Source organism: Allobosea sp. LjRoot90 (assembly GCF_964254315.1).
In the GTDB taxonomy this organism is placed as follows: domain Bacteria; phylum Pseudomonadota; class Alphaproteobacteria; order Rhizobiales; family Beijerinckiaceae; genus Allobosea.
In genome coordinates this window covers 55,839-167,188 of sequence record NZ_CAXUTF020000007.1, presented here as the reverse complement: position 1 = coordinate 167,188, position 111,350 = coordinate 55,839, and the positions used below count along the sequence as shown (strand labels likewise).

Annotated in this window: 107 protein-coding genes and 1 pseudogene (2 of these 108 cut by a window edge); 36 read left to right on the top strand and 72 right to left on the bottom strand. The window is 66.5% G+C overall.

Going from position 1 to position 111,350, the window contains the following annotated elements; genetic code table 11:
- The 5 genes in view from ureG to ACSQ3M_RS23035 are tightly spaced (at most 24 nt apart) and all read right to left on the bottom strand, a layout consistent with a single transcriptional unit that may run on beyond the window.
- On the bottom strand, positions 1–234 hold the start of the coding sequence (ureG, locus tag ACSQ3M_RS23055; RefSeq protein WP_436152405.1) for an urease accessory protein UreG. 399 nt of this gene lie to the left of the window's left edge; the window shows 234 of its 633 coding nt (coding positions 1–234); the start codon lies at positions 232–234; the stop codon falls past the left edge of the window.
- Between the two features lie 3 nt (positions 235–237).
- Positions 238–675, bottom strand: a complete 438-nt coding sequence (locus tag ACSQ3M_RS23050) for a DUF3995 domain-containing protein (protein ID WP_436152404.1) — start codon at positions 673–675, stop codon at positions 238–240.
- A complete protein-coding gene (locus tag ACSQ3M_RS23045; RefSeq protein ID WP_436152403.1) occupies positions 672–1,349 on the bottom strand; it encodes an urease accessory protein UreF in 678 nt (225 codons plus the stop codon). Before ACSQ3M_RS23045 ends, ACSQ3M_RS23050 begins: the two co-directional genes overlap by 4 nt.
- Positions 1,350–1,352: 3 nt before the next feature.
- Positions 1,353–2,036, bottom strand: coding sequence for an urease accessory protein UreE (locus ACSQ3M_RS23040; RefSeq protein ID WP_436152402.1), 684 nt, complete (start codon positions 2,034–2,036; stop codon positions 1,353–1,355).
- A gap of 24 nt (positions 2,037–2,060) precedes the next feature.
- Entirely contained in the window at positions 2,061–2,369 is a 309-nt protein-coding gene (locus ACSQ3M_RS23035) for a putative quinol monooxygenase (protein WP_436152401.1), read from the bottom strand.
- A gap of 149 nt (positions 2,370–2,518) precedes the next feature.
- Between ACSQ3M_RS23035 and ACSQ3M_RS23030 the strand changes: the two genes are divergently transcribed.
- Positions 2,519–3,562: an amino acid ABC transporter substrate-binding protein gene (locus ACSQ3M_RS23030; RefSeq protein WP_436152400.1), complete on the top strand. Its 1,044-nt coding sequence runs from the start codon at positions 2,519–2,521 to the stop codon at positions 3,560–3,562.
- A gap of 1 nt (position 3,563) precedes the next feature.
- On the opposite strand, the gene ACSQ3M_RS23025 is transcribed toward ACSQ3M_RS23030, so the two are convergent.
- The 15 genes from ACSQ3M_RS23025 to ACSQ3M_RS22955 form a co-directional block, all read right to left on the bottom strand.
- Complete coding sequence (locus ACSQ3M_RS23025; RefSeq protein WP_436152399.1) at positions 3,564–4,541, bottom strand: GSU2403 family nucleotidyltransferase fold protein; 978 nt, start codon at positions 4,539–4,541, stop codon at positions 3,564–3,566.
- Positions 4,542–4,694: 153 nt separating this feature from the next.
- Positions 4,695–5,723: an ABC transporter substrate-binding protein gene (locus tag ACSQ3M_RS23020; protein ID WP_436152398.1), complete on the bottom strand. Its 1,029-nt coding sequence runs from the start codon at positions 5,721–5,723 to the stop codon at positions 4,695–4,697.
- Between the two features lie 88 nt (positions 5,724–5,811).
- Positions 5,812–6,069, bottom strand: coding sequence for a hypothetical protein (locus tag ACSQ3M_RS23015; protein ID WP_110490685.1), 258 nt, complete (start codon positions 6,067–6,069; stop codon positions 5,812–5,814).
- A gap of 70 nt (positions 6,070–6,139) precedes the next feature.
- Positions 6,140–7,876, bottom strand: coding sequence for an urease subunit alpha (ureC, locus tag ACSQ3M_RS23010; RefSeq protein ID WP_436152397.1), 1,737 nt, complete (start codon positions 7,874–7,876; stop codon positions 6,140–6,142).
- Positions 7,877–7,883: 7 nt separating this feature from the next.
- Entirely contained in the window at positions 7,884–8,282 is a 399-nt protein-coding gene (locus ACSQ3M_RS23005; RefSeq protein ID WP_436152396.1) for a PIN domain-containing protein, read from the bottom strand.
- On the bottom strand, positions 8,282–8,560 hold the full coding sequence (locus ACSQ3M_RS23000; RefSeq protein ID WP_436152395.1) for an AbrB/MazE/SpoVT family DNA-binding domain-containing protein: 279 nt from the start codon (positions 8,558–8,560) through the stop codon (positions 8,282–8,284). Before ACSQ3M_RS23000 ends, ACSQ3M_RS23005 begins: the two co-directional genes overlap by 1 nt.
- A gap of 71 nt (positions 8,561–8,631) precedes the next feature.
- On the bottom strand, positions 8,632–9,450 hold the full coding sequence (locus ACSQ3M_RS22995) for a DUF1003 domain-containing protein (protein ID WP_436152394.1): 819 nt from the start codon (positions 9,448–9,450) through the stop codon (positions 8,632–8,634).
- A 125-nt stretch (positions 9,451–9,575) separates the two neighbouring features.
- Positions 9,576–10,196, bottom strand: a complete 621-nt coding sequence (locus tag ACSQ3M_RS22990) for an urease subunit gamma (RefSeq protein WP_436152393.1) — start codon at positions 10,194–10,196, stop codon at positions 9,576–9,578.
- The gene (locus ACSQ3M_RS22985; RefSeq protein ID WP_436152392.1) at positions 10,193–10,540 is read right to left on the bottom strand and encodes a hypothetical protein; all 348 of its coding nucleotides are present in this window, start codon (positions 10,538–10,540) and stop codon (positions 10,193–10,195) included. The genes ACSQ3M_RS22990 and ACSQ3M_RS22985 overlap by 4 nt, the downstream gene beginning before the upstream one ends.
- Before the next feature lie 10 nt (positions 10,541–10,550).
- Positions 10,551–11,408 carry an urease accessory protein UreD gene (locus ACSQ3M_RS22980; RefSeq protein WP_436152391.1) on the bottom strand — a complete coding sequence of 286 codons (858 nt, stop codon included), beginning with the start codon at positions 11,406–11,408 and terminating at the stop codon, positions 10,551–10,553.
- Positions 11,409–11,513: 105 nt separating this feature from the next.
- Positions 11,514–12,407 carry a PfkB family carbohydrate kinase gene (locus ACSQ3M_RS22975; protein WP_436152390.1) on the bottom strand — a complete coding sequence of 298 codons (894 nt, stop codon included), beginning with the start codon at positions 12,405–12,407 and terminating at the stop codon, positions 11,514–11,516.
- Positions 12,408–12,412: 5 nt separating this feature from the next.
- A complete protein-coding gene (locus tag ACSQ3M_RS22970; protein WP_436152389.1) occupies positions 12,413–13,462 on the bottom strand; it encodes an aldose epimerase family protein in 1,050 nt (349 codons plus the stop codon).
- A gap of 22 nt (positions 13,463–13,484) precedes the next feature.
- On the bottom strand, positions 13,485–13,895 hold the full coding sequence (locus tag ACSQ3M_RS22965) for a type II toxin-antitoxin system VapC family toxin (RefSeq protein WP_436152388.1): 411 nt from the start codon (positions 13,893–13,895) through the stop codon (positions 13,485–13,487).
- The gene (locus ACSQ3M_RS22960) at positions 13,895–14,140 is read right to left on the bottom strand and encodes a type II toxin-antitoxin system VapB family antitoxin (RefSeq protein ID WP_284168993.1); all 246 of its coding nucleotides are present in this window, start codon (positions 14,138–14,140) and stop codon (positions 13,895–13,897) included. The genes ACSQ3M_RS22965 and ACSQ3M_RS22960 overlap by 1 nt, the downstream gene beginning before the upstream one ends.
- Before the next feature lie 64 nt (positions 14,141–14,204).
- A complete protein-coding gene (locus ACSQ3M_RS22955; protein ID WP_284168992.1) occupies positions 14,205–14,654 on the bottom strand; it encodes a VOC family protein in 450 nt (149 codons plus the stop codon).
- A 79-nt stretch (positions 14,655–14,733) separates the two neighbouring features.
- On the opposite strand from ACSQ3M_RS22955, the gene ACSQ3M_RS22950 reads away from it, so the two are divergent.
- The 4 genes from ACSQ3M_RS22950 (at position 14,734) to ACSQ3M_RS22935 (ending at position 23,319) form a co-directional block, all read left to right on the top strand.
- Positions 14,734–16,200: a cation diffusion facilitator family transporter gene (locus ACSQ3M_RS22950; RefSeq protein WP_436152387.1), complete on the top strand. Its 1,467-nt coding sequence runs from the start codon at positions 14,734–14,736 to the stop codon at positions 16,198–16,200.
- A 62-nt stretch (positions 16,201–16,262) separates the two neighbouring features.
- Positions 16,263–18,899 (top strand): aminopeptidase N, encoded by a 2,637-nt coding sequence (gene pepN, locus ACSQ3M_RS22945; RefSeq protein ID WP_436152386.1) that lies wholly within the window; start codon positions 16,263–16,265, stop codon positions 18,897–18,899.
- A 229-nt stretch (positions 18,900–19,128) separates the two neighbouring features.
- Positions 19,129–21,429 (top strand): PAS domain-containing sensor histidine kinase, encoded by a 2,301-nt coding sequence (locus ACSQ3M_RS22940; RefSeq protein ID WP_436152385.1) that lies wholly within the window; start codon positions 19,129–19,131, stop codon positions 21,427–21,429.
- Between the two features lie 165 nt (positions 21,430–21,594).
- On the top strand, positions 21,595–23,319 hold the full coding sequence (locus tag ACSQ3M_RS22935) for a sensor domain-containing diguanylate cyclase (protein ID WP_436152384.1): 1,725 nt from the start codon (positions 21,595–21,597) through the stop codon (positions 23,317–23,319).
- A 14-nt stretch (positions 23,320–23,333) separates the two neighbouring features.
- Here ACSQ3M_RS22935 and ACSQ3M_RS22930 read toward each other — a convergent pair whose 3' ends face one another.
- The 4 genes from ACSQ3M_RS22930 to ACSQ3M_RS22915 all read right to left on the bottom strand — a co-directional run bounded on the left by ACSQ3M_RS22930 (position 23,334) and on the right by ACSQ3M_RS22915 (position 29,947).
- Positions 23,334–26,288 carry a bifunctional [glutamine synthetase] adenylyltransferase/[glutamine synthetase]-adenylyl-L-tyrosine phosphorylase gene (locus ACSQ3M_RS22930; protein WP_436152383.1) on the bottom strand — a complete coding sequence of 985 codons (2,955 nt, stop codon included), beginning with the start codon at positions 26,286–26,288 and terminating at the stop codon, positions 23,334–23,336.
- Between the two features lie 46 nt (positions 26,289–26,334).
- Positions 26,335–27,852: an ATP-binding protein gene (locus ACSQ3M_RS22925; RefSeq protein WP_436152382.1), complete on the bottom strand. Its 1,518-nt coding sequence runs from the start codon at positions 27,850–27,852 to the stop codon at positions 26,335–26,337.
- Positions 27,836–28,519, bottom strand: coding sequence for a winged helix-turn-helix domain-containing protein (locus tag ACSQ3M_RS22920; protein ID WP_436152381.1), 684 nt, complete (start codon positions 28,517–28,519; stop codon positions 27,836–27,838). Before ACSQ3M_RS22920 ends, ACSQ3M_RS22925 begins: the two co-directional genes overlap by 17 nt.
- A gap of 189 nt (positions 28,520–28,708) precedes the next feature.
- A complete protein-coding gene (locus tag ACSQ3M_RS22915) occupies positions 28,709–29,947 on the bottom strand; it encodes a trypsin-like peptidase domain-containing protein (RefSeq protein WP_436152380.1) in 1,239 nt (412 codons plus the stop codon).
- A 193-nt stretch (positions 29,948–30,140) separates the two neighbouring features.
- Between ACSQ3M_RS22915 and ACSQ3M_RS22910 the strand changes: the two genes are divergently transcribed.
- The gene (locus ACSQ3M_RS22910) at positions 30,141–30,656 is read left to right on the top strand and encodes a hypothetical protein (RefSeq protein WP_436152379.1); all 516 of its coding nucleotides are present in this window, start codon (positions 30,141–30,143) and stop codon (positions 30,654–30,656) included.
- A gap of 6 nt (positions 30,657–30,662) precedes the next feature.
- On the opposite strand, the gene ACSQ3M_RS22905 is transcribed toward ACSQ3M_RS22910, so the two are convergent.
- The 18 genes and pseudogenes from ACSQ3M_RS22905 to ACSQ3M_RS22820 all read right to left on the bottom strand — a co-directional run bounded on the left by ACSQ3M_RS22905 (position 30,663) and on the right by ACSQ3M_RS22820 (position 46,187).
- Positions 30,663–31,124: a cytochrome c-type biogenesis protein gene (locus ACSQ3M_RS22905; RefSeq protein ID WP_436152378.1), complete on the bottom strand. Its 462-nt coding sequence runs from the start codon at positions 31,122–31,124 to the stop codon at positions 30,663–30,665.
- 5 nt (positions 31,125–31,129) lie between these two features.
- A complete protein-coding gene (locus ACSQ3M_RS22900; protein WP_436152377.1) occupies positions 31,130–33,112 on the bottom strand; it encodes a heme lyase CcmF/NrfE family subunit in 1,983 nt (660 codons plus the stop codon).
- Between the two features lie 10 nt (positions 33,113–33,122).
- Positions 33,123–33,596, bottom strand: a complete 474-nt coding sequence (gene ccmE, locus ACSQ3M_RS22895) for a cytochrome c maturation protein CcmE (protein WP_436152551.1) — start codon at positions 33,594–33,596, stop codon at positions 33,123–33,125.
- Positions 33,597–33,637: 41 nt separating this feature from the next.
- A complete protein-coding gene (gene ccmI / locus ACSQ3M_RS22890) occupies positions 33,638–34,741 on the bottom strand; it encodes a c-type cytochrome biogenesis protein CcmI (RefSeq protein ID WP_436152376.1) in 1,104 nt (367 codons plus the stop codon).
- Positions 34,742–34,817: 76 nt separating this feature from the next.
- On the bottom strand, positions 34,818–36,194 hold the full coding sequence (locus ACSQ3M_RS22885) for an ATP-binding protein (RefSeq protein WP_436152375.1): 1,377 nt from the start codon (positions 36,192–36,194) through the stop codon (positions 34,818–34,820).
- Positions 36,195–36,201: 7 nt separating this feature from the next.
- Positions 36,202–36,864: a response regulator transcription factor gene (locus ACSQ3M_RS22880; protein WP_110490706.1), complete on the bottom strand. Its 663-nt coding sequence runs from the start codon at positions 36,862–36,864 to the stop codon at positions 36,202–36,204.
- A gap of 46 nt (positions 36,865–36,910) precedes the next feature.
- Positions 36,911–37,231: a PepSY domain-containing protein gene (locus ACSQ3M_RS22875; protein WP_129158242.1), complete on the bottom strand. Its 321-nt coding sequence runs from the start codon at positions 37,229–37,231 to the stop codon at positions 36,911–36,913.
- A gap of 57 nt (positions 37,232–37,288) precedes the next feature.
- Positions 37,289–41,221 (bottom strand): baseplate multidomain protein megatron, encoded by a 3,933-nt coding sequence (locus ACSQ3M_RS22870; RefSeq protein ID WP_436152374.1) that lies wholly within the window; start codon positions 41,219–41,221, stop codon positions 37,289–37,291.
- The gene (locus ACSQ3M_RS22865) at positions 41,221–41,667 is read right to left on the bottom strand and encodes an NlpC/P60 family protein (RefSeq protein WP_436152373.1); all 447 of its coding nucleotides are present in this window, start codon (positions 41,665–41,667) and stop codon (positions 41,221–41,223) included. Before ACSQ3M_RS22865 ends, ACSQ3M_RS22870 begins: the two co-directional genes overlap by 1 nt.
- Positions 41,664–42,554 (bottom strand): DUF2163 domain-containing protein, encoded by an 891-nt coding sequence (locus ACSQ3M_RS22860; RefSeq protein WP_436152372.1) that lies wholly within the window; start codon positions 42,552–42,554, stop codon positions 41,664–41,666. The genes ACSQ3M_RS22865 and ACSQ3M_RS22860 overlap by 4 nt, the downstream gene beginning before the upstream one ends.
- 8 nt (positions 42,555–42,562) lie before the next feature.
- Positions 42,563–43,204 carry a phage distal tail protein, Rcc01695 family gene (locus ACSQ3M_RS22855; protein WP_436152371.1) on the bottom strand — a complete coding sequence of 214 codons (642 nt, stop codon included), beginning with the start codon at positions 43,202–43,204 and terminating at the stop codon, positions 42,563–42,565.
- Positions 43,205–43,244: 40 nt separating this feature from the next.
- Positions 43,245–43,832 carry a phage tail tape measure protein gene (locus tag ACSQ3M_RS22850; RefSeq protein ID WP_436152370.1) on the bottom strand — a complete coding sequence of 196 codons (588 nt, stop codon included), beginning with the start codon at positions 43,830–43,832 and terminating at the stop codon, positions 43,245–43,247.
- Positions 43,825–44,037 (bottom strand): annotated as a pseudogene (locus tag ACSQ3M_RS22845) (phage tail assembly chaperone); the annotation flags it as partial. The pseudogene ACSQ3M_RS22845 and the gene ACSQ3M_RS22850, both read right to left, overlap by 8 nt.
- Positions 44,038–44,069: 32 nt before the next feature.
- Complete coding sequence (locus ACSQ3M_RS22840) at positions 44,070–44,423, bottom strand: gene transfer agent family protein (protein WP_436152369.1); 354 nt, start codon at positions 44,421–44,423, stop codon at positions 44,070–44,072.
- Positions 44,424–44,433: 10 nt separating this feature from the next.
- Entirely contained in the window at positions 44,434–44,844 is a 411-nt protein-coding gene (locus tag ACSQ3M_RS22835) for a phage major tail protein, TP901-1 family (RefSeq protein ID WP_436152368.1), read from the bottom strand.
- 19 nt (positions 44,845–44,863) lie between these two features.
- Positions 44,864–45,274, bottom strand: coding sequence for a DUF3168 domain-containing protein (locus ACSQ3M_RS22830; protein ID WP_436152367.1), 411 nt, complete (start codon positions 45,272–45,274; stop codon positions 44,864–44,866).
- The gene (locus ACSQ3M_RS22825; protein WP_436152366.1) at positions 45,271–45,618 is read right to left on the bottom strand and encodes a phage head closure protein; all 348 of its coding nucleotides are present in this window, start codon (positions 45,616–45,618) and stop codon (positions 45,271–45,273) included. Before ACSQ3M_RS22825 ends, ACSQ3M_RS22830 begins: the two co-directional genes overlap by 4 nt.
- Positions 45,618–46,187, bottom strand: a complete 570-nt coding sequence (locus tag ACSQ3M_RS22820; RefSeq protein WP_436152365.1) for a head-tail connector protein — start codon at positions 46,185–46,187, stop codon at positions 45,618–45,620. Before ACSQ3M_RS22820 ends, ACSQ3M_RS22825 begins: the two co-directional genes overlap by 1 nt.
- A 74-nt stretch (positions 46,188–46,261) precedes the next feature.
- On the opposite strand from ACSQ3M_RS22820, the gene ACSQ3M_RS22815 reads away from it, so the two are divergent.
- Complete coding sequence (locus ACSQ3M_RS22815; protein ID WP_436152364.1) at positions 46,262–47,035, top strand: S1 family peptidase; 774 nt, start codon at positions 46,262–46,264, stop codon at positions 47,033–47,035.
- Positions 47,036–47,092: 57 nt separating this feature from the next.
- Positions 47,093–47,968: a S1 family peptidase gene (locus tag ACSQ3M_RS22810; RefSeq protein ID WP_436152363.1), complete on the top strand. Its 876-nt coding sequence runs from the start codon at positions 47,093–47,095 to the stop codon at positions 47,966–47,968.
- 7 nt (positions 47,969–47,975) lie between these two features.
- Here the strand turns inward: ACSQ3M_RS22810 and ACSQ3M_RS22805 are convergent, their stop codons facing one another.
- From ACSQ3M_RS22805 to ACSQ3M_RS22750, 12 genes are all read right to left on the bottom strand, one after another.
- A complete protein-coding gene (locus tag ACSQ3M_RS22805) occupies positions 47,976–49,217 on the bottom strand; it encodes a phage major capsid protein (RefSeq protein WP_436152362.1) in 1,242 nt (413 codons plus the stop codon).
- A 35-nt stretch (positions 49,218–49,252) separates the two neighbouring features.
- Positions 49,253–49,765, bottom strand: a complete 513-nt coding sequence (locus tag ACSQ3M_RS22800; protein WP_436152361.1) for an HK97 family phage prohead protease — start codon at positions 49,763–49,765, stop codon at positions 49,253–49,255.
- Between the two features lie 8 nt (positions 49,766–49,773).
- Positions 49,774–49,944: a hypothetical protein gene (locus ACSQ3M_RS22795; protein ID WP_436152360.1), complete on the bottom strand. Its 171-nt coding sequence runs from the start codon at positions 49,942–49,944 to the stop codon at positions 49,774–49,776.
- The gene (locus ACSQ3M_RS22790) at positions 49,941–50,141 is read right to left on the bottom strand and encodes a hypothetical protein (protein WP_436152359.1); all 201 of its coding nucleotides are present in this window, start codon (positions 50,139–50,141) and stop codon (positions 49,941–49,943) included. The genes ACSQ3M_RS22795 and ACSQ3M_RS22790 overlap by 4 nt, the downstream gene beginning before the upstream one ends.
- Positions 50,138–51,310 carry a phage portal protein gene (locus tag ACSQ3M_RS22785; RefSeq protein WP_436152358.1) on the bottom strand — a complete coding sequence of 391 codons (1,173 nt, stop codon included), beginning with the start codon at positions 51,308–51,310 and terminating at the stop codon, positions 50,138–50,140. Before ACSQ3M_RS22785 ends, ACSQ3M_RS22790 begins: the two co-directional genes overlap by 4 nt.
- A 769-nt stretch (positions 51,311–52,079) precedes the next feature.
- A complete protein-coding gene (locus ACSQ3M_RS22780) occupies positions 52,080–53,345 on the bottom strand; it encodes a DNA-packaging protein (RefSeq protein WP_436152357.1) in 1,266 nt (421 codons plus the stop codon).
- On the bottom strand, positions 53,326–53,724 hold the full coding sequence (locus tag ACSQ3M_RS22775; protein ID WP_436152356.1) for a hypothetical protein: 399 nt from the start codon (positions 53,722–53,724) through the stop codon (positions 53,326–53,328). Before ACSQ3M_RS22775 ends, ACSQ3M_RS22780 begins: the two co-directional genes overlap by 20 nt.
- A gap of 153 nt (positions 53,725–53,877) precedes the next feature.
- Positions 53,878–54,459 carry a TIGR00730 family Rossman fold protein gene (locus ACSQ3M_RS22770; protein ID WP_436152355.1) on the bottom strand — a complete coding sequence of 194 codons (582 nt, stop codon included), beginning with the start codon at positions 54,457–54,459 and terminating at the stop codon, positions 53,878–53,880.
- Entirely contained in the window at positions 54,456–55,838 is a 1,383-nt protein-coding gene (locus ACSQ3M_RS22765) for a M20/M25/M40 family metallo-hydrolase (protein ID WP_436152354.1), read from the bottom strand. Before ACSQ3M_RS22765 ends, ACSQ3M_RS22770 begins: the two co-directional genes overlap by 4 nt.
- A gap of 98 nt (positions 55,839–55,936) precedes the next feature.
- Entirely contained in the window at positions 55,937–56,233 is a 297-nt protein-coding gene (locus ACSQ3M_RS22760; RefSeq protein ID WP_436152353.1) for a type II toxin-antitoxin system RelE/ParE family toxin, read from the bottom strand.
- Complete coding sequence (locus tag ACSQ3M_RS22755) at positions 56,230–56,523, bottom strand: type II toxin-antitoxin system RelB/DinJ family antitoxin (RefSeq protein WP_436152352.1); 294 nt, start codon at positions 56,521–56,523, stop codon at positions 56,230–56,232. The genes ACSQ3M_RS22760 and ACSQ3M_RS22755 overlap by 4 nt, the downstream gene beginning before the upstream one ends.
- 70 nt (positions 56,524–56,593) lie before the next feature.
- Entirely contained in the window at positions 56,594–58,132 is a 1,539-nt protein-coding gene (locus ACSQ3M_RS22750) for a helicase HerA-like domain-containing protein (RefSeq protein WP_436152351.1), read from the bottom strand.
- A gap of 151 nt (positions 58,133–58,283) precedes the next feature.
- Here ACSQ3M_RS22750 and ACSQ3M_RS22745 point away from each other — a divergent pair, with 151 nt between their 5' ends.
- The 4 genes from ACSQ3M_RS22745 to scpA all read left to right on the top strand — a co-directional run bounded on the left by ACSQ3M_RS22745 (position 58,284) and on the right by scpA (position 63,827).
- Positions 58,284–58,670 (top strand): DUF2267 domain-containing protein, encoded by a 387-nt coding sequence (locus ACSQ3M_RS22745; protein ID WP_436152350.1) that lies wholly within the window; start codon positions 58,284–58,286, stop codon positions 58,668–58,670.
- A 245-nt stretch (positions 58,671–58,915) separates the two neighbouring features.
- Positions 58,916–60,841, top strand: coding sequence for a methylmalonyl-CoA mutase subunit beta (locus ACSQ3M_RS22740; RefSeq protein WP_436152349.1), 1,926 nt, complete (start codon positions 58,916–58,918; stop codon positions 60,839–60,841).
- Entirely contained in the window at positions 60,838–61,665 is an 828-nt protein-coding gene (gene thiD / locus ACSQ3M_RS22735; protein ID WP_436152348.1) for a bifunctional hydroxymethylpyrimidine kinase/phosphomethylpyrimidine kinase, read from the top strand. The genes ACSQ3M_RS22740 and thiD overlap by 4 nt, the downstream gene beginning before the upstream one ends.
- Entirely contained in the window at positions 61,662–63,827 is a 2,166-nt protein-coding gene (gene scpA, locus ACSQ3M_RS22730; protein WP_436152347.1) for a methylmalonyl-CoA mutase, read from the top strand. Before thiD ends, scpA begins: the two co-directional genes overlap by 4 nt.
- Before the next feature lie 28 nt (positions 63,828–63,855).
- Here scpA and ACSQ3M_RS22725 read toward each other — a convergent pair whose 3' ends face one another.
- From ACSQ3M_RS22725 to ACSQ3M_RS22705, 5 genes are all read right to left on the bottom strand, one after another.
- Complete coding sequence (locus tag ACSQ3M_RS22725; protein WP_436152346.1) at positions 63,856–64,113, bottom strand: hypothetical protein; 258 nt, start codon at positions 64,111–64,113, stop codon at positions 63,856–63,858.
- Positions 64,114–64,219: 106 nt separating this feature from the next.
- Positions 64,220–65,008: an ABC transporter permease gene (locus ACSQ3M_RS22720; RefSeq protein WP_436152345.1), complete on the bottom strand. Its 789-nt coding sequence runs from the start codon at positions 65,006–65,008 to the stop codon at positions 64,220–64,222.
- Positions 65,005–65,907: an ABC transporter permease gene (locus tag ACSQ3M_RS22715; RefSeq protein ID WP_436152344.1), complete on the bottom strand. Its 903-nt coding sequence runs from the start codon at positions 65,905–65,907 to the stop codon at positions 65,005–65,007. Before ACSQ3M_RS22715 ends, ACSQ3M_RS22720 begins: the two co-directional genes overlap by 4 nt.
- On the bottom strand, positions 65,904–67,091 hold the full coding sequence (locus ACSQ3M_RS22710) for an ABC transporter ATP-binding protein (RefSeq protein ID WP_436152343.1): 1,188 nt from the start codon (positions 67,089–67,091) through the stop codon (positions 65,904–65,906). Before ACSQ3M_RS22710 ends, ACSQ3M_RS22715 begins: the two co-directional genes overlap by 4 nt.
- Positions 67,088–68,182, bottom strand: coding sequence for a polyamine ABC transporter substrate-binding protein (locus ACSQ3M_RS22705; protein ID WP_436152550.1), 1,095 nt, complete (start codon positions 68,180–68,182; stop codon positions 67,088–67,090). Before ACSQ3M_RS22705 ends, ACSQ3M_RS22710 begins: the two co-directional genes overlap by 4 nt.
- 153 nt (positions 68,183–68,335) lie before the next feature.
- Here ACSQ3M_RS22705 and ACSQ3M_RS22700 point away from each other — a divergent pair, with 153 nt between their 5' ends.
- Positions 68,336–69,067 (top strand): DUF3750 domain-containing protein, encoded by a 732-nt coding sequence (locus tag ACSQ3M_RS22700; RefSeq protein WP_436152342.1) that lies wholly within the window; start codon positions 68,336–68,338, stop codon positions 69,065–69,067.
- A 115-nt stretch (positions 69,068–69,182) separates the two neighbouring features.
- On the opposite strand, the gene ACSQ3M_RS22695 is transcribed toward ACSQ3M_RS22700, so the two are convergent.
- Together ACSQ3M_RS22695 and ACSQ3M_RS22690 are read right to left on the bottom strand one after the other, a co-directional pair.
- Positions 69,183–69,980 (bottom strand): lytic transglycosylase domain-containing protein, encoded by a 798-nt coding sequence (locus tag ACSQ3M_RS22695; RefSeq protein WP_436152549.1) that lies wholly within the window; start codon positions 69,978–69,980, stop codon positions 69,183–69,185.
- A 41-nt stretch (positions 69,981–70,021) separates the two neighbouring features.
- Complete coding sequence (locus ACSQ3M_RS22690) at positions 70,022–71,305, bottom strand: cystathionine gamma-synthase family protein (RefSeq protein WP_436152341.1); 1,284 nt, start codon at positions 71,303–71,305, stop codon at positions 70,022–70,024.
- 137 nt (positions 71,306–71,442) lie between these two features.
- Here ACSQ3M_RS22690 and ACSQ3M_RS22685 point away from each other — a divergent pair, with 137 nt between their 5' ends.
- Complete coding sequence (locus ACSQ3M_RS22685; RefSeq protein WP_436152340.1) at positions 71,443–71,901, top strand: Lrp/AsnC family transcriptional regulator; 459 nt, start codon at positions 71,443–71,445, stop codon at positions 71,899–71,901.
- A gap of 147 nt (positions 71,902–72,048) precedes the next feature.
- Complete coding sequence (locus tag ACSQ3M_RS22680) at positions 72,049–74,481, top strand: penicillin acylase family protein (RefSeq protein ID WP_436152339.1); 2,433 nt, start codon at positions 72,049–72,051, stop codon at positions 74,479–74,481.
- A 36-nt stretch (positions 74,482–74,517) separates the two neighbouring features.
- Here the strand turns inward: ACSQ3M_RS22680 and ACSQ3M_RS22675 are convergent, their stop codons facing one another.
- Positions 74,518–75,516, bottom strand: coding sequence for an alpha/beta hydrolase (locus ACSQ3M_RS22675; protein ID WP_436152548.1), 999 nt, complete (start codon positions 75,514–75,516; stop codon positions 74,518–74,520).
- 85 nt (positions 75,517–75,601) lie between these two features.
- Entirely contained in the window at positions 75,602–76,708 is a 1,107-nt protein-coding gene (locus tag ACSQ3M_RS22670) for an alpha/beta hydrolase (RefSeq protein WP_436152338.1), read from the bottom strand.
- A 126-nt stretch (positions 76,709–76,834) separates the two neighbouring features.
- Between ACSQ3M_RS22670 and meaB the strand changes: the two genes are divergently transcribed.
- Positions 76,835–77,809 carry a methylmalonyl Co-A mutase-associated GTPase MeaB gene (meaB, locus tag ACSQ3M_RS22665; protein ID WP_436152337.1) on the top strand — a complete coding sequence of 325 codons (975 nt, stop codon included), beginning with the start codon at positions 76,835–76,837 and terminating at the stop codon, positions 77,807–77,809.
- A 60-nt stretch (positions 77,810–77,869) separates the two neighbouring features.
- On the top strand, positions 77,870–79,246 hold the full coding sequence (locus ACSQ3M_RS22660; RefSeq protein ID WP_436152336.1) for a TIGR03808 family TAT-translocated repetitive protein: 1,377 nt from the start codon (positions 77,870–77,872) through the stop codon (positions 79,244–79,246).
- A 3-nt stretch (positions 79,247–79,249) separates the two neighbouring features.
- On the opposite strand, the gene ACSQ3M_RS22655 is transcribed toward ACSQ3M_RS22660, so the two are convergent.
- Genes ACSQ3M_RS22655 through ACSQ3M_RS22645 form a run of 3 tightly spaced genes read right to left on the bottom strand, consistent with a single transcriptional unit; the run spans position 79,250 to position 82,606 of the window.
- Entirely contained in the window at positions 79,250–79,867 is a 618-nt protein-coding gene (locus tag ACSQ3M_RS22655) for a ParB-like protein (RefSeq protein ID WP_436152335.1), read from the bottom strand.
- Entirely contained in the window at positions 79,864–81,540 is a 1,677-nt protein-coding gene (locus ACSQ3M_RS22650) for a SulP family inorganic anion transporter (RefSeq protein ID WP_436152334.1), read from the bottom strand. The genes ACSQ3M_RS22655 and ACSQ3M_RS22650 overlap by 4 nt, the downstream gene beginning before the upstream one ends.
- A 52-nt stretch (positions 81,541–81,592) precedes the next feature.
- Positions 81,593–82,606, bottom strand: a complete 1,014-nt coding sequence (locus ACSQ3M_RS22645; RefSeq protein WP_436152333.1) for an asparaginase — start codon at positions 82,604–82,606, stop codon at positions 81,593–81,595.
- Between the two features lie 147 nt (positions 82,607–82,753).
- On the opposite strand from ACSQ3M_RS22645, the gene ACSQ3M_RS22640 reads away from it, so the two are divergent.
- The 10 genes from ACSQ3M_RS22640 to ACSQ3M_RS22595 all read left to right on the top strand — a co-directional run bounded on the left by ACSQ3M_RS22640 (position 82,754) and on the right by ACSQ3M_RS22595 (position 91,651).
- Positions 82,754–83,578 (top strand): alpha/beta hydrolase, encoded by an 825-nt coding sequence (locus ACSQ3M_RS22640; RefSeq protein ID WP_436152332.1) that lies wholly within the window; start codon positions 82,754–82,756, stop codon positions 83,576–83,578.
- Between the two features lie 50 nt (positions 83,579–83,628).
- Positions 83,629–83,865 (top strand): Lrp/AsnC ligand binding domain-containing protein, encoded by a 237-nt coding sequence (locus ACSQ3M_RS22635; RefSeq protein WP_038361355.1) that lies wholly within the window; start codon positions 83,629–83,631, stop codon positions 83,863–83,865.
- 157 nt (positions 83,866–84,022) lie between these two features.
- Positions 84,023–84,562, top strand: a complete 540-nt coding sequence (locus ACSQ3M_RS22630; RefSeq protein ID WP_436152331.1) for a DarT ssDNA thymidine ADP-ribosyltransferase family protein — start codon at positions 84,023–84,025, stop codon at positions 84,560–84,562.
- The gene (locus tag ACSQ3M_RS22625) at positions 84,543–85,199 is read left to right on the top strand and encodes a DarT1-associated NADAR antitoxin family protein (RefSeq protein WP_436152330.1); all 657 of its coding nucleotides are present in this window, start codon (positions 84,543–84,545) and stop codon (positions 85,197–85,199) included. Before ACSQ3M_RS22630 ends, ACSQ3M_RS22625 begins: the two co-directional genes overlap by 20 nt.
- 252 nt (positions 85,200–85,451) lie before the next feature.
- Positions 85,452–87,014, top strand: a complete 1,563-nt coding sequence (locus ACSQ3M_RS22620) for an ABC transporter substrate-binding protein (RefSeq protein WP_436152329.1) — start codon at positions 85,452–85,454, stop codon at positions 87,012–87,014.
- A gap of 198 nt (positions 87,015–87,212) precedes the next feature.
- Entirely contained in the window at positions 87,213–88,190 is a 978-nt protein-coding gene (locus ACSQ3M_RS22615) for an ABC transporter permease (protein ID WP_436152328.1), read from the top strand.
- A complete protein-coding gene (locus ACSQ3M_RS22610; RefSeq protein WP_436152327.1) occupies positions 88,187–89,107 on the top strand; it encodes an ABC transporter permease in 921 nt (306 codons plus the stop codon). The genes ACSQ3M_RS22615 and ACSQ3M_RS22610 overlap by 4 nt, the downstream gene beginning before the upstream one ends.
- 80 nt (positions 89,108–89,187) lie before the next feature.
- Entirely contained in the window at positions 89,188–89,658 is a 471-nt protein-coding gene (locus ACSQ3M_RS22605) for an endonuclease domain-containing protein (RefSeq protein WP_436152326.1), read from the top strand.
- Positions 89,655–90,638: an ABC transporter ATP-binding protein gene (locus ACSQ3M_RS22600; RefSeq protein ID WP_436152325.1), complete on the top strand. Its 984-nt coding sequence runs from the start codon at positions 89,655–89,657 to the stop codon at positions 90,636–90,638. The genes ACSQ3M_RS22605 and ACSQ3M_RS22600 overlap by 4 nt, the downstream gene beginning before the upstream one ends.
- On the top strand, positions 90,635–91,651 hold the full coding sequence (locus ACSQ3M_RS22595; RefSeq protein ID WP_436152324.1) for an ABC transporter ATP-binding protein: 1,017 nt from the start codon (positions 90,635–90,637) through the stop codon (positions 91,649–91,651). Before ACSQ3M_RS22600 ends, ACSQ3M_RS22595 begins: the two co-directional genes overlap by 4 nt.
- Before the next feature lie 21 nt (positions 91,652–91,672).
- On the opposite strand, the gene ACSQ3M_RS22590 is transcribed toward ACSQ3M_RS22595, so the two are convergent.
- From ACSQ3M_RS22590 to ACSQ3M_RS22580, 3 genes are read right to left on the bottom strand one after another with little or no spacing between them, the layout of a single operon-like run.
- Positions 91,673–92,059: an LCCL domain-containing protein gene (locus ACSQ3M_RS22590; RefSeq protein ID WP_436152323.1), complete on the bottom strand. Its 387-nt coding sequence runs from the start codon at positions 92,057–92,059 to the stop codon at positions 91,673–91,675.
- A complete protein-coding gene (locus ACSQ3M_RS22585) occupies positions 92,056–93,315 on the bottom strand; it encodes a vWA domain-containing protein (protein ID WP_436152322.1) in 1,260 nt (419 codons plus the stop codon). The genes ACSQ3M_RS22590 and ACSQ3M_RS22585 overlap by 4 nt, the downstream gene beginning before the upstream one ends.
- Positions 93,312–94,343, bottom strand: a complete 1,032-nt coding sequence (locus ACSQ3M_RS22580; RefSeq protein WP_436152321.1) for an AAA family ATPase — start codon at positions 94,341–94,343, stop codon at positions 93,312–93,314. The genes ACSQ3M_RS22585 and ACSQ3M_RS22580 overlap by 4 nt, the downstream gene beginning before the upstream one ends.
- Before the next feature lie 295 nt (positions 94,344–94,638).
- Between ACSQ3M_RS22580 and ACSQ3M_RS22575 the strand changes: the two genes are divergently transcribed.
- The 5 genes from ACSQ3M_RS22575 (at position 94,639) to ACSQ3M_RS22555 (ending at position 102,692) form a co-directional block, all read left to right on the top strand.
- Positions 94,639–96,933, top strand: coding sequence for an NADP-dependent malic enzyme (locus ACSQ3M_RS22575; RefSeq protein ID WP_436152320.1), 2,295 nt, complete (start codon positions 94,639–94,641; stop codon positions 96,931–96,933).
- 173 nt (positions 96,934–97,106) lie between these two features.
- On the top strand, positions 97,107–98,741 hold the full coding sequence (locus ACSQ3M_RS22570) for a peptide ABC transporter substrate-binding protein (protein ID WP_436152319.1): 1,635 nt from the start codon (positions 97,107–97,109) through the stop codon (positions 98,739–98,741).
- 113 nt (positions 98,742–98,854) lie between these two features.
- A complete protein-coding gene (locus ACSQ3M_RS22565; RefSeq protein WP_436152318.1) occupies positions 98,855–99,775 on the top strand; it encodes an ABC transporter permease subunit in 921 nt (306 codons plus the stop codon).
- A 4-nt stretch (positions 99,776–99,779) separates the two neighbouring features.
- On the top strand, positions 99,780–100,901 hold the full coding sequence (locus ACSQ3M_RS22560; protein WP_436152317.1) for an ABC transporter permease subunit: 1,122 nt from the start codon (positions 99,780–99,782) through the stop codon (positions 100,899–100,901).
- Between the two features lie 192 nt (positions 100,902–101,093).
- On the top strand, positions 101,094–102,692 hold the full coding sequence (locus ACSQ3M_RS22555) for an ABC transporter ATP-binding protein (RefSeq protein WP_436152316.1): 1,599 nt from the start codon (positions 101,094–101,096) through the stop codon (positions 102,690–102,692).
- 145 nt (positions 102,693–102,837) lie between these two features.
- Here the strand turns inward: ACSQ3M_RS22555 and ACSQ3M_RS22550 are convergent, their stop codons facing one another.
- Positions 102,838–103,953 carry a branched-chain amino acid ABC transporter substrate-binding protein gene (locus ACSQ3M_RS22550; protein ID WP_436152315.1) on the bottom strand — a complete coding sequence of 372 codons (1,116 nt, stop codon included), beginning with the start codon at positions 103,951–103,953 and terminating at the stop codon, positions 102,838–102,840.
- An 81-nt stretch (positions 103,954–104,034) separates the two neighbouring features.
- On the opposite strand from ACSQ3M_RS22550, the gene ACSQ3M_RS22545 reads away from it, so the two are divergent.
- Both ACSQ3M_RS22545 and ACSQ3M_RS22540 read left to right on the top strand, forming a co-directional pair.
- Positions 104,035–104,682, top strand: coding sequence for a CGNR zinc finger domain-containing protein (locus ACSQ3M_RS22545; protein WP_436152314.1), 648 nt, complete (start codon positions 104,035–104,037; stop codon positions 104,680–104,682).
- A gap of 163 nt (positions 104,683–104,845) precedes the next feature.
- Positions 104,846–105,703 (top strand): D-amino-acid transaminase, encoded by an 858-nt coding sequence (locus ACSQ3M_RS22540; protein WP_436152313.1) that lies wholly within the window; start codon positions 104,846–104,848, stop codon positions 105,701–105,703.
- A 28-nt stretch (positions 105,704–105,731) separates the two neighbouring features.
- Here the strand turns inward: ACSQ3M_RS22540 and ACSQ3M_RS22535 are convergent, their stop codons facing one another.
- Both ACSQ3M_RS22535 and guaD read right to left on the bottom strand, forming a co-directional pair.
- Entirely contained in the window at positions 105,732–106,331 is a 600-nt protein-coding gene (locus ACSQ3M_RS22535; RefSeq protein WP_436152312.1) for a LysE family translocator, read from the bottom strand.
- A gap of 83 nt (positions 106,332–106,414) precedes the next feature.
- Complete coding sequence (guaD, locus tag ACSQ3M_RS22530) at positions 106,415–107,722, bottom strand: guanine deaminase (protein WP_436152311.1); 1,308 nt, start codon at positions 107,720–107,722, stop codon at positions 106,415–106,417.
- A gap of 117 nt (positions 107,723–107,839) precedes the next feature.
- On the opposite strand from guaD, the gene xdhA reads away from it, so the two are divergent.
- Together xdhA and xdhB are read left to right on the top strand one after the other, a co-directional pair.
- Entirely contained in the window at positions 107,840–109,333 is a 1,494-nt protein-coding gene (xdhA, locus tag ACSQ3M_RS22525) for a xanthine dehydrogenase small subunit (protein WP_436152310.1), read from the top strand.
- Positions 109,326–111,350, top strand: partial view of a xanthine dehydrogenase molybdopterin binding subunit gene (gene xdhB / locus ACSQ3M_RS22520; protein ID WP_436152309.1) — the 5' portion only. The gene runs 324 nt beyond the window's last position; only the first 2,025 of its 2,349 coding nucleotides appear in the window; its start codon is at positions 109,326–109,328; its stop codon lies beyond the right edge, outside the window. Before xdhA ends, xdhB begins: the two co-directional genes overlap by 8 nt.

Sequence of the window (111,350 nt, the reverse complement as noted above, 5' to 3'; positions counted from 1 at the left end):
GATCGCGGTATGCGGGCAGCCGCCAGTCTCGACGCCCATGATCCGCTCCTCCGGCAGCGCACCGGAGACGGTCAGGATGCGGGCATCCTCCTTGGTGTAGATGTCGTTGGTGATGGCGCAGATCTCGTAACGATCGCGCATGCGCTTGCAGAGCGCCTCCATCAGCGCGGTCTTGCCGGAGCCGACCGGGCCGCCGATGCCGACGCGCAAGGGGCCGTGTGGAGAGCGGGTCATCGATCAGGGTCCTTGCAGGAGCAGCACCGCATAGCCCGCGGCGATCAGCAGGCAGAGCGGCGAGTAATAGCGGCGATCATAGCTGGCGAAAGGCTCGCGCGGATGCAGTCGCCGCCAGGCCGGCAGGAAGCCGGCCACGCCGCGAAGCAAGAACACCGCCATGATCGCGAAGCCGCCAAGCTGGAGCAGAGGTCGCAAGGCGGCGGTGCCGGACGTCCCGATCAGAAGCAGCGGCCAGATCGCCGTCACGGCAATCGCCAGCGCGACCAGCAGGCACAAGCCGGGCGACGGCATGCGCCTGGCCTGCGCATTGCCGATGACGGTGTCGATCAGCTCTTCCTCTGACGCTGCCGGCCAGAGACCACCTCGCCCCCAATAAGCGTGCAGGCCGGCGATGGCGGCCAGGAGGAGCGCCAAAACGATGGCGATGACGGGGATCATGAGCGGAACAGCCGCGAATATTGCGTCTCGTGCCGCAAGCTCGCGAGGTCGGAGCGGAAGACGCAGCCACCGAGATCGTCGAGCGCCATGGTCTCCGCCCGGACCGCCGCCTCGCGCAAGACCGGCGTCAGCCGGGCGATGACTCTCTGGCCATCGGTCTGGCCGACCATGCCGAGCCGGACGGCGGCCGAGACGAGGTTCGCGACGAAGGCGAGCGCGAAGGCCTCGAGCGATGGCTGCAGCGGCAGGCCGTGGCCGCTGGCAGCAACCGCGACGGCGACCGGATAGGCGACATCGCCCGGCCAGGCGGCGCGCAGCGCGTCGATGGATGCGCAAGGCCAGGAGGCGGCGATCGCGGAGACGAAGGCATTGCCCTGGGTCACCGTCTCGAGCCGACGCTCGGCCGAGTTCGCCAGAGCGAGCGCCAGTTCAGCGATCTCCCGCAACGCCTTGGCGTCACCCTCGCCGCTGGCGCGCCAGGAAGCCGCGAAGAGGATGAGGTCGTTGCGCAGTGCGCCGTGCTCGACCAGCGCATCGAGCCAGTCCGCGAGCCCTTCGGCGTCAGTGAGGTCGCCGACCTCGAAGGCCCATTCCAGCCCGTGCGAATAGGCGAAGCCGCCGACCGGGAAAGCTGGCGAGAGCCAAATCATCAGGGGCAGGAGCGCGCCCTGCATGGCTCAGTGGTCGTGCTTATGGCCCTTGTGGCCATGCTCATGGCCGTGATGGCCATGGTCATGCTTGTGGCCGTGGTCGTCGTGGTGATCGTGGCCGCAGCCGCAGGACGCACCATGGGCGTGCTCGGGCGTGTGATGATGCTCTTGGCCATGATCATGGCTGTGGCCGGCATGGGAATGACCATGGTCGTGGCCATGCTCATGGCCGTGATCATGATGGGCGTGACCGTGATCATGGCCGCAATCGGCGTGATCATGGTCGTAGGCGCCGCGTTCCGGCTGGAACGGCCGCTCGATCTCGCTCATCGTGCAGCCCTGGCCGCGGACCATCTCGGCCAGCACATGGTCGTGCTCGATATAGATCGCGTCGCTGGTGATCTCGGCCGGGGTGTGGCGGTTGCCGATATGCCAGGCGACGCGCATCAGCCGCAGCGGGTTCTCGGCGGTGATCTCGATCAGCTTCTGCGCCGCCGCCTTGATCAGGACGAGCGAGCCGTCCTCGAGCTTGACCGCGTCGCCATCGCCTAGCGCGGTCGGCTTGTCGAGGTCGAGCAGGATGTCGCTCCCGCCATCGCCTTTCAGCGCGACGCGGCGGCGGTTGCGGTCCTCATGGTCGAGGGTCAGGGTCTCGACAACCCGGTCCTGCTTGACCGCGGCCTTGCGGACGACGGAGATGGCGCGCTGCATGACGAAAACCCGTAGCGTGATGGATCAGAGGCGATCGACCGATCGCGGTTCCACCACTTCGATCACCGGAGCGGCGCTGACGCAAGTCCCGACGATGGCGAGGAACGACTGGAGGTGCGGCTCCCGCATATGCCGGTCGATATCGACACGCGCCTCCCAGCTCTCGAAGCTGACGAACTGGCCGGGCTCGGTCGCGCTTTCATAGATGTCGTAGCCGAGGCAGCCCTGCTCGCGACGCGTTGCCGCAATGCAGTCGCGCGCCGCCGCGAGGAAACGGTCGCGTTCCCCCGGATTGACCTTGGCGCGGGCGATGACGAGGACGGGATCGGACATGCCAGGCGGGTCTCCACAGTTGCAGGCCCATCCAATACGCAGGGGATGCGCCTTCGGATGTACCGCTCAATCGATTAGCCGCATAAATATCTCTGGCCCGCCGTTCGGTGAGCCTGTTAGATCGGCCGGTCAATAAACGAGGGGATCTCATGCTCAGAATTTCAGCACGCCGCGCACGCAATTTCGGCAGCGCCCTGGCCGGGCTTTGCTTAGCGGCGGCGCTACCACTGGCCGCCCAGGCTCAGACGACGCTGGAGCGGATCAAGCAGCGCGGCCAGTTGATCTGCGGGACGAGCCAGGGCGTCGCCGGCTTCTCGCTGCCCGATGCGCAGGGGCAATGGCGCGGTTTCGACACCGATCTCTGCCGGGCACTGGCCGCGGCGATCTTCAACGACCAGGAGAAGGCGAAGTACATCTCGCTGGCCTCGAAGGACCGGCTGACGGTGCTGCAGAGCAGCGAGATCGACGTGCTCTCGCGCACCACGACCTGGACGCTCGGCCGCGACGCGGGCTTCGGCCTCAACTTCACCGCGATCAACTATTTCGACGGCCAGGGCTTCCTCGTCCGCAAGAGCACCGGCGTGAAGGATGTCAAGGCGCTCAACGGCGCCTCGATCTGCGTGGCGCAAGGCACCACGACGGAGCTCAACCTCGCCGACTATTTCCGCAATCACGGCATGAAATACGAAGTGATCGCCTATGCCGGCCTCGACGAGACCATCCAGGCCTATGAGGCCGGGCGCTGCGACGCCTACACCACCGACCTGTCGCAGCTCGCGGCCAACCGGATGAAGCTCAAGGCCCCGGCCGAGCACGACCTGCTGCCCGAGATGATCTCGAAGGAGCCGCTCGGCCCCTGGGTTCGCCAGGGCGACGATGCCTGGTTCGATATCGTGCGCTGGACGGTCTACGCCATGCTGAACGCCGAAGAGTTCGGCATCACCCAGGCCAATGTCGAGGAGATGGTGAAGTCGAGCAATCCCGAGATCAAACGCCTGCTCGGAGCTGAGGGCAAGTTCGGCGAGAGCCTCGGCCTGAGCAATGACTGGGTGGTCCGCATCGTCAAGGCGGTCGGCAATTACGGCGAGAGCTTCGACCGGCATCTCGGCGCCAAGTCGCCGCTCAATCTGCCGCGCGGCATGAACCGGCTGTGGACGCAGGGCGGCCTGCAATACGCGCCGCCGGTGCGGTGATTCAAGGTTCGAGGCCGAGCATCGCCAAAGAGCGCTCGATCGGCCTCGACCAGCCATCCCGGCCACGTCGCATGGCGTCGGCCAGCGCATCCTGCCAGGCGTAAGGCGCGTCGGCGCGCAGCAGTTCGATCATCGCCCCTGCCTGTGCAAGGTCCTTGCGGCTTTTGACGATCTCATGCGCGCCGCGCCTTTGCGCGACGATGAGCTTGTGGACCGCAAACCGGCCGGGCTGAGGCAACATTACTGGCACGCCCGCGCCGTGGAGCGCGACGGCCGGAACCGGATCGACGATCAGCCAGTCGAGATGCTGGAGGGGCGTCGCGCCGGCGGCGAGCCCCTTGAGCGGCATCGGGTCGCGATCGCTGCGGCGGCGCTGCGGTGTCAACAGATCGACGACGAAGCCCTGCGCGTCGCGAAAGCGCGAAGGCGGCGCTTTCGGATCGAGCCCTGGCACGGCGGAAAAGCTCGGCTCGGCCCGCCGCAGGATCGCCAGCATGCTGTCGCCCTGGATATCCGCGTCGAGAGCCAGGTCGGCGGTGGCGAGGTCGAGATCCTGCGTCATCACGGTCGCAGCCGGCAGGATGGCGCCGAGCAGCGGCGGATAGCACTGATAGGCCGCCGTGCCGACCAGCACGGCTCCACGCCGGAAGAGGCCGGCATGGGCGACGGAATCAGCCACCTTGCCAAGCGCGGTCGTAGGCCCAGGGATGAGGCGGCGCAGCGCCGCCACCAGACGGCGGCGCTCTTCCCGGCGCGCCATTTCGGCGCGAGCAGCTTCGGCACGCACGAGCACTTCGGGATCATCGGCACGACCAAGGTGCTCAACCGTACGGCTCGTGCCAACCCAACGCTGGAGCCTCAAATAGCGGATGCCGGCAACCGTCGTCGCCACCACCGTCGCTTCATCCGGCGAGGCTGTCGCAACCTGCTGCTGCAGGTCGGCATAGAGCGTCTGGATATTGAGCGGAATGCGCTGCATCCCGATTTAGTAGCACAAACCGGTATCTGTGCTACTAAATCGGGATGCAGTATTTCCGCGCTTCTTCAAATCGCGGGAATGCGCCAGCTCTTTGTTTTATCGCATTTTCTTCACGCGAACCGGTGTCCACTTCGCTTGAAAATGCTCCAGCTTTCAGCGCGGCAGCGCCTTCACCTCTTCGTCGAATTTCTTCAGGAGGCGCGAGCGCTCGGCCGGGCTGCCCCAGCGCGGGGTGTCGTAGTCGATCAGCTTGATCTCCTCGAATTTCGGCGCGTCGGGTGAGAGCTTGGAGTTCCTGTTCGAGGGGATCGAGTTGATCTTGAGCTTGGCGTTGATGTCCTGCGCCTCCGGCGAGAGCGTGAAATCGACGAATTTGCGCGCCGCTTCAGGATTCTTGCCGCCCTTGATCACCGAGACCGAGCCGGTCTCGTAGCCGGTGCCCTCGCAGGGGGCGACGATGCCGATCGGCGCGCCCTGCAGCTTCTGCGTCAGCATGTCGTGCATGAAGGCGATGCCGACCGCCGTCTCGCCGAGCGCCGTCGCCTTGACCGGGGCGATGCCGGACTTGGTGTACTGGCTGATGTTCTTGTGCAGGCTCTTGAGGAAGTCGAAGCCCTTCTCCTCGCCGAGGCGCTGGACGGTCGTCGCCAGGAAGACATAGGCCGTGCCGGACGAGCTTGGATCGGCGATCTGGACCTCGTCCCTGAACTTGGGATCAAGCAGATCGGCCCAGCATTTCGGCTCGGCGAGCTTCTTGCCCTTCAGGGTCTCGAGATTGTAGCCGATGCCAAGCACACCGAGATAAATGCCGGAGGTGCGGAACTTCGACTGCTCGGCATGGCGCCTGGCCCAGTCGTGCAATTCGGCCAGCTTCGGCGATTTGTACTCGTCGAGCAGGCCCTCGTCGGCCGCCTGCAGATGCGGCTCGCCCGGCCCGCCCCACCAGACGTCACCGCGGGGATTGGTCGCCTCCGCCTTGACCTGGGCATAGACCTCGCCGGTGCTTTTGCGCACCATCTGGACCTTGATACCGGTTCCCTTCTCGAAGATCGAGGCGCCCTCGCGGCACTGCTCCTCGAGGATCGAACAGTAGACGGTGACCTGCCCCTGCGCCGCCCCAGGCGTCGCAAAGGCAGCGAGAGCCGAGCCGGCAAGCACAGCAGCATGGGAAAGACGGAACAAGGCAACCTCCCTGGACGGCTGATTTTCTTTAGCCGCCTACAAGAAAGAGAGGCCTCGCAGGTGTCAACCATAGAGGGCGCCCCGCCCCTCAGTGCCGCCGCGTCCGGTCCGGCAGCTTGTCGATCGCCTCGTCGGCGCCCTGATCCTTGCCGAGAACGCCTTCGCGCAAGACCTTCGTCGCCGCGTCCTGCTTCTTTTCAGGGGAGGTCTTCAGCGGTTTCGTTGCCCTGGTGGCTTCAAGACCGATCTCCTTCGGCTTCTTGCCGTCATTGCGGGCACTGGCGGCAAAGGTCGCGAGCGCTTCTGGCTGCTGGCCCTTGGGGCCTGCGGTCTTGGGCTTGGCCATGGTTCCCTCCCTGATCTGCGATGGGAGGGAACGTGGAGGTGGCCGGCGATGTTCCCGCCGGCTCCGCCGCTCAGAACAGGAAATACCGCTGCGCCAGCGGCAGCTCCCTGGCGGGCTCGCAGACCAGCAATTCGCCATCCGCCACCACCGCATAGGTCTCCGGATCGATCTGAATGTCCGGTGTGGCGTCGTTGTGGATCATGCTCTTCTTCGAGATACCGCCGCGGGTGTTCTCGACCGCAACCATCTCCTTGTCGGTACCGAGCTTGTCCTTCAACCCGTTTTCCATCGCCGCCTGCGAGACGAAGACCAGTGAGGTCGACGTCACCGCCTTGCCGAAGGCGCCGAACATCGGTCGGTAATGCACCGGCTGCGGCGTCGGGATCGAGGCGTTGGGATCGCCCATTGGGGCCGCCGCGATCGAGCCGCCCTTGACGACGAGATCGGGCTTGGCGCCGAAGAAGGCCGGCGACCAGACGACGAGATCGGCGAGCTTGCCCACTTCGATCGAGCCGATATGCCTGGATATGCCGTGCGAGATCGCCGGGTTGATCGTGTACTTGGCGACATAGCGCTTGGCGCGGAAATTGTCGGCGCCGGTGCCGGCATCCTCCGACAGAGGCCCGCGCTGGACCTTCATCTTGTGCGCGGTCTGCCAGGTGCGGGTGATGACCTCGCCGATGCGGCCCATGGCCTGGCTGTCCGAGGACATCATCGAGAGCGCGCCGAGATCGTGGAGGATGTCCTCGGCCGCGATCGTCTCCTTGCGGATGCGGCTCTCGGCGAAGGCGAGATCCTCGGGGATCGACGGGGACAAATGATGGCAGACCATCAGCATGTCGAGATGCTCGTCGAGCGTGTTGACGGTGAAGGGCCGGGTCGGATTGGTCGAGGAGGGCAGCACGTTCGGCAGCCCTGCGACCTTCATGATGTCCGGCGCGTGGCCCCCGCCCGCCCCTTCGGTATGGAAGGCGTGGATGGTGCGGCCCTTGATCGCCTTGATCGTGTCCTCGACGAAGCCGGACTCGTTCAGCGTGTCGGAGTGGATCATTACCTGGACGTCGTATTCGTCGGCGACCGAAAGGCAGTTGTCGATCGCGCCCGGCGTCGTGCCCCAATCCTCGTGCAGCTTCAGCGCACAAGCACCGGCCTCGATCATCTCGATCAGCGCGCCGGGCAGCGCCGCATTGCCCTTGCCGGCGAAGGCGAGGTTCATCGGGAAGGCTTCGGCCGCCCTGATCATCTGGCCGAGATGCCAGGGACCCGGCGTGCAGGTCGTCGCCAGCGTGCCATGGGCCGGGCCGGTGCCGCCGCCGAGCATGGTGGTCAACCCGCTCATCAGCGCATCCTCGATCTGCTGCGGGCAGATAAAGTGGATATGGCTGTCGAAGCCGCCGGCGGTGACGATCTTGCCCTCGCCGGCGATGACCTCGGTGCCAGGGCCGACGATGATCGTCTCGTCGGGTGCAAAATTGCCGAAGCCGGCCTGGATGTCGGGATTGCCGGCCTTGCCGATGGCGCAGATGCGGCCGGCCCTGATGCCGATATCGGCCTTCACGATACCCCAATGGTCGAGGATCAGCGCGTTGGTGATGACGGTGTCGACCGCGCCGTCGGCGTTCCTGACCTGTGACTGGCCCATGCCGTCGCGGATGACCTTGCCGCCGCCGAACTTCACCTCCTCGCCATAGGTGGTGAAATCCTTCTCGACTCTGATGATGAGCTCGGTGTCGCCGAGGCGGACGGTGTCGCCGGTGGTCGGGCCGAACATCGCGGCATAGGCATTGCGCGGAAAGGCGAAGGGCATGGCGGCCTCAGGTCGGAAGCGGCGAGAACAGATCGGGCATGGTGAGGGCGTCACCATCGAAGGTGAGCGTCGTCGCGCAGCCATATGCAAGATTCGACGCACCGATCAGGCAATCGGCAAAATCGGCCTTGCCCACTTCGAAAGCCTTTACCGCGCGCTCGACGAGATCGGCTTCCTCCACGGAGAATTCGGGCGCCTCCAGCAGATGCCGCAGCCAGAGCGCGATCTCGGCGCGCGGCCGGCGATAGACTCGCTTTAAGGTCCAGGCGAACTCGATCAGAACTAAGCGGCTGATGTGGAACGGACCAGCATCCCTGTCCTTCACGAGACGTTCGACGATAGCGGTTTGGCGCGCGTCGGTTCGATCGATGAAGCGCAAGATGACATTCGTATCCAGCGCCAGCATTACCGCGCAGAGCGCACGCGCGCTTCCTGCTCCTCCATGGCCTCGGCGACCGCGTCATCGATATCCGCCTGGGTCAGGGGCCTGCCCAGGGTCAGAGCCGGCATCGTCTCGCGCAGCTCGAAAATGCTCCGCCGCCGCCGCGGTGCGACCATGAGCTCATTGTCGTCGGTGAGCTCGAAACGCAGCTGATCGCCCGGCCGCAGATCGAGCGCCTGGCGGATTTCCGCCGGCAAGGTGAACTGGCCTTTTGATGTCAACGTGCTGGATGCCTTGATCAAGGTATCCTCCTTTTGTCTGCGTCATCCTTACATAGACATAAAGTAAGGAATTTGCGATCCGCGTGTGACCGTCAAAGGGCCCCGCCGTCCTCGGCTGGCCTCTCCACTGGCGTCGCAACCACCTTCTTCTTCGCCACCGGCTTCTTGCGCCGCTTCGGCTTTCGCCTGGGCAATTGCGCCTCCTGCAGCATTTCGAGCTGGACCTGCTGGATCTCGGCGAGGCGCTGCCATTGCCGGGTGATCAGATGGTCGACCTTTTCGTGCAGGTGCCGGACCTCGAGCTCGGCCTTGAGGTTGACCTGGTAGTCGTTGAACGAGCGCAGGCGATCCTTCGCCTCCTGCCGCTTCTGGCTCATCATGATGATCGGCGCCTGGATGGCCGCGATGCAGGACAGCACGAGGTTGAGCAGGATGAACGGATAAGGGTCGAAAGCGCCCGTCCCGGCGACGACGTTGACCAGCATCCAGACCGCCAGCACCACGCCGAAGCTGATCAGGAAGGCCCATGAGCCACCGAAGCTGGCGAGCCCGTCGGAGAGGCGCTCGCCGAGGGTGCGATGCTCCTCGAAATCGTCCTCGATGTTCTCGGCGATGGTCTCCTGCCGGGCGATGCTTTCGGCGACCTCGCGATCGAGATCGGTGTATTCGCCGTGCTCCTCGCGCAGGATCTCCTCGACATAGCGCGTGCGGTAACGCGCCAGCTCCTTGAGGCTGATCAGGCTGTGATCGTCGAGATCGGGGAAGTCGCGCCGGATATGCTCGACCAGCGAGGGCCGCAGGGTCCCCAGCACGATCAGGTTCTTGCGGCTGAGCTCAGCGCCGCTGATGGCGCAGACGCCACGCTTGGCCTTGCCGCTTTCGAGCATGGGGAGTTCAGCGTCTTCTTGCATCGCGGCTTGCCTGAGGATCGTTCGAGCATGGCAGCTGCCTCCGGCTGACGGAAGCCGGCAACGTTACGCTCACAACGCTGAAGTGAAATCTCGTCGCAAATGCGTCCCGTCGAGCGAAACCCTGCTCAGAGCTTGCCCATGACCTCCTGGCGGAAGCCGTAGACCTCGCGCTTGCCAGCGAGCGCGACGAGCCTGACCTCGCGGGTCTGTCCCGGCTCGAAGCGCACGGCGGTGCCGGCCGGAATGTCGAGCCGGAAGCCGCGGGCCCTGTCGCGCTCGAAGGCGAGCGCCGGATTGGCCTCGAAGAAATGATAGTGCGAACCGACCTGGATCGGCCGGTCGCCGGTGTTGGCGACGGTCAGCGTCAGGCTCTCACGGCCTTCGTTGAGGATGAGATCGCCCGGCAGCGTCGTAACCTCGCCGGGCCTCAGCCGGCCGGCCGAGCCGCGGATCGGCTCGTGGACGGTGACGAGCTTGGTGCCGTCCGGGAACGTCGCCTCGACCTGGACGTCGTGTAGCATCTCGGCGATGCCATCCATGACCTGGTCGGCCGAAAGGACATGGGCGCCGGCTTCCATCAATTCGGCGACGGACCTTCCGTCGCGCGCACCCTCGACCACGAAGTCGGTGATGAGCGCGACGGCTTCGGGATGGTTCAGCTTGACGCCGCGCTCGAGCCTTCGCCTCGCCACCATGGCAGCCATGGCGATGATGAGCTTGTCCTTCTCGCGCGGCGTCAGATTCATGCCTTGACCTTTTCTTTCTCGTCTTCGTCAGCTTCGTCCTCGGAGACTTCGGCGTCGTCCTCTTCCTCGCCGTCCTCGTCCTCTTCGCCTTCCTCTTCCTCGTCCTCTTCGTCTTCATCGTCGAGGGAGGCGTATTCATAGGCGAAGACGATCTCGCCGGTGGCGGGATCAAAGCTGCTCGCAGTCGACTCGTCGAAGGCCTCGATCAGCATCTCGGCATCCTCGGGGCCGTCGACATCGAAGCGACGCACAGCTTCCTCGCCCTCGCCCTTCAGCGCGAGCTCGATCGCCCAGCCGCGGGAGCCGGTATCATAGACGCATTTCAATCCCTGGATCGCCAGCATGACACTCTCCTCACGTTGACCAGGTGCGCGGCAGCGCACGGCCGATCAGATGCCCGAGCAGCATGACGAGGGCGCGACGCAGCGCCTGCGCGTCGGCTGAGAGGAGGCGGATCAGAAGGAAGCCGTCGAGGATGCCGGCGCCGGCCTCGACCTCGGCGAAGGCCGGATCGCCAGCGAGCAAGGCGCGAATGTCGGAGAGCTTTTCGGGCTGCCCCGGGCCTGTGGCAAAGACGGTCGCGGCGGCCCCCGCGCCCTGCCCGACCGTCTTGCGACCCAAGGTCACGTCGATGGCGCCGTCGAGCCTGAGGTCCTCGGCGAAGATCAGCCGGCCGTCGCGGCGGATGCGCCAGCGATCGCGCAGCTGGCCACGCGACAGGCTCTCGCCCATGGCGGCGCGGCCGAAATAGAGCGTCTCGGCGGCGATGAAACTCGCATCAGCCGCCAGCTCGACATCGAGGCTGCGCGACAGGCGGGAACCCGAGAACAGGATCGTCTCCTGCGGCAGCCAGGCGAGTTCGGCGCCCGCTGCCACGTCGATGCGGGTCTCGACCCGCGTCTCGCTGCCCTGGCTACGGTAGATTTTTTCGGCAGCCTGCGTCGTCACAACCGCCTGTGCGCCGGCATCGAGAGTGATCTGCGTGACGGCGCGGTCACCGCCCGCCATGCCGCCGGCGGTGTTGATCAGTACGGCCTCGCAACGCTCGTCATAGGCAGTCGGGAAGCGAGCGCGATAGCCGCCGCTCTCGGCGACCTCCAGCCGCATGGTGCGCGCGCCGACCTTGCCGAAGCGCAGGCGCACGCCGCCGTTGGCACGGACATAGTCCGGCAACAGCGGTTCGGGTGATTGCGGCAGCGCGGGCGCGAACATGAAAGGCGTCGGTGGGCGGAGGGTCGATGCAGTGTTCCGCGCCACCCTTTGCCGGGCAAGAGGCTCGCCAGCCGCGATTGCCCAAATAATGGGCAGACCGCAGCGTCAGGGATGCGCCGCGAGGAAGCGCTCGACCTCGTCGCGCGTCGGCGTGCCGGCCCGGCCGCCGAAGCGGGTGCACTTAATCGCCGCCACCGCCGAGGCGAAGCGCACCGCCTGGCGCTCGCCCTGCCCTTCGGCCAGCGCCAGAGCAAAGGCGCCATGCCAGACGTCGCCGGCGCCGAGCGTGTCGACCGCCTCGATCGGGAAAGCCGGTAGATGGGCGATGCCGCCATTCTCCATGAAGAGGACGCCGCGCGGCCCGAGCGTCACCGCCAGCCAATTCTCCGCATCGCGCGCGAGCGCTTCCAGTGCCGCCCGCGGCTCCTGTCCGCCCGAGATCTCGCTCAGCGCCTTCTCGCTGAAGGCGACATGGCTGGCGGTGGTGACCATCTCCGGGTGCGTCGGCTGGCGATCGCCGTCGATCACGCCGGGCACACCGGCCTTGCGGGCGAGCTTCAGTGCCGCGAGCGAGCCCTCGCCCCAGCGCGTGTCGACCAGCACGCCATCGACGCCAGCTGGCAGTACATCGGGCAGCCAGTCGGTCGTGAGCGGCGTCTTCGGATCGGTATAGGAGACGACCATGCGCTCGCCCTGGGCGTCGATCAGGATCGAGGAGACCGGCGAGCGCAGGCCGGGAAAGCGCGGCGAGAGCGAGGTGTCGACGCCGTCCTGCTGCAACTGCCCGACGATGGTGTCGCCGACGGCGTCGTCGCCCAGCCGCGTCGCCAGCCAGGCCTTGCCGCCGAGCCGGCCGATCGCGGCCGAGCCGCTGCCGGCACAGCCGCCGCCGGTGACGACGAGATCGCGGGCCCGGTCCTTCTCGCCGGGATTGGGCACGCGCTCGACGCTGTAGACATAGTCGAGCGTCGCGATACCGAGACAGAAGACACCGGCCATGCCGCCTAGGCTCCGAACCTGAATTCGCTGATCTGGCGGTAGACTTCGCCGGGGCGCAGCACCGTCGATGGGAAGTGCGGAAGGTTGGGCGAGTCCGGCACGTGCTGCGGCTCGAGCGCGATCCCGGCGCAGGCGCCATAGGGCGAACCGTCAAGCCCGGAGACGGGCGTATCCAGCTTGGCGCCGTCATAGACCTGCAGCGCCGGTTCGGTGGTCCAGACCTCCATGGCAAGACCCGAGCGGCGCGAGCGCAAGGTCGCGGCATGGGCGAGTTCGAGACCGGTCGCAGCGGCGGGCTCACGGCGATCGCGCCGGAGCAGGTAATTGTGATCGTACCAGAAGCGCGAGCCGTCCGGGTTCGTGAAGCGGATCGGCCGGCTTTTGCGGAAATCGAAGGGCGTCCCGGCCACCGAGGCGACCGAGCCGTCCGGGATCAGATCGGCATCGACCGGCGTGACCAGGTTGGCGCGGACTTCGAACTCATGATCGAGAATGTCCGGGGCATCGTCGAGACGAAAATAGGAATGGTGCGCCAGGTTGACGATCGTTGGCGCGTCCGTGGTGGCAGTGAGCTCGATCCGCAGGGTCGCTGCACTGGCGAGGCTGTAGCGGCAGAAGACATTGAGCATGCCGGGATAGCCGGCATCGCCAGCGGAGGAGACCAGCGCCAGCGTCGCGCTAGCCTCGTCGTGCTGCACCAGCGTCCAGGGTCGCTTGCTGAAGCCCTGCCCGCCACCATGCAACGAGTTCCGGCCGTGCTCGTTCAGTGGCGTGCGGTATTCGACGCCGTCGAGCACGAAACGGCCGCCGCCGATGCGGTTGGCGAAGCGGCCGGCGATCGCGCCCATATGCGGCGAATGTTTGGGATAATCGGCGAAATCGGGGAAGCCGAGCACGACGCGCTGGCGCCCGCCACCCGGCAGCGGCACGACGAGATCGCGCAGCACCGCCCCCCATTCCATCACGCGCGCCTCGGCCCCGGAGGCCGAACGCAGCACGGCCTCGTGGATCGGGGTGCCGTCGTCGAGCGTGCCGAAGAGGGTTTTGGTCAACATTCAAAAAGCTCCGCGGGGAATGTCAGGCTCCGAAGCGGACGCCATCGATGTCGGTGTGAACGAAGTCGTCGCCTTTGTAGGCAAGCTTGAGGCCGGCGCTCTTGGCTGCCGCATAGGCAAAGCAGTCGCCCATGTTAAGGCGCGCGGCATGCCCGGTGAGGTGATGATAGCGGGACGCGCAGAGATGGGCGTCGCGACCGACCGCAGCATCAATGGGAATGATCGAGACCTGAGAACCGTCGATGAAGGTCGAGACGACGGCATATGCCTGCGCAACCGAGATCGCCCTAACAATGGCAATCCTGGTGGATGCTTCGAATATGGCGAGCGGTGTCGTCACCAGACCGGCCTCCTCAGCCAGCGCCGCCCTGATCCGACCCGCCTCAGGCTCTTCGAGCAAATTAGCGACGATGACCGACGCATCGAGCATCATCACGCGTCGCCATATTCGCGATCGAAGAACTCCTTGTGGGTCATCCCATCATCGATCACGGGATGATCGGCAAGCATCGCCTGCGCCTTGCGGGTCGCCTCCTCGATCCGCTTCATGCGATCGGCACGGCGCGCCAGCTCACGCTCCACAGCCATGCCGATCGCGGCCTGGAGCGAGGTTCCCGTCTGCCGCGCCAGCTCTCGCACCTGCCGGTCGATCTTTTCGTCACGCACCAGAATGCCCATGCGAGCCTCCCTGATATCATCTGATGATATCAGGGAGTATATCAGCCAGCAATCAGGCGTGCTTTTACCAAGCCCCGGTGTTCGGCATGCTCAGCCACGGCTCGGCCGGCGCCTTGGGCTCGCCCTTCTGCAGGATCTCGATCGAGATGTTGTCGGGCGAGCGCACGAACGCCATGTTGCCGTCGCGCGGCGGCCGGTTGATGGTAACGCCGGCCTTCATCAGCTTGTCGCAGGTGGCATAGATGTCATCGACCTCATAGGCGAGATGGCCGAAATTGCGCCCGCCGGTGTAGACCTCCGGATCCCAGTTATAGGTCAGTTCCAACGTCGGGCGGCCGCGGCTGCCCTGCTCCTTCACGGCTGCGGCGTCATCGGACGCGGCGAGGAAGACCAAGGTGAAGCGGCCCTTCTCATTCTCGATCCGGCGGGTTTCGACCAGACCGAACTTGGTCACGTAGAAATCGAGCGCGGCATCGAGGTCGGTGACGCGGACCATGGTGTGAAGATAGCGCACTGTTTTTCTCCCGGGGTTGATCTGGCCGATGGATCGGGCCAAACCGACCGCAATCCAAGAGGGTTCGCGCGGAGCTGTCATGAGCGGAACGCAAGATCGCACGCCGAACCCGACGGGCACGGTGTCGCCCGCCGAGGTGGCGCGGGTCAAGCAGAAGGCGGCGACGCTCTCGGTCGTCGCTAGCATCGTGCTGACGCTGGCCAAGTTCGCCGCGGCGATTGTCTCCGGCTCGCTCGCCCTGATGACCGATGCGCTGCAGGGGCTGATCGACATCGGCTCGACCATGTTCACCTGGTTCGCCGTGCGCGCCGCCGACAAGCCGGCCGATGACGAGCACCATTACGGCCATGGCAAGTTCGAGGCGCTGGCGGCGCTGCTCGAGACCGCGATCCTGTTCGGTCTCTCGGGCGCGATCCTGTGGGAGGCCGCCAACCGCCTGTGGAGCGGAGCTGAGCCCCATGTCGCGGTGACGCCGCTGGTGATCGGCGTGCTGCTGTTCTCGTTGATGGTCGACGCGACGCGCTGGCGCACGCTGACCATGGTCGCGAAAGAGACGCGCAGCGAGGCGCTCTCGGCCGAGGCGCTGCATTTCGCCACCGATTTCGTCGGCACGGCGCTGGTCCTGCTTGGCCTGATCCTGACCCGCATGGGCGTGCCGATGGCCGACAGCGCGACGGCGCTGGCACTCGCCGTGTTTATGATCGCCACCGCTATCAAGCTCGGTCGGCGCACGGTCGATACGCTGATCGATGCTGCCCCCAAGGGCGTCGCCGAGCGCCTGCGCGAGGCGGCGCAGGGCGTTGCCGGCGTCGTCAATGTCGAATGGCTGCGGCTGCGGCCGGCCGGCGGCGTGGTGCAGGGCGAGATCGGCATCCAGGTCTCGCGCACTCTGCCGCTCGATCGCGTCAGCGCGATCAAGGACGACCTCCTGCGGGCGGTGGCCGTCGTCGAGCCGGATTCGGCGCTGACCGTCACCGCCAACCCGGTCCAGGTCGACGACGAGACGGCGCTGGAACGCGTGCTCTTGATCGCGCTGAAGATGAAGGTGCCGGTGCACCATGTCAGCGTCCACACCATCGGCGGGCGGCTCGCCGTCTCGCTCGACATGGAAGTGGACGCAGTGCTGCCGCTCGGCGAGGCGCACGAGATCGCCACGCGGCTGGAGAACGCGATCCGCGCCGAATTCGGCGGCGAGACCGAGGTCGATACCCATATCGAGCCGATGGAGACCGGCCAGCCCTCTGGCCACAACGCACCCTGGGAAACCGTCGAGGCCATCGGCAAGGCGATCGCGCAGGAAGCGGCGCGCGTGGCGGAAGCCGGTGGCCCGATCCGCGACATCCACAGCGTCCGGGTGCGCGAGACCCGCAACGGCCTCGTGGTCAACTATCACTGCCGCGCCGATGCGGCGCTCGACGTTGCCGCCGTGCATCACGCCGTTGACAGGATCGAGCGAAACGTCCGCGAGGCCAGGCCCGATGTCTGCCGCCTGGTCAGCCATGCCGAGCCGGCAGTTGTGTCCGTCAAGCCCTACGCCCTGCCCTGACGGCTTCCGCTGCCGCGCCAAGCCCCATAGACAAGAGCGACTGAAGGAAGCGAGCTGAGCCCATGCGCGCCGAAGACGCCCCGCTGATCCGCCTTGAGGATTATCGCCCCTCCGATTGGCTGATCGACACCGTCGACCTCGACATCGTCCTCGACCCGACACGGACCAGGGTGCGCTCCCAGCTGCAGCTGCGGCCGAACCCGGCCGGCCATGCAGGAGCGCCGCTGATGCTCGACGGCGATGAGCTGACGCCGGACTCCATCCTGCTCGACGAGGTCCCGCTCGATCCCACCCTGTACTCCCTCTCACCGCAGGGGCTGACGATCCATGCCCCGCCGGTGCGGGCGTTCTCGCTCAGGATCGAGACGACGCTCGACCCCGGCGCCAACACCAAGTTGATGGGTCTCTACCGCTCCAGCGGCGTCTACTGCACGCAATGCGAGGCCGACGGCTTCCGCCGCATCACCTATTTCCTCGACCGGCCGGACGTGATGAGCGTCTATACGGTCCGCCTCGAAGCGGAAAAGACGCAGGCGCCGGTGCTGCTCTCCAACGGCAACCTCGTCGCGGCGGCCGAGCTGCCCGGCGGCGAACGGCATTTTGCCGTCTGGCACGACCCGCACCCGAAGCCGGCCTATCTCTTCGCTCTGGTCGGCGGCAAACTCGACCATGTCCGGCAGGATTACGTCACTGCGGATGGCCATAAGGTCGAGCTCGCGGTCTATGTCGAGCCGGGCAAGGCCGGGCGCGCCGGCTGGGCGCTGGATTCGCTGGTGCGCTGCATGCGCTGGGACGAGCGCGTCTTCGGCCGCAACTATGATCTCGACGTGTTCAACGTCGTCGCCGTCTCCGACTTCAACATGGGCGCGATGGAGAACAAGGGCCTCAACATCTTCAACGACAAATATGTGCTGGCCGACCCGCTGACGGCGAGCGATGGCGACTACGCCTCGATCGAAGCGATCATCGCGCATGAGTACTTCCACAACTGGACCGGCAACCGCATCACCTGCCGCGACTGGTTCCAGCTCTGCCTGAAGGAAGGCCTCACCGTCTTCCGCGACCAGGAATTCTCCTCCGACGAGCGCTCGCGCCCGGTGAAGCGCATCGCCGATGTCCGCACGCTGCGTTCGACGCAGTTCTCCGAGGATGCCGGCCCCCTGGCCCACCCGGTCAGGCCGCGCGCCTACAAGGAGATCAACAACTTCTACACGCCGACGGTCTATGAGAAAGGCGCGGAGGTGATCCGCATGCTCAAGGTCCTGATCGGCGAGGACGCCTTCTCGCGCGGCATGGACCTCTATTTCGAGCGCTGCGATGGCACCGCCGCGACGATCGAGGAGTTCCTCGACTGCTTCGTCGAGGCCTCGAGCCAGGACCTCGCCCATTTCGCGCGGTGGTACGAGCAGGCCGGCACGCCGACCGTGGTCGCCTCCGGCAAATATGATGCCCAGGCGAAGAGCTACACGCTGCAGCTCGCCCAATCGACGCCGGCGACACCCGGCCAATCGGACAAGCAGCCGGTGGTCATCCCCGTCGCGCTCGGCCTCGTCGGCAAGGACGGAGACCTGCCGCTCGCCAGCATCTCGCCGGCGCTGAAAGCCGGCGGAGTGGTCGTGCTCGACCAGCCTTCGCTGTCCCTGACGTTCACCGATGTGCAGGAAGCGCCGACGCCGTCACTGCTGCGCGGCTTCTCGGCACCGGTGCGGCTCGAACTTGACCTCGGCGACAACGAACTGCTGACGCTGTTCACCGCCGACAGCGATTCCTTCAACCGCTGGCAGGCGCTGCAGACCGTGGCGACGCGGACGCTGGTGCGCGCCGGCAAGGGCGACATGTCCACGCTGGATGCAACCGCCGCGGCGCTCGCCAAGGCGCTTTCCGGCTTCCTTTCCGACCCCGCGCTGGATCCAGCCTTCGCCGCGCAAGTGTTGCGCCTGCCGGCTCCGGCCGACATCGCCCGCGAGATCGGAATCGCTGTCGACCCTGCTGTCGTGCATGGCGCCCATCGCCGGCTCTCGGCCACGATCGGCAGCGCGCTCGCCGGCCAGCTCGCCACCTTGCGCGACAGCCTCACCGAACGCGGCCCATATTCGCCGGCCGCGGCGCCGGCCGGGCGGCGCGCGCTCCGCAATGAGGCGCTGGGGTTGATTGCTCTGGGGGCCCCGGCCGAGGGCGCGCGGCTGGCGCTGGTGCAGTTCTCCGAGGCCGATAACCTGACCGACCGCCTCGCGGCGCTGGCCGCGATGACGCTGGTTCCGGGAGCCGAGCGCGAGGAGCTGATCGCGCGCTTCGGCGAGCTCTATGCCCGCGAGCCGCTGGTGCTCGACAAATGGCTGATGGCGCAGGCGCTGATCGCGGAAGACGGCACGCTCGCGCGGGTCAAGGGGTTGATGAACCACCCGGCCTTCTCACTCGGCAATCCCAACCGGGTGCGCGGCCTGATCGGCGGCTTTGCCGCCAACCTGACGCAGTTCAACCGCGCCGACGGCGAAGGCTACGGCTTCATCGCCGACATCGTCATCGCACTCGACCGGACCAACCCGCAGGTCGCCTCGCGCCTGCTCGGCTCGTTCAAGAGCTGGCGCATGCTGGAGCCGGTGCGCCGGGCCAAGGCGGAAGCGGCCTTGCGCATGGTCCGGACGACCCCGAACCTGTCGCGCGACGTCGCCGATATCGCCGCCCGTTCACTGGCTTGAAAGGGTCGGTGACGGGCGCCTCAAGGCCGCTTTGCCTCAAAGGTTAACGAAGTCCTGCGCGTGCAAGATTCAACCGATTCGACACTACAACTCTTGCTTGCAAAGTCGCGCAAAGAACGAAGTTTCCGCTAGACAAAGCGACTCCTGCGGATTCAACTGACGGTGATTCGGGGATGCGGCACGTCTCCCGATCTTACTGACGGTACATCGCTTCCGAAGGGGGACGGGCATGACGCGTGCTGACGCGGCTTGCGCACACGTGCGCGCAAATTCGGTGCTCGGCGTAGCACGATCCCTGACCCATCCGCTCTATCAGCGCTTCGAGCAGATGGAGCCGATCTTCCGGAAAGTCATCCCGGCGCTGGTCGCTGGCTTCGTCCTGCTGCTGGCGCTCGGAGCCTATGTCCAGACCAGCGCATTGCGCGATGATGCACTCGACGACGCAGCAATGGACCTCGACGCGCTCGCCACATTGCTTGTGCGCGAGATCGATCTAGCCTCGAAGGAAGACAAGCGCCCCGAGAGCGCACTCACGACGCTGACCACCAAGCATATCGCCGGCCGCGGCCGCATCGTCTATGTCAGCGACCCGAGCGGCCGTGTTGTCGCCGGAGAGCCGGCGATCGGCGTAAGCGAGCGTAACCTCGTCGACCTTCTCGGTCCGGGACAAGCGCTGACGGTCTTCGCCGACCGGGCCGGGGTCATGCCGATCACGCTGCCCGGCGGGATCGAGGTCCTCGCCACCGTCCGCAACCTTGCTGCACCGCTTGGCCAGGTCGCGGTGCTCCATCCGGTCAAGCGCGCGCTGTCGACCTGGGACGAGCGCCGACGCTCGCTCCTGGTCCTGTTCGGCTCGGCGGCGATCGTGCTCGCCGGCATCACCGCCGCGTTCGTCCTCCAGTCCCGGCGCGCCCGCGCCGCCGACGAGGATTGCGACTGCGTGCGGGATCGCATCGACACCGCGCTCAGCCGTGGCCATTGCGGCCTGTGGGACTGGGACCTGGCCAGGGGCCGGATGTACTGGTCGGATTCGATGTATGCGATGCTCGGCTACGACCGCTCCGGCGAGTACATGTCCTTCGGCGAGGTCAACGCCTTCATCCATCCCGACGACGCCGATCTCTACGGCCTGGCCGATGCGGTCAGCCGCGGCGAGACCAACCATCTCGACCAGGAGTTCCGTGTCCGCAACGCCTCCGGCGAATGGGTCTGGCTCAAGGCCCGGGCCGAGCTGGTCACCGACCGCCGGACCCATGCGCAGCACCTCGTCGGCATCGTCGTCGACATCTCCGAGCAGCGCCGCATGGCGGCCCGCACCGCGACGTCCGACGCCCGGCTGCGCGACGCGGTCGAGGCGATCTCGGAGGCCTTCGTCCTCTGGGATGCCGAGCAGAAGCTCGTGCTCTGCAATGCCAAGTACCAGCAGCTGCACATGCTGTCGCCGGAGCTGATGCGCACCGGCACGAGCTATGAGCAGATCATGAGCCATAGCGCCCAGCCGAGCATCGACCGCGAGCCGGTCCGCAGCTCGCGCCCGGGCTCGGGTAGCCACTCCTACGAGGCGAAGCTCTCGGACGGGCGCTGGCTGCAGATCAACGGACGCCGGACCAAGGATGGCGGCTCGGTCTCGGTCGGCACCGATATCACCATGCTGAAGCAGCAGGAGGAGCGCCTGACCCGCTCCGAGCACGAGCTGCTCAAGACCGTCACCGATCTCAAGTCGTCGCGGCAGAAACTGGAGGCGCAAGCCCAGCAGCTCGCCGAACTCGCCGAACTCTATCTCGAGCAGAAGGCCTCGGCCGAAACCGCCAACCGCGCCAAATCGGAATTCCTCGCCAATATGAGCCATGAGCTGCGCACGCCGCTCAACGCCATCCTCGGCTTCTCCGAGATCATGGATGACGGATTGTTCGGCCCGCTCGGCTCCGAGCGTTATGTCGAATATGTCCGCGACATCCGCTCCAGCGGCGGCTACCTGCTCGCGGTGATCAACGACATCCTCAACATGGCCCGGATCGAGGCCGGCAAGATCGAGCTCGAGAAGACGGATGTCGCGCTCGACCTCGTGGTCGGCGAAGCGATCAACTGTCATCGCGAGGCGATCGCGCACAAGCGGCTCTCCCTCACCAGCGATATCGGCAGCGATCTGCGCCTTGAGGCGGACTCGCACGCCCTCTTCCAGATCGTCGGCAATCTCGTCGACAACGCCATCAAGTTCACGCCCGAGGGCGGCCAGATCGCGGTCCGCGTCAAGCCGGCGCCCGACGCACTCAACCTCTATGTCGAGGATTCCGGCATCGGCATTCCACGCGAGAAGCTCGGCCGCATCGGCCGCCCATTCGAGCAGGTCGAGGGCGAGCTGGCGCGCAGTCATGGCGGCTCCGGCCTCGGCCTCGCCATAGCCCGCTCTCTCGCCGAGCTGCATGGCGGCTCGCTCCGGATCCGCTCGATCATGGGCTCGGGTACGATCGTGATGGTTCACCTGCCGCTGCGGCACAGGGCCGACGAGGCGATCGCGGCGGCGGCCTGAGCCCATTCCGCAGGATCGCAGTGACCGCCCGATGCCGCGAAACCTCACGGCATTCTTCAGCGCCTCTTAACCCAGCAACTTGACGAAGCCTCAACCCAGCGGGGGCAAGCCTGCCTCGAGCAGTCGCGCCGACCCACCAGCCGGTGCGTTTCCGGGGTTAGAGCAATGCAAACCCATCTCGCATCCGACGGCCCGCAGGCCGGCCGAAAGGCGGGCGGCGCGCTGAGGCGCTCGTCGATGGTGACGATCGCCTTCCTCGCCGCGATGATCGCGCTGGTCTTTTCCGGCTTCGTTTACATCAGCCACCAGCAGGCACTGGTGGACGAGGTGCGCAAGAGCGCCAGGACCTTACGCGTCGCACGCCAGGCGGTGATGGAAACCGGTGCCACCGTCGCCGATCTGATGATCAGGCACGACAGCGAGCCCAAGCTGTTCAGCTACGCCAAGGCGCTCAACTGGCTGAACACCTTCCCTCAAGACAGTTTCCCCAGGACCGCCTTGCGCAGGACGGAAGAGGTTCCGACGAGCGCCATCCTCACAGCACTCAAGGCCGGCTGGGCCGATACGGTCTCGGCGGTTATCGCAAAGCAGCCCGAGATCGCGCAATCGGTCTATGTAGCCCGCGAGATCCGGCCGAACACGACGATCCTCACCGACGCGATCCTGGCCGATCTGACCAGGAAGGAAGCGATCGAGGCCTCGCTCAATCGCAGGATCGCCGGTGCGACGAGCATCGTGCTGGGTCTGCAGATCATGACGGGCGCCTTCTGCATCCTCGCCTTCCTCGGCGCTTCGCGCAGCAGTGCGCGTGACGCCAGGGCGCGCGACCTCGCGGTCGGCAGTGCGAACGCATCGCGCGAGCAGGTCTCGCGCCTGTTCGAGATGACCGAGATGCTGCAGAGCGCTCTGGACCTTGGCGACGCCAATGCCGTGCTGCGCGCGGCTGCAGCCGATCTCGTCCCCGACCTCGGCGGCGCACTCTATGTCTTCAACAACTCGCGCGACCGCCTCACGCTGTCGACCAGCTGGGGACGCCCGAACCGGGAAGCGTTGCCGGATGCGATCGGACTGCAGCAGTGCTGGGCGCTGAAGCGCGGCAAACCGCACATCAATCATCCGAGCTCGCACAAGCTTCGCTGCGAGCACTACAACGTCAGCGATTACGCGCTGGAGATCCCGATGATCGCCCGCGGCGAGATCCTCGGCCTTCTGCAGATCTATTGCGACGGCGATCAGGCCGAGAAGCGCCTCAAGGACGTAGCAAGCATCGGCGCCGCGCTCGCCGACGCCATGTCGCTCGCGCTCTCGAACATCGCCCTGCGCGACAAGCTGCGCAGCCAGGCGCTACGTGATCCGCTGACCGGCCTCTATAACCGCCGCTACATGGAGGATGCGCTCGAGCGCGTCGTCCGCCTGGCCGAGCGCGAGAAGACCGAGGTCTCGGTGATCATGATTGATCTCGATCACTTCAAGCGCCTCAACGACCAGCACGGCCATGCCAAGGGCGATGCCGTGCTGCGCGACACGGCCGCCGCAATCACCAACCAGCTGCGCGAGACCGATATCGCCTGCCGCTATGGCGGCGAGGAACTCATCGTGGTGCTGCCCAATTGCGGGTTGGAGATGGCCGCGGCCAAAGCCGAAGGCATCAGGGTCAGCATCGAAGCCCTGTCGGAGCTGAACGGAGCCCAGGTCTCCGCCTCCCTCGGTGTCGCCTGCGCACCACTCACCTCGAACTCGACGCGCGAGCTGCTCGCCAATTCCGACGCCGCGCTCTATCGCGCGAAACAGGAGGGCCGGAACCGGGTCGTGCGGGCGCCGGCCCAGAAAACCAAGGGCTCGCGGCCGGAGCCGGTCGAGCCGCCGGTCAAGCTGACCGCAGCGGAGTAAGGCCGGAGCGGCAATCAGGCAGCGCGCGCGCCGCCCAGCAGGCGCTTGAAGATCGCGCGTACGGCGCTGCGCGTCTCGTCGAGCTCGGCCTTCAGCATCTTGGCGTCGGGCAAGCCGACCGCGGTTGCGATCCGCCTCAGGACGCGCTCCGGCACGGCCTTGGGATCGAAGCTCTCCTCCACCGCGAAACGCTGCCAGAGCTGGACGTCGCCGATGAAGCGCGCCGCGCCCGCGAGCCTCTCGGCATCCTCGGCTGCGATGACACCGGTATCGCGCGCCGCAAGGAAGACCCCCGCGGTGGTGCGGGCGAGAAGCTGCGGATGGTCGTGGCCATGGGCCAGCACCAGGAACTGCGCGAGGAAATCGAGATCGGTCAGCCCTCCGGCAGCGAGCTTCAAATCCCAGGGATCGCTCTCGCCCTTCTCCTTGGCGATCAGCGCCCGCATCTCGGCGACGGCCGCCGCGACCTTGGCCGGCTCGCGCTTGCGCAGGAGAATGTCCCGGATCGCGGCCTCCACCTTCGCCCGCAGGCCGGCGTCGCCGGCAACGACGCGGGCGCGGGTCAGCGCCATCTCCTCCCAGATCTCGGCCTCGCCCTGATGATAGGCTTTGAAGCCTTCGAACTGCGTCGCTGCCGGGCTCTTGTTGCCGGAGGGCCGCAAGCGCATGTCGACCTGGTAGAGCGTGCCGCGCCGGGTCGGCACCGTCAGCGCCGCGACCAGCCGCTGGGTAAAACGGACATGCCAGGTGACGGGGTCGAGCGGACGCCCGCCATCGCTGGCCTCGGCGTCGTCCGGCCGCTCATAGAGCAGCATGACGTCGAGATCGGATGAGGGCGTGAGTTCACCGGCGCCGAGACGGCCCATGCCGAGCACCACGGCCTCGGCACCCGCAACGAGGCCATGGTCGGTGGCAAAGGCGGCGCGGGTGTCGTCGAAGGCGGTGCGGATGCAGGCCTCCGCGACCGCCGCATAACCCTGCGCCGCCTGTTCGGCATTGACCACGCCGGAGAGCAGCCGGGCACCGACGAGGAAGTTCTCCTGCCGGGCAGCATCACGCATGCGGTCGAGCCCGTCCTCGACGCTGGGTGGCGGCATGCCGACCATGGCGCGCACGCGCTGTGCCACCCGCTCGGCATCGTGGCGCGGGGCGCTGAAGGCGGGGTCGATCACCGCATCGAGCACATGCGGATAGAGCGCCGCGACCTTGGCGAGGCGCGGCGCGCTGCCGAGGATTTCGGCGAAGAGCTGCAGCAGGGCCTCGTGCGAGCGCAGCAGGGTCAGCAATTCGACCGCCGCCGGCATGCGCACGAAGGCATTGTCGAGATGGGCGAGCGCGCCGTCCGGATCGGTGGTGCGGCCGAGCGCGACCAGCAGCGCCGGCGTCAGCTCGGTCAGTACCTCGCGGGCGCGGGCGCTGGTAACGGCGGCGCGGCGACCGAAATGCCAGCCACGCACGGTCTCGGCCGCGGCTGGCGGCTGGCGGAAGCCGAGTTTAGTCAGCGTCGCCAGGGTCTCAGGATCGTTCTCGGTGCCGGTGAAGGAGAGCGAGCCGGCCTCGCTGGCAAGGCTTGGGGCATCCTCGAACAACAAGGCGTAGTGGCTCTCGACGCGCCTTGCGTGCGCCTCCAGATCCTTGCCGAAGGCCTTGGCCGAGGGGTAGCCGCAGAAGCGGGCGAAGGCATCGAGATCGGCGCCGTCCGTCGGCAGCGTCTGCGTCTGCTCGTCATGGCGCATCTGCAGCCGGTGCTCGATGGTGCGCAGCCAGCAATAGGATTCCGTCAGCTCGTCGCGGGCCTGCGGGCTGATCCAGTTCTCCTTGGTCAGTTCGCCCAGCATGTCGAGCGTGCGCGGTCCGCGCAGCGCCGGGCGCCTTCCGCCGAAGACGAGCTGCTGGGTCTGGACGAAGAATTCGATCTCGCGAATGCCGCCACGGCCGAGCTTGACGTTGTGGCCGGGCAAGCTGAGCGTCTCGAAGCCCTTCACCGACTGGATCTGGCGCTTCATCGCATGGATGTCGGCGATGGCGGCGAAGTCGAAATATTTGCGCCAGATGAAAGGCGCGAGATCGGCAATGAAACGGCGGCCGAGATCGAGATCGCCGGCGACGGGCCGCGCCTTAATCATCGCAGCGCGTTCCCAGTTCTGGCCGACGGTCTCGTAATAGGCATAGGCAGTCGGCAAGGCGACCGCGACATGAGTCGAGCCCGGATCGGGCCGCAGGCGCAGGTCGACGCGAAAGACATAGCCGTCCGGCGTGCGCTCCTGGATGATGCGGGCGATCTGCTGGGTGAGCTTGACGAAGAAGCTCGACGGCTCGCCGACGCCGGCGGCCTCGGCCATCTCCGGATCGAAGAAGACGACGATGTCGATGTCGGAGGAGTAGTTCAGCTCGCCGGCGCCATGCTTGCCGAGCGCCAGCACGACGAGACCCGAGCCCTTGCCGGGTTCGGCCGGGTCGGGAAGCTCGATCCGGCCGAGGCCGGCGGCCTGATGCAGCGCATGTTCGCTCGCGAGTTTCACCGCCATGTCGGCGGTGGCGCTGAGTGCCGCGGTGACCGTCTCCACCTGCCAGACGCCACCGATATCGGCGAGCGCGAGCAGGAGCGCCATCGCCTGCCGAAAGCGGCGCAGCTCGCGCATCAGGTCGGCGGTCGCCGTCTCCGGTGTGGCGAAGCTGGCGATGCCGGCCAGCAGCGCGTCGCGGCGCTCATCGGGGTCGGTCGTCAGCGAGGCGAGCAACCCCTCCGGATCGCGCCGCATGATCTGGGTCAGGAAGGGCGAATGGGCGAGGATGCCTGCGACCAGCGCGGCCGAGGCGTCATTCCCAGCAAGGTGCGCGACCAGCCGCTCGCCAGAACCGGCGTCGAACAGGCGCTCGATTAGCTCCTCGCGCCAGAGCGCCTCGACCTTGCGGCGCGCCGGCAGGACAGGCGCTGCCTTGAGGCGCTCGCATAACGGCTCGCCCACACTGACCTCCGCGACGACCGGCTCAAGGGAGCCTTTCAGCTCTTGATCAAGCCGACTGGAACCCTGCCCCGTTCGGCTGCGATGTCGAGCCCGCAGGCGCCTCCGGGAGAGGCCTGTCCACAGAAGGCGGCGCAACCGGCAGCAACATCACGACATCGAGCCCCGGCGCATTGTCCGACAGGCGGATCGCACCGCCGTGCAAATGCGCGACCGCCGAAGCGAGCGCGAGCCCGAGCCCGAAACCCGGCTTCGTACGACTCTGGTCGAGCCGGACGAAACGCTCGAGCACACGGCCGCGATCTGCTTCGGGAATGCCGGCGCCGTGATCGGCGACGCCGAGCTCGATCGTTTCGCCGATACGCTTTGCCGTGACCGCCACGGTCGCGGGCGCATCTCCTTCCGGCTTGCCGTATTTCAGCGCGTTGTCGATCAGATTGGCCAGCGCCTGGCCGATCAGCTCGCGATTGCCGGTAAACGACAGGTCGGGCTCGACCGAGGCGGACAAAGTGAGCCCCGCCTCCTCGGCCAGTGGCTCGTAAAGCTCGGAGAGCCCATCGACGATCTCGGCGAGGTCGAGCGGCGCCATGCTGTCGGTGATCTGGCGGGTCTCGAGCCGCGCGATCATCAGGAGCGCGTTGAACACGCGGATCAGCCCGTCCGCTTCCTCGATCGCGCCGTCGAGCGCGGTGCGCAACTGCTCGGGCGACTGCGCCGTGCGCAAGGCCTCCTCGGCGCGGTTGCGCAGGCGGGTCAGCGGCGTCTTGAGGTCGTGGGCGATATTGTCCGAGACCTGCTGCATGCCGCTCATCAGCTCGCCGATCCGGTCGAGCATGGCGTTGAGGTTCTCGGCCAGCCGATCGAGCTCGTCGCCGGTGCCGGCGATGGCGAGCCGGCCCTTCAGGTCGCCGGCCATGATCGAGCGGGCGGTGTCGTTCATGCCGTCGATGCGCTTCAGCACGCGTCGCGCCACGAACCAGCCGGCGAAGCAGCCGAGCACGACGACGAGCAGGAACGACCAGGCTGCGGCGCGCTTGATGACGACGCGCAGGCGCTCACGTTCCTCGACATCGCGGCCGACCAGCAGGCGAAAGCCCGCCGGCAGCATGAAGACGCGGACGATGGCGTGGTTGGTCTGGTCAAGCGCCTCGGATGAGCGGGCGTACTCGATCTCGCTCTCGCCCTGGCGGTCGAGCGTGCCCGGCGGCAGCGCCTCGATATTGCCGGCGATGCGCTCGCCCAGCGGCGTGGTGACGAGATAGAGCGAGGCGCCCGGCCCGCGCGAGCGCCGCTCGATGACCTGGACGAGCCGCCTGATGCCGCCGAGACGCTGCTGCTCGGCCAGGCCCTGGATCTCGGCGTCGATGGTCGAGCGGATCTGATCGTCGAGCAGGTTCTTGGCGTTCCAGGCGACATAGCCCAGCACGAAGACGGCAAAGAGCGCGAAGACGATAAGATACAGCGCCGTCAGCTTGAAAGCCGTTGTACGCACGAGATGCGGCAGGAAGCGCAGGCGGCCGGACGACGCTCCGGCTTCCGGGACCCGGCGATCAGCGAGCTGAGTCACGGACCATGTATCCCGCGCCGCGGATGGTGTGGATCATCGGGTGCTCGAAACCCTTGTCGACCTTGGAACGCAGCCGCGAGACATGCACGTCGATGACATTGGTCTGCGGATCGAAGTGATAATCCCAGACGTTCTCGAGCAGCATGGTGCGGGTCACGACCTGTCCGGCATGCTTCATCAGATATTCGAGCAGGCGGAACTCGCGCGGCTGCAGCACGATCTCCTCGCCGGCGCGGGTGACGCGGTGCGCCAGCCTGTCGAGCAGGAGATCGCCGACGCGATAGCTCGTCGGCTCGGAGGCCGGTGCGCCGCGACGGCGCGAGAGCACCTCGACCCGGGCGAGCAATTCGGAGAAGGCATAGGGCTTGGGCAGGTAATCGTCGCCACCGGCCCGGAGACCCTTCACCCGGTCGTCGACCTGGGCGAGCGCCGAGAGGATCAGCGCCGGCACCGTCTCGCCCTGCTCGCGCAATGAGCGGATCACCGAGAGCCCGTCCATCCGTGGCAGCATGCGATCGACGACGAGCACGTCGTAGCCGCCGCCCTGCGCCATGGCGTAGCCCTCGAGCCCGTCAGGGGCATGGTCGGCGACGTGGCCGGCCTCGCGAAAGGCCTTAACCAGATAGGCTGCCGCCTCGGCGTCGTCTTCAACGATCAGGAGTCGCATGGCGGCAACCTAACTCAAGCAAACGAAAAGCGGCAGGTCGGAGGTGACGATCCGACCTGCCGCCGTGACGGCTGGCATTCCCGGCAGGGGGCGACGTGACAACCGGGGGAAACCATCCGCCCGGACAATGCTCTTGCAGATGAACTGAACGCTACGCGCAAGAGCATGCCCGATCTGGATAGGCCCGGGTCAGGCCGCCGGCTGGCGTCCGACCTCGAACGAGACCTCGCGCTCCTTGCCATCGCGCCAGATGGTCAGGCTCGTCTTGGCGCCGGGCGCGAAGGTCGCGATCTTGCGCGAGAGCTCGCGGGCGTCGGCGATCTTCTCGCCGTTGACGGCAAGGATAGTGTCGCCGCGCTTCAGGCCGGCCTTGGCGGCCGGGCCATTGGCCTGCGCCTCGGCGATCAGCGCGCCCTTGGCATCCTTCAGGCCGATGGCGTCGGCAACCTCGGCGGTGACCGGCTGAATCTGCACGCCGATAAAGCCGCGGGCGACCGAGCCGTGCTCCTTGAGCTGCTCGACGACGCTCTGGACGGTGGCGGCGGGAATCGCGAAGGCGATGCCGACATTGCCGCCGGAGGGCGAGTAGATCGCAGTGTTGACGCCGACGACCTCGCCCTTCTGGTTGAAGGTCGGACCGCCGGAATTGCCGCGATTCACCGCCGCGTCGATCTGCAGGAAGTCGTCATACGGGCCGGAGCCGATATCGCGCCCTTGCGCCGAGACGATGCCCGCGGTCACGGTGCCGCCGAGGCCGAACGGATTGCCGACCGCAAGCACCCATTCACCGGTGCGGGGCTTGCCCGCAGCGAGCTGGACAAAGGGATAGTTGCCGGACTCGTTGACCTTGAGCAGTGCGAGATCAGTGCGGGGATCGGTGCCGATCACCTTGGCCGAAAGGGTCTTGCCGCTGTCGGTGACGAGCTGAACCTCGGCCGCGTTGGCGACGACATGGTTGTTGGTGACGACATAGCCGTCCTGGCTGACGAAGAAGCCCGAGCCCTGCGAGAGCTGGACGCGCGGCTGCTGCTGCGGCCCGCGCGGGCTCGCGCCCTCCTCGCCAAAGCGGCGGAAGAAGCGCTCGAGCGGGTGGCCGGGCGGCAGGCCTTCGACACCGGCCGGGCCGCTCTCCTCGTCGGCGCTGGCGACGACCTTGGCCTTGACGCGGACCGAGACGACGGCGGGCTTAACCCGGTCGACCACATCGGCGAAGGACGGCAGCTGCGTCTGCTGCAGGCCGGAGAGCTGGATCGGCTGCGCGTTGGCGGCACCGTGAGTGTTCAGGAAATTGTCGGCGAGACCGGCCATCAGGCCGATGCTGAGCGTCGCCGCGCCGGCGACGATCGCGCCGCGCTTCAGGATCGAGCGGGCGGTGGCCGGCGAACGAACGGTGGTGTCGGCGGTGTTGTTGGACTCTGGGGTGATCATGGTTCTGACCTCGATGCGGAAGGCAGGCCTTCCCTGCTTCGTGAGGTGGACCATGACGGGCGGCGCCTTACCTGGATTTCGCCCGATGATGACAGTTTCGTAAGGTTGGCGGGGCATCGGGCAGGAGTTGGCTTGACGCCGGATCGGTCACGATGCTCCCTACAGTCGATGCGCGCGATAAGAGCAGGCCGACATGAAACACGCGATTGGTTGTATCGCCCTCGCCGCATTGATGCTCACCGGGGAAGGCGCCCTGGCGCAAGACATGCCCGCTTACGAAACCGGAATACGCCTTGCGCAGCGACGCGGCTACGACAACCCTGAATGCTATGGGCGGGTCTTCGCCAAGCATGCGGTGGTCAGAGAAAAACCCGACGGGCGAAGAAGCTGGGTTGCTGCCTCGACACCGACCTACAACGCCGAACTGCAACGCCGCTGCGGCGTCGACCGACTGGGTGATCTGAGGCAGAGGCGACAGCAGCCGGGCCCGGTCACGTCGCAATATCGCGGCGGAGCTTACCAGGCCGGTCTCAGGATCGCTGCCTCGCGAGGCTATTCCGGCGCGGTCGCTGCTTGCTTTGCGCGGGTTTTCGCCAATCAGGCCAGCGTTGGCCCGTCTTCGCTCCGCGCCGGCCGGATGACGTGGGGCGCCTATCTCACACCGTCAATCACAGGCGAAATGCACCGACAATGCGGCATCTCGGTCTGAGCTTGCTCATGAATCGCTGCGCTTCACCAACTCGTCCAGCCTTGCCTGCTCTTCGGCAGTCAGTGTGGCGCTGGCCGGAGCGGCGCTGCGATTGCGCTGGCGCCAGATAAAGACTGCCCCGAACAGCACGATGAGGAAGGGCGCGGCCCAGAGCGCGATTGTGCGCATATTCATCGGCGGGCGCAGCAGGACGAAGTCGCCATAACGGGCGACGACGAAATCGATCACCGCCCCGTCGCTATCACCGGCAGTGAGCCGTTCGCGTACCAGGATGCGCAGATCCTTGGCGAGCGGCGCATCGGAATCGTCGATCGACTGGTTCTGGCAGACCAGGCAGCGCAGGCCGGAGGAGATCCCCCGCGCGCGCTGTTCCAGCGCCGGGTTCTTCAGCACCTCGTCAGGCTGCACGGCAGCAGCCGGAGCCGAGAACGCCGATAGCCCGACCAGGAGGAGCAGGACAGCGCGCATCGGGTTCACTCGGCCGGCTGCGGAAGCGCGGCCGGCGCCGCAACGCGCCGCGGCGCGGCCAGCCGGAAGCGCCGATCGGTGATTGAGAGCCCGCCGCCCGCCGCCATCACCAGTGCGCCGATCCAGATCAGGAGGATCAGCGGCTTGTCGTGCAGCTTGACCGCGATAGCGCCGCTGTCGTCGAGTTCGCCCAGGCTGATATAGGCCTGCCCAAGCCCCTTGGTGCGGATGCCGGCCTCGGTGGTCGGCATGGCGCGCGCAGTATAGACGCGCTTCATCGCCTCGACCGGCTCAAGCTCGCGACCATTGGCGACGATGCGGAAGCGGGCCGCGTCCTCGCGATAGTTCGGCCCGGTGCGCGGCGTCACCGCCTCCAGCGTCACGGTGTAACGGCCACTGGTCATGCTCTCGCCAACCTTGAGCATGCCGATCGCCTCGGTGCCCCAGGCAGTAGCGGCAATGCCGATCACGCTGATACCGACGCCGGCATGGCCGAGCGCGCTACCCCAGGCCGAGCGCGGCAGGCCCTTCGCCCGCGACCAGATCGCCGAGGCGCCGCTGGCACGCGCGACAACGCGCTCGCCGATCTCCCAGAAGGCTCCCACCACCAGGAAGACACCAAGGCCGATACCGAGCGGCGCCAGAACCGGCCCGCCACGGACGAACGCGAAGATCGCCAGCGTCGTGATCACGCCGACGCCGAATGCGATCTGGGCGCGCTGGGCGGCGCCGAGCAGGTCGCCGCGCTTCCAGGCCAGTGTCTGGCCGATCGGCAGCAGCAGCAGGAGCGGCACCAAGAGCGGCACGAAGGTGGCGTTGAAGAAGGGTGGGCCGACCGAGATTTTGTCGCCGGTCACCATCTCCAGCACCAGCGGATAGAGCGTTCCGATGAAGACGGTGGCGCAAGCGGTCGCCAGGAAGAGGTTGTTGACGACGAGCGCGCTCTCCCGCGAGACCGGCGCGAACAGGCCGCCTTGCTTCAAAAGCGGTGCGCGCCAGGCGAACAGCGCCAGCGAGCCACCGATGAAGACGATCAGGATGCCGAGGATGAACAGGCCGCGCTGCGGATCGCTGGCGAAGGAATGCACCGAGGTCAGCACGCCGGAGCGGACGATGAAGGTGCCGAGCAGCGAGAGCGAGAAGGTCAGGATGGCGAGCAGGATCGTCCAGACCTTGAGGGCGTCGCGCTTCTCCATCACCACGGTCGAGTGGATCAGCGCCGTCCCGGCGAGCCAGGGCATCAGCGAGGCGTTCTCGACAGGGTCCCAGAACCACCAGCCACCCCAACCGAGCTCGTAATAGGCCCAGTAAGAGCCCATCGCGATGCCGAGCGTCAGGAAAGTCCAGGCCAGCAAGGTCCAGGGCCGGACGGCGCGCGCCCACACCGCGTCGATCTTGCCCTCGATCAGTGCCGCGACGGCGAAGGCATAGGTGATCGAGAACCCGACATAGCCGACATAGAGCAGCGGCGGGTGGATCGCGAGGCCGAGGTCCTGCAGAATCGGGTTGAGATCCTGCCCCTCGCCCGGCGCCGGAACGAGCCGCCGGAACGGGTTCGAGGTCAGCAGCGTGAAGGCGAGGAAGGCAACGCTGACGCTGCCTTGAGCCGCGAGCGTGCCGGCCCGCAGCTTCGCCGGCAACGAGCGGCGCGACAGCGCAACCAGCGCCCCGAACAGGACCAGGATAAGGACCCAGAGCAGCATCGAGCCCTCATGGTTCCCCCAGACCGCGGTCAGCTTGTAGATCAGCGGCTGCGTCGAATGCGAATTGGCGACGACGTTCTCGACCGAGAAATCGGATGTCGCGTAGGACATCATCAGGCAGCCGAAGGAGAGCGCGACCAGAAGGAAGCAGGCGATTGCCGCCGCCGGGCCGACCGAGGCCAGGGCCGCGTCGTTCCTGGCCACGCCCCAGAGCGGCACGATCGTCTGGACGACCGCGACACCGAGCGCCAACGCCAAAGCGAAATGGCCGATTTCGACGAACATCGGAGCGGCCCTACTTCATCGCCGGCGCTGCGGGCGCGCCGGCCTTGGTTTCGCCGGGCTGCCAATGGCCCTGCTTCTTCAATGCATCAGCGACTTCGCGCGGCATATAGGTCTCGTCATGCTTGGCGAGGACGGAATCGGCGCGGAAACGCCCCGGCGCTTCGAGCACGCCTTCGGTCACCACACCCTGCCCTTCGCGGAAAAGATCCGGCAGCAGGCCGGTGTAGCTGACCATGGTCCTGGTTTTCCCGTCGGTGACGGCAAAGCTGACCCGCTGATTGGGGCCGCGCTCGACCGATCCAGTCTCGATGAGGCCGCCCAGGCGCAAGCGTGTGCCGGGCGTGAGACCCTTCTCGACGATCTCGGTCGGTCCGTAGAAGAAAACGATCGAATCCCGGAGTGCGTAGGCGACCAGCCCGGCTGCGAGGCCGAGCACGACACCGACCGAGGCGATCACGACGAGACGGCGCTGCTTGCGTGTCAAGCGCTTGCGCGGCGGCGTGGCGGAGATACCGGCCTGGACGGTCATCGCGCCGCCTCCTGCAGGCCGAGCTCGGTGCGCAAGCCATCGAGAGCGGAAGCTGCGGCTCGATCGGAGGCCAGACGCTCGCGGGCGGTGGACAGCGACTTCTGCGCCGCCTCGCGTTCGCCAAGGACGGCTTGCGAGCGGATTAGGCGCGACCAGTCGGCAAGACTGCCGCCGCCCTCGGCGAGGCGCGCGGCGAGGCCGTCGACCATGCCGCGGATCGCCGTCATACGCTCGGCCTCGGGCAGGCTGGCGATCGCATCGGCCGGAGCAGAGGAACGCTCCAATTCTTCGAGGCGTGCACGCACCGTAGACGTCCAGGGCGCGTCGGTCGGCGCATCGGCGAGCAGGGCCTTGAGCGCCGCGATCGCGGCCGGCACCTGCCCGTCCTGTTCCTGGGCGATCGCCATGAAAAAGCGGGCACGCGGATTGGCCGGATCGAGCTTCAGCGCCTCGGCCAGGCTTGAGCGCGCCGCGGCCGTGACGACGCCTCCCGCGGCAAGCATTTGCGCCTCGGCCTGGCCGCCCTGACGCTCGGTCGTCGCGCCATCATAGCGGATCGCGTTGGCGAAGGCCTTTGCAGCGTCGTCAAAACGCCCCTGACGCAGATAGACCGGAGCGAGCACGCTCCAGCCCTTGCCGTCGGTGGGGTTGGCGGCGAGATGGGACTCGATCCGTGCCAGCGCCAGCTCGAAATCCTGCGCCGGATTGGCCTTCATCCGCGCCGCGAGCGGCTGGTCTGGCGTCGTCGGCGAGCCGTAGGCGCCGTAGATCAGCAGCGCGAGCAAGGGCACACAGGACAGCGCGATCGCGGATGCCGCGCGGCGTCGCCGCAGGGCCGGCTCGCTCTCGCCGGCCGGCATCGATTCAGTCGCCGTTTCGCGCAGAAGCCGGCGGGCCGCCTCGGCCTTGGCCGCCTCGGCCTCTACGCCGCCGATCAGCTTGCGGCCGAGGTCGCGATCGATTTCAGCGAGTTGCGCGCGGTAGAGCGCGGTGGCTCCGGCCGTGTCGGCGAAAAGCGTTGGTGCCTGGCGGCCAAGCGGCCAGAGCACCGCCATGACCGCCGCGCCTGTCATGGCCGCGAAGATGATCCAGATCAGCATTCGCCGTTCATAACCGTTCGAAGGTGCCGGTTCATGTCCGAAGATGGCGACAAAGGGTCACGCGGGCAATGCGGCGTCAGACCGCTGGCAGGACGAGGCGGGCCCTGAGGCCGCCGAGCGGCGAACGCTCCAAAGAGAGACCGCCGCCATGAAGCTTGGCGAGATCGACGACGATCGACAGGCCCAAACCAGAGCCCGGCGTCGTCTCGTCAAGCCTGCGGCCGCGCTTGAGAACGTCGGCCATCGCCTCGTCGGGGAGTCCTGGCCCGTCATCATCGATCAGCAGGACGAGACGTCCTTCCGGGGTCTGCGCATCTGGCGCCAGGCTGACCTGCACGTCGGTGCGCGCCCATTTGAAGGCGTTGTCGAGCAGATTGCCGAGCATTTCCTCGAGATCCTGCTTTTCGCCGCGAAAACGGACGCCGACAGGAACAGTGTGACTGCCCTCGATCGCCCTGCCCTGCGCGATCTTCTCGAAGGTCCGGATCAACGCGTCGAGCGAGGGAGCTATCTCTGAAACACCACCGAGGGCGCCGGACAAGGCAGCAGCCCGAGCCCGGTCGAGATAGTACTGGACCTGGTCGCGCATGACCGCGGTCTGATGGCGAATGGTCTGGGACAAAGCACCCTGCCCGGCCTCGGCCTCGTTCTGCATCACGCTGAGAGGCGTCTTGAGCGCGTGGGCGAGATTGCCGACCTGGGTCCGGGCGCGCTCCAGGATTTCGCGGTTGGCGTCGATCAGCTGGTTGAGTTCGCCTGCCAGCGGCGCAAGATCGGGCGGATAGCGCCCGGCGATGCGCGTGCTCTCGCCGGTACGCACCGTCCCAACCGCGGCGCGCAAGCGCGCCAGCGGGCGCAGACCGAAGCGGACCTGGACGATGGTCGAGGCGACCAAAGCGAGACCGAGGAACAGGAAGGTCAGCGTCAGGGCGAAGCGGAAATCGCGGATATCGCCCTCGATCTCATCAGCCGGGGCCGCAACGCCGACGGTGAAGCGACCATCCTCCCCGACATCGATCTCGCGTTCGAGCACGCGCAGGCGCCGTTCGTCGGGGCCGGAGACGTAGCTCTCGCGCAAGCCACGAGCATTCGGCTGCAAATTCTGGTCGAGCAGCTTCGGCAGTTGCCCGCCGACGAGAGAGCGCGAGGTGCGTATCGTCGGGCGCTCGCCGTCGAGCCGGATGATCTGCCAGTACCAACCCGAGAGCGGCAGATCGAAGCGCGGCTCGCCGAGGTCACCGATCGCCTGGCGTTCGGCCTCGGGCGGGGCCGCAAGATCGGCGACCAGCTCCTTGATATAGACACTGAGACGCTCGTCGAAGCCGCGCTCGGCCGCGCGCCGATAGAAGGTGGTGAGGCCGAAGCCAGCGAGGATCAGCACCAGCGCGCAGCAGATCGCGGCCGAAATGAAGAGCCGGGCGCCGAGCGAGAAGCGCTGCCGCGTGACCGGCATGACGGCCTCAGGCTTTCGCGGCAGCGATATAGCCGAGGCCGCGCACGGTCTCGATGACGTCCACACCGAGCTTCTTGCGCAGGCGGCCGACGAAGACCTCGATCGTGTTGGAATCGCGATCGAAGTCCTGATCGTAGAGATGCTCGACCAGCTCGGTGCGCGAGACCACGCGGCCCTGATGATGCATCAGATAGGCGAGCAGCCGGTATTCGTGCGAGGTGAGCTTGACCGGGTTGCCGTCGACGACGACGCGGCTGGCGCGTGTATCGAGACGGACGGGACCGCAGATCAGCTCGGCAGTGGCGTGGCCCGCCGCGCGGCGCAGCAGGGCGCGGACACGGGCGAGCAGTTCCTCGATGTGGAAAGGCTTGACGACATAGTCGTCGGCGCCGGCGTCGAAGCCCGAGACCTTGTCGCTCCAGCGATCGCGGGCCGTCAGGATAAGCACCGGCATGGTCTTGCCAGCCCGGCGCCAGCCCTGCAGCACGGCGACGCCGTCGACCTTGGGCAGGCCGAGATCGAGGATCACCGCGTCATAGGGCTCGGTCTCGCCGAGATAGAGCCCCTCCTCTCCGTCGAAAGCCTTGTCGACGGCATAGCCGGCGTTCTCCAACGCATTGACGATCTGGCGGTTGAGGTCCTTGTCGTCCTCGACGACGAGCAATCGCACGGCGGCTTTTCTCCGATTGGCGGATCAGGAACGCGACATAGCGGAACTAGCGGATATCCGCCACCTTGCCCGAGGCGCCGTCTAGCGTCACCCGGGCGACGCGGCCGTCGCGCTTCATCGTCGTCACCACATAGACGAACTCGTCGCCCTGGCGGCAGAGCCTGATCCGCAGGACCTCGCCGGGCGCGGCGTCGCGGGCATGGCGAGATGCCGTGGCGGGTTGCATGACCTTGCCGTCCGACACAGCCTCGCGCGTTTCCTGCGCCGACAGGCAGGAGATCGGCGGCGGCGAATCGACCGTCTCCACCGGCGAAGCGGTGGCGATGACGAACGCGAAAATCGCGACGTTAGGGTCGAGCAGCATCATCGCTATGGGCTAGCCCGGTATGCGTGAATGCGCCATGAACATCAGCGTGAGGCTAGCTCAGTGGACCGTGACGAGTCCACGCCAGGGAAGACCCGGCCCCGCGACGACACTGAGCTGCGCCAGCTCGACGTCGAGCGCGGCCTGAGGGCTGCCGAAGTCGGCGAGTTCCTGCGCCGCTTCATAGACCATGGCCGGCGCATCGACCTCGACGGTCCGGACAGGGGCCCCGCTCGCGCGGATCGTCATCCGATAGCGCTCGATATCCTCCCCGAGCGGCACCTCGGCTGTTTCCCAGGAATCGCCACCGAGGCGGCTCCGCCGGATCCAATTCAAGGCGATGCCGGATGGCAGGCGCCGGGCCCGAACGCCTACCGGCGCGAGCGGCCGCAACGGCGCGATTCCGATCGTCGTGGAGATCTCGCGCATCGAGGCGGAGGCGACATCGGCATTGGGCGGGCCGATCCGGTAGCGGACATGCCGGCCGATATCGTCGAGGCTCGTGGTCAACGGGACCGCCGCGCCATCGAGCACGACCACGCGTGCACCTGGGGCCAGTGTTCGCGCCGCGGCTCCCTCCGAACCGCCAAGCCCGCGCACCATCTGCGACAGCCGGAATGTCCGCGCGCCGATCAGTTCGACCCGCGCCGCTGTCGCGATCTCGACTTCCCCTGCCGAGTCGATGAAGGCGAGCGCATTGCCCCCAGCGAGCGCTGCCTCCGGAGCGATCGAGGCAAGGCTGCCGCCGCGCAGCCGCACTTCGACTGAAGCATGCCGGTCAGTGCGCCAGAGCGGCCCAGGCACGAGCTCGGTCAAGGTCTCGCCCATGATCGACGGCGCCGCGACGACGCCGACCAATGCGAACGGCATGCCCTCGGCGGCGCGCCAGATCGCCAACGCACCAGGCCAAGGATCGGCGAAGGCAGCGAGCGACTGCAAGGGGGGCGCCACCTCGCGCGCGATCGGAAGGTCGAGGATCAGGGTGTCCGGCCGCCCTGCGATCCGCGGAGGGACTTTCGGAGGCCGCTCGCCCGCCGTCGCGCCTGCTGCCGCACCGCGATAGATGGCGGGCTCGACCGCGCGTGCACTGGCGCGCCGGGTCGGGCCATCGCTGATCCGCGTCAGCCTGAACAGACGGGGCCGGCCGGCAACATCGAGCGAGACCACATCGCCCGCTTCGAGATCGACGCAGCGCGGCGACAGCTCCAATTCGAGCGTTTCGCGGCCCGCCCAGATCTCCTGCAACCGCTGATCGGCGAGACGCTGCCCTTCGGCACGGCGCGTGACCGCGGGAAGCTCGACGGCGTTCTCCCGGCGCGCAGCACCGGCCAAGCGACGCGAGCGGGCCGTCACCTGACGATAATCGTTGTCCCCATCGATATGGACCAGGCGCAATTCGCGCGGCAGTTCGCTCTCCTGCGCGCGCCGCAGCTCGAAGGGCTGGCCATCGCGATCGAGCACCAGGTCATCTCCCGACAAGGCGCGGGCGATGGTCGCGACGCGGCCGCGAAAGGCGAGCTTGCCGGAGGACATGATGGCATCGAAGCCGAAGGCCTGCGCGAGCGGCTCGAGCGCCTGCCGCGCGGAGATCGGCCGGTCGAGGACATAGCCATCGACGAAGCCGTCGATGGCGAGTTCATCCGGCACCGGGAGACCGTAATCGGCCAGGATCGCGCGCACCAACCGGTCGAGCGTCACGCCTTCGAGGCGGCCGTTGACCCAGTGACCGGTCTCGTAGTTCGCCCCGTCCGCCCAGACCGAGGTCAAGTCGGGAAAGGCCGGAAACGGCCGCGCATCCCAGGTCCAGACGAAGACGTTGGCCGGATCGACCATGCGCAGGCCGAGCGAAGGCGCGATCGGGTTGCGCTGCGGCTCGAACCCCGGGAGCGCGGGATCGAAGCCCGAGAGAATCGCCTCCAGCCCTCGCGCCTGGACGAGGTCGTCGCGCGCTCTCGTCGAGAAATGCGGATAGCCGCCATCGATCGATTTCGGATCGGGAAAGACATTCGGCGAGTTGCCGCCCTTGTCCACGGCGGGCAGACCGATCTCGGTGAGCCAGATCGGCTTTGCGCCCGGCGACCAGCCGGTAGCGCCAACCTGCGCGCCGGCGACACGCTCGACATGGGAATTCAGCCACCAGTTCGGCAGATCCTTCTGCCGGAAGACCCAGGGCTTGCCGAAGGCGCCGTCCGTGATCGGCAGGCGCGTCTGGGCCTGCCGACCGGCGAGGCTGGCGTAATACCAGTCGTACCCCTCGCCGGAGGTCAGGCGCTTGCGCAGGTAATCGACATCTGCAGGCCCGCGCGCGATGGCGAGGTCGCCATGATCAGGTGTATCGCGCCAGTCGGACAGCGGTGCGTAGTAGTCGATGCCGATCGCGTCGATATGGGCGCTCGACCAGAGCGGGTCGAGCGGAAAACGGACCTCCTGCCCGCCATCGCGAACATGGGCACCGTATTCGGTCCAGTCGGCTGCGTAGGTCAGCTTGGTGGGCGGCGGCAGGATGGCGCGAACCTCGGCCGCAAGGGCGACCAACCCGTCGACCATCGGATAATGGCCCGGAGCCCCGCGCACCCGCGTCAGGCCGACCAGCTCGGACCCGATGATGAAGCCTTCGACCCCGCCGGCCGCCTTGGCGAGCATCGCCGCATGCAACACGGCGCGGCGGAAGCTCCACTCGCCGGGCCGTGCGCATATGACCTTGTCGCCGTCGAACGAGAAATCCGCGGCCGTGGCCAAGCCGAGGAAGCTCGCGATCTGGCTCGTTGCAGCCGGTGTCCCGTCGGGCGACCCGGGCTGGGCTGGAGCCGGCGAGCAGGTGATACGTCCGCGCCAGGGATACGGCGGTTGCGAGGGGTTGCCGGTATGCGGATCCGGCAGCGCGTTGTTCTGCTCCACATCCATCATCACGAAGGGGTAGAGCACCACCTCGAGCCCATAGACGTGGCGCAGGCGGCGGATGAGCGCGACGACGCTCTCGTCCGAAGGCGTGCCACCATAGGCAGGCCTGCCGTTCGACTGGCTGACGACGCGGGTCGTCAGCCGATCAAGGCCCGCTGCCGACCACGGCGCGTCAGGCGTGTTCTTGTCGGCGATCTCGACGCGCGGTGCGATGGTGCAATGGCCGGCCCGCAGATCGTCGCCGAACCAGCTGACAACGAGGGAGATGCGCCGCAGATACGGACAGAGCGCCAACAGATGTGTGATCGCCCCGTCGATATCGGTGGCGCTGTGCAGCTGATGCCGGTTCTCGGCGATGGTGACGCCGGCCTCTGGCTCCTGGTTGATCAAGGTCGGCGCGTAGGTGAACTCGCTCGCGCCGGGGATCAACGTCACGGCGCGGATCATCTCACCGAGGCCAGGCACGGCGCGCACCACCTCGAAGGAAAATTGCGGCACGCGGTTGCCGTAGCCGGCGAGCGGAAAGCGCTCGAACACGACATAGGCGGTGCCGCGATAAGCCGGCGCCGCGCCCGCCTCCTTGGCCGCGACCAGCGGATCGGGCTCCTGGTTCTCGAAGCCGCGATGGATCCGCAGCGACACGGTGTTGAAGTCGATCTCGCGCCCGTCGGCCCAGATCCGGCGCACGAAGGCGATCGGTCCCTCGCAGATCGCGACTGCCAGGTTGGCGTAGTAGCTGTAGGTGGCCTCGTAGGTCTTCTGGGCTTTCTGACCGCCCTTGCCGCCGCTCTTGGTCCGGGTGACGGTGGTCGTCACCTCCTCCTCGAAGCGCGTCGCCCAGATCAATTGGCCGCCGAGCCTGGCCCGTCCGTAGACTCGTGGGATCGGTGCGCCCTCGGTCGAGGCGAGGCCGTCTATCTCCTTCAGACGCGGCCCCTCGACGATGCGTGTGCCGCCGCCACCGCCGAACAGGCTCTGGTCGAGGGTCGCACCGGCGATGGCGCCGAGCGAGCGGCCAATCATGGCACCGAACGGGCCGCCGACGGCCGCTCCGAGCACCGAACCGGCGACCTGCAGGACGAGTGTGGCCATCAGGGATCGAGCTCCGGAAAGGCGAAGGCGTGACTGAGATGGCGGCGCCACCAGCCGGTGAAGGCGACCTCGCTGACCGCCGCGCCGTCATGGGCGTGCAGGATGCGGTCCCGCTCGGTCAGGATGGCGCAATGCGCTGCCGGCAGATGCTGGCGCCAGCGGAAGAGCAGGACGTCGCCGGGCTGTGCGGCCTCGAGGTCGACAGGTCGCAGATGGCGCTCCCCCGCCAGCGCCAGTGCCTCGCCCGCACCCTGCTGGGCCCAGTAGGGCGAATAGGGTGGCGTCGGCTCGGGTTCGTCGCGATAAAGGTCACGCCAAATCCCACGTACCAGGCCGAGGCAGTCGCAACCGACGCCGCGCAGCGACGCCTGATGGTGATAGGGCGTGCCAAGCCAGCCGCGTGCCGCCGCAACGATGCGTTCGCGCGTCGTATCGGCGCCCGTCATCGGAACAGGCTCCCGCCATCGAACGGGCCGGCACCAGGATTGTCCGCGCCGGCGCCGCCAATGATGAAGTCGTTGCCCGGCAAATGCGGAAAGCCGCGGAAATTGACGTCGTTACCGAACTTGTTGCGGCAGGTGGTGAATAGCTTGTCGCAGCCGGCCTGGGCCGTGAAGAGGTCGCCGGCTACGATCGGCTGCGGCGCAGCCTGCCAGAGTTGCAAGACGACCGCGCCGCCGTCTTCGCGGTGGCTGCGGATCTCGGTGGCGAAGCCGGTGTTGGCGCCCGCGGTGAAGACCAGCTGGCCGCCGCTGAAGTAGCCGTCGCCATAACCGGAGAGTGCTGGCGCAGTGAGCGAGAGCCGCCCATCCGTTGCAGCAACTGTTGCCGCTGACGAGCCCGGCATGACCCCGCAACGGACATCGCCGAGATCGGCCGAGCAACTCGCGGTGTAGAGCCGGCCGCGCTCCTCGTCGAAGGCCTTGCCGAGACCCCGGACCTCGGCCGTGAAATTGGTGTCGCTGCGCTTCACCTCGCCGATGAAATCGGTCTCCAACAAGGTGCGCTGGCTCGGATCGGCCCAGTTGGCCAGCCAGAGCGCGACACGGGCATCGTCGTAGAGGCCGCGCGACAAATCCTGCTCGTTGAGCCCGTTCGCCGCCAAGGCACCGAGCACGTCGCCGCCGCCGGTTGCGAAGCCGAGCTCGGCGCTGGTCTCGGCGGCTTCGAGGCCCGCATTCGCGCGAAACAGGGTGCCGTCGAAGGACAGATCGCGGTCATGATCGGTGAAGCCGAGCACTGCGCCGTCGCGGCGTGTCAGGCTCCAGCAACGGCAAAGCGTGGTCGCCTCGCCGGCGACATGCGCGGCAAGTTCTGGGGATAATATCCGCATGGCAAGCCTCAGTCGGCGATCTCGACGATCGGGATCTTGGGGATGTCACCGGCCTCGAAGGCCGAGAGGTCGACCTCGATCGCATCGGTGTCGAAGCGAACGGGAACGTCGAAGGCGAACCCTGCGCTGATGATGGCACCGGCTGGCGGGGCCTGGCCGACGGCGAAGGTGACCGCACCGGTGGCATGATCGCAGGACACGATGCCAGGCTGCGCCTGCAGGACACCGTCGATCGCGATCAGCACCGTTCCGGCGACCGGCTTGGTAATGCGGCGGACATAAGGAGCGTGAAGGCCGCCATAGAGCTTGCAGAGTTGGAAGACCCGCATCGCACCATCGCCGATGCCGATCTGCTGGTCGCTCAGTGCGGGGGCCGCAGATGGGGCACAGCTCTTCCAGTCGAGCTGATCGCGCCAGCGGAACCCGTAGAGCCGGCCGCGGCGCTCCTCGAAGAAGGTGACGACCTCAGCAAGCGCATCGAGGGTGCGGATGCCGAAGCCGGCATCGTAACGCCGCCGTGAATGCGCCCAGCGGCTGTTGCGGACCTCCCAGCCCGAGGCCAGCGTCACCACCTGGGTCAGCCGTTCCGGCCCACCCCGGGCACCGCGCGCGATCCCGGTCGGGAAGCGCACCTCATGGAAGCCGCTCATGCCGGCACTCCCTTCGATCTCATGGTGCTGCGGCCTCTCGTCAGAGCGCCCGGCTACCGCGGGCCACGGCGCGGGCAACCGCGGCCGAGACCTGAGCCTCGGAGCGGCGGAAACTGTCGGCGTCGGGCGTCGAGACCTGGACGGTGACGTTGAACGGGCGCCGTTCGCCACCACCGGCCCGCACGCCGAGCTTGCCGTCAGGGCCGCGCGACAGGGGCATGATCGCCTCCGCACCGCGTTCGCCCATCAGCCCAAGCCCGCGCCCCATGGCGAAATAGGAGGGCGCAGCAACGACGCCGCCATCGGCGAAGGGTGAGACCGGCAAACCACCGCCGCCGCCCTTGCCACCTGTGAAGAGGCCGGCCAGGCCGCTGATGCCGGAGCCGAGCCAGCTCGATATGGCGCTCTGCAGCGGCTTCAGCGCCGATTTCAGCAAGCTCTGGCTCAGCGAGGCGCCGATGCCGCGCAGCACGTCCTCGAAACGCTTGCCCTCGACGATACCGCTGGCGAAGGCCGTGGTGATCGACTTGCCGAAGGCCTGCGACGCCTTTGTCAGGCTCTGGGTCAGCGTGTTCAGCGTGCGAAGACCGCCGAAATCGAAGGAAGGGGAAGAGTCTTCGTCAGCCATCGATGCGGCCTTTCCAATCGTCATGGTCCTGAGAAACGAGATCCGGATGGGCTTGCATCAGCGCACCCAACGTCGAACGCGAGGGCGCTTCGACCGCTTGAGGCGGCCGATGAGCCTCGATCGCGGCGAAGATCTCGCGCGGGCTCGCAGCCCAGAAGGCGTCCGGCGGCCAGCGCAGGCGCCCGAGCCCGAAAGCCATTGCCTCATGCCAGGGAAAGGGGACCGCCGCCGGCGCGCCTAGGCTGCCGGCGGCATTGGAGGGCGGGCCCCCGCCACCTCCGCGAGCGGGGCGAAAGTCGCGTCGAGCAGCGCGATCGCGGCGGCGATGGCGCCGTTGAGCCCGCCGTCGAAAGGCAGCGCGGCAACCTCGTCCGTGGCCAGCGCGCTGCCAGCACCGCGCAGCCCGGCCGTCAGGATGCGCGCGATGTCACGCGCCGAAAGCCGGCCGGCCGCAAAGCGTTCGCCCAGCGCCGGCAGGTTTTCGACGCAGAAAGCGTCTTCGAGATCGGCGAGTGCACCGAGGGTGAGCCGCATCGGCAGTGCCCGCCCCTCGACCATCAGGGCGACTTCGCCCCTGTAGCGATTGACCATGTGGCCTCCCTCAAGCGAGCGTGAAGGTGAGCTGACCCGCCGATTCCAGCGAGAGCTCGAAGGTGACCTCGGCGGCATGGTCGCCGCGATATTCGAGCGTCGAGAGCTGGAACGGCCCGGTAATCGTGCCGAAATCGGGCACGATCACCTGCCAGTCGCGGATCGCGCCGTCGAAGAAGATCTGGCGGACCAGCGCGTCGGACGCCTCGTCCTTGAAGATGCCGGCACCGCTGATGCTGGCGCGGCGCATGCCGGCGCCTGACAACAGCTCGCGCCAGCGCCCTGCCGATTCGGCATGGGTGATGTCGACCGCCTCAGCATTGAAGGCGATCTGGCGGGCGCGCAGGCCGGCCACTGTGACGAAGCTGCCGCCGGCATCGGCGGCCTTGAGCAACAGGTCCTTGCCTTTCTGGGCAGGCATGGGCGGTCCTTTCGTGCGGTCAGAGTGCCTCGGTGACAACCCTGAAGGTCAGTGTCACGGTTGGCAGATGGGTCTTTGGATCGCGGGCGAGTTTCGAGGACAGCCAGGCGAGATTGATCAGCCGATGTCCCTCCGGCGCGAGCACGGCGCCCTCCAGACTGGCGACGATCCGCGCCGCCGCCTCGAGTGCCTTGCGTGACGAAGTGGTCTCACCCGCCCAGACGCCGAGCGAGAGCTTCTGCTCGCAGCCACGGTCGCTGCCGGTCGACCAGTCCTCGGCCGTAACCTCGCCATGGACGACGTAGAGCCCGCTCAAGGCGCGCGGCGGCTCGTCATGGATGCGGCCCGTTCCGATCAAAGCTGTCAGGCCGGCATCAGCGGACAGGTGCGCGTGGATGGCACGCCGGAGCGGCAGGATGGCATCGCTCATCGGCTGACCTCCTCGACCAGGCAGATAAGGCGTCGGCGGCCGCCATCGGGATCGCCAACCGCGCGAATGTCGAAGATCTGATCGCCGTCGCGCAGGCGTTGGCCTGCATCGACGCCGCCACGCCAACGCAAGGTGATGCGATGGCTCGCCACCTGCTCCGGCCGCTCGCCGCGCCAGCGCTCGTCGCCCGAGAGCCATTCGACCTGGGCCCAGACCGCAGCGATCGTCTCGAAGCTGCGAAGCTGGCCGCCGGCGCTATCCGGCGTTTCAACGAGAGCCTCCAGCAGCAGGCGTCGCCGCAGCGCGCCGACAGGACGGCGGCCTTTCGATGTCTCGCGAAGCATCAGAGCCTCACACGGCGAAACGGAGCGACGAGCGCGGCGATCTCGGCCGGCAACCGCATCGCATCGCGGCTGACCACATCGCCGCGATGCTCGAACCAGCGGCAGGCGAGCCGAAGCACGGCCTGCCGTAGCGGCGCCGGCACCGTATCGCGCGTCGCGCCGAAGCCGGCGACCAGGTCGATCTCGATCGCGGAGCGGGCACGGCCAGGCGCCGGGACCAGCCCCGAAACGCCGATCAGTGGCGGATCGGAGCCCTCGACCAGCGCCAGCGACGACGGCGTGACCGGTTCGGCGGCACCGGCAGCGGGATGGACACGTGCAGCCGTGAGGCTTCGCACCGGTGAAAGCGGCAGGCGGATCTCGCCGCCTTGCGGCCAGGCGTCGAGCACGATTCGCCAACCCTGCTCGATCAGCAGACGCCCGGACGCAGCCTCGATCATCAACCGGGCCGCGGTGAGCAAGGTCCCGAGCAGTTCGTCCTCGTCATCGACGAGAATCCGTAGAAAATCCTTGGCTTCCGACAGCGAGACCGGCTCGATGGCCGGCGGCGTCAGGGCGAGCGGCGTCATGGTCTCTCCTCTCCCGGGTTTTAACCACGCCGGCGATGCGCTATCGAACCCGGCCCGATAGCGGAGACGGCTCGATGCACGGCAGAACGGCGATTGGACTGGCAGCCCTGGCAGCGGCTCTCGCTGCGCCCTGGTCCGCCTCGGCTGTGGTCGGCGGGCGCGAGGGCGGCCCTATCGCCAGCTCGACCCTGATGGTCCTCAATGCGCGCGGCGGCGTCTGCACCGGCATCGTGCTGTCGCGCCGCGCGATCCTCACCGCCGCCCATTGCGCCGATACCCGCGTCGATTTACGCATCCACTGGCAGGACGGTGGCCAGCCGGTGCTGACCGAGCCAGCGGCGATCGCGCTGCATCCCGAGTTCAATGCCAAGTCCGTCACGAACCGGCAGCGTTCGATCGATCTCGCGCTGGTGAGGCTCGCCGCGCCGCTGCCGGCGCGTTTCGCGACCGCGACCCTGGTCGACGGCGCTCTGCCGAGAGCCGGGTCAGCGGTCACGCTCGCAGGCTACGGCGTCGCCCGCGAAGGCGAAGCGAAGACGACCGGTACTTACCGTTCAGCCGCACTGACCGCCGTCGAGCCTTACGGTCCCGGCCGTATCCTGATCTGGGCTGCCGATCCGGCGACCGGCGGCAAGCGGCCGGGCGCCGGCGCCTGCCAGGGCGATTCCGGCGGACCTATCGTCGCGGGCTCGGGCAGCGTCGTCGCTGTTTCCAGCTGGTCGACCGGCCCGTCCGGCAAGCAATGTGGCCTGCTCAGCCAGGGCGTGCTGGTCGCGCCCCAACGCGGCTGGATCGACCGCACATTATCGGGCTGGGGCGAGAGTGCCGACTGGACCAGCACACCCTGATGGCCGCCCGGCGCGAACAGCACTGGACTGCGCCGCAGCAAACCATACATTGAAGCCATGGCAGCGATGATCTCGACCGTGACCTATTCGAAGCGCGCCGCGATCGTCGCGATAGCTTTTTGCAGCGGCCTGCAGATGACTGCGCCGGCACAGGCTGTGATCGGCGGCGTGACCTCGCGCACGGTCGATGGCGCACGCGCCTCAACCTTGCGGGTCGAGACCAGCCGCGGCGAACTCTGCTCCGGCGCCGCAATCTCCTCCGAACTGGTACTGACGGCGGCCCATTGCCTGATGACCGGCGGCTCGGTGCGCGTGATCAGTCTCGACAAACGCTTCCGCAACCGGACGCATATCGTCGCAGCGGTCCTGCCGCACCCGACTTTCGTGCCCGGCACGACGCCGCGCACGCAACCTGGCGCCGATCTGGCGTTGCTGCGCCTCGCCACGCCACTGCCCGCCGATATCCAGCCTCTGACGCTCGGCAGCGGCCTGTGGCAGGGTGAGACCGTGACCATGGCGGGCTTCGGCCTCGCCTCAGAAAACAACAAGAAGACCGCGCGCACCCTGCGCGAGGTGACGCTGGTCAATGCCGGCAACTACACCACCGCCAACACGGTCAAGGTCGCGGTCGACACCGAGAACCGCGGTGAGGTCCTCGGCGCCGGCGCCTGCCGCGGCGATTCCGGCGGGCCGGTGTTGCGTGGCCCGTCCGGCTCGCGCGATCTTGTCGGCATCGTCTCCTGGTCGAGCGGGCCCTTGAGCTCGCGCGTCAAGCTGATCTGCGGCGGCTTCACCGCGATCACCCCGGTCAGCGACCACCGCGCCTGGATCGCCGAAGCGAGCGAGCGCCTGCTCAACTATGGCGACGAGCCGCGCCAGGCGCGCGAGGATGCGCGCCCGAACGCGAGCTACAGCTGGTGGTTCGGCCGCTGACTGCGAGTTAGGCCGAGAACTTCAGCCCCTTGATCGCGGCGAAGTCCTGCACGCCGCCGCCGACGCGCTTGGTCGTGTAGAACAGCACATGCGGCTTGGCGGAGTAGGGATCGCGCAGGATGCGCACGCCAGCCCGGTCGACGACCAGATAGCCGCGGCGGAAGTCACCGAAGGCGAGCGAGACCGAGTCCGTCGCGACGTTCGGCATGTCCTCGGCCTCGACGACCGGGAAGCCGAGCAGCGTCGCCTGCGCACCCGCCGCGGCCGGCGGCTGCCAGAGATACTGGCCGGTCGAGTCCTTGAACTTGCGCACCGCAGCTTGCGTCTTGCGGTTCATCACGAAGCTGGCGTTCTGGCGGTAGCCGGCCTTCAGCGCATAGACGAGATCGACCAGGATGTCGGATGGGTTCGAGGCGGCGAAGGCGCCGGCAACGCCGGTCTTCAGCGTCCCGATATTGCCCCAGCTCCAGCTCGCATCGGCGACGGTCGGATAGGCGAGGAAGCCCTTGGGCTTGTCGATGCCGTCGCCATTGACGAAGGCCGCGCCCTCCTGCTCGGCGAAGGCGCTCTCGACCTCCTCGGCGATCCACTGGTCGATATCGACGATGGCGTCGTCGAGCAGGGTCTGCGTCGCCGCCGGCATGGCATAGAGCTCCATCGCCGGGAAGGAGAGCTCGGCCAGGGTCGGCGTGCCGCTCTGCGGACGGGCCGCTGTCTCCGCCACCCAGCCGGAAGCCGGGCCGGTGGTCGAGAACGCCTTCTTGTAGGTGCCGGACGAGATGGTGCGGACCGTCGCGATCGAGCGGATCGGCGACACGGTCGTGAGGCGGCGCAGGATCTCGCCCTCGACCGTCGAGGGGGCGAGATAGCCGCCATCCGGACCGGAGCCGGCCGAAAGCGCCTTGGCTTCGAGCCGTTTCAGGCCAGTGGCCTCGCCATGGCGGACATAGGACGCGAAGGCGGCCTTGTGCTCGGCGACGGCCGGGTCACGCTCATCGCTCGCGCCCAGCGCCGGGCGACGACTGTCGAGGCTCAGCCGGTCGAGCCGACGGCGGGTCTCATCGAGCGCATCATCGAGGCGGGTGAGCTTCTCGCCGGTCAGGACGTCACCGCCCATGCGGGTTTCGAGCTCGGCCAAACGATCGTCATTGGTGGCTCGATAGGCCTCAAGCGTGTAGCGCAGATCGTCATAGGCGGCGGCGATCTCGCCGGTTGCCTTGGTCTCGGGAGCCTGGTTCAGCGCAGTCATGGAATCTCCTGTGGTTTTGCGGCTTTACGTACGGTTCAGATGAAAGCGGCATGGCTGGGCGGTCGTAGCGCCTTGACGGCGCTGACGCGGGCCTGCGGCAACATCGGGAAGGTGACGAGCGAGATCTCCCAGAGGTCGACCTTCTCCAACCGGCGCAGGCCGGTGCGCGGCTCGCTGCGGGCGCGTTGCGAGCGAAACCCGATCGAGAGCCCGTCGACGGCGCCGTCACGCATCAGCGCATGCAGCTCGCGGGCACGGGCCACGGCCAGCGAGAGCCGGCCGCGGGCATAAAGGCCGCGCGAATCCTCGCGCAGCTCGATCCAGCGGCCGATCGGCTCGGTCGGATCGTGCTGCCACAGCATCCTGATCCCAGCGGCGCCGCGGCGGGTGAGGCTTTCGCGGAAAGCCCCGGGCTCGACCACGTCCTTGCCGAGATCGGCGATGCGGAACAAGCTGGCATAGCCCTCGAAGGCACCATCAGGTTCGATCCTGGCCAGTGGCTGCGCCAGGAACTTGGCCTCTCGCGCCAGAGCGGGATAACGGGGCATGGCGGCTCTCATCGCGCCCCTCCCCGCCCGGTCCGGCCGTTGGCGTCGAGTTGTCCGAGCGTCTCGAAGAAGCGGCCGAACACCTCCCGCGGCTGGCGGCCCGGGCGCGGCATGGCCACACCTGCTCTGATGCCGGCCGGAGCCGGCCTTGCCGGCGGCTTGCCCCCGGTCTTGCTCATGAATCCCCTCCCTCGTAGCGGGCGTTGAAGCTGGCGAGTTCGCGTACGAATTCATCGAAGCGTCGGTTGGCGGCGATGAGCTCGCGCAGGGCAAAGAGGGCGAGCCCCGAGGCACTGAAGGCCCAGAGCAACAGCGCGAGATGGCCGAGATCGCCGCGTGCAACGATGCCCGCAGCGGCTCCATCGAAGGGACTCATGACGACACCTCCCGGCGGCCATAGCCGACCGCCTCGCGCTTCTCGTCCTCGTTGAGAAATGCGGCGGCGGAGACCCGTCGCCAGAGCGATTCCCGCTCGTCCGCCAGCGCCTCGATCGCATCGAGATCGGGCTCGAGGGTGAGCGCGTCGCCGAAGGCCGGGCCGAGCCATTGCGCCAGCGACTGGGCCGTGCGCCGGACCAGCGGGATCAGCGTCTGGCGCCAGAAGGCGCGGTTGGCCTCGGCGAAATTGGCATGGGTGTTGTCGCCGGGCAGGCCGAGCAGTAGCGGCGGCACGCCGAAGGCGAGCGCGATCTCGCGCGCAGCGACGCCCTTGGCGGCGACGAAGTCGAGCTCGGCCGGCGACAATGACAGCGGCTTCCAGTCGAGCCCGCCTTCGAGCAGCAGCGGCCGGCCGGCATTGCGCGCGCCCTGGAAGCCGTCCTCCAGCTCCTGCTTCAGCCGCTCGAACTGCGCCTCGGTCAGCGTACCGCCTTCCGGGCCGTTATAGACCAGCGCTCCGGACGGGCGAGCCGCATTGTCGAGCAGCGCCTTGTGCCAGGCGCCGGCGGCGTTGTGCACATCGAGCGAGCAGGCGGCAGCCTCTATCGGCGAGAGGCCGTAATGGTCGTCGACCGGGTGGAATAGCGTCAGATGCAGGATCGGCGGCAGCGCGCCCTCGTCCTGGCGGAAGCGGATCGTTTGCGCCCCGACCGTGTAGTCATAGCCTTCAGGCCAGCCGTCGCGACCCGGCACCACCCGCATCCGATCGGGCCGAAGTGCATAAAGCTCGCGCGGTTCGCGGCCAATGCTCGCCGCCTCGACATAAGCGTTCCCGGCGACGAGCAGGTGGCCATAGAGCATCTCGCGGAAGGCGATGCCGCCCTGGCGCGGATTGGGCCGCTCGATCAGCGCCAGAGCCGGATGTTCCGGCATCTCGCGCTCGCCGACCTTGGCGATGAGCGGCGTCTGCGCCGCCGCCTCGGCAATTAGCCGGACGCAGCGATGCACCACCGGATTGCGCTGATAGCCCTCACGCGACAACGCGCCATAGTCGCGCGGCGTCCAGACCGGGCGACCGGCCTCGTGCAGGGCGATCAGCGGCCCGACGCGCGAGCGCTTCTGTTCCGGCGCGGCGTGGCCGCGCAGGCTGCGAAGGAAATTGAGCATGGCGGTTTCCCAACGAAAAAGCCGCCCGGAGGCGGCTTATTGTACGATGCGTTAAGCGCTTCTTGTGAGACGGCGCGCGTGGGAGGCACCTTGCTGCCCGGCTTTTTGGTAATTGCCGGGCAGTAAAAAATAAAACATAGATATATATCTACCTATTACCATTCAATTTTAAGGCTATTTGACCCATGCCTGCAACCCTATATTCCAACCATATGACGTATTTGCCGGCCAATTGCCACCAGTCGATTTTTTCCAGCAGAATTCGAATTGACGATTTACCACTGGCACCCAGGTCGCAAAATTTGTTCTCTCCCCCGTGAATAACGAAATTACTGCTTGTCCGACATAGTGGTTACACGAAACATTAGAATCCCCAGGCCGCCTAAATGCCAACGTCAGATCTGCGGTCTCATCGGTACTACCTCGCGTTAAAGTCAACAAACCTTGGATAAATGCTGATTTGGCATCGTTGTCGATATCATTTGCGGATAGATTTATGATACACCATTGATTTGGCACGCTACAATTTGACGGATTTATGATTCCTGTATAGGTGTTACCAAACAACTCTCCTGTCAAATATGTTTCACCAGATCTAGTATAGATCTCGGTTGATTTACTCCAACGCGATGAATCATAGGCCATAACTGAGCTTGATAGCAGAAATGTCCACAAAATAGGTAGTAATGCACGTTTCATTTTATCTCCTTTGCTTACATGTCAATTTTCGTACTCTTCCTTTGCGGATTCTGTTGCCAGAAGAGTCCTGTCAAAGCCCCCTCACCCGAGGCCTTCCCTTCGGCCCGAGCATCAGATGGGTCAGCGCCCAGACCAGCGCGTCGAGCCGGTCGGGCGAGCGGCCCGAGCTCAGACCCGTCGGGCCGAAGTCGCACATCTCGTCTTCCAGCGCCGGGAACGCGCCGGCATGGCGCACCCGGCCCTGCGCATAAAGCGCCGCCACCGGCTCAGCCCTCAGGAATTTTCCGCGCGAGGCCCGGACCGGTGTCACCGGGACGCCCGGATCGACCTCGCGGATGACGCTTGTCGCCATCTCGCCGCCCTGGTTGACCTCGACGACCAGCGCATCGGCCTCCAACCGGCGATAGAGCGCGACGGCGGCGGCGGCCCATTCATGCGGCTTGGCGCCGGCCAGCGTCGCATCCGCTAGCACATGGCCGACGCCGTCACGATCGATACCGGCTGCGACGAGCCCGCAGGAATCCGCCCGTTTCGACGAGGAGGCCGGCGGATCGATCGCAACCACGATCCGCGCCAGCGGCGGCGCCTCGCGCTCGCGGCTCTGCTCGATCAGCGCCCGGCTCCAGAGCGCATCGGCGCTCTCCTCGACGATCTCGCCTTCAAGCTCCTGCCGGCCGAGCCGCGTGCCGCCATAGGCCTGTTGCACGCTGTCGAGAAAGCTCGGCGCCAGGTTGAAGCGGTTGGCGCTGGTCGCCGCCCGGCTGACGGCGACATGCGGATCGTCGAGCAGCCGCTTGATCAGTGGCAGCGGGCGCGGCGTCGTCGTCACCACCTGGCGTGGTTGCTCACCGAGCCTGAGGCCAAGCTGCAGCATATCCCAGGTCTCCTGAAGGTTCGGCCATTTCGCCAGTTCATCGGACCAGGCGGCGCCGAATTGCGGCCCGCGCAGCCCTTCCGGATCCTCGGCCGTGAACACCTGCGCGATCGCGCCATTGCCCCATTCGAGCCGGCGCCGCGACGGCGACCAGACCGGCTTCTCCCAGCGATGATGGATCGCGAGCAAACCGGAGACGCCCTCGATCATCACGTCGCGGACCTGCGCTTGGGTTTCGCCGACCAAGGCGATGCGGCCGACAGGTTTCAGCGCACACGGCCATCGGCCGAGCGCCGCACCTCGTACCCATTCAGCGCCGGTTCGCGTCTTGCCAGCGCCTCGTCCACCCAAGACGAGCCAGCTGAACCAGTTGTCCTGCAAGGCAGGGAACTGATCCGGTCGCGCCCACGCAGCCCAAGTCGTGAGGATGACCTGCTGCTCTTCAGGCGAGGCCGTCTCCATGAGACGACGCAGAAACCGCACCCGCTTCCTCGGCGGCAAGCGCCGCAAGACGGCGTCCAAGCTCGCTTCGAAGCTCATCGACCCGGCGCAATCCTTCGGCAGGGCTGGGATCATCCTCGGACTTTCCTCCCTCCCCCACTGCAGCAGAATCCAGCGCGACCAGCTCGCGCACGGTGCGGGCCAAGGTCGCCAGCGTCTTGGCGTCGACCTCGCTCGCGGCCGTGCCGGCCGGCAATTCGGCGAGATGCGCCTCATGCGCTTCGAGCTGCGTCTGCGCCGCCTTCCAGAGCTTGCCGATCACAGCCTTGCGGCCGCGCGGCGCTGGCTTGCGCTTCGCCGCCGGCGGAGCCGGGGCGGCGGCGTCACTGTTATCGGTCATCGAGAACCTCGGCTCGGGCCGGACACACGAAAGCCGCCGGCTGGACAGCGCGGCGGCTTCGTTCGTCTCAGGCACAGTTCGTGAGCGTTCCTGATCTCTACCCGATCAGCGTCACGATGTCAAGGATAAAATTCCTATCCGATAGCGATGCCGTCAGGTCTCCGCCTTCTCCACCCATTTGATCTGGGTCTGCGGCCTGTAGGCCTCCATCTTGTCGAGCAGCGCGCCCGGATCGGTCTCCATCATCGCCATGTCGCGATGGGCCTGCCACATGAAGCCGGCCTTGGTGGTGTTGTCGAGGAAGGCGAAGAGCGCGTCGTAGAAGCCAGCGATGTTGAGGAAGCCGAGCGGCTTGCCGTGGATGCCGAGCTGGCCCCAGGTCCAGATCTCGAAGATCTCCTCAAAGGTGCCGATGCCGCCGGACATGGCGATGAAGCCGTCGGAGAGCTCGGCCATGCGCGCCTTGCGGATGTGCATGGTCTCGACCACTTCGAGCCGGGTCAGGGCGTTGTGGCCGACCTCCTTCTCGCGCAGCGCCCGCGGGATCACGCCATGGACCTCGCCGCCGGCTTCAAGCGCGGCATTGGCGACGATGCCCATCAGGCCGACGGCGCCGCCACCATAGACCAGTGTCAGGCCGCGCTGGGCGATGGCGGCGCCCATGGCGCGGGCGCCCTGCGCGTGGACGGGATCATGGCCCGGACTCGAGCCGCAGAAGACACAGACGGATTTCATGAGGCGAGTGCTTGCAAGATGCGGGCCCAGGAGCGCTGGCCCTTGTGGAAGGAGGACAGGTCGTATTTCTCGTTCGGCGAATGGACGCGGTCGTCATCGAGGCCGAAGCCGACGAAGAGCGTGTCGAGCCCGAGCGTGCGCTTGAAGTCGCCACCGACAGGGATCGAGCCGCCGCTGCCAATGCTGACGACGCGGCCGCCCCATTCCTCGGCCAAGGCCTTGCGCGCCTTCTGCAGGACCGGTGAATCGACCGGCACGGCCAGCGCCGGCGAACCGGAATGGCCGATGAACTCGGCCGTCACGTCCTCCGGCAGGCGCTCGCGCACGAACTGGTGGAAGGCGGCGGCGATCTTCGCCGGATCCTGATCGCCGACGAGGCGGAAGGAGACCTTCGCCGAGGCCTTGGCGGCGATCACCGTCTTCGAGCCCTCCCCGGTATAGCCGCCCCAGATGCCGTTGACGTCGCAGGTCGGGCGCGACTGGATCTGCTCGATCAGCATGCGGCCGCGTTCGCCGACGGAGTGCTTCAACCCAACCTGGCCGAGGAATTCCTTCTCGGTCAGGTTGAGATCGGCCCATTCCGCCTTCTGCGCATTGGTCGGCTCGTGCACGCCGTCATAGAAGCCGGGGATGGTGATCCGGCCGGTCTCGTCATGGATCTCGGCGATGATCTTGGTCAGCACATGGATCGGGTTCGCGGCGGCACCGCCGAACAGGCCGGAATGGAGATCGCGATCGGCCGCGGTCAGCCTGACCTCCTGATAGACCATGCCGCGCAGGGTCGAGGTGATCAGCGGCGTGACGCGGTCCCACATGCCGGTATCGCAGACCAGCGCGAAATCGGCCTTCAGCTCCGCCGCATTGGCCTTGATGAAGCCCGGCAGGTTGACCGAACCGGATTCCTCCTCGCCCTCGACCAGGATGGTGAGGCCGATCGGCAGGTCGCCGGTCTCGGCGAGCGTGGCGCGGATCGCCTCGATGAAGGTCATGACCTGCCCCTTGTCGTCGCAGGCGCCGCGGGCGAGGATCGCCTTCCGCCCCGGCTCGATCTCCTTGACGACCGGCTTGAACGGATCGTTCGCCCACAGATCGAGCGGATCGACCGGCTGGACGTCGTAGTGGCCGTAGAACAGTGCATGCGGCGCGCCGGGCTTCGGGCGATGCGCGAGTACGACCGGGTGGCCGCCGGTCTCGCGTAACTCGGCCTTGAAGCCGAGCCCTTCCAGATCGGAACGCAGCCATTCGGCCGCCCGGCGTGTGTCGTTATCGAAGGCCGGATCGGTCCCGATCGACGGAATCTCGAGCCAGGACGAGAGGCGAGCCAGCGATGTGTCGAGATCGGCGTCGAGGCGGGACAGGATGGCGGGAAGCTGGGACATGGGCGCTCACTGGAGGCTGATTCCGGTGGCGCCATCATGCCTAGTCGCGCGGACGATACCAGCCGTCCGTGCGCATACCGGTCTGTATCAGAGGCCGCCTACACCTTGTCCATGTCATCCGGCCACATCCGAGCGCCATGAAGGACGCGAAGAATGCGGATCTTGTCGGCCGTTACGACATAGACGGCGATATAGGGCGTACGTGGAACGACCAGTTCGCGGGTGCCTGCCACTCTGCCGGGCCGACCGCTCTCGGGAAAACGGAGCAGCCGACGCGCCGCAGACGCAATCCGCTCGTCGATCTCAGCGGCAGCCTTCGGGTTATCGGCTTCGATGTAGCTGAAGATCTCGTCACGATCGGCAAGGGCGAACGGCGCCCAGACCAGCCGCTTCACACCTTGCGATAGGCCGCAGCGCGCCGCTCGGCAAAACGTGCCTCGGCCTCGGCGTCATCGATATCGGGACGCTCATCCGCCAGGGCCTGCAGCACCTTGGCGCGGAACCAGGCATCATGCGCGTCGCTGTTGCTGACGAGTTCGAGCGGCAGCGCCCCCTCGTTCGCCGTGCGGGTCAGCAGAATGCGCACGGCGTCGGAGACGGTGAGCCCCATGCCCTCCAGGACCGCCGTCGCGCGGTCCTTCACGTCAGCGTCGATACGTGCCTGCACCAAGGCATTCGTAGCCATGACGAAGCTCCTTTCCGGAGCTGAATGTAATGCAATTGAACGACAATTGCCAGGCGCAGGCCCAACCCCGCTACCGCCGCCCGCCCGTGAGCGAGCCGAGCACGCCGCGCAGGATCGCGGTGCCGACCTGCCGGCCGATCGAGGTGGCGGCCGAGCGCGCCGCCGAGGTGATGATCTTCTCGGTCATGCTCTGCGGCAGCGGCCCGCCACGGCTGCCCGGCCCGGTCTTGGGGCGCTGGCCGCTGCCACCGCCGAGCCAGCCGCCGATCGTATCGAGGATGCCGCCGCCACCTTCGGTCGAAGCCTCGACCGGCGAGCCGTCGGAATTCAGCCCCTTGCGCTTCATCAGTGCCTCGTAAGCCGAGTCCCTGTCGACCATCGTGTCGTATTTGCCGGTGAAGCCGGAGTCGCGGATGCACTGCGTCCGCTCCTGCGGCGTGATCGGCCCGACCTGCGCCATCGGCGGGGCGATCAGGCAGCGCTCGACCATGGTCGGCGAGCCCCTGCCTTCCAACGTCGAGACCAATGCCTCGCCGACGGCGAGCTGGGTGATCGCCTGTTCGGTGTTGATCTTCGGGTTTTGGCGGAAGGTCTCGGCCGCAGCCCTGACCGCCTTCTGATCGCGCGGGGTGAAGGCGCGCAAGGCATGCTGGACGCGGTTGCCGAGCTGGGCCAGCACGGTGTCGGGAATGTCGAGCGGGTTCTGCGTGACGAAATAGACGCCGACGCCCTTGGAGCGGATCAGCCGCACCACCTGCTCCACCGCGGTCAGCAGCGCCTTGGGCGCGCCGTTGAAGAGCAGATGCGCCTCGTCGAAGAAGAAGACGAGCTTGGGCTTGTCGAGGTCGCCGACCTCCGGCAGCTGCTCGAACAGCTCCGAGAGCAGCCAGAGCAGGAAGGTGGCGTAGAGCCGCGGATTGGCCATCAGCTTGTCGGCGGCCATGATGTTGATGATGCCGCGGCCGTCGCGGTCGGTCTTCATCAGGTCGTTGATGTCGAGCGCCGGCTCGCCGAAGAACAGGTCGCCCTTCTGGTTCTCCAGCACGAGCAAAGCGCGCTGGATCGTGCCGACCGAGGCGGAGGTGACGTTGCCGTATTTGGTCGTCAGCTCCTGCGCATTCTCGGCGATGAAGGCGAGGATCGCGCGCAGGTCCTTGAGGTCGAGCAGCAGGAGCTTCTGCTCGTCGGCGATGCGGAAGGCGATGTTGAGCACGCCCTCCTGGGTGTCGTTGAGGTCGAGCAGGCGCGCCAGCAGCAGAGGCCCCATCTCCGAGATCGTGGCGCGGACCGGATGGCCCTGCTCGCCGAACACGTCCCAGAACACGGTGGTGAACTGATCGGGCTCGTATTTCAGCCCGAGCTCCTCGGCGCGCTTGACGAAGGGCGGCTTGGAATTGCCCGGCGCGGCGATGCCGGAGAGATCGCCCTTGATGTCGGCAGCGAAGACCGGCACGCCGTGCTTGGCAAAGCCTTCCGCCAGAACCTGCAGCGTCACCGTCTTGCCGGTGCCTGTCGCACCCGTGACCAGGCCGTGGCGGTTGGCGAGCTTGAGCAGCAGCACCTCCGGCTTCTCGCTCTTGCCGATCAGGATCGTGCCGTCATCCGCCATGGTCGCGCCTGTTCCGTTGCCAAAAGGTCGTGGAATGGGTGTAGCGAAACGAGAACTTGGGCGGAAGCATGAAGATCGCTTCCACCCGGGATAGTTTATGTATAAACTATCCTCCGGAACGCCGGATGACTCGGCAAGAGAGGACCGCACGATGGATGAACTGATCTCCCGCATCATGGCCGCTTCCGGCCTCGATGAGTCGCTGGCGAAAAAGGCGATCGGCATCATCCTCGCTTTCCTGCAGAAGGAAGGTCCTGCGACCGAAATCGGTCAGCTAATGGGAGCGCTGCCGGGCGCCCAGGACCTCGCCGAAGCCGAAGGCGGCGCCAAGGGCGGCCTGCTCGGCACGATCGGCGGCCTGATGGGCGGTGGCGGCGGCGTGATGGCGCTCGGCGGCCAATTGATGGGCGCCGGCCTGTCGATGGGCCAGATCCAGACCGTCTCCAAGGAGATGTTCGCGGTCGGCCGCGAGAAGGCGGGCGAAGACACGATGGGCGCGATCGTCGGCGCGATCCCGGGCCTCGGCCAGTTCGTCTGAGCCGCATAATACTCCGCAGAATTTCATGACGCCGCCCTTACGGGGCGGCGTTTTCGTTTGCAGGCTTAGGAGTTTCGGGTGCGGACATAGGCATTTCGGCACGGCTTTCCGACCAACGGGGCATTTGCGTTCGTCGCGAGCCATGGCAATCAGGACTTCGCGGCTGCACAATGGGCCGCCAGCTGGCGCGTATTCCATCGCCTGACGACAATGGCCGAGGAATAAGCGCAAGGAGTTCGTTGCTGATGACCTCGACCATCCTCGCCGACCTGCCCTTCATGGACGCCTTCCCCACGCCGGGCGAAGCGCAGTGGCGCGCCGCGGTCGACAAGGTGCTCAAGGGCGCCGATTTCGAGAAGAAGCTGGTCGGGCGGACGTCGGATGGCATCCGCATCGAACCGCTCTACGAGGCGGCAGCCGAGCCGAGCTCCCGCCCGTTGCGTGCGCAGGCCGGGCGCTGGCACGTCGCGGCGCGCGTCGATCACCCTGATGAGACCGAAGCTGCGAAGCTTGCACTTGCCGATCTCGAAGGGGGCGCCGACTCGCTGACCCTCAGCTTCGCCGGCGCTCCTGCGGCACGCGGTTTCGGGCTTGAAGTGACTTCGGTCGAGGCGCTCGACGCTGTGCTCGACGGTGTGATGCTCGATCTCGTCAGGCTGCGGCTCGATCCGGCACCCGGCGGCCGCAAACAGGCGCTGCTGCTGGCCGATCTGGTCGAGCGGCGTGGCCATGCGCCCTCCTCGCTCCAGATCGATTTCGGCATGGAGCCGATCGGCGTGCTCGCGAGTTCGGGAGCGCTCGCGGTTCAGTTGCCCGAACTCGGCAGGCGGATCGCCGAGACGATCGGCACATTGAAATCCCGCGGCTTCACCGGCCCCTTCCTCGCCGCCGATGGCCGGATCTGGCATGAGGCCGGCGCAACCGAAGGGCAGGAACTCGGCGCGGTGCTCGCGACAGCGGTGACCTATCTGCGCCTGCTGGAGGCGCAGGGCCTCCCGCTCGCCGAGGCGCGCGACGCCATCTCCTTCACGTTGGTCGCCGATGCCGACGAATTCGTCACCGTCGCAAAGCTGCGCGCGGCGCGCCTGCTCTGGGACCGGGTGCAGCGCGCCTGCGGGCTCGATCCCAAGCCCGTCTTCATCCATGCCGAGACCGCCTGGCGCTCGCTGACGCGGCGCGATCCTCACGTCAACCTGCTGCGCGGCACCATCGCCGCCTTCTCGGCCGGGGTCGGCGGCGCGGATTCGATCGGCGTGCAGCCCTTCACCGCAGCGCTCGGCCTGCCCGACGGCTTCGCCCGCCGCATTGCCCGCAATACCCAGCTGATCCTTCTCGAAGAAGCCAATCTCTGGCGTGTCGCCGATCCCGCGGCCGGAGCCGGCGGCTTCGAAGCCCTGACACAGGCGCTGTGCGAACAAGGCTGGCGCAAATTCCAGGACCTTGAAGCGGAAAGCGCCGATGGCCTGACCGGCATCGTCGCCGCTCTCGCCAACGGCCACGTCCAGACAGGTCTCGGACGCGAGCGGGCGACCCGGGCGAAAGCCATCGCGACCCGGCGCGAGCCGATCACCGGGACGAGCGAGTTTCCGAACCTTTCGGAAGCCTCAGTGTCGGTGCTCGCACCTCCTCCGGCCGCCCTGCCGACCAGTGAGACGGCCAGCGACGCAATCACCGTCGAGGCCCTGCCGAGCATCCGCCTGGCCGAGCCGTTCGAAGCGCTGCGCGCCAGCGCCGATATCGCCGAGGCCGCTGGCGAGCGGCCGAAAGCCTTCCTCGCCACGCTGGGGCCGATCGCCGGTTTCGCCGCACGCGCCGGCTTCGCCCGCAACCTGTTCGAGGCAGGGGGCATGGCTGCGCCTTCTGGCGACGGTTTCGCCAAGACAGGAGCTACCGATCTCGACGCGCTCGTCGCAGCCTTCCGCGCCTCGGGCGCGAAGCTCGCCTGCCTCTGCGGCTCCGATGAGGCTTATGCAGCCGAGGCCATCCCTGCCGCGACGGCACTAACAGCCGCTGGCGCCACGGTCTGGGTCGCTGGCCGCCCGGGCGAGCAGGAGACTGCCCTGCGCGAGGCCGGCGTGACGAATTTCGTCTTCGCCGGCTGCGACGCCATCGCCGTGCTGCAGAGTGCCCTGGCCGTTGCCATATCCCCGGTCAGCACGAGCAAGGGATGATCATGCCGATCGCACTCACCATTGCCGGCTCCGATTCCAGCGGCGGCGCCGGCATCCAGGCCGACCTCAAGACCTTCGCCGCGCATCAGGTCTATGGCGCCAGCGTCATCGTCGCGCTGACCGCGCAGAACACCACCGCCGTAACCGCGATCCATCCGGTTCCGGCCGCTTTCGTCGCCGCGCAAATCGACGCCGTGTTCGACGATCTCAAGGTCGACGCGGTCAAGATCGGCATGCTGGCCACGGCTGAACTGATCGAGACTGTCGCCGATGGGCTCGAACGTCATGGCGCGAAGAACATCGTGCTCGATCCGGTGATGATCGCGGCCTCCGGCGGGCGCCTGTTGCAGGAGGACGCCATCGAAGCCTTGAAGCGGCGCCTGCTGCCGCTCTGCACGATCGTAACGCCCAATCTACCCGAGGCCGCCGCCTTGCTCGGAACCGCTATCGCGGAGACTGAGGATGCGGCAGCGGAACAGGCAGAGGCGTTGCTCGCGCTCGGGCCCGCCAATGTCCTGGTCAAGGGCGGCCACGGCACCGGCGAAGACAGCGTTGACATCCTGATCGGCAAGGACGGACGGCGCGAACGCCTGGTCGCGCCCCGCATCGCGACGCAGAATACGCACGGCACCGGCTGCACGCTGTCCTCGGCGATCGCCTCCGGCCTCGCTCACGGCATCGCGCTGAACGAGGCGGTGGTGCTGGCCAAGCGCTACATCTCCGCCGCGATTGCGGCTTCGGACGCGGTCAAGGTTGGCCGCGGCCACGGACCGGTGCATCATTTCCACCATTGGTGGGACCGACCAGACGGGAGCAAGCCATGACCGCAATCCCGGATTTCACGAAGCTCGCCTTCGCCGATACCGTGAGCAAGCAGGCGCCTGCCCTCGCGTCAGGCGAGCTCTGGCAGACGCCGGAGGACATCCCGGTCAAGTCGCTCTACACGGCTGCGGATCGTGACGGCCTGCCCTTCGTCAATACGCTTCCAGGCATCGCGCCCTATCTGCGCGGCCCCTATCCGACCATGTATGTCAACCAGCCCTGGACAATCCGGCAATATGCCGGCTTCTCCACGGCAGAGGATTCGAACGCCTTCTACCGGCGCAATCTCGCCGCCGGGCAGAAGGGCCTTTCGGTCGCCTTCGATCTCGCGACCCATCGCGGCTATGACAGCGACCATCCGCGTGTCGGCGGCGATGTCGGCATGGCCGGCGTCGCGATCGATTCGATCTACGACATGCGCACGCTGTTCTCCGGCATCCCGCTCGACCAGATGAGCGTGTCGATGACGATGAACGGCGCCGTGCTGCCGGTGCTGGCGCTCTACATCGTCGCGGCGGAAGAACAGGGCGTGCCGGCGGCCAAGCTCTCGGGGACCATCCAGAACGACATCCTCAAGGAGTTCATGGTCCGCAACACCTATATCTACCCGCCTTCGCCCTCCATGCGGATCATCGGCGACATCTTCGCCTACACCTCGGCCAACATGCCGAAGTTCAATTCGATCTCGATCTCCGGCTATCACATGCAGGAAGCGGGAGCGACGCAGGACCTCGAGCTCGGCTACACGCTGGCCGACGGCGTCGAGTACATGCGCGCCGGCCAGCGCGCCGGCCTCGGCGTCGACGTCTTCGCACCACGGCTCTCCTTCTTCTGGGCCATCGGCATGAACTTCTTCATGGAGGTCGCGAAGCTCAGGGCCGCGCGATTGATCTGGGCCAAGCTGGTCAAGGATTTCGGGGCGCAGAACGAGAAATCACTGCCGCTGCGCACCCATTGCCAGACCTCGGGCTGGTCGCTGACGGCGCAGGACGTGTTCAACAACGTGCCGCGCACGATGATCGAGGCGATGGCGGCGACTCAAGGCCATACGCAGTCGCTGCACACCAACGCGCTCGACGAGGCACTGGCGCTGCCGACCGATTTCTCCGCCCGCATCGCCCGCAACACCCAGATCGTGCTGCAGCAGGAGAGCGGCACTACAAGGATCATCGATCCCTGGGGCGGCTCCTATTATGTCGAGCGCCTCACCGCCGAGCTCGCCGCCAAGGCCTGGGGCCATATCCAGGAGGTCGAGGCCCTGGGCGGCATGGCCAAGGCGATCGAGGCCGGCATCCCGAAGCTGCGCATCGAGGAGGCCGCCGCCAAGACGCAGGCGCGTATCGACGGCCGCCAGCAGGCGATCATCGGCGTCAACATCTTCAAGCCCGAGAACGAAGCGGCGATCGACGTGCTCAAGGTCGACAACGCCTCGGTCCGCGCGCAGCAACTCGACAAGCTCAAGCGGCTCAAGGCCGAGCGCAACGAGACCGAGACGCAAGCGGCTTTGACCGCCCTCACCAATGGCGCGCAAAGCGACGGCAATCTGCTCGACCTCGCGGTCAAGGCGGCGCGAGCCAAGGCGACCGTCGGCGAGATCTCAATGGCGATGGAGACGGTCTTCGGGCGCCACCGCGCCGAGATCAAGTCGATCTCGGGCGTCTACAAGCGGGAGGTCGGCGAGATGAACCCTGCCGTGACGCGCGTGCAGCTGATGTGCGAGGCCTTCGAGGAAGCGGACGGGCGCCGCCCGCGGATCCTCGTCGCCAAGATGGGCCAGGACGGGCACGATCGCGGCCAGAAGGTGATCGCCTCGGCGTTCGCCGATCTCGGCTTCGACGTCGATATCGGCCCGCTCTTCGCTACGCCCGACGAGGCCGCGCGCCAGGGCGTCGAGAACGATGTCCATATCGTCGGCGTCTCCTCGCTGGCGGCCGGCCATCTGACGTTGGTGCCGGAGCTGAAGGCAGCGCTCGCCAAGGCCGGCCGACCCGACATCATGATCGTCGTCGGCGGCGTGATCCCGCCGCAGGACTTCGAGGCGCTCATGGAAGCCGGCGCCAGCGCGATCTTCCCGCCCGGCACCGTCATCGCCGACGCGGCCGAGAAGCTGCTGGAAGAGCTCAATCAGCGGCTGGGCTACGCGCAGCGCAGCGCGGCGGAGTGAGCCGCCGCGCTGCACCGACTTGCGAAATTTACCAGCCGCCGCGCCAGCGCTGGTAGTACCGCGGCGGCGGGGGCGGCGGGCCATAGAAGCGCGGACCGTCATACTGGCGGCGCCAGCGGGGAACGCCCCAGTAGCCATAGGCTGGCGGCGCGCGCCAGCCATAGCCGGGTCCGTCATAATAGGCCTGCTGGATCAGGACGCCTGCCTCGGCCTTGCTGGGGGATGCCGCGCTGATCCCGAGCACAGCTGCAGCGATGAGGCCGGCGGAAGCGAGGGTGCGAAACATCTTCATGTCTCCTCTTGCCGGAGCAGGAAGGCTTCCCGCTCTGGCAAGCACCATCGCGCAGCCGGGCTGAACCTATTTTGAGCGGGATGTTCACCCGGCGTTTAAGTCAACGCCCCGCCAGCGCCTCGCGCTTCATCAGCAGGGAGGCGCCGATCACCGCGACCGCGACCGCCGCGATCATGATCGTGCAGGCAGCGTTGATTTCGGGCGAGACGCCGAGGCGGATCGCCGAATAGAGCCGCATCGGCAGCGTCGTCGCGCCGGGACCCGTGGTGAAGCTCGCGATGACGAGATCGTCGAGCGAGAGCGTGAAGGCGAGCATCCAGGCGGCCGCGACCGCCGGCCAGATCAGCGGCAGGGTGATGGTGGCGAAGGTCGCGAGCGGCGTCGCGCCGAGATCGCGCGCGGCTTCCTCCAATGAACGGTCGAAGCCGGCGAGGCGCGCCTGCACGACGATGCAGGCGAAGCCGAGGCTGAAAGTCGCGTGGGCGATGACGACGGTCCAGTAGCCGCGCTCGACATCGCCGGCGACGAAGAGCAGCAGCAACGACAGGCCGGTGATCACCTCCGGCATCACCAGCGGTGCCATCACCATGCCGGAGAACAGCATTCGGCCGGCGAAGACGCGGTAGCGCGCCAATGCCAACGCCGCGAGCGTGCCAAGCATCGTCGCCAGCGTCGCCGAGACCAGCGCGACGCGGATCGTCAGCCAGGCGGCGTCGAGCAGTGGCTGGTTGCTGAAGAGCGTTCCGTACCAATGCGTCGAGAAGCCGCCCCAGACCGTGACCAGCCGCGAGGCGTTGAAGGAATAGGCGACCAGCGCGACGATCGGCAGATAGAGGAAGGCGAAGCCGGCGACGAGCGCGGCGAGATGGAACGCTCCGAAGCGCCTCATGATGCCGCTCCGCGCGCCCGCTGCAGCAGCATCAGCGGCAGGACGAGGACGACGAGCAGCACGATCGCCACCGCCGAGGCGAGCGGCCAGTCGCGGTTCGAGAAGAACTCGTTCCAGAGCACCTTGCCGACCATCAGCGTATAGGAACCGCCGAGCAGGTCGGGAATGACGAATTCGCCGATCGCCGGGATGAAGACCAGGGCCGAGCCGGCGAGGATGCCGGGAATCGAGAGCGGCAGGGTCACGGTCAGGAAGGTCGTCAGCGGCGGGGCGCCGAGATCGGAAGCCGCTTCCAGCAAGGCGCCGTCGAGCTTCTGCAAGGTCGAGAACAGCGGCAGGACCATGAAGGGCAGGTAAGAATAGACCATGCCGATCAGCACGGCGGCGTCGGTGTTGAGCAGGCGCAAGGGTTCGCTCGTCAGCCCGATCCCCATCAGCGCCATGTCGAGCAGGCCGTCCGGCCGCAGGATGCCGATCCAGGCGTAGACGCGGATCAGGAACGAGGTCCAGAACGGCAGGATGACGAGGACGAGCAGGATACCCTGCCAGCGCTTCGGCGCCAGCGCCATGGCATAGGCGAGCGGGTAGCCGATCGCGAGGGCGATCGCTGTCGTCAGCGCCGCGATGCGCAGCGAGGAGAGATAGCTCTGCCAGTAAAGTGGGTCGTCGCCGAGCAGGCGGAAATTCTCGAGATCGAGCGCGCTCAGGAATTCACCGAGCTGGCCGAAACCGGGGAAATGCGGCGCATAGGGCGGCTGGTCGGTCGCGGCGTCCGACAGTGCGATCCTGAGCACGATGACGAAAGGCGCCAGGAAGAAGGCGAGCAGCCAGAGATAGGGGATGGCCGCGACCAGGAAACCGCGACCGGTCGCACTGTTTCTGGGAGCCGGCGTGCTCAAGACGCCAACACCATGCCGGCTTCGACGTCCCAGGAGAGCCAAACCTTGTCTTCCCAGGCGAAAGGCCGCTCGATGCGCCGCGTGCGATTGGTCAGCGAGACCTTGAAGAGCTTGCCATCGTCGCCGCCGACCATGACCTGGACCATGGTCATGTCGCCGAGATAGCCGATGTCCCAGATCTCGCCGGCGACCTTGTTGACGCCCTGCCCCGGCTCGTCATGGCTGAGCGCGATCTTCTCGGGACGCAGGCCGATGGTGAGCGTATCGCCCGGCCGGCAGCTCGGCGCATCCTCGTCGAGCTCGATCACGCCTACTGGCTGGTTCTCCAGCGTGACGAGATCGCCAGCGACGGCCGTGACCCTGCCCTCGATCAGGTTGATGTCGCCGACAAAGGCCGCGACGAAGCGACTGGACGGCGCCTCGTAGATCAGGTCCGGTGGCGCGATCTGCAGCAGCCGGCCATGGTCCATCACCGCCATGCGGTCGGCCATGGTCATGGCCTCGTCCTGGTCGTGCGTGACGACCATGAAGGTCAGGCCGAGATCGGCCTGGAGGTCCATCAGCTCATATTGCGTCTCTTCGCGCAGCTTCCTGTCGAGCGCGCCGAGCGGCTCGTCGAGCAGGAGGAGCTTTGGCTGCTTGACCAGCGCGCGGGCGAGCGCGACGCGCTGGCGCTGGCCGCCGGAAAGTTGATCCGGCCGGCGCTTCTCCATCCCCTTCAGCCGGACGCGGCCCAGCATGGCGTCGACCCGTTCGGCGATCTCCGTCCTGGGCAGGCCCTCGCGCCTGAGACCATAGGCGATATTGTCGCCGACGCTCAGATGCGGGAACAGCGCATAGGACTGGAACATCATGTTGACCGGCCGCCGATGCGGCGGCACCCCCGTGATGTCGATACCGTCGAGCAGAATTTCGCCCTCGTCGGGCTGCTCGAAACCAGCGAGCATGCGCATCAGCGTGGTCTTGCCGCAGCCGGACGGTCCCAGCAGCGCAAAGAACTCGCGGGCATGGATCGAGAGCGACAGCCTATCGACCGCCACCACCGCACCGAAGCGCTTGGTCACGTTGCGGAATTCGACCAACGGCTTGGCAGCAGGGTCGTTCCACGGCTGGAAGTCGCGCCGGACGCTGCCGGGCGAGGCGCGTCTTCCACCCGCCTCCGGCCGACTCGAATCCCTGTTCACCTGCCGCTCTTGACGCGGGTCCACAGCCGGTTGACCACCCGCTGCGTCTTCTGGTCGTAGGGCGTGATCGTATAGAGCCGGCCCATCACCGCGTCCGGCGGATAGATGCCGGGATTGTCGCGGACCTCGGCCGAGAGCAGCGGCTTCGAGGCGATGTTGCCGTTGGCGTACTGGATGAAATCCGAATTCTTCGCCGCCATCTCCGGCCGATTGACGAAGTCGATGAACTTCAGCGCCGCCTCCTGGTTGCCCGCATCCTTCGGAATGACGAAGGAATCGAACCACATCAGCGCGCCTTCCTTCGGGATCGCATAGGCGATCTCGACCTTGTTCTTGGCTTCGCTGGCACGCTTCCTGGCCTGCAGCACGTCGCCGGAATAGCCCACCGCCAGGCAGATATCGCCATTGGCGAGCGCGTTGATGTACTCGGACGAGTGGAACTTCTGGATGTGCGGGCGGATCTTGCGCAGCAATTCACCGGCCCTGTTGAGATCGGCTTCGTTCTTCGAATCGGGATCGAGCCCGAGATAACGCAGCGCTGCCGGGAACATCTCCTCGACCGCGTCGAGCACATGCACGCCGCAATTGGAGAGCTTCTTCAGCTTCTCGGGATCGAAGACGACGTTCCAGCTGTCGATCACGGCGTCGTTGCCGAGCCGCTCCTTCACCTTGGCGACGTTGTAGCCGATCCCGGTGGTGCCCCACATGTAGTTCACGGCGAACTTGTTGCCGGGGTCGTATTTCGACAAGCGCTTCTGGATCTCAGGCCAGGCGTTCTTGAGGTTCGGCACCTTGGCGGTATCGACCGGCGTGTAGAGACCGAGCGGGATGTGCCTCGGCAGGAACGACGCGGTGACGACGACGAGGTCGTAGCCGGTCTTGCCGGCGAGCAGCTTGGTCTCGACCGTCTCCATCTGGTCGAAGGTGTCGTAGACGACGGTGATGCCGGTCTCTTTCTTGAAGGCGTCGAGCACTTCAGGATTGACGTAGTCCGACCAGTTGAAGATGCGCAGTTCCTTGTTGTCCTGCGCTCCTGCCGGGCCGGCTGCGAGAGCGAGCCCGAGAGCCGCCGCAGCGGCCAACCCATGCATAACCGACGTCAACGTGCGCAATCTGCCCCTCCTTTAGATTTCGCGCCCGCAGGCTAGCAGCTTGCTACCAAGCCTCAACCTCGATTTCGTGATCGGCGATGCTCCGTCGCGCCTTGTGGCATTGGGGCCGCGCCACCTATTTTCCGTGGAAGCATGATCCGCCGCTTCCTCCTCCTCTTCGCCTTGGTCTTCCTCCTGCCGCTCGGCACGCATGCTGCCTGGTGGCAGTTGCAACCGCTCGCGTCCGACTGGGCGCGCGCCGACTGGTCGAGCGCCGCGCTCCTGCCCGCCTCCAGCATCGAGTCCGAAGCGACGGTTCACGTCTTCGCCGCCCGCGTCGGCCGCTGGCGCGGCGTCTTCGCTCATCATTCCTGGGTGGTGGTGAAGGAGAAGAACGCCTCGGCCTATACCCGCTTCGACGTCGTCGGCTGGGGCAATCCGGTGCGCGTGAACGTCCGTGCCGCCGATGGCCGCTGGTACGGCAACGTCCCGGAGATCGTCGGCGAGATCAGGGGGCAGGCAGCCGAGGTGCTGATCCCGCGCATCCGCGAGGCTGTGAAGAATTACAGCTACAGCACGAATGGCTCCTATGCGGCCTGGCCGGGGCCGAACTCGAACAGCTTCGTCCAGCATATCCTCGCCGAAGTGCCGGAACTCGGCCGCGCCCTGCCGCCAACCGCGATCGGCAAGGACTGGCGCGGGGACGGCCTCTATGCCGGCCTCACACCGAGCCGCACCGGTTTGCAGGCCTCGCTCTACGGGCTAGCGGGCGTCACGCTGGGCTGGGTCGAGGGCGTCGAGGTCAACCTGCTCGGCCTCGTCGCCGGCGTCGACCTGCAAAGGCCGGCGTTGAAGCTACCGGGCTGGGGACGGGTGAGCCTATAGCGTCATGCTCGGGCTTGACCCGAGCATCTCAGGCCGGAAGAGGCTCCGACCAGCGCCCTCTCGTCACGAGATTCTCGGGTCTGCGCTTCGCTTCGCCCGAGAATGACGCGCCCCATCAATTCCGCAGCACCAGACACGCCCCGCCCGCCTGCCGCAGGCGATTGCAGCTCGCCGTCGCCTCGCGCAGGCTCTGCGCCGGCAGCCTGACGCGGTAGAACCGGCCCCTGCCCCGCCCCGCCACGGCCGAACCCAGAATCATGGTCGGCTTGCCTGATAGCAGCGAGGCGAAGCGCGCGGCGACACGCTGATAGGAGGCGATGGCGCGCGCCTTCGAGGTATTACCGGCAAGCTGCACACCAAATGGACCATAGGCGCCCTCAACCAGCACGGCCGGCGTCGTGATGCGGATCGAGGCGACCGTGGCCAGACAGTTGATCTCCTCCCGCGTCGCCGGCGGCGGGATCTCGCCTGCTCCTAGCCGCCACTCCTCGACCGGGCGGCCGGTGATGAAACGAACGTAGGCCTGCGTCTCGTAAGGCAGCGAGCCGCCACGCTCGACCCAGCGCGCGACGCGGTTCGGCCCGCCATTATAGGCCGCCGCCGCGAGGCCGAGATTGCCGAACTGGTTCTTCAATGCGGCAAGGAAGGCGGCCGAATGCGGGATCGCCGCCTCGGGATCGAACGGGTCGGCGAGGCCGCGCTCGTTCGCGGTGCCCGGCATGAACTGGGCGATGCCCTGCGCGCCGGCTGGGCTGACGACATGCGGCCGGAAACTGCTTTCGCGCCAGATCAGCCGGGTGAGGAAGGCGACCGGCAGATCGTGGGTCTTCGCTGCGCCCTCGATCAATCGGCAGATGGTTTGCGCCACGCTCTCGGTTTGCGGCTCGGCGCAAGCCGGACCGGCCGAGAGCATGGCGGCGAGCGCCGCGACGATGATGCGGCGCCGCCCTGCCCTCACGCGGCTTCGAGCGCCTGGGCGAGATCCGAGATCAGGTCCTCGATATTTTCGATGCCGACCGAGATCCGGATCAGCGCATCGGTGAGGCCGATCTCCTCGCGTAATTCGCGGGCGACGCCGGAATGGGTCATCGCGGCGGGGTGCGAGACCAGCGTCTCGGTGCCGCCCAAGCTGACCGCGAGCTTCATGATCTGGAGATTGTCGAGCACGGCGAAGGCTTCCTTCTCGCCGCCCTTGACGTCGAAGGCGAAGGTCGAGCCCGGAGCGCTGCACTGGCGGTCGAACACCGGCTTGCGCGGGTCGCCATCCTGGAGATTGCCGAGATAGTGCACCTTGGCGACCTTCGGGTGAGCGCCGAGATAGTCGGCGACCTTGCGGCCGTTCTCGTTCGAGCGGCTCATGCGGATGTCCAGCGTCTCGAGCGAGCGCATCAGCATCCAGCAGGAATTGGGATCGAGCTGCGTGCCGAGCGAGCCACGCCAGGCCTTGACCTGCCGCACCAGCTTTTCCGAGCCGCTGATCGAGCCGCCGACGAGATCGCTGTGACCGCCGACATATTTGGTCAGCGACAGCAGGCTGAGGTCGGCGCCGTGCTTCAGCGGCTTCTGGAACATCGGCCCAAGCATGGTGTTGTCGACGACCACTGGCGGGCGATGGCCCTGCGACTTTTCCAGTTCGCCGGCGATCGCGGCGCAGGCGGCGAGATCGACCAGCCCGTTGGTCGGGTTGGCCGGCGTCTCGACCAGGATCATCGCGACCCGGCCCTTGGCGGCTGCGGCCTTCGCCGTCGCGCGCATCTGCGCAACGTCGATACCGTCGGTGAAGCCGAAGGGCGTGACACCGAAGGCGCCCATCTGGTTCTTCAGCAGAGTCTCGGTGCCGCCATAGAGCGGCCGGCTGTGGATGATGGTGTCGCCCGGCCGCAGGAAGGCAAAGCAGGTCGTCGCGATCGCCGCCATGCCGCTGGCAAAAACGGCGCATTTCTCGGCCTCGTCCCAGATCGCCAGGCGATCCTCGAGGATCTCCATGTTCGGATGGTTGAAGCGTGAATAGACCAGGCCGGACTTCTCGCCCGGCTTGAGCTGGCGGCGGCCGGCCGTCAGATCGAAGAAATCCTTGCCCTGCTGGGCGTTCTCGAAAACGAAGGTCGAGGTCAGGAAGACCGGCGGCTTGAGCGACCCTTCCGACATGGCGGGGGAATAACCGAAGCCCATCATCAGGGTCTCGGGGTGGAGCCGGCGATTGGCAATCCGGTCCTTGTGGTAGTTGTCGTCGCTCATGACTGCCTCCTCGCCGGCCGGCGTGACCCGCGACGCGAGCCTAGGACGATCCTAAGGCCATTGCATGAACGATCACTGGTGCTCTAGAGCAAGTTTTTGCAGCTTCCTGCTTGCTTGAACGCCCGGAGGAGCAGATCATGCTCGATACGATCGACCGCCGCATGCTGACATTGCTGCAGGAAGATGGCCGCATCACCAATCAGGACCTGTCGGAGAAGGTCGGCCTGTCGCCGACGCCGTGCCTGCGCCGGCTGAAGCGGCTTGAGGAGACCGGCGTCATCAGGGGCTATTCGGCGATCGTCGATCCGAAAGCCTATGGCTTGCCCTTCAGCGTCTTCGTCTCGGTCAGGCTCAGCCAGCAGAACCAGGACCACATCGCCGAGTTCGAGAAGGCGATCGAAAACTGGCCCGAAGTGGCCGAATGCTACCTGATGACCGGCAGCCAGGACTATCTGCTGCGGGTGCTGACCGACGGCATCGAGGGCTATGAGCGCTTCCTGAAGCAGAAGATGACGCGGCTGAAATGCGTCCAGTCGGTCGAATCCAACTTCGCGCTGGCGACGATCAAGAAGCGCGTCGGTCTGCCGCCGCTGTAACTCGGCCAACGGCGCAAGAAATGATCCGCACCACATGCCGGGGCGGCAAGGCTGCCATGTGACCATGTGCGGTTGTTGCCGCCCCGACTGCTTCTAAGCTCCCCCGGCAAGGCCTGTCGCCAAAGACGAGCCGCACGGAGGAACACCATGAGCAGAGCAGATCGCGCCAACGGCGCAGCGTCGCTGTTTGCCATCGCCGCCGTCCTGGTTGCCGCATGCCTGCCCGCACAGGCAGAGCTCTCGAGCGCAGTCAAGCGCTCGGAGCAGGCCGTCGCCGGGTTGCAGGGGCCGGCGGAGCTCATCCTCGATCAATGGGGCGTGGCGCATATCTACGCAGCCTCCACCCGCGATGCGCTGTTCCTGCAAGGCTACAATGCGGCACGAGACCGGCTCTGGCAGATCGATCTCTGGCGCAAGCGCGGTCTCGGGCTCCTCGCGAAGGATTTCGGCCCGTCCTATGTCGCGCAGGACCGCGCCGCCCGGCTCTTCCTCTATCGCGGCGAGATGGACAAGGAATGGGCCGCCTATGGCCCCGACGCCAAGGCCTATACCGACGCTTTCGTCGCCGGCATCAATGCGCGCGTCGATGAAGTCAGGGCCGGCAAGCAGCCGCTGCCGCTCGATTTCCGCGTCTCTGGCACCTTGCCGGATCGCTGGAGCGCCGAGGACGTGGTACGGATCCGCAGCCACGGCTTGACCCGCAACGTGATGTCCGAGGTCGTGCGCGCCCGCGTCGCCTGCGCCGCCGGCGTCGAGGCTGATCGCTTCCGGCGCGTGCTGGAGCCGAGCGTAAAGACCAAGGTGCCCGAGGGGCTCGACCCCTGCGCGATCAAGCCGGATATCCTCGACGACTACAATCTCGCGACGCGCGACGTCACCTTCGCCGCCCCCGGTGAGAAGCGCGCCGCGCTCGACCGCGACGCCATCTTCGCTGCGGCCGGCGACAGCATCTCCACCATCGGCTCGAACAACTGGACGATCGCCGCGAACCGCACTGCGACCGGTCGACCGATCCTGGCCAACGACCCGCATCGCGCCCATGGCGTGCCGTCGCTGCGCTATGTCGTGCATCTCAATGCGCCAGGCCTCTCGGTAATCGGCGCCGGCGAGCCTGCTTTGCCCGGCATCTCGATCGGCCATAACGGCGAGATCGCCTTTGGCCTGACGATCTTCGCGATCGATCAGGAAGACCTCTACGTCTACGAGACCAACCCGGCCAATCCGAACCAGTATCGCTATGGCAGCGGCTGGGAGGAGATGCGGAGCGTCAACGACACCATCGAGGTGAAAGGCGAGGCACCGCGCCAGATCGAGCTCAAATTCACCCGCCACGGCCCGATCATGAAGGCCGAGCCCGACGAGAAGCGCGCCTTCGCTATCCGCACGGTCTGGTTCGAGCCGGGCACGTCGGCCTATTTCAACTCGGCCGAATACATGACGGCGAAGGACTGGCCTGGTTTCAAGAAGGCGATGGCGGAATGGGGCGCGCCATCCGAAAACCAAGTCTATGCCGACAACAAGGGCAATATCGGCTGGATCGTCGGCGGGCGCGCGCCGCAGCGGCCGAACCATGACGGCCTGATGCCGGTTCCCGGCGATGGCCGCTACGAATGGACCGGGTTCATGAAAGCCGGCGAATTGCCCGAGGTCTACAACCCGACCGACGGCTTCTTCGCTACCGCCAACGAGATGAACATCCCGAAGGATCATCCGCTGCTGGCCAAGCGGATCGGCTTCGAATGGTCGGATCCGTCGCGGATCAACCGGATCAAGGCCGTGCTGGGGACGAAGGGCAAGGTGACACTGGCCGATGCGATGGCACTGCAGAACGACGACAGCTCGGACAATGCCCGCAAGCTCGCCGCCCTGCTCGCGCCGCTGTCATCGGACGATTCCGTGACGGCCGAAGGCCTGAAGCTGATCAAGGGCTGGAACCACGAGATCGCGGTCGACAGCGCTGCCGCCGCGCTGTCCGAGGTCTGGATGAGCAAGCATCTCGGCCGCGCGCTGACGGCGAAGGCGGTGCCGGAAAAGGCGCGCAGCGTGATCGGTCCGCTCGATGTGGCTGCGGTCGTCGCCTATCTCGAGGCCCCCGACAGCGCGCTCGGCGCCAACCCGAAGGCTGCGCGCGATGCCCTGCTGCTGGAGACGCTGAAAGCGGCGATGGAGGAACTGCGCCAGTCGCTCGGCCCGGATACGGCAAGCTGGAACTGGGGCAAGATCCACCACGCCCAGTTCGATCATGCACTCTCGCCTCTCGCCGGCGGCCCCGACCGCGCACAGCTCAATGTCGGCCGGCTCGCCATGGGTGGCTCGGCCTTCAGCCCGCGCGCAGCCTCCTACCGGATCTCCGACTTCAAGGTCACGGCGGGTGCCTCGTTCCGCATGGTGCTGGACGTCGGCAAGTGGGACGAGAGCCGCTTCATCAACACGCCCGGGCAGTCCGGCGACGCCTACAGCCCGCATTATCGCGATCTTGCGCCGCTCTGGGCGGCTGGTGACTACGCGCCGCTGCTCTATTCGCGGGAAGCGATCGAGAAGGCGGCGCGTTCCGTCATCGCGCTCAAGCCGGCTGGCTGAACCAAGATAGCTGGCCCGGGGGCTCCGGCCTCCGGGTCAGGATTGCGACCGGTCGATCGCGCGGCGCACGACCTGCGTGACCTCGCTGTTCGTCAGGAAGAGGTCGTGGCGCAGCAGGCTCCAGCCGCGGCCAGACGTGTCGGCAACGCGCACGCCGAGTTGCTCCAGCCGCTCGCGGTCGGCAGCACCGGCGCGGGCGACACCGCCGGCGATGCGCGATGAGACCGCGAGCGCCTTGTCGCCGGGATCGATGATCACGGTCATCCGCCGGGCAATCGAGCCGAGCCTCGGCACGGTCTGCTCGAAGGCATCGATGTCGACATCGGGCGAGGCCAGCACGACAGCGCCGATCCGGTCGGAAAGACCTTCGAAATCGCGCAGCTCGCGCAGGCCTTCCAGCGTGAGGAAGCTGCCCATCGAATGCGCGACGATGTTGATCCGCCCGATCGTCGGGTTGGCGACCAGCGCCTTCAGGGTCTGGACGAAGCCATCGCGCGACCAGAGCGCGCTCTCCCGGTCATAGGCATAGGCGAGCAGCCCGCTGCCGGATGGCCAGGTGAAGAGCGCGGTGCGCCCCTCGAACGCGAGCGCGTGCGAGAGCTGGCCGGCGCTGCGCGCGGCCGTTTCGAAGGTTTCGTTGAAACCGTGGACATAGAGCAGCACGTCGCGGCCGGTCGCGGAATCGGCAAAGGCCCGGGCGGCATCGGTCGCGCTGCGCCGGGTCACGCCGAGCACGGCCCAGTCGCCACTGACGACGGAACTCACCTGCGCGGCGACGCCGCGTCCCGGCGCCGACAGCCTGACCTCGGCAAAGGTCAGTCCGCTGCCGCGCTCGGAAGCAAAATAGGGCGCGCGATCGCCCGTCGGCTTGCGCGTCGTCGCGACGAGCAGCTGCGGCTCCTTACCGAAACTGGACGAATCCGCCGGCCCGACGAAGGGCGAGATCGACGCCTCGCTCTGGCCGCAGCCAGCCAGCCCCAGCCCGAGGAAGGCGACGAAGGAGCGGCGTGAGACGGCATGTCGCGAAGGCGAGATCACTGGCTAGGTCCAAGAATGGGGGGTGCGAACCTTCTGGCCGCGAAACCCTTAAGGCCAGACCAACGCGGCCAGAATGGGGCAGCTACTTGTCCCGAGCTACGAAAGAGGGGGAGGCCTTGGGATCGAGCCCGAGCACGCCGCCGCCCGTTCCGCCCTCCAGCCCATCGTCGCCAAGCCGCTTTCCGATCATCTGGACGATGCGCGGGGTCGTCGCGAACTTGCCGTGATTATAGTCATCGCCGCTGCGGTCTTTCGAAAGGTCGATGATCGTCGCGCCGGCCTTGCGCAGATCGGCGACGACCTCCGTATCCTTGTCGGAGATCGCGCCCAGCCTGGTCTTGTCGCCGGCGAACTGGCGCGAGAAATCGAGCGCGCGATCATCCGACGAGACGAAGACGGTCACCGGCCGCTTGATCGCGGCGAGCTGGGTCTTGAAGACGTCGAGGTCGATGTCGGGCGCCGCCAGCATGACATTGCGCAGCTTGCCGCCGAAGCTGCCGTCGCCGCGGATCGCCGCCTGCCGCAACGTCTCGACCGTCAGCAGCGTCCCCATCGAATGCGCCAGGATATCGAAGCGGTTGGCGCCGAGATCGCGGGCGATCACGCGCAAGCCGGTTTCGAGCGCATCGCGCGAAAAATCGGCACTGTCACGATCATAGGGATAGGACAGGATCTGGGCGCGTGACGGCCAGGTGAACAGCACCGGCACGCCCTTGAAGCCGGAATCGGTGACGATCTGGGCGAATCGAAAAGCGGCATCGGCGAAATTGGTGTTGAAGCCGTGGACGAAGACGAGCACCTCGCGCTCGGCCGACGGACGCCCGGCGACCGCCGCCTTCACCTCTTTCAGCATCTCCGGCTCGGAGAGACGCTCGACGGCGCTGACGGTGAAATGGCTGGCAGGATCTCCGGCGCTCGTGACGCTGCCCGGCAATTCGAGCTGGCCGACCTGATGACTGCGCGGCACGCTGATATCCAGCCGGGCGAAGCCGACCGCCGAACTGCGCTCACCGCTGAAATATTCGGGTTGCTTGGTCGAGGCGCGCGAGGTCGCGACGAAGATGCGGACCGTGCCGGCGGTATCCTCGGGCCTGGCGGCTGAAACGACCAATACGCGCGGCGGGCCACCGCAGGCGGCGAGCACAAGCGACAACAGCGAGGCGAGAACCAAAGACCGCAAGCCGGACACGAGACACGCTCTCCCAACCGGCGCGACTCGTCTCACCCTCCCCGTCGCTTGGCAAGAGCCGGGATGACACTGCTGTCTCCAAAAGCCTCGCTTCCGCTATGAGCGCTCTCTTGCTACCAGCGGAGCATGGTCAATCTTGCAGCGCTCGGCGATGCGATTCTGGCGGGCGAGCGCGCGGCGCTGGCGCGGGCGATCACGCTCGCGGAAAGCCGGCGGGCCGACCATCGCGAACAGGCGCAGGTGCTTCTGTCCCGCCTTCTGCCGCATACGGGCAAGGCGATCCGCGTCGGCATCACCGGCGTGCCCGGCGTCGGCAAGTCGACGACGATCGACGCACTTGGGAGCTACCTGACCAGCCAAGGCCACAAGGTCGCCGTGCTCGCGGTCGACCCGTCCTCGACACGCAGCGGCGGTTCCATCCTCGGCGACAAGACCAGGATGGCGCAGCTCGCCGTCGATCCGAACGCTTATATCCGCCCCTCGCCCTCCTCCGGCACGCTCGGCGGCGTCGCGGCCAAGACGCGCGAGACGATGCTGCTCTGCGAAGCCGCCGGCTTCGACGTCATCCTGGTCGAGACCGTCGGCGTCGGCCAGTCGGAGACGGCGGTCGCCGATCTCACCGATTTCTTCCTGGTGCTGATGCTGCCCAATGCCGGCGACGAATTGCAGGGCATCAAGAAGGGCATCATCGAGCTCGCCGACATGCTCGCAGTCAACAAGGCCGACGGAGAGGGCGCGACTGCGGCTCGCGCGGCCGCAGCGCAATACAAGGCGGCGCTGCACATCCTCGCGCCGACCTCGCCGCTGTGGTCGACGCCGGTGGTGACGATCTCCGGCCTGACCGGCGCCGGCCTCGACGCACTCTGGGCCAAGATCGAAGAGCACCGCAATCGCTTCGAGGCGAAGGGCCTGATCGCCGAGAAGCGCCGGCGGCAGGACGTCAAATGGATCTGGGCGATGGTGCAGGACCGGCTGCAGGCCAAGCTCCGGCACGACCCGGCCCTGAAGGCGCGCACGCCCAAGCTCGAAGCGGCCGTCGCTGCCGGCGAGATGGCGCCGACCGCGGCTGCCGACGAGATCGCGAGGGCGCTCGGCCTGTAAGTTCACGCTGCGCCGTCGACGGCACATATCTTGAAGCCATGTTGCGAGATGGAGGCTCCGATGACGCTTTCGCGCCGCGACTGGCTGCGCACGGCCCTTTTCGGCACGGTTGCGGCTTCGGCCGGTCCCGCGCTGGCACAGGCGCCGCGCCCGAGCACATCGGTTCCGCTCGGCACGTTCGGGCTCGAGGCGACGCAGTTCGGCCTGCGCCCCGGTTCCGCCGATGACCAGTCGCGCATTCTCCAGAACGCTCTGGTTGAAGCGGTCAAGCGCGACGCGCCGCTCATCGTCGCGCCCGGCCGCTACCGCATCGCCAACGTCGTCCTGCCTGAGAATGCACGCTTGATCGGCGTGCCCGGCGCGACCCAGTTCGTCGCCGCGCAGGCCGGGCCAATGCTGGTGGCGCGGCGGATCAAACGCACTGCGATCTCCGGAATCGTGCTCGACGGTCTCGACATCAAACTCGGCCAGCGCACCGGCCTGCTCAATGTCGAGGAGGTGCTCGACCTTGCCCTATCCGATTGCGAATTCGCCAATGCCGGCTCGGTTGGGCTGACGCTCAGCCGGACCGCTGGCCGCATCGAGCGCAACCGCTTCCGCTCGATGCGGGATTCGGCGCTGTTCTCGCTGGATTCGCGCGGGCTTTCGATCGAGGCCAACACAGTCGAGGATTGCGGCAATAACGGCATCCAGCTCTGGCGCAGCCAGGCGGGAGACGAGCAGAGCCTCATCCGCGGCAACCGCCTCAACCGCATCCGCAGCGATGCCGGCGGCGACGGGCCGAACGGCAACGGCATCAGCCTGTTCCGTGCCGGCGGTGTCGTGGTCGAAGGCAATACGCTGCGCGATTGCGCGCTGACCTTCATCCGCAACAACTCCGGCTCCGGCGTGCAGATCCTCGGCAATCAGGGCCGGCGCTGCGGCGAGACCGGTCTCTACTCGGAGTTCGCCTTCGAAGGCGCGATCATCGCCAACAATCTGGTCGAGGATTGCGCGCAGGGCGCCAACATCACCAATCTCGACCATGGCGGGCGGCTCTCGGTCTTTGCCAACAACATCATCCGCAATGCACAAAGGGGGTTCGCGCCGAAGGGCAAGGAGCTCGTCGGCGGGCTCGGCGTGCATGTCGAGGCGGAAGCGGCGGTGACCGGCAACGTCATCGAGAACGCCAGCGAGGTTGGTATCTCGCTCGGCTGGTCCTGGGCGATGCGCAATCTCGTCGCCACCGGCAATGTCGTGCGACGCACCGGGATCGGGATTTCGGTCTCCCTCGTCCCGAAGGAGCGCAACGCGCTGATCGCCAACAATGTGATCAGTGAGGCGAAGCTCGGCGCGGTGGTCGGCACCGAATACGGCAAGGTCGTCACCGGTGACCTGACCAAGGGCGAGGACAAGCGCGCCGCCGGCATCCGCGTCGAAGGCAACGCCGTCGGCTGAAACTCAGTCCGAGGGGCCGCACCAGCCCGGCAGATGCTCGGCCTCCCGCGTCCGGGCGAGGTCGAAAGCCTTGCTCAGCGACTTGGCAAAGAAGCGCCTGACGAGGTCGGGCTTGATGCGTCGGCGCAGGAAATCAGCCCAGAGGAACTCACTGAACGGCGCCTCCGTCTTGGCATAGCCGCCGGCAAGCCGCAGCGCTCCCGCCAGCGAACGATAGGGATCGTCGACGAGGCCGGAGACCTTGCGCGGAATTTGGTCATGACCGCGCCGAGACCCTTCTGCATCGAAGGGGTGCATCCAGCAGCGATTGTCGAGGACGCTCCAGAACTCGCCCTTGCCGAGCCGCGACAGGTCGGCGACCTCGGTGGTCAGCACCTCCTGCTCGCCCTCCAGGTGCAAAGCGAGTGCTAGGTGGTGGTGGTCGATCAGGTAGAGGCGACGCTTTGGGCCGATCACGACCGGGACGGCATGGCGGCCGAGGAAATCCGCACCCTTCTCCTCGCGCTCCGCCCGCCAATGGACCCGCTTCATCTCGACTTCGCGCATGCCGACGCTGATCTGCGTCGGCATGAGATCGGTAATGGCGACGGAATGCAGCCGCGGCTCGACCGAATAGCTCATGACGCCCCCTTTGCGGCCGGCGCGAGCGCCCTCACCGCCTCCTCGACGCTGTGGAAGACATGCTCGGCCCCGATCTCGGCGATCACGCCGAAATCCTCCAATGCCTGGAGCGCACGCACGGATTCGGCCCGGGCAATGGCGAAGATGCCGCCCCGCTGCCGGCAGGCCTCTGCGACGGCGAGCAAGGCCTGCGCCGCCGTATAGTCGATGGCGGGGATGCCGCCGGCATCGAGGACGAGCAGCGTCGGTTTCCGCTCCGTCAGCAGCGCGAGCACGCCATGCCGGAAGCTCTCGGCATTGGCGAAGAGAAGCGGCGCCGGAAAGGCGATCACAATCACGCCCTCGACCTGCTCGCCATGACGGCCGGGCTCCGGCGGCCACCAGATCGTCGTGCCCGGAATGCGCAATTGCTCCAGCGGCTCGCTGCGCGTCGTCATCCAGACGCCGTGCAGCAGCGACAGGCCGATCCCGACGGCAACGCCGGTCTCGACCGGCAGCCAGACGATTGCAGCCGCGGTCAGCAGCACGAGTGCGAATTCGGATCGCGATTGGCCGGCGATCCGGCGGATGACCTCGACCCGGACGATGCGCTGCGCCACGAAAAGCAGCACCCCGGCGAGCGCCGCCACGGGCACCTGCGCCAGCAGCGAGCCGCCGGCTACCGCAAGCGCGAGCACGATCAGCGCCGCCGTCGCCGCCGCGAGCTGCGAGCGGCCACCGCTCTCGGCGGCGACCGCAGTCCGCGGCGGGCTGGCGTTGACGGGAAAGGTGCTGGCGAGTCCGGCGAGCAGGTTCGCAGCGCCGATACCGATGAAATCGCGATCGACCCTGGGCTCGGCACCACTCGGATCGCGGAAGGAGCGGCTCACCGTCGCTGTCTGCATCATCACCACCAGTGCGATGACGAGCGCGAGCGGCACGAGGCTGCGGATGTCGGCCCAGTCGAGCACCGGCGGCGCCAAGCTCGGCCAGCCAGAGGGCAAGGCGCCAAGAACCGCGACCCCATGCGTCTCCAACCGGAAGAGCATCACCGCCGCTGTCGCCCCCACGAGCGCCAGCAGCGCGCCCGGCAGACGTGGAGCAAAACGCTCGCACAGATTCACGATCGCCAGCGTCGCAAGGCCGATCGCCAGCGAGATGAGGTTGACGCTGTGAAGCCCATGCCAGAGCGCGGAAAGCTGGCCGGCGATGTGATGACCGCCGCCGGGAATGCCGAGCAGGCTGGGAAGTTGCGACACGGCGATATGGACGGCGATGCCGGCGAGGAAGCCGGTCAGCACCGGCACGGACAAGAGATCGGCAATCCAGCCGAGCCGGAGCAGGCCGGCGAGGACGAGCGCAAGCCCGACGAGAATCGCGAGCAGGGTCGCCGAGCCTGCCGGGATCGCACCACCTACAGCCAACGCCGCAAGGCCGCTGACGAAGATCGGCGTGATCGTCGAATCGGCGCCGGCCGTCAGCACGCGGCTCGCGCCGAACAGGACGAAGCCGAGCGTCGCCGCGACGAAGGCGTAGAAGCCGAGCTGCGGTTCGAAGCCGCCGAGGCGAGCCGTCGCCATCTGCTCGGGAATCGTGATCGCCGCGAGCGTCAGCCCGGCGAGCAGGTCACGCCCGAAGGCACCGGCGCGGCCAATCGCGATGGGTTTTTCAGGCGATACGGAAGCGTGCGACATGAGGCGGGCCCCGAAGGCGAACGATGAGCCTCGCGCCGGCCCGCGTTTGTCGTCAAGCGCGCGGCCGCAGCGCCTCCGCCGCGCGGACGCGACCGACCTCGATGCCGTTCCAGTTCTTGAGCACCGTCTCGCGGAAGGGCGCGAAGGCGACCTCATCATCACCCTGGCGCGGCAGGAAGCGCTCGACGAGCGCGGCCATGGCAATCTCGGTGGCGCGGCCGGCGCCATCATCGCATTTCAGCGCGATACCGTAGCCGAGTTCCGGCAAAGTGCCGCAATAGACCCCCTCGGCTCCGGTCTTGATGAAGGCGCGCGCGCCGAAAACCTCCATGAAGCGGGTGTCGAAGCGGCCTGTGCCGGCGACCATGAACGGGTTGGCGGCGACCGCCTCGCGAATGCGCCGCGCCGCCTCGGCCCGCTTCGGGCCGAGGCCATTGCCGGTACCGAAACGGGCGAAGCCGAGCGCCAGCGCTTTCAGCGGCACGGCATAGGTCGGGATCGAGCAGCCGTCGGTGCCGGAGAGCTCAGCCTTGTGCGGAGCGCCCGTAACCTCTTCCAGCGCGGCCCGCACCGCCTGCTGCACCGGATGGGCGCCGTTCACATAGCCGGCCGGGTCCTCGTCGATGCCGCAGGACAGGCAGATAAAGCCGGCATGCTTGCCCGAGCAGTTGTTGTTGAGCGCGCTCGGCTCGCGCCCAGCCTTGGCGAGCGCGCGCGTCGCCGCCTCGCCCATCGGCCAATGCGCACCGCATTCGAGGCATGAGGCGTCGCGGCCGGCTTTCTTCAGCATGGCGAGCGAGGTTTCGGCGTGGCGCTCCTCGCCGGAATGCGAGGCGACGGCGAGCGCGATCTCCGTGGGCGTCAGACCAAAACGGTCAGCGGCGCCGCTTTCGAGCAGCGGCAGGGCCTGCAGCGCCTTGACCGCCGAGCGCGGGAAGACCGGCCGCTCGACATCGCCGAGCGAGAGCACCACGGCCCCGTCGGCGTCGACGACGATCACCGAGCCGCGATGGCGCGATTCGACCGTGCTGCCACGGGTGACTTCGGCGAGAACAGGGTTGTCCATGGGCGGCTCCGGCGCGATCGAGGCTGCGTCTTGTCGCGTTTGTCGCAGCCCCTGTCAAAAGACCTCGACCGGCCGGGTGCGCATGGCGCAAACTGCCCCCGAACCGAGCCGGCGGCGACAGCCGAGGCGCAGCAAGATCAGGATCCGATGCCCGTCGACTACGAGACCGAGTACAACAACCGCGCCCGCGTGCCGGGGCATCCCGGCATCATCGCCAGCTGGGCCCGCGATGCGGCCGCCTATCGCGAAGTCGCCGTCAGCGAGCTCGGCATCCGCTATGGCGAGGGACCGCGCCAGACCTACGACCTGTTCAAGCCGGAGGATGTGAAGAGCAAGGCGATCGTGCTCTTCATCCATGGCGGCTACTGGCAGGCACTCGATCCGAGCTACTTCTCGCACATGGCGCGCGGGCTCAACCAGGTCGGCGTCCCCGTCGCAGTCGCCGGCTACGACCTCTGCCCGCAGGTCGAGGTCGGCCATATCGTCTGGGAGCTGCAGCAGGCTGCCGCGACGATCTGGCTGCGCTACAATCTGCCGGTGGTCGCGGTGGGGCATTCGGCTGGCGGCCAGCTCTCCGCCTGCCTGCTGGCGACGGGCTGGAAGAGTGTCGATCCGGAGCTTCCCGACCAGATCGTGCCCGCCGCTTACGGCATCTCCGGCCTCTATAATCTGAAGCCTTTGGCCGAAACCAGCATCAACCAGGCATTGGGGCTCACGCTCGAAGGAGCGGAGCGGGAAAGCCCGCTGTTCTGGCCGGCACCATCCGGGCTCGTCATGGAAGCGGTCGTCGGTGGGGCCGAGAGCGCTGAGTATCACAAGCAGAGCCGCCAGCTTACCGACGTCTGGGGCCTCGAAGGGGTTCGCACCCGCTATGAGGAGATCGACGGCGCGAACCATTTCACCGTGCTCGACACGCTTCCCGATCCGGAAAGCGCCATGACACGCCGCATCGCCGAACTCGCCGGCGCTTGATCTTCCCGCGCCAGCGGCTATCGAAGGGCTTGAGGAATCCGGAGCGCGCGATGCAGACCTTCTTCGTCGAGATCAAATGCAAGCTCGGCAAAACCTATGAGGTCGCCAGCGAACTCGCCGACCGCGAGATCGCCTCGGAGATCTACTCGACCGCCGGCAATTACGACATCCTGGCCAAGTTCCACGTCGCGGCCGATGTCGACATCGGCCATTTCGTCGCCCAGAAGGTGCAGTCGATCCCCGAGATCGCCGACACCCACACGATCATCACCTTCAAGGCGTTCTGAGCGCGCTATCGCCATCAAGGTGATGGATGCTGCATACCTGCGGGTGTGCATTCCCCTTTTCGCGCTTCAGCCTCCATGTGTGACGGTGCTCCGTCTAACGCATAGGTTGCCGGCGAGCCACTACGCCTGTTTAAATCGCGTCGTGGGGGGAAACTAAATGACGCTCGACGAACTGATACGGTTGATCGACAACAGTGCACAACACAAGCATTTGTACCATTTTACCGACGAATCTAACCTACCGGGCATTTTGCAACTCGGCATTCTCTCGAAACAGCAATTGCGTGCACGAGGATTATGGCCTCCACCGGCCCCTGGTGGTAATGAACTGAGCCGCAATCTGGACCTGCAACGTGGCATCGACCCATACGTGAGCCTATGCATGACGCGGAACCACGGTATGAGGTATCGCGCTGGGCAAGAAGGGAGGCAGAATAATTCATTCTACCTCGGCATCAGTTCCGAAGTGCTTCGGATTCCCGGCGCCAGGATCGCCTTCGGCGTTGCTAATGCCAATGGTGTAGTAAACCTGCCGGTCGCTGAAGCTCTCGACCAGCTTGACGCTGAAGTGATCTACACGCGCATGGAATGGAAGAACCCCGAGATAAACGCGCGACTTCGGGCCGCAGAAAAATTCGAAGTACTTGTTCCTAACTCGGTGCCGAGAAACTTAGTCGTTGAGCGATATCGTGGCTAGCAGACCTGTTTTCCTCCCCAATATCAAAGGAACCCTGCTCGTTCAGGAGCGGAATTTCGATTTTTCTTGGTCATCTGGCTTTGCTGAAAGTCAGAAGAAGAAGAATATTATGGCACTTCATGCAGCAGCAAAGCGCGATGGCATCGAATGTGTTTTAGAGATTTCTACTAAATCAGAAGAACCTGTCGGTCGTAAGCTTAGTGCATTTAGCTTAAAGATCGAAATAGACGGAAGGATGCTGCCGCTTGAAAGCGTTTATCAAGGATCCAAGGTATTCGAAGAATGCGGCCCCTCTCTCCAAATTTTCGAATACGAACCAAGACAGGCAAAGCGCTATATTCGCGAGTTAGATTGCGGTCGCTTAGTTGGCTTTGAACTCCAAGGGAAACGTTACCCTCTTAGTCCTAAAAATGCTTTCTACGACTGGCTCTACATACGAGCACTAGCGAACCATATCGAGTGGATCGAGGCCAAAGTTCAGTACGACGGCTACACTGATATTGAATTCAACCCTGAAAAACAGGTAAATTGCCAAGCGCGAGCATTTGCAGAACTCAGAAGTCTTTCGGCCCGATCCAAACTTGATAAGGCGGTTGTTAATTTTGACTACTTTGCTTCGTTGCTCCCGGCGATCTAAGATTTTAGATGTGGATCTATTTCTTAGATTCAATATAATAAATGAAAATCGTTTACTACACAGGTGGCTCATACCACTTCGAGCAGACCCGTCTCACCATTGCAGAACTCACTCAGGATAACCGTAAATTGTAGAAGAAAATTCTCTCACGCCCGCTGGCGGAGGGGGCCCCGCTTGGCCTAAATAGCGCCAGAACTCGGGAGGTTCATTCCTATGATTAAAATCACGAAATCTGCTGGCCGCATTGCTGGCATGGCTGCTCTTGCAGCCCCGCTCACGCTCATTGCCGGCCTCGCATCAGCCCAGGAGCTCAAGATCGGCCTGTCGGCCGAGCTCAGCTCGCTCGACCCGCACTATCACAACCTCACCCCCAACAACATGCTGGCGCGGCACATCTACGAGCCGCTGGTCGGGCAGGACGAGAAGCAGGCGCTGAAGCCTCTGCTCGCCGAGAGCTGGAAGGCGATCGACGACACGACCTGGGAGTTCAAGCTGCGCAAGAACGTCAAGTTCCATGACGGCACACCGTTCACGGCGGATGACGTGATCGCCACCATGCAGCGCGCGCCGAACGTGCCGAAGAGCCCGTCGAGCTTCTCCGCCTATGTCCGCGGCAAGGAATTCACCAAGGTCGACGACTTCACCGTTCGCGTGAAGACCGCGACGCCAGCGCCGCTGGTGCCGACCGATCTCTCGACCTTCGGCATCATCCCGGCCAAGTGCAAGGACACCACCACTGAGGACTTCAACCTCGGCAAGTGCACCACCGGTGGCACCGGCGCCTACAAGCAGACTGAATACGTCGCCGGCGACCGCGTCGTGCTGACCCCGAACGAGAGCTATTGGGGCGGCAAGGAGCCCTGGTCGAAGGTCACCTACCGCATGATCACCTCGGCCCCGACCCGCGTCGCGGCGCTGCTCGCCGGCGATCTCGACGTGATCGAGAACGTGCCGACCTCAGACGTCGCCCGCCTCAAGGGCGATGCCAAGCTCAGCGTCGCGAGCACGGTCTCGAACCGGGTGATCTATTTCCACATGGATCACTTCCGCGAGGTCTCGCCCTTCATCAAGGGCAAGGACGGCTCCGAGATCAAGAACCCGCTGCGCAACCTCAAGGTCCGCCAGGCGCTGTCGATGGCGATCAATCGCCCGGGAATCGTCGATCGCATCATGGAGAAGGAAGCGATCCCGGCCGGCCAGCTCCTGCCCGACGGCTTCTTCGGCACTTCCAAGAAGCTGAAGCCGACCGCCTTCGACCTGAACGGCGCCAAGAAGCTGCTCGCCGAGGCCGGCTATCCGAACGGCTTCAAGATGAAGCTGCACGGGCCAACCAACCGCTATCTCAACGACACCAAGATCATCGAGGCCGTCGCGCAGATGTTCTCGCGCCTCGGCATCGAGACCGAGGTCGAGACGCTGCCGTCGGCGAACTTCTTCACCCGCGCCTCGCAAGGTGGTCAGGGCAACGTGCCCGAGTTCTCCTTCATCCTGGTCGGCTGGGGCGCGGGCACCGGCGAATCCTCGGACTCGCTGAAGGCGCTGCTCGCCACCTTCGATCCCGCCAAGGGCATGGGTGCGACCAATCGCGGCCGCTACTCCAACCCGACCTTCGATGCCAAGGTCGATGAGGCGCTACGCACCGTCGACGACACCAAGCGCGATGCCGCTCTGGCCGAGGCGATGGAGATCAGCATGAACGATGTCGGGCTGATCCCGACGCACTACCAGCTGAACACCTGGGCTTCCCGCAAGGGCGTCAAGGTGCTGGCCCGCACCGACGAATACACGCTTGCGACCGGCATCCGGAAGGACTGAGCCGGACCGGTTGAACACGCCGCCAATGGCGGGCTGGGCCGGAGCCCGGCCCGCTTGGCGGAAACACCCCCCGGAGCCGTTCCATGCGCGCCCGCCTCCCGGCATCACGCCGGTATCGGCCGCGCGGAACGGCTCTATCTTTAACTTGCTCCAGCTTTAAGCTGGAGCCGGATTGAACGATCCGGAAGGCCCCGGACCATGCTGGCATTCATCCTGCGCCGCCTGGCGCAAGCCCTCTTCGTCATCGCGGCCATGCTCGTGATCGTCTTCTTCGGCGTCAACGTCGTCGGCGACCCGATCTACATGCTGATCTCGCCCGAGATGGACCAGCAGCAGATCGCCGAGACGGCCCGCGCGCTCGGGCTCGACAGGCCGATCTGGGAACAGTTCCTGGTCTTCCTGAAGAACGCCGCCCAGGGCGATCTCGGCCGCTCCTTCGTCCATGGCGAATCCGCCATCAAGCTGATCCTGCATCGGATGCCGGCAACGCTGGAGCTCGCCTTCGTCGCGCTGGTGCTGGCGATCGTGATCGGTCTGCCGCTTGGGCTCTATGCCGGCCTGAAGCCGGAGAGCCGGCTCTCGCGCTTCATCATGGCGGTCTCGATCCTCGGCTTCTCGCTGCCGACCTTCTGGGTTGGGCTGATGCTGATCCTGACCTTCGCGGTCGGCCTCGGCTGGCTGCCGGCGACCGGGCGCGGACCGACCGTCTCGATCTTCGGCCTGGAGACCTCGCTGCTCTCGCTCAAAGGCTGGCAGCATGTCGCGTTGCCGGCGCTCAACCTGGCACTGCTCAAAATCTCGCTGGTGATCCGCCTGGCGCGGGCCGGCGCCCGCGAGGCGGCGCTGATGGACTACGTCAAGTTCGCCCGGGCCAAGGGCCTGTCGCAGAGCCGGATCGTCGGCGTCCACATCCTGAAGAACATCATGATCCCGATCGTCACCGTGCTCGGCCTGGAATTCGGCTCACTCGTCGCCTTCTCGGTGGTGACCGAGACGATCTTCGCCTGGCCCGGCATGGGCCGCCTGCTGCTCGAGGCGATCACCCGGCTCGATCGGCCGGTGATCGTCGCCTACGTCATGGTCGTCGTCGTGCTGTTCGTCACCATCAACCTATTGGTCGACCTGGTCTATTCGGCACTCGACCCACGCGTACGTCTGACGGAGGCGACATCATGAGCGAAGCCGCCCTGCCCGCCGCCGCACCGCCGGTCGAGGCCAAGGAAGAGACGCCGTTCCGGCGCTTCGTCCGCTCCTTCATCGAAGACCGGCTGGCGCTGTTCGGCCTTGTCCTCTTCATCCTGATCGTGCTGCTCGCTCTGGCGGCGCCGCTGATCGCGCCGCAAAACCCCTACGATCTCGCCAGCGTCGACGTGATGGATTCGCGCCAGCCGCCCGGCGCGACCTCCGGTGAAGGCTTCACCATGTGGCTCGGCTCGGACGGCGTCGGCCGCGACCTGCTCTCGGGCATCCTCTACGGCCTGCGCATCTCGCTGATGGTTGGCGCCTTCTCGGGCATCCTGGCGGCGACGATCGGCTCGGCGGTCGGCCTGATCGCAGCCTATGTCGGCGGGCGCACCGAGAACGCGATCATGCGCCTGGTCGACCTGCAGCTCTCGCTGCCTTCGGTGCTGGTCGCACTGATCCTGGTGGCGGGCCTCGGTAAGGGCGTCGACAAGATCATCATCGCCCTGGTGATGGTGCAGTGGGCCTATTATGCCCGCACCGTGCGCGGCTCGGCCTTGGTCGAGCGGCGTAAGGAATATGTCGAGGCGGCGCAATCGCTCGGCCTGTCCCATGCCCGCACTGTCTTCCGCCATATCCTGCCGAATTGCCTCGCCCCGGTGATCGTCATCGTCACCGTGCAGACGGCCCACGCCATCTCGCTGGAAGCGACACTCTCCTTCCTCGGGGTCGGTCTGCCGCAGACCGAGCCCTCGCTCGGCGTGCTGATCGCCAACGGCTTCCAGTACATGCTCTCGGGCAGTTACTGGATTTCGGTCTTCCCCGGCTTTGCGCTGCTGATGACGATCGTCTCGATCAACCTGGTCGGCGACCGCCTGCGCGACGTGCTCAACCCGCGCCTGGAGAAGTGAGCATGATCGCTGCTCCAGATTTTGCCGGAACCGCGACGCAAAGCCCTCTCCCCTTGTGGGGGAGGGTTTGGGAGGGGGGTATGCCGCACGCCGAGGTCAGACCAGCCCAGCGCCGTCGCGCAAAGCAACTACGCAAGGACATGACCGGGCCGGAAAAGAAGCTTTGGCACGACCTCAAAGCTCATCGCACAGGCAGTGCACATTTTCGAAAGCAAGTGCCGATCGGCCCCTACATCGCCGACTTCGCCTGCCACAGCGCGAAGCTGATCGTCGAAATCGATGGCGACCAGCATAGCGTCGGACAGCAGCAGGTCTCCGACCTCCGTCGGGATGCGTGGTTCGCCGAACAAGGCTATCACACACTCCGCTTCAGTAACTGGCAAGTCTTGAACGAATTCGAAAGCGTGGTGCTGACGATTGCAGCGGCGGCCCAGGGCCTTTTGGAGAGCGCAGAGCCCTGCATACCCCCCTCCCAACCCTCCCCCACAAGGGGAGAGGGCTCCCGCGCACCAACCGGCAACGGAGATCGCATCAACGAGGACATGCCATGAGCCCCGTCCTCCAGGTAACCAACCTCAAGACCCATTTCTTCACCCGCGCCGGCACGGTGAAGTCGGTCGATGGCGTCTCCTTCCATGTCGAGCGCGGCGAAGTGCTCGGCCTCGTCGGTGAATCCGGCTCGGGCAAATCGGTCACCGGCTTTTCGGTGATGGGGTTGATCGACCCGCCCGGACGAATCGTCGAGGGCTCGATCAAGCTCAACGGCAAGGAACTCGTCGGGCTCGACGAGGACGGTTTCCGCAAGGTCCGTGGCCGCGAGGTCGCGATGATCTTCCAGGATCCGATGATGACGCTGAACCCCGTCCTGCGCGTCGACACCCAGATGATCGAGGCCGTCACCGCCCATGACAAGGTCTCGCACAAGGCGGCGCGCGAGCGCTCCCGCGACGCGCTCGCCAGGGTCGGCATCCCCTCGCCCGAGGAGCGGCTCAACGCCTATCCGCACCAGTTCTCCGGCGGCATGCGCCAGCGCGTCGCGATCGCGATCGCCCTGCTGCACCGCCCGCCCCTGATTATCTGCGACGAGCCGACCACGGCGCTCGACGTCACCATCCAGAGCCAGATCCTGGCGGAGATGCAGGGCCTTTGCGCCGACACCGGCACGGCGCTGGTCTGGATCACCCATGATCTCGGCGTCGTCGCCGGCCTCGCTGACCGCATCGCGGTGATGTATGCCGGCCGCATCGTCGAGACCGGCGCGGTCGATCCGGTGCTCGATACCCCGCTCCATCCCTACACCAGCGGGCTGCTCGGCTCGCTGCCGGCCGAAGGCGAGCCCGGCGCCCCCTTGCGCCAGATCAGAGGTTCGACGCCGTCGCTGGCGCGGCTGCCGCAGGGCTGCGCTTTCGCCGCGCGCTGCGATTACGCGCAGGCCGACTGCCTCGCCCTCGCCCCCGACGTCACCCCCTTCCCGGGAGCACGCGGCGTGCGCTGCCACCACCCGCTGAACCTCGCCGGAGTCGCGGCATGACTACGCCGATCCTCACCCTCGAAGGCGTCTCCAAGCGCTTCACCAAGCCGCTCGACGCCGCCTCGAAATTCGCCAACCTGCTCGGCGCCAACTACAGCGAGCAGGTCGTCCATGCCGTCGACAGCGTCGATCTCTCGATCCGCCAGGGCGAGGTCGTTGGGCTCGTCGGCGAATCCGGTTGCGGCAAGTCGACCCTCGGGCGCGTCGTCGCCGGCGTCCACCACGCCAGCTCCGGCCGCGTCTCCTGGCGCGGGCGCTACACCGATGAGATGTCGTCGGAGGAGCGCAAGGCGGCGACGCTCGCCATCCAGATGATCTTCCAGGACCCGATGTCCTCGCTCAATCCGCGCCTGCGCGTCACCGATATCGTCGGCGAGGCGCCGGTCGTGCACGGGCTGGTGCCGAAGGCGCAGCAGGATTCATACGTCGCCGAGATGCTCGACCGGGTCGGGCTCGATTCGACCTATCGCCGGCGCTATCCGCACCAGTTCTCCGGCGGCCAGCGCGCCCGCATCGGCATTGCGCGCGCTTTGGCGGTCAAGCCGCAATTCCTCGTCTGCGACGAGAGCGTGGCCGCACTTGATGTATCGATTCAGGCCCAGGTCCTGAATCTTTTCATGAAGCTGCGCGACGAACTTAACCTGACTTATCTGTTCATCAGCCACGATCTCTCGGTCGTGCGCCATCTCTCCGACCGGGTCGTGATCATGTATCTCGGCCGCGTCGTGGAAGCTGCGCCGGCGGCCGAATTGTTCAAAGGCCCGCAGCATCCCTATGCGCAGGCGCTGCTCGCCAACGTGCCGTCGATCGCGGCGCGCAAGAAGCGTTTCGCGCCGCTGAAGGGCGAGATCCCCTCGCCGCTGCACCCGCCATCCGGCTGCCACTTCCATCCGCGCTGCCCGCAGGCAGGGCCGCGCTGCAGGGCCGAGCGCCCGGTGCTGAAGGAGATCGCGACGGGCCATGTCGCCGCCTGCCATCTACACGATGGCGGCGTCGGCGCGCTGGCGGCGTGAGGCTCGGACCAGACCGCAGTCTCAGATCGCCGACAGCTTCCAAGCGTACTGATAGCGGCCGTACTGGGTGCTGGTGACGCCGTTGCGCTCGGTGCCGGGGAACTCTTCCGGCGGCGTCACCACCGTCACCCTGAAGACGGCGGTCTTGCCCGGTTTGAGCAGCCCCATATGCACGGTCGCGGCGCCGATCGACGAGTCGCCGCTATAGATATCGGTGCCCCAGAGCTGGCCCTCAACGGTGCCCGTGACGCGAAAGTAATAGACGGCGCCGACCTTCTCGCAGAGCCCGTGCATGTTCGTCGGCGCTTCCGAGGCGATCGAGTTCTGCTCGAGCAGCGTCTTGAGCTGCCGGCGCGAGAGTTTCCCGCGTTTGTCGAAATAGGCGACGAGATCCTGGACCACTTTCATGATGCGCCTCCCGCTTGCATGACGACGACCCGGCCATAGGACGGCTGGAACGAGGTTGAGCTCTTCGGCAACGCCCACAGCACCGCATAGGGGACGGCTTCGCTCGGATAGGAGATGTCGCCATCGGTGATAACGATGGCGGAGGTCACGCGCGGATCATCCGCCAGTGCAGCCAGCGCCGGTGTCAGGTCGCTGCCGCCATAGCCGCTGATCTGATACTCAGCGAGCGCCGCTGGCGAGAGCACCTCATCGGAGGTCACGACGGTGTCGCACTGGACGACACGGATCTCATCGACCCCAGCCGCATCGCAGAAATCGGCGATGGCACCGAGCGCCTTCGGGATGTCGTCGCCCATCGAGGCGCTGGTATCGAGGATGACGTTCAGCATCCAGGAATAGCGCTTGCGGCCCGGCATTACGACGTCGCTGTGGTCGTTGCCGCGGCGCGAGGCGCGGGTGTAGGTGCGCTCGCCCGGCGCGACGCCTTCAAGCCAGGGCTGGAGCGCGACGTGCCAGGGCGTGTGAAAGAAGCCGCGCTGCGCCCGCACGCTCTGCTGCTGCCCGCCCGGGCTATCGCCCCTGCCGCGCATCACGCCCATGGCCTTCGCCAGCACCATGCCGCGCCCTGCGAGATCGCGGACCGCCCGCGCCCGCTCGGCCTGGTCGGCGCTGTCCTCCGGGAAGAGCTCGCGCTCGCGTCTCGTATCGAGCGCATCGCCCATCGAACCCGCCGGCGCTTGCCGTGCCGCGCCGAGCACCTGCTCGACGGTGACGACCTGCCCCTCCCAGACCTGCGTCCGCGACGGCATGTAGTTGCCGGTGCGACGCATCTCCAGCACGATGTCCTCGGCCGATCGCTCGCGGGCACCGGGCATATCGAGGCCGCCGGCCGGGATCGTCGTGGTGCCGAGCGCATGCCGCAGCATGTCGTTGATGATGTAGTCGTGGGCGTAGTTGAACTCGAGCGTAGCGCTGCCGCGGGCCCGGTCATGGGTCCGCAGCGCCAGGTGCAGCAGCTCGTGGGCGAGCACGAAGATCAGGTCGTCACCGGAGAGCCTGGCCGTGAAGGACGGGTTCGCCAGCAGGCGCCCGGAGGCGAAGACACCCATGGTCGGTACGCGTTCGTCGATTTCGACGCGCACGGCGGCGGCAAGCCCGGCCAGATGCGGGAACGGCGCCGTGACCAGCCGCAGGCCCTTCATGATGCGCGCATGGGTGGCGCGGTCGGCGGGCGTAAGATCGGTCGCAGCGCTCATGCCGCGACCTTGCGCAGGAGGTCGTACATGGCGCGGTCCGCCCCGAGCGCGCCCCAGATCTCGACCATGTCGTTGAGGACGAGAAGCTGGTGCTCGTGGGAGAGGCTGCGCAGGAAGCGGTTGATCACTGGCGCCTTGATGCCAGCGGCGCGGCCATCCCTGACGAACTGGCGGATGCAGTCGAGGATGAACCAGCGGGCGGAATCACCCTTCGGCAGCAGTTCGGGCTTGCGCAGATAGTCCTCGAGCGGGCGGACCGCGCCGATCGAATCCTCGGCGAGCGCGCAGAACACCACCGCGTCCTCCGGCGAAAGCCGGCCGAAGGCGAGCGCACGCCGGGTCTCGTTGCCGAGCAGGCCGGCCTTCTGGGCCATGTCGAGCGCGCGCGACAGCAACGTCCAGGCGCGCGGCGTCGAAAACGGCACGGGCTCCGCCGGCACCGGCCGCATCAGCGCGTCCGGAATCGTCGCGATGAAGTTGCGGATCTCGGCCCGCACGCCTGCGCGCTGGGCCCAAGCCAGCCAATCGTCGGTATCGACGCGCAATTGCAGGATGGTGACGCGGTTGACCAGCGCCGAGCTCATCGCCCGCACCAGCGCGCGATCCTGCAAGCGGTTGCCAGCCGCGACGACCCAGGTGCCCTTCGGCAGCGCGTGTTCGCCGAGCCGCCGCTCCAGCAACAGCGAATAGAAAGCCTTCTGGACATCGGGCGAGCAGGCCGGCAGCTCGTCGAGGAAAAGACAGAACGGCTCGGGCTTTTCCGGCAGCAGGACGCGCGGCGGGCAGAAGACCGAGCGCTCGCCGACGATGCGCGGAATGCCGCTCACGTCCTCCGGCGCAATCTGCGTGCCGAGCAGGGAGCGGCAAGGTAGGCCCGCCTCGCGTGCGGCTTCATAGACCAGTTCGGACTTGCCGAGCCCCGGCGGCGAGAGAAGCAGAAAGCTCTGCTCATGCGCCATGCACTGGATCAGCTGCTTGGCCTGACGCAACGAGACGACTTCGTCGAAGGCGGACCGCGTCGCTTCCATCAACCCCTCCCGAGGACGCCCACCGGGACCAAATCGCGGGCGTATGACGAAAGGCAGTCTGCAACGTTAGAGGCCTTTGAAATCATTATTTCTTTGTAATGTTTAGTTTTGTTTCACGGCTGTTTCACGAGCCGCCACTTGCGTGGATTTTGATCGATCCTGCCGCGCCTGCTCGCGAAACTCGATCCCGTTTGTCCTGCGGCACAAGTCTTTCGCCGCCCGGCCCCGCTTGACGCCCACCCCCTTTCCGCGCGACCTCGTCAGCAAGCAATGGCGGCGCAGAGGAAGCGTGGGGATGGCTAAAAGCACCTTGTCGGCGGACCTTCGTTCAGGCGCCCTCGTCTACCACCGCCTGCCCAAGCCCGGTAAGCTCGAGATCCAGGCGACCAAGCCGCTCGGCAACCAGCGCGACCTGGCGCTCGCCTACTCGCCCGGCGTCGCCGCCGCCTGCGAAGCGATCGTCGACGACCCTGGCCAGGCGGCCGAACTGACCTCGCGCCAGAACCTCGTCGCCGTCATCACCAATGGCACCGCCGTACTGGGCCTCGGCGACATCGGCCCGCTCGCCTCCAAGCCGGTGATGGAGGGCAAGGCCGTCCTGTTCAAGAAGTTTGCCGGCATCGACTGCTTCGACATCGAGGTCGAGCAGAAGAACATCGAGAAATTCGTCGAGGTCGTCGCCGCGCTGGAGCCGACCTTCGGCGGCATCAATCTCGAGGACATCAAGGGGCCCGAATGCTTCGAGATCGAGGAGCAGCTCAAGGCCCGGATGAACATCCCGGTCTTCCATGATGACCAGCACGGCACGGCGATCATCGTCAGCGCCGCCGTCCTGAACGGGCTCGACCTCGCGGGCAAGAAGATCGGCGAGGTGAAGATCGTCGTCTCCGGCGCCGGCGCGGCTGCCCTGGCCTGCCTCAACCTCCTCGTCTCGCTCGGCGCCCGCACGCAGAACATCTGGGTCACCGATCTCGACGGCGTGGTCTACAAGGGCCGCAACACGCTGATGGACCGCTGGAAGGAGATCTACGCCCAGGAGACCGAGGCCCGCACGCTCGCCGAGGTGATCGGCGGCGCCGACATCTTCCTCGGCCTCTCGGCCGCGGGCGTGCTGAAGCCCGAAATGGCCAAGCAGATGGCGCCGAAGCCCTTGATCCTGGCGCTCGCCAACCCCAACCCCGAGATCACACCTGAGGATGCGCTCGCCGTCCGCCCGGACGCGATGATCTGCACCGGCCGCTCGGACTATCCGAACCAGGTCAACAACGTCCTGTGCTTCCCCTACATCTTCCGCGGCGCGCTCGACGTACAGGCAACGACGATCAACGAGGCGATGAAGCTCGCCGCCGTGCGCGCCATCGCCGCCCTCGCCCGCGAGGCGACCTCCGATATCGCCGCACGCGCCTATGGTGGCGAGTCCCAGACCTTCGGCGCGACGTCGCTGATCCCCAATCCGTTCGACCCCCGCCTGATCCTGCGCATCGCACCGGCGGTGGCGGAGGCGGCGATGGCCACCGGCGTCGCCAAGAAGCCGCTGATCGACATCGAGGCTTATCGCGAGGACCTGTCGCGCTTCGTCTTCCGCTCCGGCTTCCTGATGAAGCCGCTCTTCGCCATGGCGAAGGCCGATCCGAAGCGGGTGATCTATGCCGAGGGCGAGGACGAGCGCGTGCTGCGCGCCGCCCAGATCGCGATCGAGGAGGGCATGGCGATCCCGATCCTGATCGGCCGCCCCTCGGTGATCGAGACCCGGGTCAAGCGCTTCGGCCTGACGATCCGGCCCGGCATCGATTGCGAGCTGATCAACCCGGAAGACGATCCGCGCTATCGCGATTACGTCCAGACCTATCTCGATATTGCCGGCCGGCGTGGCATCACGCCCGAGGCGGCGCGCTCGCTGGTGCGCACCAACAACACCGTCATCGCGGCACTTGCCGTCGTGCGCGGCGAAGCGGATGCGATGATCACCGGGCTGGAAGGCCGGTTCCTCTCGCGACTGCGCCATATCCGCGACATCATCGGGCTGGAACCCGGCGTCTGCGACCTCGCAGCGATGACGCTGATCATCACCAGCAAGGGCGGTTTCTTCCTCGCCGACACCCATGTGAAGCATGACCCGACGGCGGAAGAGATCGCCGACATGGCGGTGCTGGCCGCGAGCCACGTCACGCGCTTCGGTATCGAGCCGAAGATCGCCCTGCTCTCGCATTCGGATTTCGGCGCAGCCGATACGCCGAGCTCGATCAAAATGCGCAAGGCGGTCAAGCTGATCCAGGAGCGCGCGCCGGAGCTGGAATGCGACGGCGAGATGGAGGCGGACACCGCCCTCGTCGCCGCCATCCGCGAGCGGGTGCTGCCGTCCTCGCGCCTGAAGGGCATCGCCAACGTCTTGATCTTCCCCAATCTCGACGCCGCGAACATCGCCTACCAGTTCGCCAAGGTGCTGGCCGATGCGCTTCCGGTCGGTCCGATCCTGATCGGCGCGGCCAAGCCGGTGCATATCCTCACCGGCTCGGTGACGGCGCGCGGTGTCGTCAACATGACCGCGGTCGCGGTCGCCGAGGCGCAGGGGCGGGCAGCCGCCGGCTGACCTTGGGAGAGCGCTCTGTTGAAGTCGTTTCTGAGCCAGCTTTCAAAAGCGGGACAGTGGCTTAGCATCAGTGGTTGATACCGACTTTTCGCTCTTGGCGGGCGCGGCGCGATAGGCCCATACTTCCAGCCACGAGCGGGAAGGGGCCCGTCCGAAGAGTTCGGAGAGCGCTCATGGCTGAGATCCACCGTCAATCCGGAATCAGGCGTGCCATCCGGCCGCTCGCGCTGGCGAGCGGCCTTTTTCTTGCGCTTGCCAGCACCTTTGCTGGCGCCGCCATGGCGCAGGTCGTGTTCCATCGCGGCAATGATGGCGATCCCGAGACGCTCGATTCGCACAAGACCTCGACGGTCAGCGAAGCGCATCTGCTGCGCGACCTCTCCGAAGGCCTGGTGATCCACCACATCAACGGCAGCGTGGTGCCTGGCGTCGCCGAAAGCTGGACGATGGCGCCGGACGGCAAGAGCTACACCTTCAAGCTGCGCGCCAACGCCAAATGGTCGAATGGCGACACGGTCACGGCGGGCGACTTCGTCTTCTCGTTCCGGCGCATGGTCAATCCCGAAACCGGGGCGAAATACGCCAATATCCTCTACCCGATCCGCAATGCCGAGAAGATCAACAAATCAGGCGAAGGCGCCAAGCTCGATGACCTCGGCGTCAAGGCGATCGACGAGCGGACGCTCGAAATCGCGCTGGAACGGCCGACGCCGTATTTCCTCGAGTTGCTGACGCATCAGACCGGGCTGCCGGTCCATCCGGCCTCCGTCCAGAAATTCGGCAAGGACTTCGTCAAGGCGGAGAACTGGGTCTCGAACGGCGCCTACACGCTGAAGGAGTTCGTGCCGAACTCGCATATCCGCCTGGAGAAGAACAAGAGTTTCCACGACGCCGCGAACGTGCAGATCGACACGGTCCTGTACTATCCCACGCCCGACTTCTCCGCTGCCGCCCGCCGTTTCCAGGCAGGCGAACTGCAGATGACATCGGACATTCCGGCCGATCAGATCCAGCAATTGCGCGAGAAGCTCGGCAAGGACCAGGTCAAGGTCTCGCCTTATCTCGGCACCTATTTCCTGATCATCAACACCGCGAAAAAACCGTTCGACGACATCCGGGTGCGCCGCGCGCTCTCGCTGGTGATAGACCGGGAGTTCATCGCCGAGGAGATCTGGGGCGGCACCATGCTGCCGGCCTATGGCGTGATCCCGCCGAATATCGGCAATTACGGCGAACGCGCCGAAGCCGACTTCAAGGGCACCTCCCCACTCGACCGCGAGGACGAGGCGAAGAAGCTGCTCGCCGCCGCGGGCTTCGGGCCCGGCATGCCGCTGCGCCTCCAGCTGCGCTACAACACCACCGACAACAACCGCCGCACCGTCATCGCGATCGCCGAGCAGTGGAAGGCGATCGGTGTCGAGACCAGCTTCATCAACACCGACGGCAAGACCCATTTCGCCCTGCTGCGCGACGGCGGCGATTTCGACATCGCCCGCTATGGCTGGATCGGTGATTATTCCGACCCGCAGAACTTCCTGTTCCTGTTCCTCAGCGACAACAAGGGCTTCAACTCCGGCAAATACGACAACCCGAAGTTCGATGCGCTGATGAAGCAGGGCGCCGACGAGATCGACATCGTCAAGCGCGCCGCGATCCTGCGCGAGGCGGACGCGATCCTCGCAGCCGACGTGCCCTGGATCCCGGTGCTCTACTATTCCTCGAAGAACCTGGTCTCGCCGAAGGTCCAGGGCTTCCAGCAGAATTTGCGCGGGGCGCTGCCGACGCGCTTCATGAGCCTGAAGCCGTGACTCCAAACGCGTCATGGCCGGGCCTGCCCCGGCCATCTCAGGCCGCAGCGGGCAAGCGCCAGCGCTCATGAGATGCTCGGGTCAAACCCGAGCATGACGTAGGGACCAGCCCCGTGCTCACCTACATCCTGCGCCGCCTCGCCGCCGCGATCCCGACCCTGTTCGTGATCGTGACGATCTCGTTCTTCCTGATGCGCGTCGCGCCGGGCGGGCCGTTCGATCTCGAGCAGGCGCTGGAAGCCAAGGTGATGGAGAACCTGCGGCGCATCTACAAGCTCGACCAGCCGCTGTTCCAGCAATACCTGACCTACCTCGGAGCGCTGCTACGCGGCGATTTCGGCCCGTCCTTCTATTTCCGCGACTTCTCGATCGGCGAACTGTTTGCGCAGGGCCTGCCGGTCTCGATCCGGCTCGGTGCCTCGGCCCTGCTGCTGGCGCTCGCGATCGGCGGCCCGCTCGGCATGGTCGCGGCCTTCCGCCAGAATCGCGCTGCCGACCATGCCGTGATCGGCTTCGCCACCGCCGGCATCACCATTCCGAATTTCGTCGTCGCGCCAGTGCTGCAGATCGTCTTCGGGCTGACACTCGCCTGGCTGCCCGTCGGCGGCTGGAACGGCGGCGCCTTCCGCAACACCGTGTTGCCGATCGTGACACTCGCCCTCCCCCAGATCGCCGTGATCGCGCGGATGACACGCGCGGCGATGATCGAGACGCTGCGCGCCAACCATATCCGCACACTCCGAGCCCAAGGCCTCTCGACCACGACCATCGCGCTGCATGCCGCGCGCGGCGCGGCGCTGCCGGTCGTCTCCTATCTCGGGCCGGCGGCGGCGAACCTGCTCACCGGCTCGGTGGTGGTCGAGACGATCTTCGCCATTCCCGGCATCGGCCGCTACTTCGTCGAGGGCGCGCTCAACCGCGACTACACGCTGGTGATGGGCACTGTGGTGGTCGTCGCGATCTTCGTTCTGGTCTTCAATCTCGTGGTCGACATCCTCTACGCGCTGCTCGACCCGCGCGTCAGGCTGGATTGAGGCGATGAGCGATCTCGCCGCCCATCCTGCCCCGCCCGTCGGCCGCTCGCTCTGGCAGGACGCCCGCATCCGCCTGCTGCGCAATCGCGCCGCGGTCGCGAGCCTCGCCGTCCTGGCGCTGATGATGCTGGCCTGCGTCGCCGGCCCGCTCGTGACCGGCCATGCTTACGACCGGGTCTATCAGGACTATGTCCGCGTACCCGCCAGCTTGTCCGCCTATCCCAAGGCCGAGGCGCTGCCGGCGGCCGTGCAGCGCATCGCATCGCGGATCAGGGCGACGCCGAGCGAGATCGTGGCGGACGCGACCCGAGTCCGGCTGGTGCTGACCGCGCAGCGGCCGATCGACCAGCGCCTGCTCGTCTATTTCGACCGTTCCGACCAGTTCGGCACGCCGGTGATCACCGGCAGCGAGCAGGAGGGGCGGCGGCTGACGCTCGACGTCCCGATCAAGCGCCAGCACTTCCTGTTCGGCACCGACTCGAACGGACGCGACCTGCTCACCCGCACGCTGATCGCCGGCCGGGTCTCGCTCGCCATCGGCCTGCTCGCCACCGGTGTCGCGCTGGTGATCGGCGTCATTTATGGCGCGACCGCCGGCTATCTCGGCGGGCGCATCGACATGGTGATGATGCGCATCGTCGACGTGCTCTATTCCCTGCCCTTCATCTTCTTCGTCATCCTGCTCGTCGTCTTCTTCGGTCGGAACTTCATCCTGATGTTCCTCGCCGTCGGCGCGATCGAATGGCTCGACATGGCCCGCATCGTCCGTGGCCAGGCGCTCTCGATCAAACGGCAGGATTATGTGCTGGCGGCCGAAGCGCTCGGCGTCTCGACCGGCGGCATCCTCAAGCGCCATGTCATCCCCAACACGCTCGGGCCGGTCGTCGTCTATGTCACCCTGCTGGTGCCGAAGGTGATCCTGCTCGAAAGTTTCCTCTCCTTCCTCGGGCTCGGCATTCAGGAGCCGATGACGAGCTGGGGCGTGCTGATCTCGGACGGTGCGCGCGCCATCCAGGCGACGCCGTGGATGCTGATCTTCCCCGCCACCTTCCTGGTGACGACGCTGTTCGCGCTCAACTTCCTCGGCGATGGCCTGCGCGACGCGCTCGACCCCAGGGATCGCTGAGATGAGAAAGTGCATGGGAGCCGCGACCTGTCCTCTCCCTCCTTGTGGGGGAGAGTTAGAGAGGGGGGTAGTCGGCCGTAAGGTTGCTGAGCATGGGCGCTCTCGACCTGCGTCTCGCGGAGCTTTCCTGCCAATCGCCATCGATACCCCCCTCCCCAACCCTCCTCCACAAGGGGGGAGGGGGTGCGCACCATGACCGCCGCCGAGCCCATCCTTGCCATCCGCGACCTGAAGGTTCGCTTCCGCACCAATGACGGCCCGTGCGACGCGGTACGCGGGATCGATCTCGATGTCGGCCCCGGCGAGTTCGTCGCGGTCGTCGGCGAATCCGGCTCGGGCAAGAGCCAGACCGTCATGGCGGCGATGGGCCTTCTCGCCAGCAATGGCGAGGTCACCGGCACGATCCGCTATCGCGAGGTCGATCTGCTCAAGCTGCCGCCCGCGGTCCTGAACAGCTATCGCGGCCGGAAGCTCGCGATGATCTTTCAGGAGCCGATGACCTCGCTCGATCCGCTGTTCCGGATCGGCGCGCAGATGGCGGCGCCCTTGCGCAAGCATCAGGGTCTGTCACGCAAGGCGGCGCGGGCACGGGCGCTCGAACTGCTGAAGCTGGTGCGGATTCCGCATCCAGAGCGGCGGCTCGATTCCTATCCGCACGAGCTCTCCGGCGGCCAGCGCCAGCGCGTGATGATCGCGATGGCGCTCGCCAACGATCCCGACATCCTGATCGCTGACGAGCCGACGACGGCGCTTGATGTCACGATCGAGGCCGAGATCCTCGCGCTGATCGCCGAGCTCCGGCAGCGGCTCGGCATGGCGGTGATCCTGATCAGCCACGATCTCGGTCTGGTCCGGAAATATGCCGAGCGGGTCTATGTGATGAAGGCCGGCGAAGTGGTCGAGAGCGGGCCGGCGCAGGCGATCTTCGAAGCGCCGCAGCATCCCTACACCAGCGCACTGCTCGCGGCCGAGCCGCACGGCCACAAGGCACCGCCGCCGCCCGATGCGCCCGTCCTACTCGAAGCCCGCGACCTGCGCGTCTCGTTCGACCTCTCGCGCGGCTTCCTCAAGCGCGAGAAGGCGGTGCTGCACGCCGTCGACAGCGTCGACCTGACACTGAAGCGTGGCCAGACCATCGGCATCGTCGGCGAATCCGGCTCAGGCAAATCGACGCTCGGGCGCGCTTTGCTCAAGCTCCTTCCCTCTTCTGGAACCGTCCGCTTCGAGGACCGGGCGCTCACTCCGCTCGACCGCGCCGCGATGCGGCCGCTGCGCAAGAGCCTGCAGCTCGTCTTCCAGGACCCGTTCGGCTCGCTCTCGCCGCGCCTCACCGTCGGCGAGATCATCACCGAGGGACTGCTCGTGCACGAGCCCGCCTTGTCGCGTGCCGAGCGCGAGCGTCGGGCGGCGGCGGCGCTCATCGAGGTCTGCCTCGACCCGGCGCTCCGCAACCGCTACCCGCACGAGTTCTCGGGCGGCCAGCGCCAGCGCATCGCCATCGCCCGCGCCATGATCCTGCATCCGGCACTGGTGGTGCTCGACGAACCGACCTCAGCGCTCGATCGCACCGTGCAGCAGAGCATCGTCGCCCTGCTCAAGGACCTGCAGGCGAGGCACGACCTTTCCTACCTCTTCATCAGCCACGACCTCGCCGTGGTCCGTGCCATGGCCGACGAGATCATGGTGATGAAGGACGGCAAGGTCGTCGAGCGCGGACCGACCGAGGCGATCTTCGAGGCGCCGCAGCAGGACTATACCCAGCGCCTGATCGCAGCAGCGCTGAAGTGCTGAAACGAAAACGCCGCCTCGCCTTGAGCGAAGCGGCGTCCTGCCGGTGTCCCGCCAGGGGAGGCCACCGACACCGGCTAGAGTATTGTTTTTATCGCATTTTCTTCACGCGAACCGGTGCCCACTTCGCTCGAAAATGCTCTAGCCCTTAGTTCTCGACATAAGTGATCTTGCCGTCGCCGCCCTTCTTCCAAGTGTAGACGGTGTAGTCGAGGTTGGTGCGATCGCCCTTCTTGTCATAGGACATGTCGCCGAGCACGGTCTTGAACGTCATCCCCGAATGCATCGCGGCGGCAACCTTCTTCGGATCGAGCGATTTCGCCTGCTCGGCCGCCTGCTTCATGATCTGGACCGCGGCATAGGAATAGAGCGTGTAGGCCTCGGGGTTGATGCCCTTGACCTCGAAGCGCTTGACGACTTCGGCAGCCGCGGCGCGCTTGCGCGGATCCGGCGGGAAGGTCATCAGCGTGCCTTCGGTGCCTGGGCCGCCGATCACGGCGAACTCGTCGGAGGTGATGCCGTCAGCGCCCATCGCCACCGTCGTCAGACCCTGGTCGCGCATCTGGCGGACGATCAGGCCGAGCTCGGTGTGCAGCCCGCCCCAATAAAGCAGGTCGGCCTTGGCCGATTTGATCTTCGAGACCAGCGCCGAGAAATCCTTCTCGCCGGTGTTGACGCCTTCATAGAGCGCTTCCTTGATGCCGGCGGCGTGCAGGCCCTTGCGGGTCTCTTCGGCGAGCCCCTGGCCATAGGTCGTCTTGTCGTGGACGACGACGACGACCTTGCCCTTGAAGGTCTTGGCGATGTGGCCGGAGGCGACAAGACCCTGCTGATCGTCGCGGCCGCAGGTGCGGAACACGTTCCACAGGCCGCGCTCGGTGATCTTCGGGTTGGTCGCCGAGGGGCTGATCATCAGCATGCCGTTCTCGGCGTAGACCTCGGACGCCGGCATGGTGACGCCGGAGTTGAAGTGGCCGACGACCCATTTGACGCCGTCGCCGACGAACTTGTTGGCGACCGAGACGCCCTGCTTGGGATCGCCGACATCATCTCCACTCGAAAGCACGATCGTCTGGCCGAGGATGCCGCCCGCGGCATTGATGTCGGCGACCGCCTGCTCCGCGCCATTCTTCAATTGTGCCCCGAACGCCGCGCTCGCTCCCGTCATCGGGCCGGCGACGCCGAGCTTAATCTGCGCCAGCGCCGCGCCTTGCGACATCGCGAGCACGCCAGCGGCGAGCATCGCGGCCCAGTTGGTTCTCATGTCCGTTCTCCTCCACGGTTCAATCCGTGGCCGGACGCTAAGCCGCTTGATTTAACCTGTAAATCGGAGATAGCTGGTTACATGACCATTGATCGTACAGGTGGCCCAAGCCGCGCCGGTTCATTGCCGCTCGTCGCCAGCGAGCTCGCCTTCGACTTCGCCAACACCGTTTCGGGTCGTGGCGGGCCGAACGAGCTCGAGCATCTGCGCGAGGCGCGCGACGTCGTGATCTGGGCGCGGCATGCCAAGGCAATCAGCGACAGCGACCGGGATGTCGCATTGGTCGCGATCACAGCCGATGCCGGGCTGGCGGCGCGCCTGCTCACCGAGGCGCTCGACCTGCGCGACACGATCTACCGGATCGGCCTCACCCTCTCCCGCCGCCAGCAGCCGGACGAGCAGGACAGATCGCAGCTTGCGGCCATCCACGCGCATTGCCTGGCTTGCGCCAAGCTGTCCCCTTTCGGCGATGGCTTCGTCTGGCGCTGGGACGCCGGCCAGACGCTCAGCGAGGCGATCCGCGGGCCGATCGCGCTTTCGGCACTCACCGTGCTGACCCAGCAGAACCTCGCCCGCATCAAGCAATGCGAGGGAGATCATTGCGGCTGGCTGTTCTTCGACACCACCAAGAACCGGCTGCGACGCTGGTGCGAGATGGCGGTCTGCGGCAATCGCGCCAAGGTTCGCGCGTTCAGGACGCGCAATTTCGAGGCGAAGACGGTCGGGTAGAGTTTGTTTATCGCATTTTCTTCACGCGAACCGGTATCCACTTCGCTCGAAGATGCTTTGGCGCCGCCTTGCATCTGACGCCGGTCGGCAAGCCGGCATGATATCTCGCCTCACACGCCCGGCTCGGCTAGGAAGGTCCGTCCTTCCGCACGAGACCCCGCATATGAGCCGCACCGTCTACGTCAATGGCGCCTACCTTCCCGAGGAAGAGGCGACGATCTCGATCTTCGACCGCGGCTTCATCTTCGGCGACGGCATCTACGAGGTCTCGGCGGTGCTCGGCGGCAAGCTGGTCGACTGCGAGGCGCATCTGGCCCGGCTGGAGCGCTCGGCAGGCGAGATCGGTCTCAGCCTCCCCTGCTCCCGCGCCGAGCTCGTCGCGATCCACGAGGAACTGATCGTCCGCAACAAGCTCGACGAAGGCAGCATCTATCTGCAGGTGTCGCGCGGCGCCGCCGATCGCGACTTTCCCTTCCCCAAGGACGTGAAGTCGTCCCTGGTCCTGTTCACGCAGGCACGCCAGTTCGCCAATACGCCGCTGGCGAAGACCGGCATCAAGGTCGTCAGCACGCCGGATCTGCGCTGGGCCCGCCGCGATATCAAGAGCGTCAATTTGCTCGCCCCGGTCCTGGCCAAGCAGTTCGCTGCCGAAAACGGCGCGCAGGAAGCCTGGATGGTCGAGGACGGCGTCGTCACCGAGGGCGCCTCGTCGACCGCTTGGATCGTCAAGGGCAAGACCCTGATCTCGCGCCCGCTCTCCCACAAGGTACTGCCCGGCATCACCCGCACGGCCGTGCTCGCCTTCCTGGCCGAGAGCGGCTTCTCGTTCGAGGAGCGCGAATTCACGCTCGAAGAAGCGCTCGACGCCGAGGAGGCCTTCATCACCTCGGCCACCAGCCTGGTGATGCCGGTGACGACGATCGACGGCCACAGCATCCACAATGGCGCGCCGGGTCCGGCGACGCTCCGGCTGCGCGAGATCTATCTCGATCATGCGCGCAAAGGCGGCGTGCTGGGCTGAGCCCCGCAGATCGTTCAGCGTCGCGGCTTCAGGATAACGCCATCCAGGCCGCGACGCCGATCAGACAGCCTCCGAAGACGAGGTTGACGAGACGCCCGCTCGTGCGCGAGGCGACGAGCCTTCCGATCGCCAGCCCCAGCAGCGTCCAGATCACGAAGGCCAGCAGGTTGTTGACGGTGAAGACGACGGTGATCGTCAGCAATGCTGCGAGCGAGGCCTGCTCCGGCAGGAACTGCGTGAACATCAGGGCGATGATCAGATAGGCCTTGGGATTGAAGACCAGCACCGCAGCACCGTCGAGCAGCGAGGCGCGCCGCGGCCCGCCATCCGCCCGACCATCGGAGGGGGCCGCCTTCAGGAACATGAGGCCGATCCAGGCGACATAGAGAGCTCCCGCGATCTTGAGAATTCCTGCGACCGTCGGGTTCGTGAGAAGCGTCAGGCCGAGGCCGGAACCGATCGCCAGCGTCACCACGAAGGTCGCCGCGTGATAGCCGATCAAGGCGGGCCATGCGGACGTCAGGCCACCGCTGGCGCCGATCGCAGCGAAGAACGAGTTGCCCGGCCCGGGGCTGTAAGCCAGCGGAAACAGGAAGACCAACAGGGCAGCGATCTGCGGGGCGGTCATCGGCATCCTCGCAAGTGACATCTGCCACCAGCAGAGGCGTCCTAGCGCCTCGACGCCACCCGATTGCTGGGAAGACGCCCCCTTCAGGCCGAAGCGCTCGGCTCCCCCATCACATAGGTCGCGACGACGTTGCGCTCGTCGCCGAGCGTGACCAGCACGAAGAGCTCCTCCGCCAGGTCCCGCACCGTCTCCAGCCGATGCGCCATCACGCGCGTCGCAGCGGGATCGATCACGACGATGTCAGCCTCCCGCCCCGGCTCGAACGAGCCGACCAGATGCTCGAGCCCGAGCGCGACCGCATTGCCCAGCGTGATCGCATGCAGCGCCTCGAAAGCTGACAACGACTGGCCCTGCAGCTGCAGGATCTTGTAGGCCTCGGCCATGGTCCGCAGCATCGAATAGGAGGTGCCGCCGCCGATATCGGTCGCGACCGCGACCTTGACGCCCTCGCGGCGGGCGCGATCCCAATCGAACAGTCCCGAGCCGAGGAAGAGGTTCGAGGTCGGGCAGAAGACGGCGACCGCGCCATGCGCGGCGAAGGCGCGCCATTCGCGCTTGGTCATGTGAATGCAATGGCCGAGCAGGCTCTTGCGGCCGAGCAGGCCGTAATTCTCGTAGATGCCGGCATAGTCGGCGGCGTCGGGATAGAGCTCCCTAGCGAAGGCGATCTCGGCCCGGTTCTCGTTGATATGGGTCTGGACGAAGCAGTCGGAATGTTCCGCGACCAGCCTCGTTGAGGCCGCCATCTGCTCCGGCGTCGAGGTCACGGCGAAGCGCGGCGTGATCGCATAGAGCTGGCGGCCCTTGCCGTGCCAGCGGCCGATCAGCTCCTTGCTGTCGGCATAGCCACTCTCGGCCGTGTCGGTCAGCGCCGCCGGCGCGTTGCGGTCCATCATCACCTTGCCGGCGATCATGCGGGTGTTACGCCGGTGTGATTCGGCGAAGAAGGCCTCGGCCGACTGCTTGTGCACCGAGCAGTAGACCGCCGCCGTCGTCGTGCCGCTCGCCAGCAATTCGTCGAGCAGGAAGGCGGAGAGTTTTTCGGCATGGCCCTGTTGGGCCAGCTTCTGCTCCTCGACGAAGGTGTACTTGTTCAGCCACTCCATCAGTTGCGCGCCATAGGAGGCGATCACCTGCGTCTGCGGCATGTGGATATGGGCGTCGATGAAGCCCGGCATGAGCAGATGCGGGCGATGATCGGTGATCGCGGCGCCGGCCGGCAGCGTCGGCAACAGCTCCCTGGCCTCTCCGGCGGCACGGATCAAGCCGTTCTCGATGACGAGCAGCCCGTCCTCGACATAGCGATGCGCGGCCTCGCCGACGTCGTGCGGATCACCGACGAACCAGAGAAGCCGGCCGCGCAAGGCCGAGGTCGCACCGTCTTTGCTCAAGGCTCGCCGCTCCGGCTCAAATCGCGATCATATCTGCACCAAATCAAAGCTTCCGGCCAAGCCGCGAACGTGCCTAATCTTGGGGCATGAATCCGATCTGCGAGCGGCAAGACCGCCATGCACCACCCCGCCATGCGTGAGACCGTGCGTTTCTTGTTGGGTGACGAGTTGGTCGAGGTCGCATCCTGCGATCCGACCCGCACCGTGCTCGACTGGCTCCGGCTCGACCGGCGCCGCACCGGCACCAAGGAAGGCTGCGCCGAGGGCGATTGCGGCGCCTGCACGATCGTGGTCGGCCGGCTCGATGGCGGCCGGCTGCGCTATGAGGCGATCAACGCCTGCATCCGCTTCCTGCCGACGCTCGACGGCTGCCATGTCCTAACCGTCGAACATCTCAGAAGCGCGGATGGCGCGCTGCACCCGGTCCAGCAGGCGATGGTCGACTGCCATGGCTCGCAATGCGGCTTCTGCACGCCCGGCTTCGTGATGTCGCTGTTCGCGCTCTGGCTGAACGAGACCGACCCGTCTGTTGGCCGCATCGAGGATGCCCTCGCCGGCAATCTCTGCCGCTGCACGGGCTACGAGCCGATCATCGCGGCGGCGAGGCATCTTTACGAGCGGGCGGATCGTCGGAGCGATCGCTTCGCCCTTTCAGCCTCGGCGGCGGCGGAACGACTGTGCAGCATGGCCGATACCGAGACGATCTCGGTGGGAGACGGCAGCCATCGTTTCTACGCTCCCGCCACGGTCGAGACATTAGCGGATCTCGTCAGCGCCCATCCGCAAGCGACTTTGGTCGCCGGCGCGACCGATGTCGGTCTCTGGGTCACCAAGGGCATGCGTCAGCTCGATCCGGTGATCTATCTCGGCCGGATCGAAGAATTGCGTGCGATTTCCCACGAAGGCGATCACCTGCGCTTCGGTGCGATGGCGAACCTGATCGCGGTGCGCGAGGCGCTCGCCGGCCTCTCGCCGCAGCTCGACGAGATGATGCGTCGCTTCGGCGGCGAGCAGGTCCGCAATGCCGGCACGATAGGCGGCAACATCGCCAACGGCTCGCCGATCGGCGACCTGCCGCCGGCGCTGATCGCGCTCGGCGCGACCTTGGTGCTGCGCAAAGGCTTCGAGTGCCGCGAGCTGCCGCTCGAAGCCTTCTTCCTCGACTACCGCAAGCAGGACCGGCAGCCGGGCGAGTTCGTCGAGGCCGTGCTGGTGCCGAAGCTGCCGGCGGACGCGCTCCTCCACGTCTCGAAGATCTCGAAGCGCTTCGACGAGGACATCTCGGCCGTCTGCGGCGCCTTCTATCTGAAGCTGGATGAGGTCGGCCGCGTCAGCGAGGCGAGGCTCGCCTACGGCGGCATGGCCGGTATTCCGAAACGAGCCAAGGCGGCGGAAGCCGCATTGTTCGGCGGCTCCTGGGACGAGGCCGCAGTTGCCGCCGCGATCGCAGCGCTGGCGCAGGATTTCACGCCACTGAGCGACATGCGGGCTTCGGCCGCCTATCGCCTCAAGGTCGCCGGCAATCTGCTGCGGCGTTTCCTGATCGAGACGACCGCTCCGGAAACCGCGACCCGCGTCGCTGGCCTGCTGGCGGAGCCCGCCCATGGCTGACGCGCGCAAACGGCTCGACGTTAGCGAGGCACGGCCGATCGTCGGCTCGCCGCTGAAGCATGATTCAGCCGAGAAGCACGTCGCCGGCGAAGCACTCTATATCGACGATATCGCCGAGCCGGCCGGGCTCGTTCATGCCTATATCGGCCTCTCCACCATCGCGCATGGCCGGCTGCTGTCGCTTGACCTGTCGGCGGTCGAAGCTGCACCGGGCGTCCTCGCGGTCCTCACCACAGCCGACATTCCCGGCGCGAACGACATCTCCTCGACGCACAAGCATGACGAACCGGTCTTCACGACCAGCGCGATCCTGCATCACGGCCAGCCGCTCTTTGCCGTGATCGCGCAGACCCGCGAACAGGCCCGCTACGCCGCGGTGCTGGCCAAGGCGGCTTACGACGAGGCGCCTCCCCTGCTCGACGTCGCCGCCGCTCGCGCGGCTGGTTCCGATCTCGTCACCGAACCGCTGAAGCTCGAACGCGGCGACTTGGCCGCAGCACTGGCCGCCAGTCCGCGCCGGCTCAAGGGCTCGATGGCGATCGGCGGGCAGGATCATTTCTACCTCGAAAGCCAGATCGCGCTCGCCATCCCCGGCGAGGATGGCGACATGCTGGTGCAGTCCTCGACGCAGCACCCGAGCGAGGTCCAGCATATGGTCGCCGCCGTCCTTGACGTCGGCGCGCATGCGGTCACGATCGAGGTCCGGCGCATGGGTGGCGGCTTCGGCGGCAAGGAGACGCAGGCCAACCTCTTCGCCTGCGTCGCAGCAATCGCCGCGCGCAAGCTGAAGCGGCCGGTGAAGCTCCGGCCCGACCGCGACGACGACATGGTCATCACCGGCAAGCGCCACGACTTCGTCGTCGACTACGAGATCGGCTTCGACGATGACGGCCGCATCCACGCGGTCGATGCGGTCTATGCCGCGCGCTGCGGCTGGAACGCCGATCTCTCCGGCCCGGTCACCGACCGTGCCCTCTTCCACATGGACAACTGCTATTTCTACCCGGCGGTGCGGGCCCGCTCGGAGCCTTTGCGAACGCATACGGTCTCGAACACCGCCTTTCGCGGCTTCGGCGGGCCGCAAGGCATGGTGGGGGCCGAGCGCTTCATCGAGGAGATCGCCTACGCCACCGGGCTCGACCCGCTGGAGGTGAGGAAGCGCAACCTCTATGGCGGCGAGGGTCGCGAGATCACGCCCTACCACCAGCCGGTCGAGGACATGATCGCCGGCGAGGTGATCGACGAGCTCGAACGCTGCTGCGACTACAGCGCTCGCCAGCAGGCGATCCGCGCCTTCAACCGGGAGAGCCCGGTGATCAAGCGCGGCATCGCGCTGACCCCGGTCAAGTTCGGCATCTCCTTCACCGCGACCTGGTACAATCAGGCTGGCGCGCTGGTGCATGTCTATACCGACGGCACGGTGTCGCTGAACCATGGCGGCACCGAAATGGGCCAGGGGCTTTACCAGAAGGTGGCGCAGGTGGTGGCGCAGTCCTTCGGCATCGGCCTTGAGCAGATCAAGATCACCGCGACGACGACCGGCAAGGTGCCGAACACCTCGGCGACCGCCGCCTCCTCCGGCTCCGACCTCAACGGCATGGCGGCGCTCGACGCCTGCGAGACGATCAAGAAGCGGCTCACCGCCTTCGCCGCCGCTCACTGGCAGGAAAAGCCGGAGGCGATCGCCTTCCTGCCCGGGCGCGTGCGGGTCGGCGCGCGCGAGATCGGCTTCGTCGAGTTGGTCAAGGCCGCGTACATGGCCCGCGTCCAGCTTTCGGCCACAGGCTTCTACGCCACGCCAAAGATCCATTGGGACCGCAAGGCCGGGCGCGGCCATCCGTTCTACTATTTCGCCTATGGGGCCGCCGCGGCCGAGGTCGCGATCGACACGCTGACCGGCGAATACAAGACCCTGCGCGTCGATATCCTGCATGACTGCGGCAACTCGCTGAACCCAGCGATCGACAAGGGCCAGATCGAAGGCGGCTTCATCCAGGGCATGGGTTGGCTGACCACC

Bases quoted from the DNA above. Each gene is read 5' to 3' on its own strand.
- ACSQ3M_RS22755 (WP_436152352.1), bottom strand. From the start codon at position 56,523: ATGGCTACGAATGCCTTGGTGCAGGCACGTATCGACGCTGACGTGAAG.
- ACSQ3M_RS22775 (WP_436152356.1), bottom strand. From the start codon at position 53,724: ATGACCGATAACAGTGACGCCGCCGCCCCGGCTCCGCCGGCGGCGAAG.
- ACSQ3M_RS22910 (WP_436152379.1), top strand. From the start codon at position 30,141: ATGAAACACGCGATTGGTTGTATCGCCCTCGCCGCATTGATGCTCACC.
- ACSQ3M_RS22905 (WP_436152378.1), bottom strand. From the start codon at position 31,124: ATGCGCGCTGTCCTGCTCCTCCTGGTCGGGCTATCGGCGTTCTCGGCT.
- ACSQ3M_RS22860 (WP_436152372.1), bottom strand. From the start codon at position 42,554: ATGCGGATATTATCCCCAGAACTTGCCGCGCATGTCGCCGGCGAGGCG.
- ACSQ3M_RS22850 (WP_436152370.1), bottom strand. From the start codon at position 43,832: ATGGCTGACGAAGACTCTTCCCCTTCCTTCGATTTCGGCGGTCTTCGC.
- ACSQ3M_RS22965 (WP_436152388.1), bottom strand. From the start codon at position 13,895: ATGATGCTCGATGCGTCGGTCATCGTCGCTAATTTGCTCGAAGAGCCT.
- ACSQ3M_RS22935 (WP_436152384.1), top strand. From the start codon at position 21,595: ATGCAAACCCATCTCGCATCCGACGGCCCGCAGGCCGGCCGAAAGGCG.
- ACSQ3M_RS22585 (WP_436152322.1), bottom strand. From the start codon at position 93,315: ATGAGCGCTGCGACCGATCTTACGCCCGCCGACCGCGCCACCCATGCG.
- ACSQ3M_RS22540 (WP_436152313.1), top strand. From the start codon at position 104,846: ATGAGCCGCACCGTCTACGTCAATGGCGCCTACCTTCCCGAGGAAGAG.
- ACSQ3M_RS22870 (WP_436152374.1), bottom strand. From the start codon at position 41,221: ATGGCCACACTCGTCCTGCAGGTCGCCGGTTCGGTGCTCGGAGCGGCC.
- ACSQ3M_RS22595 (WP_436152324.1), top strand. From the start codon at position 90,635: ATGACTACGCCGATCCTCACCCTCGAAGGCGTCTCCAAGCGCTTCACC.
- ACSQ3M_RS22865 (WP_436152373.1), bottom strand. From the start codon at position 41,667: ATGACGGGCGCCGATACGACGCGCGAACGCATCGTTGCGGCGGCACGC.
- ACSQ3M_RS22685 (WP_436152340.1), top strand. From the start codon at position 71,443: ATGCTCGATACGATCGACCGCCGCATGCTGACATTGCTGCAGGAAGAT.
- ACSQ3M_RS22720 (WP_436152345.1), bottom strand. From the start codon at position 65,008: ATGAGGCGCTTCGGAGCGTTCCATCTCGCCGCGCTCGTCGCCGGCTTC.
- ACSQ3M_RS22780 (WP_436152357.1), bottom strand. From the start codon at position 53,345: ATGGAGACGGCCTCGCCTGAAGAGCAGCAGGTCATCCTCACGACTTGG.
- ureC (WP_436152397.1), bottom strand. From the start codon at position 7,876: ATGCCCTTCGCCTTTCCGCGCAATGCCTATGCCGCGATGTTCGGCCCG.
- ACSQ3M_RS23025 (WP_436152399.1), bottom strand. From the start codon at position 4,541: ATGCAGCGCATTCCGCTCAATATCCAGACGCTCTATGCCGACCTGCAG.
- pepN (WP_436152386.1), top strand. From the start codon at position 16,263: ATGCGCGCCGAAGACGCCCCGCTGATCCGCCTTGAGGATTATCGCCCC.
- thiD (WP_436152348.1), top strand. From the start codon at position 60,838: ATGATCATGCCGATCGCACTCACCATTGCCGGCTCCGATTCCAGCGGC.
- ACSQ3M_RS22820 (WP_436152365.1), bottom strand. From the start codon at position 46,187: ATGACGCCGCTCGCCCTGACGCCGCCGGCCATCGAGCCGGTCTCGCTG.
- ACSQ3M_RS22915 (WP_436152380.1), bottom strand. From the start codon at position 29,947: ATGATCACCCCAGAGTCCAACAACACCGCCGACACCACCGTTCGTTCG.
- ACSQ3M_RS22940 (WP_436152385.1), top strand. From the start codon at position 19,129: ATGACGCGTGCTGACGCGGCTTGCGCACACGTGCGCGCAAATTCGGTG.
- ACSQ3M_RS22950 (WP_436152387.1), top strand. From the start codon at position 14,734: ATGAGCGGAACGCAAGATCGCACGCCGAACCCGACGGGCACGGTGTCG.
- ACSQ3M_RS22680 (WP_436152339.1), top strand. From the start codon at position 72,049: ATGAGCAGAGCAGATCGCGCCAACGGCGCAGCGTCGCTGTTTGCCATC.
- ACSQ3M_RS22840 (WP_436152369.1), bottom strand. From the start codon at position 44,423: ATGGTCAATCGCTACAGGGGCGAAGTCGCCCTGATGGTCGAGGGGCGG.
- ACSQ3M_RS22810 (WP_436152363.1), top strand. From the start codon at position 47,093: ATGGCAGCGATGATCTCGACCGTGACCTATTCGAAGCGCGCCGCGATC.
- ACSQ3M_RS22580 (WP_436152321.1), bottom strand. From the start codon at position 94,343: ATGGAAGCGACGCGGTCCGCCTTCGACGAAGTCGTCTCGTTGCGTCAG.
- ACSQ3M_RS22970 (WP_436152389.1), bottom strand. From the start codon at position 13,462: ATGTTGACCAAAACCCTCTTCGGCACGCTCGACGACGGCACCCCGATC.
- ACSQ3M_RS22830 (WP_436152367.1), bottom strand. From the start codon at position 45,274: ATGAGCGATGCCATCCTGCCGCTCCGGCGTGCCATCCACGCGCACCTG.
- ACSQ3M_RS22990 (WP_436152393.1), bottom strand. From the start codon at position 10,196: ATGAATCTGACGCCGCGCGAGAAGGACAAGCTCATCATCGCCATGGCT.
- ACSQ3M_RS23050 (WP_436152404.1), bottom strand. From the start codon at position 675: ATGATCCCCGTCATCGCCATCGTTTTGGCGCTCCTCCTGGCCGCCATC.
- ACSQ3M_RS22695 (WP_436152549.1), bottom strand. From the start codon at position 69,980: ATGCTCTCGGCCGGTCCGGCTTGCGCCGAGCCGCAAACCGAGAGCGTG.
- ACSQ3M_RS22795 (WP_436152360.1), bottom strand. From the start codon at position 49,944: ATGAGCAAGACCGGGGGCAAGCCGCCGGCAAGGCCGGCTCCGGCCGGC.
- ACSQ3M_RS22575 (WP_436152320.1), top strand. From the start codon at position 94,639: ATGGCTAAAAGCACCTTGTCGGCGGACCTTCGTTCAGGCGCCCTCGTC.
- ACSQ3M_RS22875 (WP_129158242.1), bottom strand. From the start codon at position 37,231: ATGATGCTGCTCGACCCTAACGTCGCGATTTTCGCGTTCGTCATCGCC.
- ACSQ3M_RS22980 (WP_436152391.1), bottom strand. From the start codon at position 11,408: ATGTTCGCGCCCGCGCTGCCGCAATCACCCGAACCGCTGTTGCCGGAC.
- ACSQ3M_RS22690 (WP_436152341.1), bottom strand. From the start codon at position 71,305: ATGAGCGACGACAACTACCACAAGGACCGGATTGCCAATCGCCGGCTC.
- ACSQ3M_RS22805 (WP_436152362.1), bottom strand. From the start codon at position 49,217: ATGACTGCGCTGAACCAGGCTCCCGAGACCAAGGCAACCGGCGAGATC.
- ACSQ3M_RS23035 (WP_436152401.1), bottom strand. From the start codon at position 2,369: ATGTCCGATCCCGTCCTCGTCATCGCCCGCGCCAAGGTCAATCCGGGG.
- ACSQ3M_RS22855 (WP_436152371.1), bottom strand. From the start codon at position 43,204: ATGAGCGGCTTCCATGAGGTGCGCTTCCCGACCGGGATCGCGCGCGGT.
- ACSQ3M_RS22705 (WP_436152550.1), bottom strand. From the start codon at position 68,182: ATGCATGGGTTGGCCGCTGCGGCGGCTCTCGGGCTCGCTCTCGCAGCC.
- ACSQ3M_RS22750 (WP_436152351.1), bottom strand. From the start codon at position 58,132: ATGGCGGATGACGGCACGATCCTGATCGGCAAGAGCGAGAAGCCGGAG.
- ACSQ3M_RS22900 (WP_436152377.1), bottom strand. From the start codon at position 33,112: ATGTTCGTCGAAATCGGCCATTTCGCTTTGGCGTTGGCGCTCGGTGTC.
- ACSQ3M_RS22640 (WP_436152332.1), top strand. From the start codon at position 82,754: ATGCCCGTCGACTACGAGACCGAGTACAACAACCGCGCCCGCGTGCCG.
- ACSQ3M_RS22645 (WP_436152333.1), bottom strand. From the start codon at position 82,606: ATGGACAACCCTGTTCTCGCCGAAGTCACCCGTGGCAGCACGGTCGAA.
- ACSQ3M_RS23040 (WP_436152402.1), bottom strand. From the start codon at position 2,036: ATGCAGCGCGCCATCTCCGTCGTCCGCAAGGCCGCGGTCAAGCAGGAC.
- ACSQ3M_RS22605 (WP_436152326.1), top strand. From the start codon at position 89,188: ATGCCGCACGCCGAGGTCAGACCAGCCCAGCGCCGTCGCGCAAAGCAA.
- ACSQ3M_RS23015 (WP_110490685.1), bottom strand. From the start codon at position 6,069: ATGGCCAAGCCCAAGACCGCAGGCCCCAAGGGCCAGCAGCCAGAAGCG.
- ACSQ3M_RS22660 (WP_436152336.1), top strand. From the start codon at position 77,870: ATGACGCTTTCGCGCCGCGACTGGCTGCGCACGGCCCTTTTCGGCACG.
- ACSQ3M_RS22770 (WP_436152355.1), bottom strand. From the start codon at position 54,459: ATGAAATCCGTCTGTGTCTTCTGCGGCTCGAGTCCGGGCCATGATCCC.
- ACSQ3M_RS22570 (WP_436152319.1), top strand. From the start codon at position 97,107: ATGGCTGAGATCCACCGTCAATCCGGAATCAGGCGTGCCATCCGGCCG.
- ACSQ3M_RS22815 (WP_436152364.1), top strand. From the start codon at position 46,262: ATGCACGGCAGAACGGCGATTGGACTGGCAGCCCTGGCAGCGGCTCTC.
- ACSQ3M_RS22995 (WP_436152394.1), bottom strand. From the start codon at position 9,450: ATGCAAGAAGACGCTGAACTCCCCATGCTCGAAAGCGGCAAGGCCAAG.
- ACSQ3M_RS22650 (WP_436152334.1), bottom strand. From the start codon at position 81,540: ATGTCGCACGCTTCCGTATCGCCTGAAAAACCCATCGCGATTGGCCGC.
- ACSQ3M_RS22745 (WP_436152350.1), top strand. From the start codon at position 58,284: ATGGATGAACTGATCTCCCGCATCATGGCCGCTTCCGGCCTCGATGAG.
- ccmI (WP_436152376.1), bottom strand. From the start codon at position 34,741: ATGCTGATCTGGATCATCTTCGCGGCCATGACAGGCGCGGCGGTCATG.
- ACSQ3M_RS22700 (WP_436152342.1), top strand. From the start codon at position 68,336: ATGATCCGCCGCTTCCTCCTCCTCTTCGCCTTGGTCTTCCTCCTGCCG.
- ACSQ3M_RS22630 (WP_436152331.1), top strand. From the start codon at position 84,023: ATGACGCTCGACGAACTGATACGGTTGATCGACAACAGTGCACAACAC.
- ACSQ3M_RS22620 (WP_436152329.1), top strand. From the start codon at position 85,452: ATGGCTGCTCTTGCAGCCCCGCTCACGCTCATTGCCGGCCTCGCATCA.
- ACSQ3M_RS22600 (WP_436152325.1), top strand. From the start codon at position 89,655: ATGAGCCCCGTCCTCCAGGTAACCAACCTCAAGACCCATTTCTTCACC.
- ACSQ3M_RS22835 (WP_436152368.1), bottom strand. From the start codon at position 44,844: ATGCCTGCCCAGAAAGGCAAGGACCTGTTGCTCAAGGCCGCCGATGCC.
- ACSQ3M_RS23030 (WP_436152400.1), top strand. From the start codon at position 2,519: ATGCTCAGAATTTCAGCACGCCGCGCACGCAATTTCGGCAGCGCCCTG.
- ACSQ3M_RS22550 (WP_436152315.1), bottom strand. From the start codon at position 103,953: ATGAGAACCAACTGGGCCGCGATGCTCGCCGCTGGCGTGCTCGCGATG.
- ACSQ3M_RS22610 (WP_436152327.1), top strand. From the start codon at position 88,187: ATGAGCGAAGCCGCCCTGCCCGCCGCCGCACCGCCGGTCGAGGCCAAG.
- ACSQ3M_RS22785 (WP_436152358.1), bottom strand. From the start codon at position 51,310: ATGCTCAATTTCCTTCGCAGCCTGCGCGGCCACGCCGCGCCGGAACAG.
- ACSQ3M_RS22920 (WP_436152381.1), bottom strand. From the start codon at position 28,519: ATGCGACTCCTGATCGTTGAAGACGACGCCGAGGCGGCAGCCTATCTG.
- ACSQ3M_RS22545 (WP_436152314.1), top strand. From the start codon at position 104,035: ATGACCATTGATCGTACAGGTGGCCCAAGCCGCGCCGGTTCATTGCCG.
- ACSQ3M_RS22725 (WP_436152346.1), bottom strand. From the start codon at position 64,113: ATGTTTCGCACCCTCGCTTCCGCCGGCCTCATCGCTGCAGCTGTGCTC.
- scpA (WP_436152347.1), top strand. From the start codon at position 61,662: ATGACCGCAATCCCGGATTTCACGAAGCTCGCCTTCGCCGATACCGTG.
- ACSQ3M_RS22655 (WP_436152335.1), bottom strand. From the start codon at position 79,867: ATGAGCTATTCGGTCGAGCCGCGGCTGCATTCCGTCGCCATTACCGAT.
- ACSQ3M_RS22975 (WP_436152390.1), bottom strand. From the start codon at position 12,407: ATGGCCGGTGTCTTCTGTCTCGGTATCGCGACGCTCGACTATGTCTAC.
- ACSQ3M_RS22800 (WP_436152361.1), bottom strand. From the start codon at position 49,765: ATGCCCCGTTATCCCGCTCTGGCGCGAGAGGCCAAGTTCCTGGCGCAG.
- ACSQ3M_RS22615 (WP_436152328.1), top strand. From the start codon at position 87,213: ATGCTGGCATTCATCCTGCGCCGCCTGGCGCAAGCCCTCTTCGTCATC.
- ACSQ3M_RS22635 (WP_038361355.1), top strand. From the start codon at position 83,629: ATGCAGACCTTCTTCGTCGAGATCAAATGCAAGCTCGGCAAAACCTAT.
- meaB (WP_436152337.1), top strand. From the start codon at position 76,835: ATGGTCAATCTTGCAGCGCTCGGCGATGCGATTCTGGCGGGCGAGCGC.
- ACSQ3M_RS22825 (WP_436152366.1), bottom strand. From the start codon at position 45,618: ATGCTTCGCGAGACATCGAAAGGCCGCCGTCCTGTCGGCGCGCTGCGG.
- ACSQ3M_RS22560 (WP_436152317.1), top strand. From the start codon at position 99,780: ATGAGCGATCTCGCCGCCCATCCTGCCCCGCCCGTCGGCCGCTCGCTC.
- ACSQ3M_RS22985 (WP_436152392.1), bottom strand. From the start codon at position 10,540: ATGCTGGCGATCCAGGGATTGAAATGCGTCTATGATACCGGCTCCCGC.
- ACSQ3M_RS22960 (WP_284168993.1), bottom strand. From the start codon at position 14,140: ATGGGCATTCTGGTGCGTGACGAAAAGATCGACCGGCAGGTGCGAGAG.
- xdhA (WP_436152310.1), top strand. From the start codon at position 107,840: ATGCACCACCCCGCCATGCGTGAGACCGTGCGTTTCTTGTTGGGTGAC.
- ACSQ3M_RS22535 (WP_436152312.1), bottom strand. From the start codon at position 106,331: ATGACCGCCCCGCAGATCGCTGCCCTGTTGGTCTTCCTGTTTCCGCTG.
- ACSQ3M_RS22790 (WP_436152359.1), bottom strand. From the start codon at position 50,141: ATGAGTCCCTTCGATGGAGCCGCTGCGGGCATCGTTGCACGCGGCGAT.
- ACSQ3M_RS22885 (WP_436152375.1), bottom strand. From the start codon at position 36,194: ATGCCGGTCACGCGGCAGCGCTTCTCGCTCGGCGCCCGGCTCTTCATT.
- ACSQ3M_RS23045 (WP_436152403.1), bottom strand. From the start codon at position 1,349: ATGCAGGGCGCGCTCCTGCCCCTGATGATTTGGCTCTCGCCAGCTTTC.
- ACSQ3M_RS22590 (WP_436152323.1), bottom strand. From the start codon at position 92,059: ATGAAAGTGGTCCAGGATCTCGTCGCCTATTTCGACAAACGCGGGAAA.
- ACSQ3M_RS22765 (WP_436152354.1), bottom strand. From the start codon at position 55,838: ATGTCCCAGCTTCCCGCCATCCTGTCCCGCCTCGACGCCGATCTCGAC.
- ACSQ3M_RS23005 (WP_436152396.1), bottom strand. From the start codon at position 8,282: ATGCTGGCGCTGGATACGAATGTCATCTTGCGCTTCATCGATCGAACC.
- ACSQ3M_RS22740 (WP_436152349.1), top strand. From the start codon at position 58,916: ATGACCTCGACCATCCTCGCCGACCTGCCCTTCATGGACGCCTTCCCC.
- ACSQ3M_RS22555 (WP_436152316.1), top strand. From the start codon at position 101,094: ATGACCGCCGCCGAGCCCATCCTTGCCATCCGCGACCTGAAGGTTCGC.